109 protein-coding genes, 4 pseudogenes and 2 riboswitches (2 of these 115 cut by a window edge) are annotated in these 114884 nt (G+C 56.7%); of the genes and pseudogenes, 48 read left to right on the top strand and 65 right to left on the bottom strand.

The genetic code is table 11. The features are described from left to right. The 6 genes from N438_RS03095 to N438_RS03070 all read right to left on the bottom strand — a co-directional run. Positions 1 to 670, bottom strand: partial view of an ABC transporter ATP-binding protein gene (locus tag N438_RS03095; RefSeq protein ID WP_060619569.1) — the 5' portion only. Its footprint begins 1004 nt before the window's first position; 670 of the gene's 1674 nt are visible here — the first part of the coding sequence; its start codon is at positions 668 to 670; the stop codon falls past the left edge of the window. Then, the gene (locus N438_RS03090) at positions 667 to 1530 is read right to left on the bottom strand and encodes an ABC transporter permease (protein WP_012968221.1); all 864 of its coding nucleotides are present in this window, start codon (positions 1528 to 1530) and stop codon (positions 667 to 669) included. The genes N438_RS03095 and N438_RS03090 overlap by 4 nt, the downstream gene beginning before the upstream one ends. Then, complete coding sequence (locus N438_RS03085; RefSeq protein ID WP_008804871.1) at positions 1523 to 2485, bottom strand: ABC transporter permease; 963 nt, start codon at positions 2483 to 2485, stop codon at positions 1523 to 1525. Before N438_RS03085 ends, N438_RS03090 begins: the two co-directional genes overlap by 8 nt. Further along, positions 2463 to 4073 carry an ABC transporter substrate-binding protein gene (locus N438_RS03080; protein WP_116696070.1) on the bottom strand — a complete coding sequence of 537 codons (1611 nt, stop codon included), beginning with the start codon at positions 4071 to 4073 and terminating at the stop codon, positions 2463 to 2465. The genes N438_RS03085 and N438_RS03080 overlap by 23 nt, the downstream gene beginning before the upstream one ends. A gap of 378 nt (positions 4074 to 4451) precedes the next feature. After that, complete coding sequence (locus N438_RS03075; RefSeq protein ID WP_002904912.1) at positions 4452 to 5096, bottom strand: TenA family protein; 645 nt, start codon at positions 5094 to 5096, stop codon at positions 4452 to 4454. Next, a complete protein-coding gene (locus N438_RS03070) occupies positions 5096 to 5941 on the bottom strand; it encodes a BtpA/SgcQ family protein (protein ID WP_032740651.1) in 846 nt (281 codons plus the stop codon). Before N438_RS03070 ends, N438_RS03075 begins: the two co-directional genes overlap by 1 nt. A 26-nt stretch (positions 5942 to 5967) precedes the next feature. On the opposite strand from N438_RS03070, the gene N438_RS03065 reads away from it, so the two are divergent. After that, positions 5968 to 6840: a PfkB family carbohydrate kinase gene (locus tag N438_RS03065; RefSeq protein ID WP_072123131.1), complete on the top strand. Its 873-nt coding sequence runs from the start codon at positions 5968 to 5970 to the stop codon at positions 6838 to 6840. A 1-nt stretch (position 6841) separates the two neighbouring features. On the opposite strand, the gene N438_RS03060 is transcribed toward N438_RS03065, so the two are convergent. After that, on the bottom strand, positions 6842 to 7795 hold the full coding sequence (locus N438_RS03060; RefSeq protein ID WP_004190071.1) for a substrate-binding domain-containing protein: 954 nt from the start codon (positions 7793 to 7795) through the stop codon (positions 6842 to 6844). Positions 7796 to 8140: 345 nt separating this feature from the next. Between N438_RS03060 and N438_RS03055 the strand changes: the two genes are divergently transcribed. From N438_RS03055 to tolA, 7 genes are all read left to right on the top strand, one after another. Continuing rightward, complete coding sequence (locus tag N438_RS03055; protein ID WP_004190069.1) at positions 8141 to 9163, top strand: LacI family DNA-binding transcriptional regulator; 1023 nt, start codon at positions 8141 to 8143, stop codon at positions 9161 to 9163. Positions 9164 to 9543: 380 nt separating this feature from the next. Beyond that, on the top strand, positions 9544 to 10290 hold the full coding sequence (locus N438_RS03050; protein ID WP_074186512.1) for an ATP-binding cassette domain-containing protein: 747 nt from the start codon (positions 9544 to 9546) through the stop codon (positions 10288 to 10290). 18 nt (positions 10291 to 10308) lie between these two features. Beyond that, the gene (locus N438_RS03045; protein ID WP_165818783.1) at positions 10309 to 11310 is read left to right on the top strand and encodes an ABC transporter permease; all 1002 of its coding nucleotides are present in this window, start codon (positions 10309 to 10311) and stop codon (positions 11308 to 11310) included. Positions 11311 to 11313: 3 nt separating this feature from the next. After that, a complete protein-coding gene (locus N438_RS03040; RefSeq protein ID WP_032417129.1) occupies positions 11314 to 12393 on the top strand; it encodes a phosphotriesterase-related protein in 1080 nt (359 codons plus the stop codon). Positions 12394 to 12407: 14 nt separating this feature from the next. After that, positions 12408 to 13163, top strand: a complete 756-nt coding sequence (locus N438_RS03035; protein WP_116696068.1) for a glutamine amidotransferase — start codon at positions 12408 to 12410, stop codon at positions 13161 to 13163. Beyond that, positions 13163 to 14305, top strand: a complete 1143-nt coding sequence (locus tag N438_RS03030; RefSeq protein ID WP_004199916.1) for a M20 family metallopeptidase — start codon at positions 13163 to 13165, stop codon at positions 14303 to 14305. Before N438_RS03035 ends, N438_RS03030 begins: the two co-directional genes overlap by 1 nt. Before the next feature lie 111 nt (positions 14306 to 14416). Next, the gene (gene tolA, locus N438_RS03025) at positions 14417 to 14845 is read left to right on the top strand and encodes a cell envelope integrity protein TolA (RefSeq protein WP_008804864.1); all 429 of its coding nucleotides are present in this window, start codon (positions 14417 to 14419) and stop codon (positions 14843 to 14845) included. Positions 14846 to 14949: 104 nt separating this feature from the next. Here the strand turns inward: tolA and attM are convergent, their stop codons facing one another. Next, a complete protein-coding gene (gene attM / locus N438_RS03020) occupies positions 14950 to 15744 on the bottom strand; it encodes an N-acyl homoserine lactonase AttM (RefSeq protein WP_004218740.1) in 795 nt (264 codons plus the stop codon). A gap of 160 nt (positions 15745 to 15904) precedes the next feature. Here attM and N438_RS03015 point away from each other — a divergent pair, with 160 nt between their 5' ends. Continuing rightward, positions 15905 to 16792 (top strand): LysR family transcriptional regulator, encoded by an 888-nt coding sequence (locus N438_RS03015; RefSeq protein WP_023340151.1) that lies wholly within the window; start codon positions 15905 to 15907, stop codon positions 16790 to 16792. Positions 16793 to 16833: 41 nt separating this feature from the next. Here the strand turns inward: N438_RS03015 and N438_RS03010 are convergent, their stop codons facing one another. Further along, entirely contained in the window at positions 16834 to 17736 is a 903-nt protein-coding gene (locus N438_RS03010) for a LysR family transcriptional regulator (RefSeq protein WP_004190055.1), read from the bottom strand. 103 nt (positions 17737 to 17839) lie between these two features. Here N438_RS03010 and N438_RS03005 point away from each other — a divergent pair, with 103 nt between their 5' ends. After that, a complete protein-coding gene (locus N438_RS03005) occupies positions 17840 to 19048 on the top strand; it encodes an MFS transporter (RefSeq protein ID WP_046881449.1) in 1209 nt (402 codons plus the stop codon). Between the two features lie 57 nt (positions 19049 to 19105). Here the strand turns inward: N438_RS03005 and N438_RS03000 are convergent, their stop codons facing one another. The 8 genes from N438_RS03000 to N438_RS02965 all read right to left on the bottom strand — a co-directional run bounded on the left by N438_RS03000 (position 19106) and on the right by N438_RS02965 (position 24726). Then, positions 19106 to 19726: a LysE family translocator gene (locus tag N438_RS03000; RefSeq protein WP_023340154.1), complete on the bottom strand. Its 621-nt coding sequence runs from the start codon at positions 19724 to 19726 to the stop codon at positions 19106 to 19108. 185 nt (positions 19727 to 19911) lie between these two features. Continuing rightward, complete coding sequence (locus N438_RS02995; RefSeq protein WP_012968207.1) at positions 19912 to 21018, bottom strand: PTS fructose transporter subunit IIC; 1107 nt, start codon at positions 21016 to 21018, stop codon at positions 19912 to 19914. Between the two features lie 42 nt (positions 21019 to 21060). Continuing rightward, complete coding sequence (locus tag N438_RS02990; RefSeq protein ID WP_116696067.1) at positions 21061 to 21372, bottom strand: fructose PTS transporter subunit IIB; 312 nt, start codon at positions 21370 to 21372, stop codon at positions 21061 to 21063. A gap of 57 nt (positions 21373 to 21429) precedes the next feature. Further along, entirely contained in the window at positions 21430 to 21900 is a 471-nt protein-coding gene (locus N438_RS02985) for a PTS sugar transporter subunit IIA (protein WP_012968206.1), read from the bottom strand. A 113-nt stretch (positions 21901 to 22013) separates the two neighbouring features. Next, entirely contained in the window at positions 22014 to 22694 is a 681-nt protein-coding gene (gene alsE, locus N438_RS02980) for a D-allulose 6-phosphate 3-epimerase (RefSeq protein ID WP_012968205.1), read from the bottom strand. 23 nt (positions 22695 to 22717) lie between these two features. After that, positions 22718 to 23980: a PTS ascorbate transporter subunit IIC gene (locus N438_RS02975; protein ID WP_023322629.1), complete on the bottom strand. Its 1263-nt coding sequence runs from the start codon at positions 23978 to 23980 to the stop codon at positions 22718 to 22720. A gap of 30 nt (positions 23981 to 24010) precedes the next feature. Then, positions 24011 to 24277, bottom strand: coding sequence for a PTS sugar transporter subunit IIB (locus N438_RS02970; protein ID WP_012968203.1), 267 nt, complete (start codon positions 24275 to 24277; stop codon positions 24011 to 24013). An 11-nt stretch (positions 24278 to 24288) separates the two neighbouring features. After that, positions 24289 to 24726: a PTS sugar transporter subunit IIA gene (locus tag N438_RS02965; protein WP_116696066.1), complete on the bottom strand. Its 438-nt coding sequence runs from the start codon at positions 24724 to 24726 to the stop codon at positions 24289 to 24291. Between the two features lie 217 nt (positions 24727 to 24943). Here N438_RS02965 and N438_RS02960 point away from each other — a divergent pair, with 217 nt between their 5' ends. Beyond that, the gene (locus tag N438_RS02960) at positions 24944 to 25996 is read left to right on the top strand and encodes a LacI family DNA-binding transcriptional regulator (protein WP_032691394.1); all 1053 of its coding nucleotides are present in this window, start codon (positions 24944 to 24946) and stop codon (positions 25994 to 25996) included. Positions 25997 to 26032: 36 nt separating this feature from the next. On the opposite strand, the gene N438_RS02955 is transcribed toward N438_RS02960, so the two are convergent. After that, a complete protein-coding gene (locus N438_RS02955) occupies positions 26033 to 26953 on the bottom strand; it encodes a LysR family transcriptional regulator (protein WP_023322632.1) in 921 nt (306 codons plus the stop codon). A 104-nt stretch (positions 26954 to 27057) separates the two neighbouring features. Between N438_RS02955 and N438_RS02950 the strand changes: the two genes are divergently transcribed. Together N438_RS02950 and N438_RS02945 are read left to right on the top strand one after the other, a co-directional pair. Further along, complete coding sequence (locus N438_RS02950) at positions 27058 to 27723, top strand: SDR family oxidoreductase (RefSeq protein ID WP_012968199.1); 666 nt, start codon at positions 27058 to 27060, stop codon at positions 27721 to 27723. A gap of 124 nt (positions 27724 to 27847) precedes the next feature. Further along, complete coding sequence (locus tag N438_RS02945; protein ID WP_032730404.1) at positions 27848 to 28486, top strand: hypothetical protein; 639 nt, start codon at positions 27848 to 27850, stop codon at positions 28484 to 28486. A gap of 42 nt (positions 28487 to 28528) precedes the next feature. Here the strand turns inward: N438_RS02945 and atzF are convergent, their stop codons facing one another. The 7 genes from atzF to N438_RS02910 all read right to left on the bottom strand — a co-directional run bounded on the left by atzF (position 28529) and on the right by N438_RS02910 (position 38144). Beyond that, positions 28529 to 30325, bottom strand: a complete 1797-nt coding sequence (gene atzF / locus N438_RS02940) for an allophanate hydrolase (RefSeq protein ID WP_047666580.1) — start codon at positions 30323 to 30325, stop codon at positions 28529 to 28531. Further along, the gene (uca, locus tag N438_RS02935; protein WP_116696065.1) at positions 30322 to 33927 is read right to left on the bottom strand and encodes an urea carboxylase; all 3606 of its coding nucleotides are present in this window, start codon (positions 33925 to 33927) and stop codon (positions 30322 to 30324) included. Before uca ends, atzF begins: the two co-directional genes overlap by 4 nt. A 166-nt stretch (positions 33928 to 34093) precedes the next feature. Then, positions 34094 to 34729: an urea amidolyase associated protein UAAP2 gene (locus tag N438_RS02930; protein WP_008804848.1), complete on the bottom strand. Its 636-nt coding sequence runs from the start codon at positions 34727 to 34729 to the stop codon at positions 34094 to 34096. Between the two features lie 10 nt (positions 34730 to 34739). Next, on the bottom strand, positions 34740 to 35468 hold the full coding sequence (locus tag N438_RS02925) for an urea amidolyase associated protein UAAP1 (RefSeq protein WP_008804847.1): 729 nt from the start codon (positions 35466 to 35468) through the stop codon (positions 34740 to 34742). Between the two features lie 4 nt (positions 35469 to 35472). Beyond that, positions 35473 to 36249 (bottom strand): ABC transporter ATP-binding protein, encoded by a 777-nt coding sequence (locus N438_RS02920; protein WP_012541697.1) that lies wholly within the window; start codon positions 36247 to 36249, stop codon positions 35473 to 35475. Then, on the bottom strand, positions 36246 to 37061 hold the full coding sequence (locus N438_RS02915; RefSeq protein WP_023297641.1) for an ABC transporter permease: 816 nt from the start codon (positions 37059 to 37061) through the stop codon (positions 36246 to 36248). The genes N438_RS02920 and N438_RS02915 overlap by 4 nt, the downstream gene beginning before the upstream one ends. 24 nt (positions 37062 to 37085) lie before the next feature. Beyond that, positions 37086 to 38144 (bottom strand): putative urea ABC transporter substrate-binding protein, encoded by a 1059-nt coding sequence (locus tag N438_RS02910; protein WP_016161061.1) that lies wholly within the window; start codon positions 38142 to 38144, stop codon positions 37086 to 37088. A gap of 56 nt (positions 38145 to 38200) precedes the next feature. Continuing rightward, a riboswitch (guanidine-I (ykkC/yxkD leader) is annotated at positions 38201 to 38299 on the bottom strand. Between the two features lie 446 nt (positions 38300 to 38745). Here N438_RS02910 and oxlT point away from each other — a divergent pair. Continuing rightward, positions 38746 to 40044, top strand: a complete 1299-nt coding sequence (oxlT, locus tag N438_RS02905; protein WP_023297642.1) for an oxalate/formate MFS antiporter — start codon at positions 38746 to 38748, stop codon at positions 40042 to 40044. Positions 40045 to 40081: 37 nt separating this feature from the next. Here the strand turns inward: oxlT and N438_RS02900 are convergent, their stop codons facing one another. Together N438_RS02900 and N438_RS02895 are read right to left on the bottom strand one after the other, a co-directional pair. Continuing rightward, positions 40082 to 40660, bottom strand: coding sequence for a GNAT family protein (locus tag N438_RS02900; RefSeq protein WP_165790267.1), 579 nt, complete (start codon positions 40658 to 40660; stop codon positions 40082 to 40084). Between the two features lie 69 nt (positions 40661 to 40729). After that, positions 40730 to 40918: a hypothetical protein gene (locus N438_RS02895; RefSeq protein WP_004891873.1), complete on the bottom strand. Its 189-nt coding sequence runs from the start codon at positions 40916 to 40918 to the stop codon at positions 40730 to 40732. A 337-nt stretch (positions 40919 to 41255) separates the two neighbouring features. On the opposite strand from N438_RS02895, the gene N438_RS02890 reads away from it, so the two are divergent. Next, the gene (locus N438_RS02890) at positions 41256 to 41834 is read left to right on the top strand and encodes a TetR/AcrR family transcriptional regulator (protein ID WP_012968189.1); all 579 of its coding nucleotides are present in this window, start codon (positions 41256 to 41258) and stop codon (positions 41832 to 41834) included. Here N438_RS02890 and N438_RS02885 read toward each other — a convergent pair. Then, complete coding sequence (locus tag N438_RS02885) at positions 41810 to 42910, bottom strand: iron-containing redox enzyme family protein (protein WP_012968188.1); 1101 nt, start codon at positions 42908 to 42910, stop codon at positions 41810 to 41812. The genes N438_RS02890 and N438_RS02885 overlap by 25 nt on opposite strands. Before the next feature lie 203 nt (positions 42911 to 43113). Here N438_RS02885 and N438_RS02880 point away from each other — a divergent pair, with 203 nt between their 5' ends. Beyond that, complete coding sequence (locus N438_RS02880; protein WP_116696064.1) at positions 43114 to 44028, top strand: DMT family transporter; 915 nt, start codon at positions 43114 to 43116, stop codon at positions 44026 to 44028. 40 nt (positions 44029 to 44068) lie between these two features. Here the strand turns inward: N438_RS02880 and N438_RS02875 are convergent, their stop codons facing one another. Continuing rightward, positions 44069 to 45301, bottom strand: coding sequence for an MFS transporter (locus N438_RS02875; RefSeq protein WP_012541690.1), 1233 nt, complete (start codon positions 45299 to 45301; stop codon positions 44069 to 44071). A 276-nt stretch (positions 45302 to 45577) separates the two neighbouring features. Between N438_RS02875 and N438_RS02870 the strand changes: the two genes are divergently transcribed. Both N438_RS02870 and N438_RS02865 read left to right on the top strand, forming a co-directional pair. Next, positions 45578 to 47185, top strand: a complete 1608-nt coding sequence (locus N438_RS02870) for an FAD-NAD(P)-binding protein (RefSeq protein ID WP_116696063.1) — start codon at positions 45578 to 45580, stop codon at positions 47183 to 47185. Between the two features lie 107 nt (positions 47186 to 47292). Further along, positions 47293 to 48393, top strand: a complete 1101-nt coding sequence (locus N438_RS02865) for an NADH:flavin oxidoreductase/NADH oxidase (protein ID WP_012541688.1) — start codon at positions 47293 to 47295, stop codon at positions 48391 to 48393. Positions 48394 to 48544: 151 nt separating this feature from the next. Here the strand turns inward: N438_RS02865 and N438_RS02860 are convergent, their stop codons facing one another. Both N438_RS02860 and N438_RS02855 read right to left on the bottom strand, forming a co-directional pair. Then, positions 48545 to 49087: an E3 ubiquitin--protein ligase gene (locus N438_RS02860; protein ID WP_162893551.1), complete on the bottom strand. Its 543-nt coding sequence runs from the start codon at positions 49085 to 49087 to the stop codon at positions 48545 to 48547. 34 nt (positions 49088 to 49121) lie between these two features. Next, on the bottom strand, positions 49122 to 50027 hold the full coding sequence (locus N438_RS02855) for a LysR family transcriptional regulator (RefSeq protein ID WP_162493318.1): 906 nt from the start codon (positions 50025 to 50027) through the stop codon (positions 49122 to 49124). A gap of 174 nt (positions 50028 to 50201) precedes the next feature. Between N438_RS02855 and N438_RS02850 the strand changes: the two genes are divergently transcribed. After that, positions 50202 to 51179: a nitronate monooxygenase gene (locus N438_RS02850; RefSeq protein WP_002905232.1), complete on the top strand. Its 978-nt coding sequence runs from the start codon at positions 50202 to 50204 to the stop codon at positions 51177 to 51179. Between the two features lie 32 nt (positions 51180 to 51211). Here the strand turns inward: N438_RS02850 and hpxK are convergent, their stop codons facing one another. The 7 genes from hpxK to hpxU form a co-directional block, all read right to left on the bottom strand. Next, complete coding sequence (gene hpxK / locus N438_RS02845; RefSeq protein WP_023297648.1) at positions 51212 to 52471, bottom strand: allantoate amidohydrolase; 1260 nt, start codon at positions 52469 to 52471, stop codon at positions 51212 to 51214. Then, the gene (locus tag N438_RS02840; RefSeq protein ID WP_008804831.1) at positions 52468 to 53709 is read right to left on the bottom strand and encodes an alanine--glyoxylate aminotransferase family protein; all 1242 of its coding nucleotides are present in this window, start codon (positions 53707 to 53709) and stop codon (positions 52468 to 52470) included. Before N438_RS02840 ends, hpxK begins: the two co-directional genes overlap by 4 nt. Before the next feature lie 15 nt (positions 53710 to 53724). After that, positions 53725 to 54462: an amino acid ABC transporter ATP-binding protein gene (locus N438_RS02835; RefSeq protein ID WP_064166515.1), complete on the bottom strand. Its 738-nt coding sequence runs from the start codon at positions 54460 to 54462 to the stop codon at positions 53725 to 53727. Then, positions 54443 to 55099, bottom strand: coding sequence for an amino acid ABC transporter permease (locus N438_RS02830; protein WP_004179948.1), 657 nt, complete (start codon positions 55097 to 55099; stop codon positions 54443 to 54445). Before N438_RS02830 ends, N438_RS02835 begins: the two co-directional genes overlap by 20 nt. After that, positions 55099 to 55764 carry an amino acid ABC transporter permease gene (locus N438_RS02825; protein ID WP_004176117.1) on the bottom strand — a complete coding sequence of 222 codons (666 nt, stop codon included), beginning with the start codon at positions 55762 to 55764 and terminating at the stop codon, positions 55099 to 55101. Before N438_RS02825 ends, N438_RS02830 begins: the two co-directional genes overlap by 1 nt. Positions 55765 to 55773: 9 nt before the next feature. Further along, positions 55774 to 56559: a transporter substrate-binding domain-containing protein gene (locus N438_RS02820; RefSeq protein ID WP_032754423.1), complete on the bottom strand. Its 786-nt coding sequence runs from the start codon at positions 56557 to 56559 to the stop codon at positions 55774 to 55776. A 214-nt stretch (positions 56560 to 56773) separates the two neighbouring features. Then, positions 56774 to 57613 carry a MurR/RpiR family transcriptional regulator HpxU gene (hpxU, locus tag N438_RS02815; protein ID WP_008804829.1) on the bottom strand — a complete coding sequence of 280 codons (840 nt, stop codon included), beginning with the start codon at positions 57611 to 57613 and terminating at the stop codon, positions 56774 to 56776. A gap of 179 nt (positions 57614 to 57792) precedes the next feature. On the opposite strand from hpxU, the gene hpxW reads away from it, so the two are divergent. The 5 genes from hpxW to N438_RS02790 all read left to right on the top strand — a co-directional run bounded on the left by hpxW (position 57793) and on the right by N438_RS02790 (position 61860). Next, positions 57793 to 59379, top strand: coding sequence for an oxamate amidohydrolase (hpxW, locus tag N438_RS02810; protein WP_012541682.1), 1587 nt, complete (start codon positions 57793 to 57795; stop codon positions 59377 to 59379). A gap of 10 nt (positions 59380 to 59389) precedes the next feature. After that, positions 59390 to 59575: an oxalurate catabolism protein HpxX gene (hpxX, locus tag N438_RS02805; protein ID WP_012541681.1), complete on the top strand. Its 186-nt coding sequence runs from the start codon at positions 59390 to 59392 to the stop codon at positions 59573 to 59575. Next, positions 59572 to 60969 carry an AtzE family amidohydrolase gene (locus N438_RS02800; protein WP_111459911.1) on the top strand — a complete coding sequence of 466 codons (1398 nt, stop codon included), beginning with the start codon at positions 59572 to 59574 and terminating at the stop codon, positions 60967 to 60969. The genes hpxX and N438_RS02800 overlap by 4 nt, the downstream gene beginning before the upstream one ends. After that, entirely contained in the window at positions 60966 to 61352 is a 387-nt protein-coding gene (gene hpxZ, locus N438_RS02795) for an oxalurate catabolism protein HpxZ (RefSeq protein ID WP_116696062.1), read from the top strand. The genes N438_RS02800 and hpxZ overlap by 4 nt, the downstream gene beginning before the upstream one ends. 85 nt (positions 61353 to 61437) lie before the next feature. After that, positions 61438 to 61860 (top strand): GNAT family N-acetyltransferase, encoded by a 423-nt coding sequence (locus N438_RS02790; RefSeq protein WP_008804826.1) that lies wholly within the window; start codon positions 61438 to 61440, stop codon positions 61858 to 61860. Between the two features lie 37 nt (positions 61861 to 61897). Here N438_RS02790 and asd read toward each other — a convergent pair whose 3' ends face one another. Then, the gene (gene asd, locus N438_RS02785) at positions 61898 to 63016 is read right to left on the bottom strand and encodes an aspartate-semialdehyde dehydrogenase (RefSeq protein ID WP_023340171.1); all 1119 of its coding nucleotides are present in this window, start codon (positions 63014 to 63016) and stop codon (positions 61898 to 61900) included. Between the two features lie 205 nt (positions 63017 to 63221). Between asd and N438_RS27745 the strand changes: the two are divergent. From N438_RS27745 to N438_RS02760, 6 genes and pseudogenes are all read left to right on the top strand, one after another. After that, positions 63222 to 63341 (top strand): annotated as a pseudogene (locus N438_RS27745) (hypothetical protein); the annotation flags it as partial. Further along, the gene (locus N438_RS02780; protein ID WP_012541677.1) at positions 63338 to 63895 is read left to right on the top strand and encodes a helix-turn-helix domain-containing protein; all 558 of its coding nucleotides are present in this window, start codon (positions 63338 to 63340) and stop codon (positions 63893 to 63895) included. The pseudogene N438_RS27745 and the gene N438_RS02780, both read left to right, overlap by 4 nt. Beyond that, positions 63879 to 64922 (top strand): HlyD family secretion protein, encoded by a 1044-nt coding sequence (locus tag N438_RS02775; RefSeq protein ID WP_032733066.1) that lies wholly within the window; start codon positions 63879 to 63881, stop codon positions 64920 to 64922. Before N438_RS02780 ends, N438_RS02775 begins: the two co-directional genes overlap by 17 nt. Then, the gene (locus N438_RS02770) at positions 64919 to 66481 is read left to right on the top strand and encodes a DHA2 family efflux MFS transporter permease subunit (protein ID WP_016161075.1); all 1563 of its coding nucleotides are present in this window, start codon (positions 64919 to 64921) and stop codon (positions 66479 to 66481) included. Before N438_RS02775 ends, N438_RS02770 begins: the two co-directional genes overlap by 4 nt. A 19-nt stretch (positions 66482 to 66500) precedes the next feature. Then, positions 66501 to 67775: a beta-ketoacyl-ACP synthase II gene (fabF, locus tag N438_RS02765; protein WP_116696061.1), complete on the top strand. Its 1275-nt coding sequence runs from the start codon at positions 66501 to 66503 to the stop codon at positions 67773 to 67775. A gap of 265 nt (positions 67776 to 68040) precedes the next feature. After that, on the top strand, positions 68041 to 68355 hold the full coding sequence (locus N438_RS02760) for a PTS cellobiose transporter subunit IIB (protein ID WP_072045517.1): 315 nt from the start codon (positions 68041 to 68043) through the stop codon (positions 68353 to 68355). 48 nt (positions 68356 to 68403) lie between these two features. Here the strand turns inward: N438_RS02760 and gstA are convergent, their stop codons facing one another. After that, a complete protein-coding gene (gene gstA, locus N438_RS02755; protein WP_072045516.1) occupies positions 68404 to 69018 on the bottom strand; it encodes a glutathione transferase GstA in 615 nt (204 codons plus the stop codon). Between the two features lie 129 nt (positions 69019 to 69147). Between gstA and N438_RS02750 the strand changes: the two genes are divergently transcribed. Next, the gene (locus N438_RS02750; RefSeq protein WP_032700956.1) at positions 69148 to 70023 is read left to right on the top strand and encodes a LysR family transcriptional regulator; all 876 of its coding nucleotides are present in this window, start codon (positions 69148 to 69150) and stop codon (positions 70021 to 70023) included. A gap of 72 nt (positions 70024 to 70095) precedes the next feature. Here N438_RS02750 and N438_RS02745 read toward each other — a convergent pair whose 3' ends face one another. The 6 genes from N438_RS02745 to N438_RS02720 form a co-directional block, all read right to left on the bottom strand. Then, positions 70096 to 70929, bottom strand: coding sequence for a PRD domain-containing protein (locus N438_RS02745; protein WP_012541670.1), 834 nt, complete (start codon positions 70927 to 70929; stop codon positions 70096 to 70098). A 23-nt stretch (positions 70930 to 70952) separates the two neighbouring features. Then, the gene (locus tag N438_RS02740) at positions 70953 to 72413 is read right to left on the bottom strand and encodes a family 1 glycosylhydrolase (RefSeq protein ID WP_116696060.1); all 1461 of its coding nucleotides are present in this window, start codon (positions 72411 to 72413) and stop codon (positions 70953 to 70955) included. 4 nt (positions 72414 to 72417) lie between these two features. Next, positions 72418 to 74286: a beta-glucoside-specific PTS transporter subunit IIABC gene (locus N438_RS02735; RefSeq protein WP_116696160.1), complete on the bottom strand. Its 1869-nt coding sequence runs from the start codon at positions 74284 to 74286 to the stop codon at positions 72418 to 72420. Positions 74287 to 74555: 269 nt separating this feature from the next. Beyond that, positions 74556 to 76151, bottom strand: a complete 1596-nt coding sequence (locus tag N438_RS02730) for a carbohydrate porin (RefSeq protein WP_116696059.1) — start codon at positions 76149 to 76151, stop codon at positions 74556 to 74558. An 844-nt stretch (positions 76152 to 76995) separates the two neighbouring features. Further along, entirely contained in the window at positions 76996 to 77487 is a 492-nt protein-coding gene (locus tag N438_RS02725; RefSeq protein WP_064166519.1) for a DMT family transporter, read from the bottom strand. A 9-nt stretch (positions 77488 to 77496) separates the two neighbouring features. Next, positions 77497 to 77931: a DMT family transporter gene (locus N438_RS02720; RefSeq protein ID WP_004151877.1), complete on the bottom strand. Its 435-nt coding sequence runs from the start codon at positions 77929 to 77931 to the stop codon at positions 77497 to 77499. Between the two features lie 99 nt (positions 77932 to 78030). Between N438_RS02720 and N438_RS02715 the strand changes: the two genes are divergently transcribed. The 3 genes from N438_RS02715 (at position 78031) to N438_RS02705 (ending at position 80676) form a co-directional block, all read left to right on the top strand. Continuing rightward, positions 78031 to 78966, top strand: coding sequence for a LysR family transcriptional regulator (locus tag N438_RS02715; protein ID WP_038422584.1), 936 nt, complete (start codon positions 78031 to 78033; stop codon positions 78964 to 78966). Between the two features lie 252 nt (positions 78967 to 79218). Beyond that, entirely contained in the window at positions 79219 to 79575 is a 357-nt protein-coding gene (locus tag N438_RS02710) for an ASCH domain-containing protein (protein ID WP_163593177.1), read from the top strand. A gap of 201 nt (positions 79576 to 79776) precedes the next feature. After that, a complete protein-coding gene (locus tag N438_RS02705; protein ID WP_022065952.1) occupies positions 79777 to 80676 on the top strand; it encodes a hypothetical protein in 900 nt (299 codons plus the stop codon). 461 nt (positions 80677 to 81137) lie between these two features. Here the strand turns inward: N438_RS02705 and N438_RS02700 are convergent, their stop codons facing one another. Next, a complete protein-coding gene (locus tag N438_RS02700) occupies positions 81138 to 81938 on the bottom strand; it encodes a helix-turn-helix transcriptional regulator (RefSeq protein ID WP_171004542.1) in 801 nt (266 codons plus the stop codon). Between the two features lie 92 nt (positions 81939 to 82030). Here N438_RS02700 and N438_RS02695 point away from each other — a divergent pair, with 92 nt between their 5' ends. After that, on the top strand, positions 82031 to 82756 hold the full coding sequence (locus N438_RS02695) for a type 1 glutamine amidotransferase (RefSeq protein WP_064144349.1): 726 nt from the start codon (positions 82031 to 82033) through the stop codon (positions 82754 to 82756). Positions 82757 to 82879: 123 nt separating this feature from the next. Here N438_RS02695 and N438_RS02690 read toward each other — a convergent pair whose 3' ends face one another. The 6 genes and pseudogenes from N438_RS02690 to N438_RS02665 form a co-directional block, all read right to left on the bottom strand. Beyond that, positions 82880 to 83911, bottom strand: a complete 1032-nt coding sequence (locus N438_RS02690) for a GIY-YIG nuclease family protein (RefSeq protein ID WP_023297653.1) — start codon at positions 83909 to 83911, stop codon at positions 82880 to 82882. A 179-nt stretch (positions 83912 to 84090) separates the two neighbouring features. Next, positions 84091 to 84336: pseudogene (locus tag N438_RS02685) on the bottom strand (TonB family protein); the annotation flags it as partial. A gap of 413 nt (positions 84337 to 84749) precedes the next feature. After that, positions 84750 to 85139 (bottom strand): hypothetical protein, encoded by a 390-nt coding sequence (locus N438_RS02680; RefSeq protein WP_023297654.1) that lies wholly within the window; start codon positions 85137 to 85139, stop codon positions 84750 to 84752. A gap of 343 nt (positions 85140 to 85482) precedes the next feature. Continuing rightward, entirely contained in the window at positions 85483 to 85959 is a 477-nt protein-coding gene (locus N438_RS02675) for a GNAT family N-acetyltransferase (RefSeq protein ID WP_023297655.1), read from the bottom strand. Between the two features lie 194 nt (positions 85960 to 86153). Beyond that, a complete protein-coding gene (locus tag N438_RS02670; protein WP_100750955.1) occupies positions 86154 to 86378 on the bottom strand; it encodes a hypothetical protein in 225 nt (74 codons plus the stop codon). Positions 86379 to 86581: 203 nt separating this feature from the next. Beyond that, a complete protein-coding gene (locus N438_RS02665; RefSeq protein WP_016161089.1) occupies positions 86582 to 87349 on the bottom strand; it encodes a helix-turn-helix transcriptional regulator in 768 nt (255 codons plus the stop codon). Positions 87350 to 87458: 109 nt separating this feature from the next. Between N438_RS02665 and N438_RS02660 the strand changes: the two genes are divergently transcribed. Further along, on the top strand, positions 87459 to 88250 hold the full coding sequence (locus N438_RS02660) for a sulfite exporter TauE/SafE family protein (RefSeq protein ID WP_012541656.1): 792 nt from the start codon (positions 87459 to 87461) through the stop codon (positions 88248 to 88250). Positions 88251 to 88337: 87 nt separating this feature from the next. Here N438_RS02660 and puuE read toward each other — a convergent pair whose 3' ends face one another. The 3 genes and pseudogenes from puuE to N438_RS02645 form a co-directional block, all read right to left on the bottom strand. Further along, complete coding sequence (gene puuE / locus N438_RS02655) at positions 88338 to 89270, bottom strand: allantoinase PuuE (protein ID WP_032730424.1); 933 nt, start codon at positions 89268 to 89270, stop codon at positions 88338 to 88340. Continuing rightward, positions 89158 to 90026 (bottom strand): annotated as a pseudogene (locus N438_RS02650) (aspartate/glutamate racemase family protein); the annotation flags it as partial. The gene puuE and the pseudogene N438_RS02650, both read right to left, overlap by 113 nt. Continuing rightward, on the bottom strand, positions 90026 to 90742 hold the full coding sequence (locus tag N438_RS02645) for a GntR family transcriptional regulator (RefSeq protein WP_116696058.1): 717 nt from the start codon (positions 90740 to 90742) through the stop codon (positions 90026 to 90028). The pseudogene N438_RS02650 and the gene N438_RS02645, both read right to left, overlap by 1 nt. A gap of 144 nt (positions 90743 to 90886) precedes the next feature. On the opposite strand from N438_RS02645, the gene N438_RS02640 reads away from it, so the two are divergent. Together N438_RS02640 and guaD are read left to right on the top strand one after the other, a co-directional pair. Next, complete coding sequence (locus tag N438_RS02640; RefSeq protein WP_008804801.1) at positions 90887 to 92383, top strand: NCS1 family nucleobase:cation symporter-1; 1497 nt, start codon at positions 90887 to 90889, stop codon at positions 92381 to 92383. 100 nt (positions 92384 to 92483) lie between these two features. Beyond that, positions 92484 to 93794 carry a guanine deaminase gene (guaD, locus tag N438_RS02635; protein ID WP_012541653.1) on the top strand — a complete coding sequence of 437 codons (1311 nt, stop codon included), beginning with the start codon at positions 92484 to 92486 and terminating at the stop codon, positions 93792 to 93794. Positions 93795 to 93915: 121 nt separating this feature from the next. Here the strand turns inward: guaD and N438_RS02630 are convergent, their stop codons facing one another. Then, positions 93916 to 94857 (bottom strand): hypothetical protein, encoded by a 942-nt coding sequence (locus N438_RS02630; RefSeq protein WP_004189966.1) that lies wholly within the window; start codon positions 94855 to 94857, stop codon positions 93916 to 93918. A 124-nt stretch (positions 94858 to 94981) separates the two neighbouring features. After that, complete coding sequence (locus N438_RS02625) at positions 94982 to 96238, bottom strand: sensor domain-containing diguanylate cyclase (protein WP_012541652.1); 1257 nt, start codon at positions 96236 to 96238, stop codon at positions 94982 to 94984. A gap of 397 nt (positions 96239 to 96635) precedes the next feature. On the opposite strand from N438_RS02625, the gene N438_RS02620 reads away from it, so the two are divergent. The 3 genes from N438_RS02620 (at position 96636) to N438_RS02610 (ending at position 99977) form a co-directional block, all read left to right on the top strand. Continuing rightward, complete coding sequence (locus N438_RS02620) at positions 96636 to 97676, top strand: LacI family DNA-binding transcriptional regulator (RefSeq protein WP_039103584.1); 1041 nt, start codon at positions 96636 to 96638, stop codon at positions 97674 to 97676. A 191-nt stretch (positions 97677 to 97867) separates the two neighbouring features. Continuing rightward, positions 97868 to 98791 carry a TIM barrel protein gene (locus N438_RS02615; RefSeq protein WP_032735679.1) on the top strand — a complete coding sequence of 308 codons (924 nt, stop codon included), beginning with the start codon at positions 97868 to 97870 and terminating at the stop codon, positions 98789 to 98791. Between the two features lie 13 nt (positions 98792 to 98804). Next, positions 98805 to 99977, top strand: coding sequence for a Gfo/Idh/MocA family oxidoreductase (locus tag N438_RS02610; protein WP_012968153.1), 1173 nt, complete (start codon positions 98805 to 98807; stop codon positions 99975 to 99977). A 37-nt stretch (positions 99978 to 100014) separates the two neighbouring features. Here N438_RS02610 and N438_RS02605 read toward each other — a convergent pair whose 3' ends face one another. From N438_RS02605 to N438_RS02595, 3 genes and pseudogenes are all read right to left on the bottom strand, one after another. Further along, a complete protein-coding gene (locus tag N438_RS02605; protein WP_048268459.1) occupies positions 100015 to 101121 on the bottom strand; it encodes a DUF4056 domain-containing protein in 1107 nt (368 codons plus the stop codon). Positions 101122 to 101186: 65 nt separating this feature from the next. Continuing rightward, entirely contained in the window at positions 101187 to 102131 is a 945-nt protein-coding gene (locus N438_RS02600; RefSeq protein WP_012968151.1) for a hypothetical protein, read from the bottom strand. An 18-nt stretch (positions 102132 to 102149) separates the two neighbouring features. After that, positions 102150 to 102405: pseudogene (locus N438_RS02595) on the bottom strand (glyceraldehyde-3-phosphate dehydrogenase); the annotation flags it as partial. A gap of 300 nt (positions 102406 to 102705) precedes the next feature. Beyond that, positions 102706 to 102807: riboswitch (TPP riboswitch) on the top strand. A 68-nt stretch (positions 102808 to 102875) separates the two neighbouring features. On the opposite strand from N438_RS02595, the gene tenA reads away from it, so the two are divergent. The 7 genes from tenA to N438_RS02555 all read left to right on the top strand — a co-directional run bounded on the left by tenA (position 102876) and on the right by N438_RS02555 (position 110274). Next, positions 102876 to 103571: a thiaminase II gene (gene tenA / locus N438_RS02590; protein ID WP_012968150.1), complete on the top strand. Its 696-nt coding sequence runs from the start codon at positions 102876 to 102878 to the stop codon at positions 103569 to 103571. Then, positions 103568 to 104296 carry an ABC transporter ATP-binding protein gene (locus N438_RS02585; protein WP_012968149.1) on the top strand — a complete coding sequence of 243 codons (729 nt, stop codon included), beginning with the start codon at positions 103568 to 103570 and terminating at the stop codon, positions 104294 to 104296. Before tenA ends, N438_RS02585 begins: the two co-directional genes overlap by 4 nt. Beyond that, positions 104293 to 105033, top strand: a complete 741-nt coding sequence (locus tag N438_RS02580; protein WP_016161102.1) for an ABC transporter permease — start codon at positions 104293 to 104295, stop codon at positions 105031 to 105033. Before N438_RS02585 ends, N438_RS02580 begins: the two co-directional genes overlap by 4 nt. Before the next feature lie 24 nt (positions 105034 to 105057). Beyond that, a complete protein-coding gene (locus N438_RS02575; protein ID WP_008804789.1) occupies positions 105058 to 105993 on the top strand; it encodes an ABC transporter substrate-binding protein in 936 nt (311 codons plus the stop codon). 306 nt (positions 105994 to 106299) lie between these two features. Further along, on the top strand, positions 106300 to 107685 hold the full coding sequence (locus tag N438_RS02570) for a diaminobutyrate--2-oxoglutarate transaminase (RefSeq protein WP_077254912.1): 1386 nt from the start codon (positions 106300 to 106302) through the stop codon (positions 107683 to 107685). 9 nt (positions 107686 to 107694) lie between these two features. After that, on the top strand, positions 107695 to 109176 hold the full coding sequence (locus tag N438_RS02565; protein WP_162493254.1) for an aspartate aminotransferase family protein: 1482 nt from the start codon (positions 107695 to 107697) through the stop codon (positions 109174 to 109176). 204 nt (positions 109177 to 109380) lie between these two features. Continuing rightward, positions 109381 to 110274 (top strand): LysR substrate-binding domain-containing protein, encoded by an 894-nt coding sequence (locus N438_RS02555; protein WP_116696057.1) that lies wholly within the window; start codon positions 109381 to 109383, stop codon positions 110272 to 110274. Positions 110275 to 110685: 411 nt separating this feature from the next. Here the strand turns inward: N438_RS02555 and N438_RS02550 are convergent, their stop codons facing one another. The 4 genes from N438_RS02550 to N438_RS02535 all read right to left on the bottom strand — a co-directional run. Beyond that, complete coding sequence (locus tag N438_RS02550) at positions 110686 to 111876, bottom strand: cytochrome c biogenesis protein DipZ (protein WP_064170257.1); 1191 nt, start codon at positions 111874 to 111876, stop codon at positions 110686 to 110688. A 102-nt stretch (positions 111877 to 111978) separates the two neighbouring features. Continuing rightward, on the bottom strand, positions 111979 to 113322 hold the full coding sequence (locus tag N438_RS02545; protein ID WP_116696056.1) for an ATP-binding protein: 1344 nt from the start codon (positions 113320 to 113322) through the stop codon (positions 111979 to 111981). Continuing rightward, positions 113319 to 114059 (bottom strand): response regulator, encoded by a 741-nt coding sequence (locus N438_RS02540; protein ID WP_004180014.1) that lies wholly within the window; start codon positions 114057 to 114059, stop codon positions 113319 to 113321. Before N438_RS02540 ends, N438_RS02545 begins: the two co-directional genes overlap by 4 nt. Positions 114060 to 114145: 86 nt before the next feature. Continuing rightward, on the bottom strand, positions 114146 to 114884 hold the 3' portion of the coding sequence (locus tag N438_RS02535) for an alpha/beta hydrolase (RefSeq protein ID WP_023322671.1). The gene runs 254 nt beyond the window's last position; only the last 739 of its 993 coding nucleotides appear in the window; its start codon lies off the right edge, out of view; the stop codon is at positions 114146 to 114148.

The following is a 114884-nucleotide window of genomic DNA, read 5'->3' as shown; positions in this document are numbered from 1 at the left end:
CATGGGTGATCAGCAGCACGCCATGCCCGGCATCCGCCAGGGCCCTGAATACATTCAAAACTTGTTTTTGTACGGTGGCGTCCAGCGCGGTAGTAGGTTCATCGGCAATGAGTAATCGCGGCCCCGCCGCCAGCGCCGACGCGATGAGCGCTCGTTGGCGCAAGCCACCGGAGAGTTCATGTGCGTACTGCGCCATCCGGTTATGCGGATCGGGGATGCCGGTTTGCGTTAACAGCTCCGCCACGCGTTCGCGAACTGCCGCCCCCCGTTCCAGGCGGTGCGTCAACAACGGCTCCGCGACTTCCTGACCAATCCGGCGCAGCGGGTCAAGCGAGGTCAGTGCATCCTGCAAAACAAAACCAATTTCGCGCCCGCGTAGTTGCTGCCAACGGCGGGCATCGCACGCCAGTAAATTCTGCGACAGGCCATCGTGCCCATGCAATATCAGGGACTCGGCGCGAACAGCCGCCCCTGCCCCCGCCAGCCCGACTAGCGTCCGGGCCGTGACGGATTTACCCGAACCGGACTCGCCCACCAAAGCCAGGACTTCACCGGCATGCACGTCAAACGATAAGGCGTTAACCGCCTCAATCAGCCCCTGCGGCGAGGGGAAGCTGACGCTCAGTTGCGCCACCTGTAACAGCGGTTGCTGGAAGGTCTCTGAAGTCATGCGATCCCGCCTTTGGCAATAAGGGTTTGAACACGTCGGCCCAGCAGCGTAATGGCAATCACCGACAGCGCGACAACGCTGGCGGGCAGCAGGCTGACCCATGGGGCGCTATCGAGAAAATTACGTCCCTCAGAGAGCAATGCGCCCCACTCCGCCGTCGGCGGAGTCACCCCAAGTCCAAGGAAACTGAGGGCCGAGGCGGATAATATGGAATACCCTATCCCCACCGTTGCCAGTACCAGCAGCGGGCGCAGCGTATTGGGCACAATATGGCGCAAAATAATCACCATTGGCGGCTCTCCCAACGCCACCGCATGCTGCACATACCCCGATAACCTGACCTGCAACACTTGCGCGCGCACCAGCCTGGCATAGCCAGCAATGCCGGCCAGTCCGACCGCCAGCAGGGTATTCTCTGGCCCACGCCCCAACACCGTGATAGCCAGCAGCGCCAACAGCAAATCGGGGAACGCCAGCATAATGTCCAGTAGCCGTACGAGTAACTGCCGTACCGCCCTGGGCGCAAGACCTGCCAGTGTCCCCAGCACAATACCGCCCGCGCTGGCAATCAGGGTCGCGCCGACCCCAATGCTCAGCGACAGCGAGGTGCCATACACCACGCGGGTAAACACATCACGCCCCAACTGGTCAGTACCGAACCAGTGTCTGAGGTCCGGCGGCTGCAAAATCGCGCTGAAATCCATCTGTTCGGGGGTGTACGGCGTGAATAGCGATGGAAAAAACACCGCCACCACGAGCAGTAGCACCAGTAACAACGGAATGCTGGTACCCGGCGCCAGCCACGGGTTACGATAGCGCCCCCCGTCGCGGCGGGCCACCCGCAGTAAAAGATCACTCATCAGCATGCCCTCGCAGACGTAGACGGGGATCGATCAGTAAATAAAGGGTATCAATCAGCAGGTTAATCACCACAAACAACAGCGCGGAGAACATCACCACCCCCAGCACCAGGGGCATGTCTCGGTTCTCAATCGCACCGAGAGTGATTTGCCCCAGCCCCGCCCGACCAAATACCGTTTCGGTCAGAATTGAGCCGCCTAATACGCTGGCCAGCAGCGTCCCCGTCAACGTCGACACCGCCAGCGAGGCATGGCGCAACGCATGCCGTAAGCGCAGCGCAGTTTCACTCACCCCTCGCGTACGCACGGTCATGGCGAACGGCTGCGAAAGCGCCTCCTCCAGCCCATCACGCAGCACCTGGCTGAGTGTCGCAGCCAGCGGCAGGCTGAGCGTCACCACCGGCAGCACAAGGGCGATCCAGCCATCGTTACCGGTCACCGGAAACCATTGCAGTTTGAAACTGAAAATGCTCAACAACACGATGCCGATCCAGTACACCGGTGTGCTAAGCAGCATCAGCTCCAACCCGGCAAGCAGAGACCGCAGACGCGGATGACGTCCGGCTGTCAGTAATGCGTTAAATACCGCCAGTACCAGTGCCAGCGCCAGGGCGCTGACGGCCAGCGGCACCGTCTCTTTCAACGCTGCGCTAATCACCTGCACAACAGGCTGGCGATACTGATAACTCACGCCAAGGTTGCCCGTCAGCGCCTCGCCACAGTAGCGCAAATATTGCCACCACAGTGGCTTATCCAGGCCGAACTGGCGGGTCAGTGTCTCGCGAAAACTATCATCCACAACGCTGTTGGCGCTGCCTATCAGAATTGCCACAGGATCGCCGGGGATCAGTTTTACCGCAACAAACGTCAGCGTTGCCGCGCCCCACAGCACGGCGAAAATGGTCAGCAGGCGCTTGCCTGCTGCCAGCAGCTTAGCGTTGGATCCAGACATCATAGAAATTCGGCTTCGCGTTCGTGGCCCAGCTAATGCCCTGCACCTGTTTGGCTTTCCCTAACTGATATGCCGGGATGTATATTGGCACCGCCCAGGCCTGATCGATGATCTGCTGCTGGATGGCATAGTAGATGCGTTTACGCTCGGCTTCGCTGGCACCGACAGCGGTTTCCAGTTGGCTATCCAGCGCTTTAACGCGGCTGAAGTTGTTCCCCTTCGGCGGAATATAATTGGAATGGAAAACGGTACGCAGGATGTCCGGCTCCGGGCGAACAAAATAGTTCGAGATAATGTCGTACTGGTTAGCCGCCGTGCGACTGCTGAGAATGCCTGAATCCACCGGATCGAGTTTCAGTTCAAAACCGGCTTGTTTTACCTGGTATTGAATTGCCTGGAACAGCGTCACGTCAGCGGCTTCGACATCGTTTGAAGAGTAGGTAAATTGCACAGTAAGGCGTTTACCCTCCTTGACCCGGTAGCCTTCTCCATCGGTTTGCTGCCAGCCGGCTTCATCCAGAAGACGGCGGGCTTTTTGCAGATCAAACCCCCACTGGCTGGCAATGGCCGGATCGTAATCCAGCGTAGCGGGTCCAAGAATATTGTCGGCAGGTTTCAGGATGCCAAAGAACGCGGCTTTAACGGCAGTAGTGCGATCGATGGCGCTCTGGAAGGCCTGCCGCACTTTCAGGTCGCTGAAGATCCCTGTGTCGCTATTCAAATAAAGGACGCGCGGAACGCCGGGGTTTTCCCTGGTGATCACATCCAGCTTCGGATTATTTTTTACCTGCGCATAATTCACCGGCGGAATGGCATCGATCACCTGTACCTGCCCGCTATTCAGCGCGCCAAGACGTACCGCTGACTCCGGCAGGTACTTAAATTCGATCTTATCCAGCCATGCCGGGCCTTTATGGGTGGCATAGCCCGGACCCCAGTTGTAATCGGCGCGCTTGCTGAGTTTACTCCCGCTGCCTTTGACAAACGATTCGAGGATAAAGGGACCGGAACCGACCACGGTATTGCTGGTATTCGCCGTTTTCTGCAGATAAGCCGGTGACTGAATACCGAGATACGGCAAGCTCAGCCCCTGCAGCAGCGGTGCGAAAGGCGTTTTATAGCGGATCACCACGGTGTACTCATCTGGCGTAGTGATCGCGTCAATCGGCCCCAACAACGATTTGGAGTAACTGGAGGTGGTTTTCGGATCGAGTATGCGTTCAAAGTTATATTTTACCGCCGCAGCATCCAGTTTCGTGCCATCACTAAAAGTCACATCCTTGCGAAGATGGAAGGTGTATTCGCGGTTATTGTTTTTAATTTCCCAGCGTTCCGCCAGCCATGGTGTAAAGCTGTTATCTTCCGCCTGGCCGACCAAAGAATCCACCACGTTACGCGTAACCAGAGCGGTGACGGAATAAGCGGTAATAGAGGGGTCAATAATCGGGGTATCGCTGCCCAGAGCGACCGTCAGCACACCCCCCGCGACAGGTTTATCCTGTGCGTGAGTGGTGAAGCTGGCAGTAAGCGTTAGCGCGGAAAGCAGACTGATGCGCAATAAACTGTTCTGTAAATAAATGCTTCGTTTCATCCCTTTTCCTTGGCCTGGTTTTTGTTAAATATCTGGCAATTAAAGTCCATTGTAGGGGGAGAGCCGCCGTCGAGTAACGATGGATAATTTATATCTATTTCTGAAAATAGCTTTTACTTCAGGGGGAGGAAAAGAAAAAAAGAGCCCCCCGAGCTACAGGCTCCAAATAAAATAATATAAACTCTCTACCGCCATTATTTCTCTCAAAAGAGTCAGAAGGCAGCTAAATTAACCCTCCGACTTTATTAAGATAAAAATGTGAAATAAGAATCGGCATTAACGGTAATGCTAAGTTTCGCCAACAAGACGCAGAACGTCGAGATATAACCCGTATTCAGGAGACGCCGCGTCCGGCGCCCCCTGTGATCCACCTCGCGGCTACTCCTCGTACGCCGCGTGATGGAAATCAATTTCCCACTGCAGCACCTCGCCGTAAAGCGCCGATAACGCCTGCTTTTCGTCTTCACTCAGCGCCATGGCGCAGCGGTCGAGTTCGTTTTTTAGCCAGAGAGCCTGCTGATAAAATTCGTCCTCCGCGTGCATTTCCACCCAGCGTCGTAAATCAGCATCGCTCTGATAATGTTCGCTCGCCCGTCGGCACCAGAAATAGTACATCCATTCCGCACCGAACATCAGGGTCACAATCTGCTCATAGCTGCCCTCGTGGGCGGTCCGCAGCATACCGTCGCGAAAGCGCCGTACCCCGGGCAAATCATCCGGGTACTCAGCGGGATCGATCTGCCGCGCTGACAACACCTGTTCAAACCACGCGATCTGTATATCAACCAGGGCATTCAGCACGCCAATCAGCCAGCGCTGCTGTTGAATACCCGGCGCTTTGCTGACCCCGAGGGCAAAAATCGCGATCGCCGTCGCGACAAAGTTGCCCTCAAACACCAGATAGCGGTTGAAGACGACTGTCGGCAGACGATCCTGTTCGATATCAGTCACAAACGGGTGCTGCTGCATCGCCTGCCACGCCGGTTGATGTTCGCGCAGCAGGCGTTCGCTAAACGCTTCCATTAAGCTTCCTCCAGCGCGGCCTGCGCGACCGACATAAAATGTTTCACCCGGGCCAGCTCAACATCGTTCCACCAGACGCCATCGACCTTCATTGTACTGGCCACAATGACCCCCTGAGTCCGCCCGAGGATCTGCATCACGTTAGCCGGTGTCACCCCGGAGCCCACCAGGAGCGGTAGTTCCGTCGCCGCGCGGATCTCGTCAATTTCCGCCATCGTGGCGCTATCGCCCGTACGCTGGCCGGTGGCGATCACCGCATCAGCCTCGAAGAAATCGACATCGCGCGTCAGTTCCTGAATCGAACGATCGGCGACAATGGCATGGCTACCGTGCTTAACGTGGCTATCGGCAAAAACGCGAATATGTTCAGCGCGCAGCATACTGCGGTAGCGCAGCGCCTTAGCGGCCGCCCCTTCTATAAATCCTTCGTTGGCGATATAGGCGTTGGCCCACTGATTTACGCGGACGAAATCGGCGCCTCCCGCCAGGGCGATCGCCATTGCCGGGATCGCCGCGTTAGCCAGAACGTTAATGCCCAGCGGCACAGCAAAACGTTCACGAACTTTCTCGGTAATGACCGCCATCAGCGCTGAGGTTTCATGGCCGATATCCTCAGGTTTAGAGAAAGGAATATCGCCATGGTTTTCAATAATCAGACCATGAACACCGCCTGAAATATAATTTTCAGCATCGCGAAGTGCACGTTCAACAATATCAGAGACTGATTTTCCTCGATATTTTGGCGAGCCAGGAAATGGGTCACAATGAATAACACCAATAACAGCCTTGCTTCGTGAAAAAATAGCTTGTATTGCGTTCGTTTTTTCTGCTGAGATAGCAACCATCTTATCCATCCTGTTAAGGGAACACTATGCGTGTTTACGTTACTGGTAATATTACCGTAGATGAAACCTGGTCCATTCCGGATATACCGAAAAAAGGAGCCTCCATTCACGGCGTTAAAGTGTCGCAGGATATCGGCGGTAAAGGCGCGAACCAGGCGATTATATTATCCCGCTGCGGAATAGAGACGCGTTTAATTGCCGCCACGGGAAATGACAGCAACGGCGCGTGGATCCGCCAACAGATAAAAAATGAACCACTGACGCTACTACCCGACGGCCATTTCAATCAACATAGCGATACCTCGATTATTTTAAATAGCGCTGATGGCGACAACGCCATCATTACCACTACGGCGGCGGCCGATACATTCAGCCTGGATGAAATTATTCCGCATATGGCGGATGCCGTCGCTGGCGATATTCTGCTGCAGCAGGGCAATTTCTCCCTCGATAAAACGCGGGCGCTGTTCCAGTACGCCAGAAGCCGCGGCATGACGACGGTATTCAACCCCTCACCTGTCAATCCTGACTTTTGCCATCTGTGGCCGCTCATCGACATCGCGGTGGTCAATGAATCCGAGGCCGAGCTGCTCCAGCCATACGGGGTGAGAACCTTAGTGATTACCCAGGGCGCCGCAGGCGCCTGGCTGGTCCAGGAGGGCCAGCGTCAGTTTTGTCCCGCCGTGCCCGCCGAGGCGCTTGATACTACCGGCGCGGGCGACACGTTCCTCGCCGTCATGTTGGCCTCCGCCCTGCTGCGCGGCGTCGTGCCGGATGCACTGGCGCTGGCGCACGCCAGTCGCGCTGCCGCCATTACCGTTAGCCGCCGGGGGACGCTCAGCGCGTTTCCCGGCAGCAGTGAGCTCGCCGCCCTGTTAACCACGGACAGCGCGCGCTGACCTACTTAAACAGCGGACGGTATGAATCGACGTTCGCTTTGGTCACCACCGTCGCCGGAACCAGAATGGTTTTCGGCACGGTTTTACCCGACGTGATGCTGTTCAGCGCATTCAGGGCTTCGGCGCCCATCTTTTCCGGGTCCTGCTGCAGTACGGCGGTGACATAGCCGCCGTCCATACCGGAAATCGCCTTCGCCGTCAGATCCCAGCCAAAGACTTTAATATCTTTCTGCCGCCCCTGGTTTTCTACGGCGGCGATAGCGCCGAGCAGCGCGGGTTCGCCGGTGGCATAAATCGCTGTCAGATCCGGGTTACCGGTGATCAGGTTTTCCGCCGCGGTCATCGCTTTATCCTGCACGTTCTGCCCGTCGACCACGTTAGCGATAGTAATCTTCGGATTGCTTTTCAGCGTCTCTTCGAACCCTTTCTGCCGCTGGTTCTGAATGGCCGAATTCAGCGCACCGACAATACCCAGTCGCGCCTGGCCGCCCATCTCTTTCTGCACGTAGTCCACAAAGTATTGACCGATAATTCTGCCGCCTTCAATATTATCAACGCCGACCTGAGCTGCCTGTGGCCCGGCCGGTAATACGGCATCAATCGCAATCACCGGAATGTTTGCGGCGGCGGCTTCTTTAACCGCTGGCATGATCCCGTTAACGTCGATAGCAGCAACCAGAATGCCTTTAACGCCTTGCTGAATATAGTTTTCTATCGCGTCGTTTTGCGCCACGGGATTATCGTTAGAGTTAAAAATAACTAAATCCTTGCCACTGGCTTTGGCCGCATCCTGTGCGCCTTTATTCATCAGATTAAAGAACAGCGCCTGTTGGTTGATTTGTACCAGCGCATAAGTCGGACCGGCAGCGCTGGCGGCAGAAATAAAACTCATTGATGCCAGCATGGTCGTGGCGACAGCAAGGAAACGCAGTTTTCCGGTGTGAAATAACATCATCAGTATCCTCGTCGGGAATAGTTGATAGCCAGCAGAGTTCCGCGCCGCATGCGAACGCAGAAGGATTATTTTTTTGGCGGGCAAATATCGTCTATATCGCCAGAACAATCATTGAACGTTCGGCGGATACCTGCTTAATGTCATCCCGGCAACCGGTCCGTGTCGGTGCGCGACTGGAATAACTTAAACGGGGTTGGGAATGACTTCCCGGATGATGCGGTAAACTGCCTATACAATTCTCTGCTGATTAAAATTTGTCAAGCATTTATTTTTGGTGATTGTTCGCAGAGAAATTGCTGTATCCACCGCGCTTAACTATGTTACAGATAGCCGATTCTGGCAGAAATGGCGCAGGAAATGAGTATAAAACGCGTATTGTTATCCGATGTGGCAAAGCTGGCGGGGCTGTCGAAGGCGACCCTGTCGCGCTATATGAACAACAGTATTGTGCTGCCGCAGGACACCATCGACCGCATCGAAACCGCCATTCGCGAACTGGACTATCGCGGCAATAGCCTGGCACGTCGTCTTAGCAAAGGCGGCAGCGAAACGCTTGGCCTGGTGCTTCCCGATATTACCAACCCCTTCTTTGCCGAACTGGCCGACGCTGCCGAAGAGGCTGCTTCTGCCAGCGGCTACAGCCTGGTGCTGTGTATCACCCGCAACAACCCGGAAAAAGAGTGCCAGTTCATTCGCTGGCTGGATACCTGCCAGGTCGACGGTCTGCTGTTCACCACCAACCGCCCCGATAATGGCCTGCTGCGCAAGGAAGTCCAGCGTCACGAACGCATTGTCCTGCTGGATGAAGATATTCCCGGCAGTAAGGTACCGAAAGTGTTTGCCGATAACGTCCAGGGCGGGCGGATCGCCACCGAAAAACTGATCGCCGCCGGGCATCGCCATATCGCTTTCGTCGGTGGCCCGGACAAGCTGATGAGCGTCCGTGAGCGCTATCAGGGCTTTTGCACCGCGATGGAGCAAGCGGGCCTGAGCTGGCCGCCCGAATGGGTGATGTATGGCGACTACCAGCGCGAGTTTGGCCAGCAGGCGCTGCGGTACCTGTTCAGCCAACCGGTTCGCCCCACCGCCGTCTTCGCGGCCAGCGACTATCTGGTGCTCGGCCTGCTCGATGGCTTGCGCGCCAGCGGGCTCCAGGCGCCGGAGGCGCTTTCGTTAGTCGGCTTCGATGACGCCAACTACGCCGATTTTACCCAGCCGCGGATCTCCACTATCCGTCAGCCCGCCCGCGAACTGGGCCGTACCGCGGTGAACATCATGATGCGCCTGCTAAACGACGATCCGGACATCCCTGCGGAAACCCGCCTGCCGGTTGAATGGATTGGCCGCGACTCGATCAAGATCTGTTAAGCCCGTCCCAAAATGGCGCAAAAGTGCCCGCTTTTGGCGCAAAAAACGATCAATTAACAATTTATTCACTATAATCAGTAAACCGGTTTACCGGATTGTATTCAATTAAGTGTATTGAATACATATGGTTAAGTTACAGGGCTGCTGTGTGGTTCCTGCCCTGGCACGGATGCTGCAATGTGCTTACTGGCGAACAAATATCTTACATAGCGTTTGTCCTGACTGCCCTGGCGAGTGCTCTATTCCGCAGGTAAACCGGTTTACTAGATTGTAAACCGTGTCGGATAGAGTCCCTCCCGCAGGATGGCGAACATTTTCCCGGCCACAGCGATGGGAGTTATCAGATGCAGCAGCCACAAACTACCCCGCCAAGGGTAGAGATGATCAATATCACCAAGACCTACGGGTCGATACGCTCATTGCGCGGAGTCAACCTTGAGCTGGCCCCGGGCGAAGTGCTGGGCTTAGTGGGCGATAACGGTGCGGGAAAATCCACCCTGACCAAAGTGCTCTCTGGCGCGGTGATCCCCTCCAGCGGCACGATTCGTATCGACGGTGAACAGCAACAGTTTACGAATCCGGCCGATTCGCGCCGTTGCCATATCGAGATGGTCTACCAGGATCTGTCGCTCTGCGACACGGTCGACGTCGCGGGCAATCTGTTTATGGGCCGTGAGCCGATGAAATCGGTCCTCGGCATCCCCTTTCTCGACGAGGCCAAAATGCACGCCGATGCCAGAGAGATGCTTAAAGGGCTCGGGATCTCCATTCCGGATACTCACCTGCTGGTGCGAAATCTCTCCGGCGGCCAGCGCCAGGCTATAGCCATCGCCCGCGCCGCGGCCTTTGACCCGAAAGTGCTGATTATGGATGAACCCACCGCCGCGCTGGCCGTCGCGGAAGTTGAAGCGGTTCTGGAGCTCATTCGCCGCGTTTCCGCTCGCGGGGTGAGCGTGATTCTGATTACCCACCGCCTGCAGGACCTGTTCCTGGTCTGCGACCGGATCATGGTGATGTATGAGGGTACTAACGTCGCCGACAGACGGGTGTCCGACACCAGCCTGAGCGATATCGTTAACCTGATTGTGGGCGAAAAATTCACCGCCCGCTCTGCGGCAGCACATTGAGGTAACAGGATGAGTATCATGAACTTAAGCAGCTCCCGCATGATCCAGCATTCGCTGCCGCGCCGCCTGCTGCATAACCACTCAGGCGTGGTCAGCATCGCGCTCTTTTTCGTCTTCTGCTGCGTGGTGTTTTCGCTGATCACCAGCAACTTTCTCACCGGCACCAACTGGCTCAACATTATCCGTCAGAGCGCCCCGCTGCTGATCGTCGCGACGGCTATGACTCTGGTCATTACCACCGGCGGTATCGATCTGTCGGTAGGCTCCACCCTGGCGCTGGTCGGCGCGCTCTCCGCTATCGCCCTGAATAACTGGGAGCTGCCGTGGCCGGTGGTACTCCTCGGCGGCCTGCTGCTCGGCGGATTCGTTGGCGCCATCAACGGCTTCTTTATTGCCTATGAAGGCATTCCGGCGTTCATCGTCACGCTCGCCACCCTGGCCGTAGTTCGCGGCATCGCGCTGCTGGTCACCCAGGGCTACTCGATTCCGGTACCGGCTGACAGCCTGTTTACCTTTATCGGACGCGCGTGGGTAGTTGGTATCCCCATGCCCGCGCTGATCGGCATGATGATACTGGTGATCGGGCATATCGTTCTCAACCATATGCGCTTTGGCCGCTACGTGACCGCTATCGGCGCCAACGCCGAAGGCGCGCGGCGCAGCGGCATTAACACCAAAGCGGTCACCATGAAGGTCTATATCATCAGCGGAATGGCCGCCGCGCTGGCGGGGATGATCATTACCGCACGCCTCGGCAGCGGCTCTTCCAACCAGGGCGAAGGCTTTGAACTGCAGGTCATTGCTGCCGTTGTGCTAGGCAGCACCAGTCTGTTTGGCGGCTTCGGGACTATTATTGGCACGCTGCTGGGCGCGCTGTCGATTGCGGTCATTCAGAACGGGCTGATCCTGTCGCATATTTCGCCGTTTTACACCCAGATAGCCACCGGCACCATTATCCTGCTGGCTATCTGGCTGAACACCCGCATTCTCAACCCGACGCGCTCCGCGGCAAAAGGATAGCTGATGAAAGGATCAATTTTTCGCCATCCCTCCCCGCTGCCAGTTGGCGTCAGCAGCGGTTATGTAATGACTGTGCTTGGCCCACTACCGATTAACGAAATGGGCGTTACTCTGATGCATGAGCATATTCTGCTGGATGCCTCCGGCAAATGGGTGCCGCCCTGCTGCTGCAGCGATCGCCATCTTGCCGAAATGCCGGTGAAAATGGAAAACCTTGGCGAACTGTCGCTTAACCCGCTGATGAGCCGCGATAACTGTCAGCTGTTTGATGTCGACGTTGCGATTGACGAGCTGACTAAATATCGAGCCCTTGGCGGAGAAACGGTGGTCGACCCGACCAATATCGGCATTGGCCGCGATCCGAAAGCGCTGGCGCGCATCGCGCGTCTGACCGGTCTGAACATCATTATGGGTACCGGGCTCTATCTGGAAGCTTCGCACCCTGAGTGGGTAAAAATCAGCAGCGTCGAACAGCTGACCGAACGGCTGATTTACGATCTTGGCGGCGCGGAGGAGAAACCGGAGGTGCTCGCCGGGCTCATCGGCGAAATCGGTATCTCCAGCCGCTTTACGCCGGATGAGGAGAAATCCCTGCGCGCTGCGGGTCGGGCCAGCGCCGCGACCGGCGTGCCGATCGAGGTCCATCTGCCCGGCTGGGAGCGGCTGGGCCATCGGGTGCTGGATATTCTCGAGCAGGAAGGCGCCGATTTACGCCATACCGTGCTGTGCCATATGAATCCCAGCTTTGCCGATAAGCGCTACCAGCGCGAACTGGCACAGCGCGGGGCGTTTCTCGAATACGACATGATCGGCATGAGCTATTACTACGCCGACGAGTCGGCGCAGTCGCCCTCCGACGAGGAGAACGCCCGCGCGATCCGCGAGCTGATTGACGACGGCTACATCCAGCAAATTCTGCTGTCGCAGGACGTCTTCCTGAAAACCATGCTCACCCGCTACGGCGGCCACGGTTATGGCTACATACTCAAGCATTTTGTTCCCCGTCTGCGGCGCCACGGCGTCAGCGGCGAACAACTTGAAACCTTAATGATTGGAAACCCCCAGCGGGTCTTTGGCGGATAAAAGGAAACGTCATCATGCAGAAAAAAATCTTACTGGTCGGTGAGTCCTGGACCAGCACCTCAACGCACGTTAAAGGCTTCGACCAGTTTGCCACCGCCACCTGGCACACCGGCGCAACGGACTTTCTGGCCGCGCTCGCCGACAGTCCCTATGCCATTACCTATATGCCCGCCCACGCGGCGGCGACCGACTTTCCGCTGACGCTGGAAGCGCTGCAGGAGTGGGATGCGATTATTCTCTCGGACATTGGCGCCAATACGCTGCTGCTGCATCCGGACACCTGGCTGAAGAGCCGCCGAACCGCCAACCGTTTAACGCTCCTGCATGATTACGTGGCCGGCGGGGGGGCGCTGATGATGATCGGCGGCTATTACAGCTTCCAGGGAATCAACGGCGGCGCGCGCTACCGCCATACCGCGGTGGAGAAAGTGCTGCCAGTACGCTGCCTGGCCTGGGACGATCGCATTGAAACCCCGGAAGGCTGCTATGCCGAAGTGACGGAGTCTCACCCCCTGTTTAACGATATTCCGGGCGAATGGCCGTGGCTGCTGGGCTATAACGAAGTTGAAATGCACCCGGAAGGCAAACTGCTGGCGACCGTGGCCGGTACCGGTCATCCGCTGCTGGCTGTGCGCGAATATCAGCAGGGTCGCTCGCTGGTGTGGACCAGCGATATGTCGGCGCACTGGCTGCCGGAAGAGTTTGCCAAGTGGCCCAGCTATCGCCAGCTGTGGATTAACTGCCTCGACTGGCTGACGGAACGCCGCTGATGACCGCGACCCTTGAGCTCGCCCGGCAGCTGCTGGGCTTTAACACCATTAACCCGCCGGGCAGCGAAGCCGACTGCATGCGGTTCTTCGCCGACTGGCTTGACGATAGCGGTTTTGAGGTTTCGCTGTCGTCGTTCGGCGAGGGACGCTGCAATCTTATCGCCAGCCTGCCCGGGGCGAAGAGCGGTAAACCGCTGGCCTTTACCGGACATCTGGATACCGTCCCGCTGGGAAATGCCCGCTGGCAGTACGATCCTTTTGGCTCGCAGATGGAAGACGGGCGTCTTTATGGCCGCGGATCCAGCGATATGAAAGCGGCGATAGCGGCGTTTGCCGTCGCCTGCGTTCATCAGCGGGAAGCGATCCTCGCCGGACGCGGCGCGGTATTGCTGATAACCGGCGGAGAAGAGACCGGCTGCGACGGCGCGCGGGCGCTGATCGCCTCCGCAACGTTGCCGGAGGTGGGCGCGCTGATCGTCGGTGAACCCACCGCCAACTATCCGGTTATCGGCCATAAAGGCGCGCTCTGGCTACGCTGCGAAACGCGGGGGAAAACCGCCCACGGCGCGATGCCGGAGCTGGGGATCAATGCTATCTATCTTGCGGCGGATGCGTTGGGTAAGATTCAGCATTTTTCACCAGGCGCGCCGCATCCGCTAATGAAGCAACCCACCCTCAACGTCGGACGCATAGAAGGCGGACTCAATATTAATTCCGTACCGGACCGCACGCGTTTTGATGTCGATATCCGCAGCGCGCCCAATTTACAGCACGCCACTATCCGGGAGCGCTTGACGACGCTGCTTGGCGAAAGCGTCACCGTCTCCACGCTGGTCGACCTGCCTGCCGTCCTCAGCCGGGAGGATCACGCGTGGATTAAGCAGGTTTACCAACGCTGTCAGCCGCTGCACGCTGAGCCGATTGCGCCGCGCGTGGTGCCCTACTTTACCGACGCCTCGCTGCTGCTGCCTGCATTGGGCGATCCGCCCTGTATTATTCTCGGCCCCGGCGAGCCGTCGATGGCGCATCAAACCGACGAGTACTGCCTGCTCAGCCGACTGGCGGAGGCAGAACAGCTATACGGTGACATTATTCGCGACTGGATGGCATCACCGCCCGCGACGAAAGTAAAAAATGAGTGACACTGTCACTGAAAGCGCGTGCCATGCATTCAGCGTTTGAATAATTTCGCGGAATAACAGAGGATAACCGCCTCGTACACGACGGTATCCCCACCAGCAAGGAGGCTTAGCATGTCCGTGAAAACCAACGCTGTGCTCGTTTGCACCCTCTCTTTACTTCTTTCCGCCTGCTCGGGTGGTGCTTCTGCGCCGGACAGCGCCGAAGACGCTAAAATATCGGCTGAAGTGGATAAGATACTTCGCGATTATCAAACGGGTTCCGATACTTCACCCCAGGCCAATGCCTCACGCTATCTGGCGCGGATCCAGGCGGCTATCTTCGCTAACATAGACCAGCCGGCCTCCTGGCAAGGGCAAAAATGCTCGGTGCGCTTTACGCTGCAGCGTGACGGGACAGTGCAGGATCCGACGGTCGAGAGCGGCGATCGGCCATTCTGCGCGCAGGTGATGTCCGCGCTGAAAAAAGCCAACATCCCGCCCGCGCCGGACGAAAAAACCTATCAAACCTTCAGTCATGTCGTGCTGGACGTGAAGCCCTGAGCTTGCCGGCAGAAATGGCCCCGGCCATCACCAGGGCCATTTCGAACAAGATAAGCTGACAGCCCTGCTTAACAGACGCTTTTTGGCGATCAGCGAGGAATGATTCAATAGTAACAGGCTGGCGCAAGCCTGTTTTTTTTCCATTCTTCAGGATCGTGGCCGGGTATGAATACCGCATGATATCGCTCGGTAAGCTGACGCAGCTTTCGCACTGACTGAGCGACATCAGTAGCAGACGTCATTAGCCCCGGGAGCGCCTTCTCATGGTAATGATCTAAGGTATAAGCCGCATCAATCGCTAGCGTAAAATTTGTACCACCCGGTAAGCGGATAAGAAAAGATTGATGGCCCGGTGAATGCCCTGGGGTGAAAATACATTGTAACGTGCCATCACCGTAAAGGTCATAGTGATCATCGGACAACCCGTTCAGAAATAGCCAGTTAAGTTGGGGACGATCGAAATCGCGTCGGCAATAGGCTCCCGAAGTAAACCAGTCAGGGGCAAAGGCATATTCATACTCTTGCCTCTGGACAACATGCGTAGCATGGGGGAAGCGACCAATTGCTCCCGTATGATCAGAGTGCAAATGGGACAGGACCACATAGCGGATATCCTCAGGAGCAATGCCAATCCTCTTAAGTTGTTCCACGCAACCCTGTTCTTCTGACATCACCGGTTTAAACTGTTCTACAGCACTTCCCCAATAACCGCTGGGATCTTTCAATCCTTCGACAGCCAGACCGCCGTCAATCAGCGTAAACCCATCCGGATGGGTCAGCAGAAACCAGGGAACAGGGATCTCATAATGCTCTCCCACGCCCTGATTCATCCGGATATGCTGATATCGACAATGCTGTGTTCCTGACTGGAACATGAAAAGCTTTATCTCTGGCATCATTATTTTCCACCAATAAATCAATTAAATAGATTGAAATTTAGCCTGACTCAGGCCTTGAGTCTGGATTTTTCATCATTTCGTAGGAAAGCAGTAGATGCCTGTCCCCACTTACATTTATCGGTAAAGCCAATATAATTGGTGAATGGATCTCTTCTCAGCAATGCGCATATTTATCAGGGTGGTTGAACGGGGCAGCATGTCGGCTGCAGCCCGCGATCTCGGCATTGGCCAGCCCGCCGTGAGTGAAAGAATAGAAAAACTGGAAGCACATCTTGGGACACGTTTGCTTAGGCGCAACACGCGTAACATGTCTCTAACGCACAGCGGTAACGTGTTTTATGAGCGAAGCAAAACGGCCGTTCAGGCGGCAGAGCATGCTCTTTCTGTGAATGAGGAAAATCAGGGGCTGCAAGGCAAAATCCGTATTGCCGCGCCCTATTCCGCCGGAGAAAGCCTGCTGATGCCTGCATTGTTGCAGCTTCAGAACGAGCATCCGGAGCTGCAGGTCGATGTCATTTTTAACGACCGCGTCATCGATCCCGTCACCGAGGGGGTCGATTTATCACTGAGGTTAGGTGATGTCTCCGAAGGCTTTTTTGTCGCACGTCCGCTTGGCGCCGTGCGCAGAGTGCTAGTGGCCTCTCCGGCTCTGCTGGCGAAAATGGGTCATCCTGACACGCCGGATGCGCTGACAGATTATCCATTTGCTGCTGTTTCCGGTGTATTCGCCAGTAATCGCATTCAATTGATCGCTTCCGAAGATCAACTCATTAATGTTCCCGTCAATATTCAATTTCAGTCCACGCACTGGCGGAGTGTCCTCTCCTGGTTATTAGCGGGACATGCCATTGGTGTTTTGCAAAGTCCGGTTTGCAGAAAAGAAATGGAAGACGGCGCGCTCATCCCCCTCTTAAGCCACTATCCGATCCCGCCATTTAGTGCCTGGTTGCTCCATCCACCGGCTGGGATGATGTCGTATGAAACGCGAATTTGTGCCTCCCTGCTGGAGGGCTATCTCAGAGATTTGTTGCTTGAACCGGCCGGCTGAATAAAACAGCGCCGCTCTGGCGCGCTGAAGATGGCCTCTTGTTAATGACTCAATCTCTGATGCATGAAATCAATAAGCGCTCTTGTTTTTGCCGGCAAGTAACGCCGATCTGAATACAGAGCGAACAATTGCAAGGGGGCTGCCGATTGTTCAAATTCAATCTCGATTAACCGCCCATCATCAATATAGGGTTGGCAGGCTTGTTTCGACAGGATGGCAAAACCGACACCTGAGATGGCCGCCCGCCCTGCCATCTCTCCGCTGTTGACCCGATAACGACCGTTAACCTTGATCGTCTCGAATCCGCCCTTTTTATTCACAAACTGCCAGGGAGCGCCTTTAAGCGCATTCACCGTTGTAATACAGGGTAACTCTTCAAATTGCTGAATTCGAGAAGGCGTGCCATAACGCTGGATGACGGAGGGGGCCGCAACGATGGTGCAAGGGATCGTCACCAGATGACGGGCGATGTAGTCACTGTCATCCATCTGACCACGGCTAACAATGACAGCTAAATCCAGATCATCTCGCAGGGATTCATAACCCGACAAATTTGTGACGCAACTTATCTCCAGGTCCGGATGCTGACAGGCGAAATCAGCAACAACAGAGCCCAGCAATACAGGACCGATTTCATTGGGAATACAGATACGTAATGGCCCCTTGAATTGCATTTGTCGCAACGTTAATTCGGTTTCAGTTTGCTCAAGTGCTTCCAGTAATGGCTTCGCCCGGGTATAGAGTAGATGCCCCGCCTGTGTGAGTTTCATATGTCGGGTACTGCGCTCAATGAGCTGAAGATTCAGTTTGTCTTCTAACTGAGAAATGCAACGGCTCACATTTGATGTCGGCATTTCCAGGGCTTTCGATGCCCCGACAAAACTGTCTCGTTCCACCACAGCAATGAAGATTTTCAGCGCATTAAAGTCCAGGACCGGCCGCATCAACTATCCCACATATGATAATAATGAGTGCCATTTTTATCATCTAATCGACAGGTTTGATAGCAGTTAAGCTAGGATATCTTTCATCCACAGGTCGCTTGCTATGCCACTGGTCACCACAACATTTAATCAAAAGGCACTCATTCGGATTGCTTTGGTAATCGCTTTTGTCCAGTTTACTAATGCGCTGGAATATATGATGTTCAGCCCTGTTTTTACATTTATGGCTGCAGATTTCGCTGTTCCCGTCACCTTCTCTGGCTATGTATCCGGTATGTACACATCTGGAGCCGTCCTGTCAGGAATTATCGCCTTTTACTGGGTTGACCGTTGCAATAAGAAACGTTTTTTAATCGCTAATATGGTACTGCTAGCCATGGCGACACTGTTGACGACATTGACCACCAGTTTCCCTCTTCTTCTTACATTGCGCTTCTTCGCAGGACTGGTTGGCGGTACGACAATGGGGGTGGGGATCACTATTTTGATAAACCACACGCCGGCTGACTTGCGCGGAAAAATGTTGGCGACGGTGATTGCGTCATTTTCGATGGTCAGCATCGTGGGGATGCCCGCTGTACTATTTTTGTGTACTCATTACGGTTGGCATGTCGCGTTGTGGTTAATCTGTACACTGTGTTGGTTGGCATTGCCGCTGATCGTCTTCATCATCCCTCAGGATCCCGTCACTTTCGACACGTCCCACGCGCTGCCCCTCGATGTAGATACTTTACTGTTTGCTTCCGGTAATGCGCTGGTACAGTTTAGTCCAATGCTGATCATTCCTGTTCTGGCGCCATTAATGACGCAGCTGTTGGGGGCTTCTCAAGGTCTGCTGCCCTGGTTGTTCTTCGGCGGGGGTCTGGCGGGGTATCTGTCTACCAGAATGACAGGCGCATTAACCTCTCGTTTTTCTGCTTTGAGTTTGGCGACCGGGTCGACCCTCGTTTTTATCCTGAGCTTGCTGATACCCCTCCTGGGCTATCCGCATCCGGCGCTATTTATTACGTTGTTTCTCGGCTCAGCTTACAGTCGTCTGGTGTCATCGTCGGCGGTGACGATTCAGTTTCCTGATAACAACCAACGAGCGGGATTCTCTTCATTACAGACATCCATGATGTATCTGATGACGACTGCCGCATTTTTCCTGTCTGCTTTTTTGTTACCCGACCATCGCATGGCGCTACAAAATATGGACACGCTGTTGGCGGTATGTGCAATTACCGCATCAGGAACCCCAATTATTGTCATCGTTTTGCAAAAGAAACTGGCTAAGCGTACGTTCGAGCCCGATCGTTACAGCACTGAGTAGTACTCCACGGGTTGCTCATTTTTTAAGACAAAAACAGGGGCATACGCCCCTGCGTGACTACCGCCGACTCATGGCCAGCTTCGCGGCAAATATCAGAAACAGGCAGCCGGTTGTCCGATCCATCCATTTCACCACGGCTGGTTTTTTCAGGATGCCGGCGGCATAGCGAGTGGCGGTAATCAGCGTTAACGACCACAGCGTCCCTATCAATACATGGATGGTGACCAGGAGAAAGGTCCAGTTGATCGGTGAATGCCCGGCAGGGATAAACTGGGGCAAAAACGAAACGTAGAAGACGCCCATTTTGGGGTTAAGCACATTCCCCAGCATCCCACGCAGGAACCAGTTACTCGTGGAATCTGATTCGGTCGGGTTGGGGTTAAATTGCTGGCGTGGGCGCAGGAGCAACTGGATGCCCAGCCAGCAAAGGTATCCTGCTCCGCACCATTTCAATAAGGTATAAGCCAACTCAGAAACCGCCAGTAGCGCACCTAAACCAAAGGCCACCAGCGCGCCCCAGATAAAGCATCCGAGATCAATGCCTAACGCGGCATGCAAGGCTTTGCGTCCCCCTTCAGCGGTCGCCGTGCGGAGGATAAGAGCAGTATCAAGACCTGGCGTCAGGGTAAGCAGTGTGGCAGCGAGGGTGTAAGCAAGAAGTGAATCAGTGACGAGCATTTCCTGTCTCCGAAAGAGATAAGGCTACTGAAGCATTCACATTTTTGCAACAACAATGTTCACCCTGCTCCACTTTTACCCAGCCGTCTACCTGACGCAACTCAGCCCATAACTAAGGACCACTCGGTTATGGGCTGAGTTGCAGGACTAGCTCAACGCCATTGATAAAATAATACAGGGGTAAGTTAGCTCACTTTAATATCATTAAGGTCGATATCCTCTTCTTCGTGATCATGAGTAACCAGCACATCACGCGGAATATCTTTTTTGATGACAGCATAAACCGTGGCGGTAACAACAATATTCACCAGCAGGGCCATAATGCCAGCCATCGGGTGTGACATGGTGGGGATCATCAGTACCCCACCAAAAGGCACCGTGGCATCCGCACCATACACCATGGTGACTGCGCCACCGCACGCGCCACCGATGGCCGCGGCGGCGATACCGCGGACGATATCGTTCATGACGATCGGGATAGAGCCTTCAACGATATTAACAATCCCCATTGGAACCGCCGATTTTAAGGTTTCCACTTCTTCACTGTTATAGATGTTCTTACGCAGAAGCTTAGCAATGAAGAAAGCCAGGCCGAAACCAATAGGCGTTGCGGTGTTAACTAACTGAAGCGCGGTAATCGGCTCATTTATTCCCTGCGCCTGCAGCGTGAGAACGAAGGCAAAGCATGTCTTATTAAGCGGGCCGCCAAAGTCAACAATACACAGAGCGCCTATCACTGCGCCCAACACAAGATTCGATGACGTGCCCATACTTCTCAGGAAAGATGTCAGCGCTTCCGTAAAGATACCGATAGGCGTACCAATGATATAGACCATAATCAGGCAGCTGATAATGGAGGCAAAAAAAGGCACGATCAACGTTGGCATCAAACCGCGAGCCCAGTCAGGCACCTTGACGTTTTTAATGATCGCCAGCGCGATATAGCCGGCAATGTAGCCACCGATCATCCCGCCGATAAAGCCTGCGCTGATGGTGTTCGCCGCCAGCCCGACGACAAATCCTGGTGCGATGCCCGGCTTGCCAGCAATCGAGCCGGAAATACCCACCGCAATGACCACCGGCAACAGCCCAAGCGCCTTAGCGCCCAGAGTGGCCATCGCCTGCCATAAATCAAATTGCCCCGGCGTTAACGTGTCCTGCACCGTTCCACCAAGCCCCATGCCGATGGCAATAATAAACCCAGCACCACAGACAATGGGGATCAGAAATGAGATAGCGGTCAGCAGATGTCCTTTAGGATTTGCTGCTTGCCATATTTGTTTTAGAGACATAAATTACGCCCTTAAGTATAGAGTCAGCAGGCCGAAATAAAATTATGAATTGACTATTTCACTGAGTTTTTCAATCAGTTTATTGGGGGATTTCACTGCCGTTTCCGTGGCGACTTTGACCACTTTCTTACCCGCAAACCGTTCTTCTTCCGTCACTTTAACATCCGCGGCAAGCAGAACAATATCTGCCATGGCAATCTCATCAGCGGTTAACTGATTCTCAATGCCGATGGTCCCTTGGGTCTCGATTTTAACGTTATGACCGGCTTTTTTGGCGGCTGTTTCAATTTTCTTTTGAGCAATATAGGTGTGTGCAATCCCCACCGTACAGGCGGTAACTCCGACAATATTCATCACGATTCTCCGTTAATTCATTTAATAATGATATAAAAGAATGTTAACAACTACATATTACGCTTCGGTGCTTTCAGTTTCTGAATTGAAAAGCGCAATGATTTTATATGGATCAGATTCAACCAGTAATTTAGCGATAATGTCTTCGTCGGCCAGTGACCCGGACACTTGCGCTAACAGGCGAATATGAGTGGCATTTTGATCCACCAGGCAAACCGCAAATAAAATAATACAGCGAACATCGCTGCCATCCATGGTCTCCCAGGGAATGGTATGTTGCGTGCGTCCGATGGCTAATGCGGTACGGGAAACACCGGAAGATTTGCCATGCGGGATCGCAATATGATTTTCAAAACCGGTAGAGCCTTGCTCCTCACGTAACCAGACATCACGAATAAAGTCCTCCTTATTAGTCACCGCACCATCCTGTACTAGTAAATCGGTGAGTTCTTCTATCACCTCTTCTTTCGTTCTGGCGGTCATATTTAACTTGATGTTTTTAACATTAAGCACTGTCGAAATATCCATAATTCACCCGCATTCATATAGAGTGGTCGTTGAATAACAGAGCAGGCATCGCTGGCGTGATGCAGGTCTTTTAATTTTTTATAAATATATGCTGTGGTTCGTAAAAAAATTAATTAGGCAGCGACGGTTTCACGCTGGAAAATCTCGATCATTCTGTCCCATGCCTGGCTGACATCCTCATGTAGAGAAAACAGACCCGATGTCCCTACGATAAAGACATCCACACCGGATTCGGCAATCTGGCCAAACGTTTTTGCATTGCAGGAGCCATCAATTTCTGTCAGATAGTGATAGCCATTATTTTTGCGCATACTGATGAGCTTTCTTATCTTGTTCAGCGATTCAGGAATAAACTTTTGTCCGGCATAGCCCGGATCAACTGACATGACCGTCACTTTATCCAACAGGTGCGCATATTCAGCAATACTTTCAGCCGGTGTCGCCGGGTTCAACACCACCCCGCATTGCTTGCCTGCATCCTTGATCTGATTCAGCAGGCGGAAAATTTTGTTATTCGCCGTCTCGGGATGAAAGCTAATGATATCGGCGCCGGCCTCGAGACACATGGGAATAATATCTTCCGGATGGTTCACCATCAGATGGACATCGATGGGAACGGTAGTGATTTTTTTCAGGTTCTCAATAAAAAAGGGAGACAGTGTGATATTGCGGACGTAATTACCATCCATTATATCAACGTGATAAAAATCCGCTTTTTTATTCATTGCCGTGATCTGTTCTTTGAACTGCGTTAAATCCATGCACATCAGTGAGGGTGAAAATTTCGCGCTCATAAACCATCTCCGATAATAAACAGTTAGTTAAACATTGCGATAATGTGCCCCAGAACGATGCCGACAACGCCAAAGTCTGCATCGCCAAAGGTTGTAGAACTCAGGCCCATGTCTCCCATCATTGGCAAAAGGATGGCCGGCAGGAACGAAATGAGCAGGCCGTGGGCAAATGCCCCCACCACTGCCCCGCGACGTCCGCCAGTGATATTGCCGTAAACGCCAGCCGTTGCCCCGCAGAAGAAATGAGGAACCAGCCCCGGGACGATGACGCTCAAACCGAACAGCGGGCAGAGAAACATGCTGACCAGGCCCGCGACAAAGCTTGCGAGAAACCCGACGATGACGGCATTGGGAGCAAAGGGAAACACCGTCGGGCAGTCGAGCGCCGGCTTCGCATCTTTCACTAATTTGTCTGCAATACCTTTAAACGCTGGCACAATTTCGGCAATCACCATCCGCACACCGGCGAGGATGATATAAACCCCCGCAGCAAAAGTGAGGGACTGAATAATGGCGAAGATAATAAAATTCTGACCGGCACTCAGTGTCTCCTCGACAAAGGTTTTGCCCGCGACGACCACCAACACCAGGAACAGAATCATCATAGTGAGAGAGATGGCCACCGACGAGTCGCGAAGAAAATTGAGTGACTTAGGCACTTTAATTTCTTCAATCGAGGGGCTACCTTTCCCGACGACTTTGCCCACCAGCGCGGAAAGCAGATAACCAATAGAGCCAAAATGGCCGAGAGCCAGATCGTCGGTATTGGTAATTTTACGGGTAAACGGCTGCAAGATCGCCGGAGAGATCACCATCATCGCGCCGAGAATCACCGCCCCGATGGCCACCACCCACCCCCCCGACAATCCCCCGACTGACAAGATCACCGCCAGCATCGCTGCCATATAGAGCGTGTGGTGGCCCGTTAAAAAGATGTACTTTAATGGCGTCAGACGCGCCAGGGCGATATTGATCAACATGCCCAACACCATGATTGTGGCGGTTTCCGTGCCATAATTCTTCTGCGCCAGCGCGGCCATCGCGTCGGTGTTAGGGACCACCCCCTGAATATGAAATGAATGTTCAAACAGCTGGCTAAAAATGGTTAATGTATAGGCAATGATACCGGCGCCTGCCGTTAAAATAACAAAGCCCATGATGGTTTTCAGTGTTCCTGAAATAACATCTGAAATTCCTTTTTTTTGCAACAGCAGACCGATCAGAGAAAACAATCCAACCAGAATTGCCGGTGTCCCTAACACATCATAAATAAGGAAATGAAGCATATTAAACTCCACGGTTCAGAAAGCCGTTGCTTAAATGTGTTCTGCTAAAATCTCTTTGATTTTATTGTTGTCGAGTAAATTACTTAATCCAACAACCTTTGCGGAATGACCAACTAAATGTTCGGCAATATCGTTGGCGCTCAGAATAAGGTCCGCCGTTTCGCTTTTCGCTGACGTCAGGTCGGTATGCGCGACTTCAGCCTCTTTATTCATTTCGGCAAGAATTTTTTTGACATTCATTTCAACGATAAAGCTGCTGCCTAAACCATTGCCGCAGACGATGAGTACTTTTTTCATTCTCTTTTCCTTCAGTCAATAACAGCCTGAATTGCCTTAATATCATCGGCTTTTAACAATCGTTCTAGCTTTTGCTGATCGCTAAAGAGTTCTGCCAGTTCACCGATCATCGTGATATGTTCATTCCCGGAACGAGCGCATAGCATAATAATCACGTATACCGGGTCGTTCTCCGTTGAGCCAAATGATATGCCCTCTTTAATATGAAGGAGCGATAATCCATTCCTCAATGCACCTTGTTCAGGGCGGGCATGGGGCATTGCTAATCCCGGGGCTAATAGATAATAAGGCCCAAGTTCTTCATGGATTTTCAAAATCGCCTCAATATAGTGCTCTGCCATATACCCCTGCGCCAGCAAAGGTTCTGCTGAGAGTCGAACGGCATTTTTCCAGTTATCTATTGAGTTAATGACATTAATTTTATCCGGGGTTAACCAGTCTCTAATCATATGCACTCCCGAGGGGTCCCATGTGCTGAACTATAAACAGCTAAATAAAATGCAACTGTGATACACCTCCCAAAGTTAGCGCTAACAAGCAAAAATGTTAAAAAATGAGTTACCGCTAACACTGGTTATAATGTGCTTTCCCCCTCGCTGTGGTAAGTTATAATGTGTATCAACGATTTACTTTTGTTACTTTTTATTTTTCAAACGGTTGGTGATCCTGGTGAAGAGTCTAGACGCAGACAATAGCCCGAAAGAAAAACGTCGTAAGGGAACTGGGAAGATAACCCTGACCGAAGTGGCTGAGTTTGTCGGCGTGAGCGCCATGACCGTCTCGCGTGCGCTGAGAATGCCTGAAAAAGTCAACCCTGACCTTCGCGACCGTATTGATGCGGCAGTAAGCCAACTCGGCTATGTCCCCAATCTCCAGGCGCGTAATCTGGCGTCGGTCCATTCCGATCTCATTCTGGCCGTCGTCCCCACCTTCTCTTCGCCAGGTTTTTTGCCGGTGTCGGAGGCGTTACAAAAGATCCTGACTGAACGCGGCTATACCATGATGTTTATGGAATCCGGTCATGACGGCCAAAGCGAACAAAAAACGTTTGAAAAAATGCTCGCCTATAACCCGGCAGCGATTATTCAGTTTAATATCGACACCATTGAGAGCTGTACCCAGCTGCTGGCCAACGTAGATGTGCCTATCCTGGAAATTGGCGCGTTAAATACGCAGTCTGTTGGCATGTGCATCGGTGTGGATTACGGTAAGGCTGTGAAACAGATCGTGACCCACCTGGCGGACGCCTCATTAAAAAATATCGCGTTACTGTGTACCCCGGCCAACAATACAATGTTTCGCCAGCTCCTGAGCGGCTGGAATACGGCGATGCTGGCCCTTAACCGTTCTCCGCATCGGGTAGTGACCACTCATTTGCCTTCCACCATTGCCACAGGGGTGAATATTTTCAAGGATATGATGATCACCTGGGGCGATCTGGATGCGCTAATTTGCACATCGGATGAAATGGCGTGTGGATGCATGATGGCCTGCCACAGCGCCGGGATCAAAGTGCCCAATACCGTAGCCATTGCGAGTTTAGGCGGCGGGGTATTATCGACAGTCTGTTCCCCTGCCCTGACAACCGTTGAATTTCACTGGCATGACATTGGGGTGAAGGCCGGGAAAGCGCTTCTCGACCTGCTCAACGATAAACCTTGTGAAAAGTTTATTGAAATTCCGTCAGTACTCAAAGTCCGGGCCAGTACCGCGGTATAACCGCCATCCGTGGCCTGCTCTATCGGCACCCCCCGTTTATCGCTTCAACTCGTCCTGCCACAGCGGGGATGACGCCAGCTGCTGGCATACCGCGTCGATAAATACTCGGGTCTTGGCGGGAACCAGCGTGCCGGGCGGCATCAGGGCATAAACGCTAACCCGCGCCGCGCTGCGCCAGTCGGGCAGCACGCGGACCAGTTCCCCGCACTGCACCGCCTGATTAACCATCCATCCCGGCAGCAGTGCGATCCCGGTTGCGCGGATGACCGCCGTCAGCAGCGCTTCACTGATATTGGTGGTGAGGGGGCCAGCTGGCGTCACCTGAATATGCTCCCGACCATTCTCGAGGATCCAGTAGGGCCAGTCCGGATGGTGGGTAAAGCCGAGGCACCAATGGGCTGCCAGTTGCTCAGGATGAGTCGGTTCACCGTAGCGTTGCAGATAGGCCGGCGAAGCAATCAACTGGCTGCGAAATGCCCCCAGCTCGCGCCCGGTTAAGGTACTGTCCCGCAGGTTTCCCAGGCGGATCACCGCATCAAACCCCTCCGCGACAATATCGACTCGTCGATCGAGAAAATGGGCATCAAGGCGAATATCCGGATACGCCTGCAGGAAATCAGGAAACATCGGAGCAATCAGCTCCCGGCCAAAGGTCACCGGCAGCGAGACCCGTAACGTTCCCTGCGGGGTGGCAGCAAAGTCCCCGACTTCCCGGCTGGCGGCGCTGAGCTCATCCAGCGCCGTGCGGGCGCGCTGCAAAAACCAGGTTCCGGCTTCAGTCAGCGTTACGCTACGGGTGGTACGCACCAGCAACCGGACGCCCAGTTTTTTCTCAAGGTGGCTGACCCGGCGGGAAATCACCGATGCATCCCGGTCCAGCCTGAGGCTGGCCCCGATAAAACTCCCTGCCTCAGCCACACAGACAAACGCCATCAGCTCATCAAAATCATCGAACATGATTCCTGCACCCTGCACATTAATCATTTGCAAATAAGGCTAATTATCAGCGATCTGTTGGTCTATTAACATAGCGGCTCTTCAACCTACAGTGAGAGCAGCCTATGAAAACGTTTTTGAGTATTGGGTCCGGTCCTGGGATGGGAATGGCGACGGCCTCACGGTTTGCCGGTGAGGGATTCCGGGTGGTGCTGTCCTCTCGCAGTAAAAGCAATGTGGCGGCACAGGCCGACCAGCTGAGAGCGGCAGGATTTGCCGCGGAAGGCCGCGTGGCGGACGCCAGCGATATCACCAGTATCGCGGAACTCATTCGTGAGGTAGAGGTGGAAACCGGCGGTGTGGATGTGCTGCATTTCAACGCCGCGGCCATGCATGACGGTAATCTGGAGACCCAGTCGGTGGCAGGCTTCATTCAGGATCTCACCACCAATATTGGCGCGGTATATGCCGCCATCAAAGCGGTCTCTCCGCGGATGGCCGCGCGTGGAGAAGGCGCGATCCTGCTGACTGGCGGGATGTTTGCCACTCAGCCCCACCCGGAGTATCTGACGCTGAGCGTCGGCAAAGCCGGGCTGCTTAACCTGACGCATGGCCTTTTTCCGGTATTGAAAGCGCAAAATATTCATCTTTCCATCGTGACGGTGGGGGCCTACGTCACGCCGGGTTCCGCCGAAGCCCGGGAGATTGCCGATCTGTTCTGGCAGCAATACCGCCAGCCATCCGCGCAATGGACAGCGGAAGCGTTTTATCCCGTCCCACACCATCAGTAACCTTCCCCGGCCGTCGCCTGGCGTCCGGGAGCCATCGCCCGGACGTGTGGAAAAGACATCATCCATCGCTTGCTTTCCCTGTCACCTCGGATCAGGATACGACGATATTCATGGAGGCTATGTGATGAAATATTTTATCGGTATGGCGGTGACGTTATTGTTGAGCACGCCGGTGCTGGCGGCGGGCGAGCTTGAGATTAACCAGTCTCCCCTGACGCTGGTGTTGAGCGATCAGAATCAGGCACGGGTCTCTTCCTGTGCCGATTTCATTGCGCTGCGTAAAGCGGGAGAGACCGTCGATGCGCTGCCCGGGCTTTCCGACCCGGATGGCCGTGCGGCGGAAGCGGCGTTATTCTCCTGCTGGCTACAGGCCTACACCATCGATCATACGTTATTCCCCTCTGCTGCGCCGAAACCAACCCTGGCTGAGGTGGTTCAGCACTTTCCTGCCAGCGCGGCGTTTATCGTCAGCGATGACGAAAACCAGGACGTCGCCAAAAACTATGTGGGGAAAACCATCGCCGACTATACCCCGGACCTGAAAGCCAGGGACGATCGTCTGGAATCAGCGGCCAGCGCCAGCGGTTATGTGCTGGATGAGTATTATGCGTTTACCGATAAGCAAGGGCATCAGCTCAACATTGTCGCTCTGGTGGGCTACGCCATCGGCGGTACGGCAAGCGTGAAAAGCTACTATCGCATCGATGACACGCACGCCCGCGTCTGGAGCGTCACCCTGCTCGATGAGAACAGCCCGTTATAAGCGAGGGTTCCCTCTGCGGAGCTACCGCAGAGGATGTTCCGTTTACCTGGTAAGCCACTGACGCCAGCCGCCCCAGGCAGTGATTTCCGTGGCCTCCCCCAGCCCGGCGGCTTCGCAAATAAAGCCCGTCACCCATCGGCCGTCGGCCAGCTCAACCTGTCCCAGCCCCAGCGGCGCGGGAATAGCGGCCAGCAGCGACCCCACCTCGGCGCTGGGTATCTCCCAGACTTCCACCGCTATCGCCGCGCCGTCGCGCTCGTCACGCACCATCGCCGGGCGCTTGCCATCCGCGAGCGCGTACAAACGATAGCGTGGCGCGCTGTGGGTCGCCTGCAGCAACCGACCGCCCCGCGCCAGCAATTGACCGTTTAAGGGCAGACCGGCCAGATGCGCACCGCATACCGCCAGTGCCATCCGGTCATGGCCTGCGGAATGCGCAGGCGGCGGGCTCTCCAGCCGCGCGCCGCCTGCCAGCGGCAGCCGCTCCGCGCGCTGGAAGGCGTCGGCCAGGCTCAGCAAATACTGATCGGTAAACGCCCGGCCAAACAGCGTGACGCCGGAGGGCAATCCGTCAGGCATAAACCCGCACGGCACACTCACCGCCGCATAGTCCAGCAGGTTCATAAAGTTGGTGTAGTAGCCCAGATCGGCGTTGCGGGCGATCGGCTCCGCCGCCAGCTCGTCGAGCGTCACCGGGCGCGGAAAGGTTGGCGTCAGCACGCAGTCCAGCGTATCAAGGATGGCATCGCACTGCGCTTTATACCCCTGCAGCTGATACATCGCCTTAAAGGTCGCCGTCGCGTCGATAGCAGGCGCTTTCGCCAGCACGTCGCGAATCACCGGCAGCACGGCATCCGGCTGCTGCTCAATCAGCGGCCCGGCCACCGCATAGCGTTCAGCAACCCACGGTCCGTCATACAGCAGGCGGGCGGCGGCCAGAAATGGCGCGAAATCGATCGCTACCGGCACGCCGCCGAGCGCCGTCAGCCGCTGCACGGCCTGGGCGAACAGCGCTTCGCTGGCGCGGCAACCGAGGAAGTTCAGCGTCTGCGGAACGCCAAAGCGAAACCCGGCGGACGGCCTGCCAAAGGCCTGCCGGCTGTTCCACTGGGGATTGCGGCGGCTGTAGCTATCCTGCGGATCGGTCCGGGCAACCAGCGCCAGCAGTTGGCTGGCCTCGTCGGCGGTAGCGCTGAAAAAGGTCACACAGTCCAGCGTGCGACAGGCAGGGACGACCCCGGCGGTGGAGATCACCCCTTTCGTCGCTTTCAGCCCCACCAGGTTATTCAGCCCGGCCGGAACGCGACCGCTGCCGGCGGTGTCGGTCCCCAGCGCGAAGCTGGCGACACCCAGGGCTACCGCCAGCGCGGAGCCGGCGCTGGAGCCACCGGAGGGGTAAGCCGGGTGGTACGCGTTGCGGCAACGTCCGTACGGCGAACGGGTTCCGTTCAGGCCGGTGGCAAACTGGTCGAGATTGGTTTTGCCCACCGGCACGGCTCCCAGCGCAATCAGCTGCGCGACAATGGTCGCGCTTTGCGTCGGCCGATATGCAAACGCCGGGCAGGCAGCGGTCGTGACGATCTCCGCAAGGTCAATATTGTCTTTGATCGCGAACGGCACGCCGTACAGCGGAAGCGTCTCTGGCGAATGGCCTTCCAGCGCCGCGAGAAACGGCGCCTGCTCCGCTTCGCTCAGGAGATGGATAAACAGATTAAATTCGGGATTCAGCGTTTCCGCCCGCTGGCGGATCGCCGCCAACAGCGCCCGCGGCGTGGTGTTGCCGTTACGATAGTTCGCCGCCAGGGTCGCCAGGCGTAAATCAAACGTCTGCTGCATCATGCCTTCTCCTCAATAATCACTGCCACCCGTTGCCCGGCACGCACCGCGCTGCCTGGCTGCACATTGACCTGCTGAACCCTGCCATCGCACGGCGCCAGCAGCGGGATCTCCATTTTCATCGACTCAAGCACCACCAGCACATCACCGGCGCGCACCAGACGACCGGCCTCGGTCTGTACCTGCCACAAATTACCGGATACCGGGCTTTCCACCCCCTGCTCGCCCGGTTGCAGCGGCGCATCGCCCGCTTCTTCTGCGGCGCTCTCCTGACTGTCGAAATGGGCCTGGCCGCTGGCGATCCAGCGATCGCGTTCGGCGTTAAACGCCCGCTGCTGATGGTCGCGAAACGCGTCAATGCTCTGCGCCTCGCGAGCGAGAAATTGCTGGTATTCCGCCAGCCGCAGCGTGCTGTGTTCGATGCGCAGCGGATAGCGACCGAGCGGGAAATCGCGGCGAATCTCCAGCAGTTCATCGGCCGAAACCGGATAGAAACGCAGCTGATCGAAAAAGCGCAGCAGCCACGGCTTGCCGGCAAAATCGGCCACCTCGTGATAGCGATTCCACATCTGCAGAGTGCGGCCGACAAACTGATAGCCGCCCGGGCCTTCCATGCCGTAGACGCACAGATACGCCCCGCCGATGCCCACCGAGTTTTCCGCCGTCCAGGTTCGCGCCGGGTTGTACTTGGTGGTGACCAGCCGATGGCGCGGATCAAGGGGCGTGGCCACCGGCGCGCCGAGATAGACATCGCCGAGGCCCATCACCAGATAGCTGGCGTCAAACACTGTGTTCCATACGGCCTGCTCATCCGGCAGATCGTTTATCCGGCGAATAAACTCGAGGTTGCTTGGGCACCACGGGGCGTCCGGGCGGACGGTGGTCATATATTTGTCGATCGCCTTGCGGCAGGCCGGATCGTCCCAGGAGAGCGGGAGATGCACGACCCGCGTTGGAACCTGCAGATCATCGCTCATGCAGACCGTGGCCCACTCCCCGCTGACCCACGCCAGCAGGGTCTCCAGCGCCAGCGTTTCCGGCTGGAAATGCAGCTGCAGCGAGCGGATCCCAGGCGTGATATCGATGATCCCTTCCCGGGCTTGCCCTTCAAGGGCCTGCATCAGGGCATGGATGCGAAAGCGCAGCACCAGATCCAGCTCCGCCTCACCGGCCTCCAGCAGCAGATGGGTATCACCGGAGAGGCGCGCCACCAGGCGTTTGTCGGCGTCACCGCAGGTCATCACCACCGGCGAGGTGAGCGGCACAGGCTGCCAGGCAACGTCCTGCGCCTGCAGGGTCGCCAGCTCCGCGCGACGACCTGCCGCCAGCCGCCGGGCGGTGGGGACGTCCACCGCCACAAAGCGCACTTTATCCCCCGCCTTAAGCTGGCCCAGTTGCCAGAGATCGGCTTCGATAACCGTGACCGGACAGACGAAGCCTCCGAGGCTTGGGCCATCCGGCCCGAGGATCACCGGCATATCGCCGGTAAAATCCACGGCCCCCACGGCATAGGGGTTGTCATGAATATTCGAGGGATGCAGCCCGGCTTCGCCGCCGCTGTCACGGGTCCAGACCGGCTTAGGCCCGATCAGGCGCACGCCGGTGCGGCTGGAGTTAAAATGCACTTCCCAGTCGGTGGCAAAAAAGGTCGCCATATACGCCGGGGCAAAGAACTCCGGCGCGCCGTGGGGACCATAAATCACCCGCAGCGTACGGACGTCCGTCAGCGCGGTGCGCAGCCCTGCGGGAAGCGCCTCGCCTTCCCCTGTCTCAACCAAAGGCGCAAGATGCAGCACGTCGCCAGCGCGTAGCGCCCGTCCGCCGTGGCCGCCAAACTGGCCGAGGGTAAAGGTGCTTTTACTGCCCAAATAATCCGGTACCTGAATACCGCCGCGCAGGCAGAGATAGCTTCTGACGCCTGGTCCGTTTATTGCCCCCAGCCTGAGGGTCGCCCCCGCCGGAATAGTGAATACGCAGTTCATGTCCTGCCCGGCGCCATCGAGCGTGACGGCGAGCGGCGCGCCGCAGACCACCGCCTGTACGGCGGTATTAAATTTCAGGGTGGGTCCGCTAAGGGTGATCTCCAGCGCGGCGTCGCCCTCGGCATTGCCCAGCAGACGGTTGCCCAGGCGCAGCGCCCGGTCATCCATCGGGCCCGAGGGCGGGACGCCCACCGCCCAGTACCCCAGACGTCCCGGATAGTCCTGGACGCTGGTCTGGGTGCCGGCGCTCAGAACCTCCACGGTATCGGACCGGTAGCGCAACTGATCCAGGCAGCGGGTCCAGGGTTCTCCGGCGGTAAACGGCGCAAAGCCGAGGATCTGCTGCAGGTATAAGCGGTTGGTTTCGACGCCATACAGGCGGGTCTCCGCCAGAGCCTGCGCCAGGCCGGCGATAGCCTCATCGCGGCTGGGGCGCCAGACGATAGCTTTCGCCAGCAGCGGGTCGAAAAACGGCGGCACTACACAGCCGGCTTCCACCCAGCGGTCGATGCGCAGCGTGGCGCCGTCCGCCGGCGGAAACCAGACGTCGGTTAACAGTCCAGGCGAAGGCTGAAACTGGCGGCCAGGATCTTCGGCGTAAATTCGCGCCTGAATGGCATGGCCCCGGGGCTGTAGCCCGGCGGCCAGCTCGCTCAGCGGCGGTAAATCCCCTGCGGCCAGGGCGATCATCCAGCGCACCAGATCCACGCCCCACACCTGCTCTGTGACGCCGTGCTCCACCTGCAGACGGGTATTGACCTCAAGGAAATAGAAGCGCTGCGCCGCACTGTCGTAGACAAACTCCACCGTGCCGGCGCTACGGTAGTTCACCGCTTTCCCGAGAGCAATGGCCGCGCTACACAGCGCCTGCGCCATCCCATCCGGCAAATTCGGCGCCGGGGTCTCTTCAATCACTTTCTGGTTACGCCGCTGCAGCGAGCAGTCGCGCACGCCGAGGGCGATAACCTCCCCCTCACCGTCGCCGAAGATCTGCACCTCCAGGTGACGGGCGCGTTCGATATATTTTTCGAGAAACACCCCGGCATCGCTGAAGTTGTTTTGCCCCAGCCGCTGCACCGTGGCAAAGGCCTCGCTCAGTTCGCGGGCGTCGCGGCAGACGCGCATGCCAATCCCCCCGCCGCCCGCCGTGCTCTTGAGCATCACCGGGTAGCCCACCGCCTCAGCCGCCTGGCAGGCTTCCTCGCTGTCGGCCAGCAGTTCACTGCCCTCCAGCAGCGGCACGCCCTCCGCCTTCGCAAGCGCGCGAGCGGTATGTTTCAGGCCGAAGGTACGCAGCTGTTGCGGGGTCGGGCCAACAAACGCCAGTCCCGCCGCCTCACAGGCTTCGGCGAAGGCGGCGTTTTCCGACAGAAAGCCGTAGCCGGGATGGATGGCGCGGGCGCCGCTCTGCAGCGCGGCGGCAATGATCTTCTCTACCACCAGATAAGTTTGCGCTGCCGGGCCCTCGCCAAGGCTGAGCGCTTCATCCGCTTCGCGGACGTGCAGACTGCTCAGGTCGGCTTCGGCGTAAACGGCAACCCCCTTCACCTGCATGGCGCGCAGGGTACGTAAAATGCGGCAGGCTATCGCCCCGCGGTTGGCAATCAGTAAGGTATCAAACATAAGCGGAACTCACAGCGTAGCGGGTCGTCCCGCAACAATTCGTCTTTCCCTGAGGTCGTCCCCGGGGGAACCGGCGCTTAAACGTGGCGCGTCGGCGTGTGATTCAGGCGGTCGGCGCGAACGGCGAACAGCCGAAAGGCCAGCAAACGCCAGCGCTGCCAGCGGGTCAGTTCCATACCAGCACCTCGGCGGGGGTCGGGTTCCAGCCATTGCAGGGATTGTTGAGCTGCGGACAGTTGGAGATCAGCACCATGGCGTTACACTCCGCGCGCAGTTCAACGTATTTTCCTGCCGCCGAGATGCCGTCCGCAAAGGTCAGACCGCCCTCCGGCGTCACCGGCACGTTCATAAAGAAGTTAATGTTAGCGCCGATATCGCGCTTATGCAGGCGGCCATCGTGCAGACAGGCGCAGAGAAAATTGTCCCGGCAGCTGTGCATATAGCGCTTGTCGAGGGCGTAGCGCACGGTGTTGCTCTCCTGGGCGCAAGCGCCGCCGAGGGTATCGTGCCGCCCGCAGGTATCGGCCACGATGGTCATCAGCGGATGGCCGAGGTTGGAATAGAGCACGCTGCCGGCGGTCAGGTAGGCGTTCCCCTGGCGACGCAGCGTGCGCTGCGCATCGTAGCGCTCGCGCGGGTTGTCGGCGTTGTAAAACAGGGTATCAATCGCCTGATTGCCTTCGAGATCAAGCAGGCGCAAGGTTTGCCCTTTTTTAACCTCAAACAGCCAGGGTTCCCCGGCCGGGATCACATGGCGATAGACGGCCTCTTCCGGGCGTCGGTTACTGGTGATAACGGTCATGAACGCCTCCTTACAGGGCAAAAAGTTGGGTATTACGGAACGCGCGCTGATTCTCATCGCGAGTCAGGAGCGCCTGGATGGCCGCGTCCTCATCGTCGGCCTGATACCAGCTCAACTGCACCGGACGGGGCGCATATTCTGTGGCCGGATCCTGGGGATGCGGCAGCGCGGTGAGCACCAGCAGGACGTCCATCGGGGCAAACAGCTCAACGTAATCCCCGGCGCGACTGTTGCCGGCAACAAACTGGAAACGGCCCTCGTCATCGACGGTGACTTTGCTGAAGAAGTTGACCACCATCAGCAGATCTTCCAGGCCGAGATCCCATTTGCCCATCTCCACCAGCAGGTTATCGACGCCGTTGCGGTAGAAGCCATTACGTAATTCCTGGTAGCGTCCGGCGCCATATTTGTCGTGTGTCTCTTCGGCGTTAAGGACCCCGCCGAACGGATCGTGCCAGCCGCAGCTGTCGGCGACGATCCCGGCCAGCACCCGGCCCATATCGGAGTAGAAACAGTGTCCGGCGGTCAGGCGCGCGGTATGCTGGCCCTTGAGGGTATCCGGCAGGTTCAGGCGCTCACTTTTCTCATGGGGGTTGAGCATCATCATGCTGACGTTCGCCCCGCCGTCGATATCAGTCAGGCGCAGGATCTGCCCTTTGCGCAAAATCAGCGAGGTATGCGCCCCGCCGGGAAGCCGCTCTTCGCGCAGGCTGGGAGTGGCGTGAAAAAGTACGGTCATCAATTTATCTCCTTAATGCGTAAACGTTGGTGTCGCTACCGGTGGCCAGCTGCGCCATCCGCGCCTCATTGAGCGGGATATCGTAGGTAATGCGCGCTCCCCAGGCGTTAGGCGCCTGCGGATCGATGCGCACTTTGTCGAACACCAGCAGCCGGGTGCCCAGGTTGAAACCTTCGGCCAGATCGTGGGTGACCATAAACACCGTCATGCGCGTTTCGCTCCACAGCTGGAGCAGCAGCGCATGCATATCTTTGCGAATGCCGGGATCCAACGCGCCGAAGGGCTCATCGAGCAGCAGCACCCGCGGCTGCATCACGAACGCCTGGGCGATGGCCAGCCGCTGTTGCATCCCCCCGGACAACTGCGCCGGATATTTATCCAGAGCGTGCCCCAGCCCCACTTTCTCCAGCATGTGCTGGGCCTGTTGCCGGGCCTCGCGTTTTCTGCCGCCAAACAGGCGCCCCAGCAGCGGGGACGCCGGCAGCTCCAGGCCGATGGCGACGTTATCCAGCACGTTGAGATGCGGAAACACCGAATAGCGCTGGAAGACCACGCCGCGGCTGCGATCCGGCTCCGCCGCCAGCGGCTGGCCATCGAGCAGGATGTCACCACGGGTCGGTTTTTCCTGACCGAGCAGCAGGCGTAAAAAGGTCGATTTACCACAACCGGACGCGCCGACCATCGAGCAAAACTCGCCCTCTTTCACCTGCAGATTGATGCGCTCCAGCACCACGTGATCGCCGTACTCCTGCCAGATGTTTTTGATGTCGATAAAACTCATCCCCGGCCTCCTTCCGCCCACGGGAAACAGGCTTTGTGCAGCTGGCGCAGCGCCAGATCCATCAGCCATGCCAGCAAGGTGATCCAGATGACATAGGGAATAATCACGTCCATCGCCATATAGCGCCGCACCAGGAAAATGCGGTACCCCAGTCCGGCGGTAGCGGAGATGGCCTCGGCGGAGATCAAGAACAGCCATGCTGAGCCCAGCAGCAGGCGCAGAGAGGTGATCAGCCGCGACAGCAGCTGGGGAAGCACCACCCGCAGCACCAGGGTCCAGCTATTGGCGCCGAGGGTCTGCGCCTTAATAAACAGCTCCGCTGGGATCTCCTTCGCCCGCTGCTCCAGGTCGCGCGCCAGCATTGGCGTAATGCCGATGACGATCAGCATCACTTTCGACAGCTCATCGAGGCCGAAGACGATAAACAGCACCGGCAGGATCGCCAGCGGCGGGATCATTGACACCACCGTCAACAGCGGCGACAGCGCCGCGCGGTACATCGGGAAGACGCCGGCGGCGATGCCGATACCGAGGCCGATCAGCGACGAGACGGCCAGGCCCGTCAACAGACGGCTCAGGCTGATCAGCGTATCGGCCCACAGCAGATACTCACCGCTGCGTTTGTCCGGGGTGAACGCCATCCGGTCAATGGCTGCCACCATCTGCGACAGGCCTGGTAACAATTTGTCCTGCGGATTGGCTTCCAGCCGCACCGCTGAACCAATAAACCAGGCGGCGATCAGCACGACAAAAGGCAGCAGCATCAGCGTCAGGCGCATCCCCTTTTGGGGATAACGGTTAATGTGGCGCATGGCGTGGTCTCCCGGCGATAATCATTACAGCTGGCCCGCGGCGGCCAGCTTCAGGTAGCTGTCGTCAAAGCGCAGTTTGCGGTTGGCGGCATCGCCGAGGGTGACATTTCCCGGGAAGGTCATGCCGATAAAGTCCGCGCTCTGCGCCCCTTCACCCAGCAGGCCTTTATCGAACGAGAACTGCGCCACTCGCTGCATCGTTTTCGCCAGATCCGGCGAGGAGATAAACGCCAGGGTGTCGCCAGGTGTCCAGAACAGATGGGTTGTTTTCAGCTGTGCCTGGTAGCCGGCAAGATCGGTGCCGGAGTCGGCGGCCATGGCGCTCAACGCCTGGCTATCCCCGGCCTTCATTTTGGCCATCATTTCAAACCAGGCGCCGGTCAGGGCTTTGCCCAGCGCGGGGTTATCTTTCAGGGTCTGGGTATTCACCACCATCATGTCGATAAGCTCGCCCGGCACCTGTGAGGAGCTAAACACTTCGCTGGTTTGTGGGGTCTTTTTGATAACCGACAGCTGTGGATTCCAGGCCACCGCCGCCCGCACGCCGCTGGTGCCGAAGGCCGAGACGATATCGGCATCCGAGGTATTCACCACCTTGACGTCTTTTTCCTGCAGCCCGGCTTTTTCCAGGCCGCGCACCAGCAGATAGTGGGATACCGACAGCTCCGGGAGATACACCGACATCCCTTTCAGGTCGCTGAGCTTTTTATCCGCCCCTTTCAGGACCACCCCGTCGTTACCGTCGGAGTAGCTGCCGGTGATCAGCGCTGTGCTGTCGACACCGCCCGCCGCCGGGATCGTCAACGCGTCCATGTTGGTCATCGTGCAGCCGTCAAACTGCCCGGCGGTGTACTGGTTGATGGATTCGATGTAATCGTTGAGCTGGACGATATTGATCTTGATGCCGTATTTGCTGGCCCATTTATCAATGATCTTTTCGTTACTGATGGTTCCCCAGGGCATCCAGCCGGCGTAGATGGTCCAGCAGACGTTGAACTCTTTTTTGACGGCGGCAAACGACGGGACGCTGGTCAGCAGCGTCAGCGACAGGACAAGTGAGCGGAGGAGCGGCGATGTTTTCATGGTGGACCTCTGGTTAGCACGAGAAACGGAGCAGCGCGACACCCAACGGTGCTGCTGTCTCCCGGGCTTTTATCCCGCCGTGTAACCTCGCCGAGGTCGCCAGCTCTCGGACCAGACGTTCACCGCGGTGAACCGGAACCCTAGCCAGCTATTGTGTGATCTGAATTGTCTGTTGCGCTGCTTTCTGCCGATGTTCTTGCAAGCACCATGCCAGGAGCCAGAGGCCGCTCACAGCCGCGTTTCGCCGCCAGCGGACGCATCCATTCCCAAAAATGGGGAGTGATGTTGGGGCATTGCATGGCTTTGGTGCAGGAAAACGCAGAGCGCATGCGCCGACATTCTGTGGATTTGCCACGAACGTTTCCCACGCACCGCGATGACCCATTTGCACCGCCTCAGTGCCGCTCCTTCACCATGTCGCATCCCGTCAGTTACCACCTGATTACATTAACCTACTGAATATAAATGATTATTTTATATGGCACGTTTAATGCTGTGCGCTTGTATACCGCGATGTGGACAAGATCGTATGCCGTATGGCCACAACACGTCGTCACTCTGCGGTCGCCACCTTCCCCTTTCCGTGAGGCATCCAGGGTGGATGCGTTTCACGGAAGCCTGCTTACTGAAAACGGAGAACAACATGACGACACTCAGTGAACCGTTGGTTACCCCGAAATATGGCAAATGGCGCCAGCTGGTGCTGGGTTTGATCTGTATGGCCGCCATTTCCAGTCCGCAATATGTCTGGACGCTGTTGACAAAACCCCTGGCCGCCAAACTGGGCGTGGGTTTGCCAGAGTTGCAGGTCACCTTCTCCCTGCTGATCATCCTGCAGACCTTCTTTTCCCCTTTTCAGGGGCGATTAGTGGAAAAATTTGGCCCACGGCGGCTGATCGCTATTGGCACGGTGATGGCGGGAATGAGCTGGGTGCTTTCCGCGCAGGTGAATGGCCTGGCAACGCTCTGGCTGGTTTATGGCTGCATGGGCGGCCTCGGGACCGGGATCGTCTACATCGGCGTTGTCGGCCTGATGGTCAAATGGTTCCCACAGCAGCGGGGATTTGCCGCCGGCTCGGTGGCGGCGGGCTACGGGATGGGGGCCATCATAACTACCTTCCCCATCTCCCTGTCGCTGACCACTAACGGCCTTGAACACACGATGACGACTTTCGGGATCCTTTTCGCCCTCGTCGGCTTCCTCGCCAGTCAGGGGCTGAAGCTGCCGCCGCCCGCTGTCTCCCAGCCCGTCAGTCAGACGGTGGCGCAGAGCAGCAGATCGTTTACTTCCCGGGAAATGCTGCGCCAGCCGCTGTTCTGGCTGATGTTCGCCATGATGGCGATGATGTCGACTTCCGGGCTGATGGTCACTTCGCAGATGGCGGTGTTCGCCGAGGATTTCGGCATTAGCCAGGCGGTGGTGTTTGGCATGGCGGCGCTGCCGCTGGCGTTAACGATAGACCGCTTTACTAACGGCTTAACCCGGCCGCTGTTTGGCTTTATTTCCGACCGCTTCGGCCGCGAGCAAACCATGTTTATCGCCTTTGCGCTGGAAGGCGTGGCGATGATGCTCTGGCTGGCGTGCCGGGAAGATCCGCTGCTGTTTGTCCTGCTCTCCGGGGTGGTGTTCTTTGGCTGGGGGGAGATCTTCTCTCTCTTCCCGTCGACACTCACCGATACGTTCGGCAGCGAGCATGCCGCCACCAACTATGGCTGGCTGTATATTTCTCAGGGCATCGGGTCAATCTTCGGCGGCCCGCTGGCGGCACTGCTCTATCAGTACACCCACGGCTGGCATGTAGTCTTCAGCTGCGCGATTGGCCTTGATTTTGTCACCGCCGCCCTCGCGCTGTGGGTGCTAAAACCGTGGCGCGCGCGCTTTATCCGCCAGCACAGCTAACTGCAGCGCTGACAGAAGTGACGGCTCGCCCGTCACTTCACTGATATTCGCTGCGCAGCAGCGCGTACAGGTACTCATCGCCCCACTCGCCTTTAAAAAAGATATTCTGCCGGTAATGCGCCTCGCGACGAAAGCCCAGCCCTTCAAGGAGTTTGATCGCGCCGGAATTGCGGGTATCAACCACCGCCATCAGCCGGTGATGGGCTAACTGTTCAAAGAGTAAGGCCATCACCGCCCGCATGGCTTCCCGGGCATACCCCTGATGCTGATATGCCGGGGAAAAGGTCATTCCCAGCTCGGCCTGTCTGCCCTGATCGAAAAAGTGGATCCCCACATCTCCCGCCAGCGCACCGTTGGCCTGGATCTCTACGGCAAGCTGGAACCAGCTCTCATCCTCAGCAAAGGCCAGCGAATGCTGTTGTTCATAGAAGGCTGTCGCCTCTGTCATGCCGTAGTGGGTCCAGCTCTGAAAGCGGGCCACCTCCGGCAGATTGCGATAATGGCTGAAAGACGGCAGATCTTCCGTTCTGAACCGGCGCAGCAGCAGCCGGGGCGTGGTCAGGGGTAATATCATCTCTTCTCTTCTTCTTAATGAGACAGGCAATCGCGGGGCCATCTTAACCTGCTAGCCTCAACCCAGCTATCGCACTTCCTTGTCAATTTAATATAAAGTTAAATTTCGATATTAAAATTTCACAAACCGATAAAACATTACAATAACAAATACGAAAAACAGGGGAACAAGCCAGAGAGGCGTCTTTGGAAAAAAGAGCCCTTGCGCCACGGCGAAGAGGATGGTCAATACAGCTGGGCCATAATATGAAATTAACGACCTGAATATTCTTCGCAGCAATCTTTTAATAAAATTCATCATAGTTATCGGATCATCCTGGTAATGATGTCTGTAATACCCTCATTCGATGCCTGTCCTGCTGTAACCGTCTCAGACTTCAGAAATAATGGCTATCAGAAAGTACATCATTCACAGCTTATGTGTATAAAGGTCCGAATAATACGCCGGTTCGGAAACATTAGGACATGACTTGTGCAAGTCTACGCAATCTTGTTTTATTGAGGGAACCGACGCCGCATAAACCGCGGCTGATTTACTTTTTTGCCCGTCTGGCGGCAAGATCCGGCATAATGCACCGCTGTCGCAAGACGGCCGTGTCACCGGCAGTCGTGACAGCGAACATTCGACAGGAAAACGCATGAAGCCAAAACAAGCGGACATTCTCCGCCACGCCAGCGCACTGTTTAATCGCGAAGGATATCAGTCGCCCAGCATCGAGCGGATTGCTGAACATGCCGGCATCTCCAAAATGACCTTTTACCGCTATTACGCCGATAAAGAGGCGCTCATTCTGGCTATCCTCAAGCAGAAAGAGAGCGAATTTATGCAGGATTTGGCGCAGATCACGGCGGATAAAGCCACCGCGCGGGAAAAGCTGTTTGCCGTGTTCGACTACTACCATCGCTGGTTTACCTGCGACACGTTCCACGGCTGCATGTTTACCCGCGCGCTGTTTGAATATGGCGCGTCATCGCCGGCGATCCGGGAGCAGTGCTCCCGATTCAAGTCGCTTCTCTGGCAGTTCTTCCGCGATATCCTCCTGCAGGTGTTAAAACCGGAACCTGCCGAGCGGGTCGCCATGATGATGGTGATGCTCATCGATGGCGCTATCGCCGCTCAGCAGGCCGAGTCCGTCGAATGCCGGGAGATCCCACCGGGGATCACCGCCTGGAGCGCAGCCAAAGCGCTTATTTACTCAGAAGGCGGAACGCTGTGAGATAATGCGCTGCCGTCCAGCGACTGCAGGGCCGCCAGCAGGCAATCATAGTAATCGTTGCAGGTTTGCAGGCGCAGCGTGGCGCCAAAGTAGACCTCCTCCATCGCCGCCGGATGTTTTTTGCCAATCGGCACAATTACATTGTTCAGCCAGCCGTCCGCATGACCGATATCGACGGTGATATGTTCGGCATAGTAATGCACGTCGCGATCGGAAAGCCCAATCCGCCGGCAGCCCGCCACCAGTTTTTCATACTGCGGTGGGTCGAGCAGCTCGGTCATCGCCATGACCCCCAGCGATTTGTAATAATGCTGACGGTTTACGCCGCCCAGCATAAAGGCGTTATACCCGGCCAGACCCTGCCACTCGTACAAATGGGCAAAATGATTGTCCGGCAACGCGATATTCCGCCGCTTCAGTAAATCCTTATACAGATTGACGTGGGTGATCTCAGTGCTGCCCTGACCTATCTCATCCCACAGATTTTGCGCAATCTCGGCGCGGGTTTCCGGCAGCGAACCCACCAACCCCATCGCCACAAGATCGAAGAACAGCAGATTCAGCGCGCTGTCGCTTTTGAAGAAATAGTCGATCTGCGCCGCGGAGGCCTCGCTGGCAAGGAAATCGAACAGCGGATGATGAGACGCCGGGTGCTGCTGGCATAAGGCGCGCAGTTCGTCGACGATATTGCCGGCGTTAAGCACCGGTCTCTGGCGGTGGAAACGTTTGCTTTCCGCCCGCAGCCACTCAGACTCAATGTAGTTTCTGATCCCGGAGAGTAGCGGATGAAACTGATTAGCTGCCGCTGGCGAGAGCGGGTCGGCAAGCCAGGACTGATAGAGGATGAACAACGCATGGTGAGCGCGCTTTTTGGCCTGTGGATCGTCAGCGGAGAAGGCGCGGATGCAGGTATTCTCAGTCAGATGCCAGGCTCTGTCGGCCACCAGCGGGTTGGCCGTCAGCTTCAGCGACAGCGCGTTGCTGTGCAGAAGCTGGTCAATTAACTCATCCAGTGCCAGCCTGGCCATCACCGCGGTCTGGTCACTACCAATGACCCCATTTTCTGTGTTACGCATGGATTTGTCCCTGTTAAATGCATGGCAAATATACGGTATAGTACCGTTCGCAACGCGGCAACGAAAATTTAGGAATAACAAATATCATATTGTAAAATAACTACTTTTAATAAATAAAACAAAAGACCACTATAAAAATATTGATATTATAAAATTATTAAAGTTACCATCTAGTACAGTGATAAGCGACGCAAGGAATCAGCATGCCCTATCTGTTACTGACGCTGGCCGCCCTGTTCTGGGGGGGAAATTACGTGGTCGGTCACGCGCTGGTTCAGGGCGTGGATCCGATCCTGATGACCGAAGCGCGATGGGCGTTGACGGCGCTGCTGCTGGGCCTGCTCTACCGCCGGCAGATCGCCGCCAGCCGCCACCTGCTGCGGGAAAACGCGCCGGCGGTGCTGGTGCTAACGCTCTGTGGCCAGGTCAGCTTCCCGCTCACGCTCTATATTGGCCTGCAAACCACCTCCGCCCTCAACGCCGCCATCTATATGTCCGCCACGCCAAGCATGGTGCTGCTGATTAACCGGCTGATTTTTCGTGACCCGGTATCGGCCCGCAACTGGCTGGGGGTCATCTTCAGCACCCTTGGCGTGATGATCCTGTTATTCCAGGGGAACCCACTGCATGCCACCTCGCTGCATACCTTTTCCGTCGGCGATCTGTGGGCCATGGGGTCGGCGCTGAGCTGGGCGCTCTACTGCTCGCTATTACGTCTGAAGGACCGCCGGATCCCGGCGAATGGCTTTGTCGCCGTCAGCTCGCTACTCGGCGCCCTGATCCTGCTGCCCATCGTCATCTTCTGGCTGATGCGCCACCCGGCGCAGGACTGGGCCGCCTGGCGCGAGCCGTTTTTCCTCAGCGGCCTGGCGTATCTGGTGATTTTCCCGTCGTGGCTGGCCTATCTGTTCTGGAACAAAGGTATCGCCGCGATTGGCGCCACCCGGGGAGAAATTTACACCCATATCATCCCGCTCTCCGGCGGGGTGTTGAGCATCCTCTTCCTGCATACCCAGCCGCATGCCTGGCATCTGTTCAGCGCCCTGTTTATCATGGTGGGGATTGGGATCTGCTCGCTGGAGAAACGGCAGGCGGCGGCAATTCGTCTGCGCGGCTAACGTACGCTGCCGGGCGCCTGACGACGCCCGGCAGCAGAAGTTAACGGCTGGTGGAGAGCGGCTGGCGATGTCCCGCTCCTGCGGGCTGGATCACCCGTCCCTCGCGACCAAAGAAGGTCAGGACGGTAATGACAATCGCCACCGTACCGGCCACCAGGGCCATCGCCAGACCGTAGTTATGCCCATGATGCTGGGCGATTGACGCCTGGAGAGTGGCATTCACCGAAGCCAGCAGATTACCCAGCTGATAGACGAAGCCAGGCAGCACCGCCCGGGTGTTGGCCGGGACCAGTTCATTGAGCCAGGTGGGGATCACTCCCCAGGCCCCCTGCACCATAAACTGCATCAGAAACGCCCCCGCCCCCAGCGCCAGCGAGCCGCTGGCGAAAGCCCACAGCGGGATGACCGGCAGCGCCAGCAGGGCGGCGATCATAATCGCTTTGCGTCGGCCAATTTTTTCCGACAGCGAACCGAAGAACACGCCACCCATAATCGAGGCGATGTTGTAGCAGACGGCGATGATGCTGACCGTTTTAGGCTCGAAGCCGTGCTGGACTTTCAAAAAGACCGGGTAGAGATCCTGCGTCCCGTGGGAGAAAAAGTTAAAGGCCGCCATCAGCACCACCAGGTACAGACACAGCTTCCAGTGACTACGCAGTACCGGCAGCAGCGCCGTGCTCGCTTTACTTTGCCGGGCCGCCAGCCAAACCGGGGACTCCTCGACGCAGAAATAGATAAACGGCAGCAGCAGCACCGGCGCGGCGCCAATCACAAACATCCCGCGCCAGCCGAGTTGTTCAAACAGCAGGCCGTAGGCGACGGCCGCCAGCAAATAGCCGAAGGGATATCCCGCCTGGAACAGACCGGACATCAGACCGCGCGAGCGGTCGGGGATCGTCTCCATCGCCAGCGACGAGGCCACGCCCCAGATCCCGCCCATCGCCACGCCATACAGCACCCGCAGCAGAAAAAACAGCAGCAACGACGGCGCGGCGGCGGAGAGCAGCTCAAAAGCGGAGAAGAAGACGATATTCAGCATCAGAATGGGTTTGCGGCCATACTTTTCCGCTGCCCTGCCGAAAATCAGCGCGCCTATCGGCCGCACGGCCAGGGTAAGCAGAATCGCCAGAGTGACCTCTTCAAGGTCGACGTGAAACGAGTGGGCGATATCGCTCAGTAAAAAGACCAACAGAAAGAAATCGAAAGCATCGAGCGTCCAGCTTAAAAAACTGGCAATCGCCGCGTTGCGCTGTCGTGAAGTCCAGCCATGCATCTTGTCATCCCTATCCCGACGGGGTTGCCGGGAGCTTGCGCGGCGTCCGGCAGAGCAAGCTGGTGTCACCGCTTATGTAAATTGTTTGTATAGAAAGTTGCTCTTTTGTTAATTACACCCTTTTTCCGGCCGCCGGCAAGTTTATTAGCCTGCTAATTTGTTTCAAATTGCGTGTAACGGCCCACCGGATCGGCAATTTTCGACCAGAATTAAGGACAGGCTGGCGACAGTGAACCGCTGTCCATGCCGCATCCGCCCACAGGAAGGGAGAGAATCATGAAGAGAGTTGCCATCGTCGGCGTGGGGCCGACGGGGATTTACACGTTCTATGAACTGGTGAAGCGTGGCGAGCCGCTGGCGATCACCCTGTTTGAAAAAGAGGCGCAGGCCGGGGTGGGTATGCCCTACAGTGACGATAATACGGCGGCGCAAATGCTGGCTAACATCGCCAGCATTGAGATCCCCCCTATCGACCTGACCTATCTGCAATGGCTGCAGCAGCACAGCGACGCCTGGCTGGCGGCGCGCGGCCTCGAGCGGCACACGCTGCATGAGCGCCAGTTCCTGCCGCGAGTGATCCTCGGCGAGTACTATCGCGACCGTTTTCTGTATCTCACTGAGCGGGCCCGGGACGCCGGCTTCATCGTTAGCGTTTGTGAATCCTGTGAAGTGACGGATATTGCCGTCCAGCCCGCCGGGATCGCCATCCACACTGATAGCGCGGCAGCGCCGGTTATCGTCGACCTGGTGGCGATTGCCACCGGCCATCTGTGGCCTGAGGAAGAGCGCGCCAGTCGACAGTATTTCCCCAGTCCGTGGACCGGACTGATGGACGCCCGGATCGCGCCCTGCCGGGTCGGGATCCTCGGGACCTCTTTAAGCGCCATTGATGCCGCCATCGCCGTGGTGGCCCAGCATGGTGTTTTCCATACTGAGAACGACAAAACGACCCATTTTACCCTCCATCCTGGCAGCGAGGCGCTGGAGATCACCCTGCTGTCGCGCAATGGGGTGCTCCCGGAAGCCGATTTTTACTGTCCGATCCCATGGGAGCCGCTGGAGATCGCCACCCCTGCCGCCCTTGAGGCTGCCGTCGCGCAGGGCAGTGACGGGCTACTGGATCGGGTATTCGAGCTGGTCGTGCAGGAGCTGGAATATGCCGCCCCAGCCTGGTGCGAGGCGACGGGGCTGCGCCAGCTAACGCCTGACAGCATCGCCGACGCCTGGTTTGCCGACCGTCTCACCCATGACCCGTTCCAGTGGGCGCAACGCAATCTGCAGGAGGTGGAGCGCAATAAGCGCGAACACCACACGGTGCCCTGGCGCTATGCCATTCTCCGCCTGCACGAGGCGATTGAAAGCGTGGTGCCGGAACTCAACGACGAGGACAGCCGCCGCTTCCGGCGCGGGCTCGCCCGGGTGTTTATCGATAACTATGCCGCCATCCCGCCGGAATCCATTCGCCGGCTGCTGGCCCTGCACCAGGCCGGTATTCTGCGTATTGTGGCGCTCGGCGAGGATTATGACCTGCAGCGCGAGTCTCACCGAACGCTGATTGTCCATCATCAGCAGCGCTGTGAATTCGATGTGTTTATCGATGCCCGCGGGCAACAAGCGTTGAAAACCCGGGACCTGCCCTTCCCATCGCTGCGCCAGCAGCTGCTGGCCTGCGGCGACGACATTCCGGACGTCGGCGATGACTACACGCTGCAGGCGCCCGAGACGCTGCGCGGCCGGGTCGCTTTCGGCGCCCTTCCCTGGCTGATGCACGATCGTCCCTTTGTGCAGGGGCTGACGGCCAGCGCCGAAATTGGCAGCGCGATGGCCCGTGCCGTGTCGCAGCAGGCAACGGGCCGCCGGCGCCGCCTGTGGTTTATCGAATAGCGGGCTGCTTAAACGCAATATCCGAATAAAGGAGGGCAAACAGGCGTGCTATAAACAGTGACTGTTCGCCCCCATGCAAGACCCTGTCTAACTTTTACGAGGTACTCATGAGCCATCTTTTTAGCGCGACGCGTATTGGTCAGCTGGCGCTGGATAACCGCATCGTTATTGCCCCCATGTGTCAGTACTCTGCCGACGAGGGTAAAGCCACCTCCTGGCACCGGATCCATCTTGGTCAGCTGGCTTTCTCCGGCGCTGGCCTGTTAATTCTGGAAGCCACGGCGGTAGAGCCAGCGGGACGTATCTCGCCGGGGGATCTGGGTTTGTGGGATGATGAAACCGAAAACGCGCTGCGCGCGGTGGTAGAGGATATTCGGGCCTGGTCGCCGATCCGCCTGGGGATCCAGCTGGGGCACGCCGGACGCAAAGCCTCCTGCGCGGCCCCGTGGCAGGGTGGTCATCAGCTGGCCCTTAATGAGGGTGGCTGGCAAACCGTTGCCCCCTCCGCCGTGGCGTTTCACGATGGCGACCGCGCCCCCGCCGAGCTGAGCCTTGCCGATATGGCGCGCATCAAAGCGGCGTTTGTCGCCAGCGCGTTGCGCGCCCAGCGTCTGGGCTTTGAGCTGATTGAACTGCACGCCGCCCACGGCTATCTGCTGCACCAGTTTCTCTCGCCGCTCAGCAATCAGCGCCGTGATGAGTACGGCGGTTCTCTGGAAAACCGTCTGCGCTATCCGCTGGAAGTGTTTAACGCGATCCGCGAGGCGGTGGGCAACACCATGGCGGTGGGCGTCAGGCTGTCGGCTACCGACTGGGTCGAAGGCGGCTGGGACTGCGAGCAGTCCATTCAGTTTAGCCAGCAGCTGGAAGCGCTGGGCAGCGACTATATTCACGTCTCCAGCGGCGGATTGTCGCCGCAGCAGTCGATCACCGTCGGACCGGGTTATCAGTTGCCATTCGCCCACGACATTCGCCAGCAGGTTGCTATCCCGGTGATTGGCGTGGGGCTGATCACCGATCCGCAGCAGGCGGAAGCGGCGCTGGAGGATGGCGATGCCGACCTGATCGCCCTCGCCCGCGCGGTACTCTACGATCCGCACTGGCCGTGGCACGCTGCCGCCAGCCTCGGCGCCCAGGTTCGCGTCCCTTCGCAGTACCTGCGCTCCGAGCCACACGGCCTGAAAGGCACCCTGCTGCCAAACCGTTGAACCCGCAGCGCGCATAAAAAAGGGGTATCGTAAGATACCCCTGAGCAGGATGTTATTGCTGTCCACGTGCCGGGCGGCGGCGGCGGCGCCCGGCAATCTATCATGCTCCGCTCCCTATATTTCCTGGCGCGGGTCAGGCAAACAGCGCAGGTTACTGCTGGGCGGGCGGTGGCGTGGTGTTCTGTTTGTCCGCCGCGATACTGTCCTGGATGGCCTTGGTTTTGCTCGCCGCCTCCGCCGAGAGCTGATTGGCGTCGCCGATGGCATTGTCTTTGATTTGACCCGCCTCTTTGACTATGCGGTCACTTTCCTGCTTTGCGTTCTGCTTCACGGCATCGGCCTGGGCTTTCGCCTGCTGGGCGATGGCATCCGCTTTCTTGTCCGCCTCCGCCTTGATGGCGCTGGCCTGATCCTTCAGGCGGTCGGCCTCGGCGTCAGCCTGGCTTTTCAGCGTATCGATTTGCTTATCCGCATCCTGTTTAATCGCCTGCGCTTTGTCCGCCGCGGCATCCTTCATCTGCTCCGCATTATCTTTGGCCTTATCCAGTTTGTTATCCACTTTCGACGCATCGTCGCAGCCAAACAGGGTCAGACACAGGGCGGAAGCAAGTAGTGTTTTATTCCAGAGTTTCATCAGCATTCCCTTACAGGTTAAGTCGTTATCCAGCTTTGTGATTGATTGCCATAATGGCATTCACATTTTATATATAAACGCTCAGCCAGCAGAGTCAAGCCGACACCGATCGATCCAGGGTCGCCACCAGCCCCTGCAGCCAGTCGGCAAAGACCCGCACCTTATGCGACAGATGCCGGTGCGGATAGAGCAGCGACAACGGTCGACGCGGCGCCGGAAAGTCCGGCAAAATTTCCACCAGTTGCCCGCTGTCGATATAAGGTTGCAAAAAGAAACGCATCCCCTGCAGCATCCCCAGCCCCGCCAGCCCGGCGGCAGTAAAGACTTCAGAGTTGTCCAGCACCAGTTTACCGGGAATGGCGATCTGCCTGATGCCCTCCGGGGTCTGGAATCGCCAGGGCATAATCTGTCGGCTGCTGCTGTTCACCCAGTTCACCGCCAGATGCGACTGCAGGTCCTCCAGCGTCGCGGGCGCCCCATAGCGCGCCAGATAGCCCGGACTGGCGCAGGTGGTTAACGCCACCTCCCCCAGCGAACGCGCCACATAGTCGCCATCCTCAAGATCCCCCACCCGCAGCAGGCAATCCAGACCATCGCGCAGCATATCCCGGCGTACGTCGGAGCTGCTGAGGACAATCTCCACCTCCGGATGAGCCTGATAAAAATCCGGCAGATGCGGGATCACCAGCAGCCGGGCAAAGGCGATCGGCATATCAACGCGCAGCTGACCGCGGATCGGTCGGTCCGGCGCGAACGACTCCAGCAGATCGTCGGCCTGGGAGAGCAACGGTTTGCTGCGGCGATAAAACTCTTCCCCCTCCGGCGTAAGATACAGACGCCGGGTGGTGCGCTGCAGCAGCCGGACCCCGCTCTCCTGCTCCAGCTGCTGCAGCGCTTTGGTCACCGCCGGTCGGTGGATCTGCAAATTTTCAGCCGCCTGGGCAAAGCTGCCGGCATCGACGATTTCAATAAAAATTTTAATATTTTCAAACAGATTCATTTGCATGATGGCCCGCCTCCCACCTCTTCATCAGTTCACATTATTACTAATTTAATAATAGTGATGAAAGTTTTTGCTCATTTTTTAAAACAATAAAGACGCCTACACTGCCCTCATTGCCGCATCGCTGGGGCGAAGAAATTTATAACTTATTAACATAAAAGGAAAAATATCATGCAACCTAACCGCGTCGCCCGCATTCTGGGTATTGAAAAACCGGTGGTCCAGGGGCCCCTCTCCTGGCTAACCGATGCTCGTCTGGTGGCGGCCGTCGGCAACGCCGGTGGGCTTGGCGTGCTGGGCCCGAACGCCGGACTGACGGCGGCAACCGCCGTTTCCACCCCGGAGGCCACCGCCGAGAAAATGCGCGAAGAGATCCGCAAAACCAAACAGCTGACGGAGAAACCCTTTGGCGTCAACCTGATCCCGACGGCGGAAAATGACATCTGGACGCCGGCGATCCTGCCGGTGATCAAAGAGGAAGGGGTTAAGGTGGTGGTCTACACCGGCTACGGCGATGGTTCGTTAAAACCGGCGCTGTTCGACGAACTGAAAGCCGCCGGGATCACCATTATCTATCGTGACATCAACCCGACGCCGGAGAACAGCCGCCGCGCGGAGCAGGCCGGAGCGGATATTATTGTCGCCACCGGCTTTGACGAAGGCGGCACGCTGCCGGGTACCGCCCTCGGGACCTTCACCATCGTCCCGCTGATCGTTGACGCGGTACAGCGGGTTCCGGTGATGGCCGCCGGAGGGATCACCGACGCCCGGGGCGCGCGCGCCGTCCACGCCCTCGGTGCGGAAGGGGTTTTCGCCGGCTCGGTATTTATCAGCACCATCGAAAGCCGGGTTCCCGACTCGGTGAAAGCGAAAATTGTGGCCGCCAACGGTCTGGATCTGCGCCTGTTCCGTACCCTGCCGGACTACTACCGCGCGCTGCCCGGCAAACTGAGCGACACACTGGTGGCCATGGATCGTGCCGGCGCCTCAAAAGCCGAGCTGGCCCAGGCGATGGGCGGTCTGCGCGGGATGCGGCTGGGCATGCTGGAGGGGAATACTGATGAGGGGTATATCTCGGTGGGCGCGGGGATCGGCAACATCCATGCCATCACCTCTGTCGCCGAGGTGGTCAACCAGCTGGCGGTGTGAAGCCGCCAGCCGGGGCTCGGCAACCGGCGCGATCAGGCGTCGGCCACCTTCTCTACCGCCCGGGAGAAAGCGTCGATAGCCAGTCCGACGTCGGCGGCGGTGACCGACTCCGCCGGGTGATGGCTGACGCCCCCCAGGCAACGCACAAACAGCATGGCCGATGGCCAGCGCTCGGCGATGGCGATGGCGTCATGCCCTGCGCCGCTCGGCAGCGTCAGCGAACGCCCCTGCACCGCCGCTACCGCCTCGCCCAGCACCGCCTGCAGGTGACTGTCGCAGGCGGTGGCGGCGATGCGATAATACTCCTCGGCGGCGAAACGCAGCTGGCGACGCCCGGCAATGGCCTGCGCCTCGCCCAGCAGCTCATCCAGCAGCGCCGTCAGCGGCGCATCCTGCGGGCCGCGAATATCCAGCGTCAACTGCACCTCGCCCGGTATCACGTTCACCGCGCCCGGCGCACAGCGCAGGGTGCCGACCGTCGCCACCAGGTTACCGCCGCGCTGCCGGGTCAGGTTTTCCACCTGCACCATCCATTCCGCCGCCGCGGCGAGGGCGTCCTTGCGGTGGAGCATCGGCACCGTGCCGGCATGGCCAGCTTCGCCGGTAAAGCGGCAGTTCAGCCGTCGGGCGCCGTTAATCGCCTCCACCACGCCGAGCGCCAGCCCCGCCTGCTCCAGGCACGGCCCCTGCTCGATATGCAGCTCCAGATAGGCGGCGATATCCCGCGGGAGACGGGCCGCATCGCCGATCCGCGCCGGATCGAGTCCGGCATTCACCAGCGCCTGGGCGACGCTCACGCCGTCGGTATCGCACTGTGACAGCCAGCTTTCAGGCCAGGTGCCGGTGACGCCGCGGCTGCCGAGCAGGGTGATGCCAAAGCGGGTGCCCTCTTCATCGCCAAAGCCGACGATCTCGATTGCCTTTGCCAGCCGTCGCCCCTGCTGGTGCAGACGCTGGACCACCTCAATCGCCGCCAGCACGCCGAGCATGCCGTCGTAGCGTCCGGCGTTGCGCACGGTGTCAAGATGAGAACCCAGCAGCACCGCCGGCGCCCCCTCCTGTTGTCCTTCATAGCGTCCGCAGATGTTGCCGACGCTGTCCTGCCACACCATCATGCCGGCAGCCTGCATCCACTGGCCCACCAACTGGTTGGCCTGCAGATGCTCGGGCGACAGATAGACCCGGGTCAGGGCATCGGCGGTTTCGCTGAGGGTGGCCAGCCGATCGGCACGCGCCATCACCCGGCTGGCAGCCGCTTCTCTCTCCGCCTGCTGGCGGGCGGTATCACTCATAGGGTGGCCTCGGTGCGGTAGTGATCCCAGGCCGCCTGCATCGCCGCGCCCTGAGTGGTGGTGAACTTGAGGTAGTTCAGGACCGCTTCCAGCGCGCTGAGCGTCTGCATCACGCAGTCTTTACGCGCGTTATAGCCCATGGTGCCAATGCGCCAGACTTTACCGTGCAGCGGACCAAACGAGGTGCCAATTTCAATGCCGAAATCTTCCAGCATCAGTTTGCGTACCTGATCGCCGTTGACCCCGTTGGGGATCACCACCCCCAGCACGTTATTCATTTTGTGCCGCAGGTCGCCAAAGGTCTCGAGCCCCATCGCCTGGATGCCCTTCAGCAGCGCATCGCCGTGCAGTTTGTGGCGGGCGATGCCGTTGTCGAGTCCCTCCTGGAGGATCAGGCGCGCGCACTCCCGGGCGGCGAACAGCGCCGAGGTCGCTTCGGTATGGTGGTTAAGGCGCTCCGGCCCCCAGTAATCCATTACCATGCCGAGATCGAAATAGTTGGAGTAGATCATCTCGTCGACGCCATCGTGGTGGGCGTCGGTGCGGATCCCCTGCTCAATGCAACGACGGCGGCGGATGACCTCTTCCATCCGCGGGCTGAGGGTGATGGGCGAGGTGCCGGAAGGACCGCCCAGGCACTTCTGCATCCCGGCGGACACGGCGTCCAGCTGCCAGGCGTCGGTTTCCAGCGGGTTACCGCCGAGCGACGCGGTGGCGTCGGTATAGAACAGCACTTCGTGACGACGGCAAATCTCCCCCAGCTCCGCCAGCGGCTGCAGCATGGTGGTGGAAGTATCGCCCTGCACGGTGAGCAGCAGGCGCGGGCGCACGCGCTTGATCGCGTCCTCAACCTGATCCGGCGTAAAGACCTCGCCCCACGGCACCTCGATGGTGTGCACCTCTGCCCGGCAACGACGCGCGATCTCGCACAGCAGATGTCCAAACCGGCCGAACACCGGCACCAACACTTTGTCACCCGGACGGATCGCCGACACCAGAATCGCTTCGATCCCGGCGCGCGAGGTGCCGTCAACCAGCATCGTCCAGCGATTTTCGGTGCGAAACACACCGCGGTAGAGCGCCATGACTTCATTCATGTAGTGGGTCATCGCCGGATCGTACTGCCCAACCAGCTGGCTCGACATGGCGCGCAGCACGCGCGGGTCGGCATTGATCGGCCCCGGCCCCATCAGCAGGCGCTGCGGCGGGTTAATTTGCGAAAACTGAGTGATATCCATCTGCCATTCCTTACGTTAGTTAAGACCGCGCACCGAGGAGATAAACTGTTTCAGTTCGCTGGTCTGCGGGCTGGCGAACAGCGTTTTGCTGTCGCCCTGCTCCCAGACGCGTCCCTGATGCATAAACACCACGCGGTCGCCCACTTCGCGGGCAAAGTTCATTTCATGGGTGACGAGGATCAGCGTCATACCTTCCGCCGCCAGTTGCTCCAGCACCTTCAGCACTTCACCCACCAGTTCCGGGTCGAGTGCCGAGGTGATTTCGTCACAGAGTAAAACTTTCGGCGACATGGCCAGCGCCCGGGCAATGGCCACGCGCTGCTGCTGGCCGCCGGAGAGATTGGCCGGATAGTAATCCAGACGGTCGCCAAGACCGACCTTCTCCAGCATCCGCTGCGCCAGCTCCCGGCATTCGTCCTGGGACTTCTTCAGTACCCGCCGCGGAGCCAGCATGACGTTCTCCAGCGCCGTCATGTGCGGGAACAGGTTAAAGTTCTGGAACACCATGCCGATGGAGCGGCTGATCTCCCGGGCCTGTGAATCGCGATCGGTGATGGTCATGCCCCCGAGCTTGATACTGCCCTCCTGGTAGCCCTCCAGACCATTGATACAGCGCAGCAGGGTGCTTTTACCCGAGCCGCTGCGGCCGATGATCGAGATCACTTCCCCCATGTCGATATCCAGATCGACGCCCTTCAACACATGGTTGTCGCCGTAGTACTTCTGCATCTGATTAATGGTGATGAGAGGCATTGAATTTGTTCTCCAGATAGCGGCTGTAGCGGGACAGCGGATAGCACAGAATGAAATAGCCCAGCGCCACCAGGGCAAACACTTTAAACGGCTGATAAGTGACGTTGGTCAGCATCGTCCCGGCCTTGGTCAGCTCCACAAAGCCGATAATCGATGCCAGCGCCGTGCCTTTGATCACCTGTACGGCAAAGCCCACCGTCGGCGCGATGGCAATGCGCAGTGCCTGCGGCGCCACCACGCGGTACAAGGTCTGGCCGAAGCTCAGCCCGAGACACCGCGAGGCTTCCCACTGGCCTTTGGGCAGCGCGCGAATGCTGCCGAACCAGATATCCAGCAAAAAGGCGCTGGTGTAGAGCGTCAGAGCGACCGAGGCGGCGGTCCACGCCGAGACGTCGATGCCGAACAGCGCCACGCCAAAGAATGCCAGAAACAGCTGCATCAGCAGCGGCGTGCCCTGAAACAGCTCGATGTAGCCGCGGATCAACCGTTTCACCTGGCGTCCGCCGGTGAGGCGCAGCAGCAGTAACGGTAAGGTCACCAGCGCCCCGCCGGTGAACGCGACCAGCGACAGCAGCACCGTCCAGCGACCGGCCAGCAGCAGGTTGCGGATAATGTCCCAATCAGTAAAAGTGGTCATCAGGCCTGTACCCCCAGCCATTTACGCCCCGCCGCCATCAGCAGCTGGCGCATCGCTATCGATAACGCTAAGTAGATCCCGGTGGTCACCAGATAGACCTCAAAGCTCAAAAATGTCCGCGACTGGATCAGGTTGGCGGCGAAGGTCAGCTCCTCATAGGAGACCTGCGACACCACTGACGAGCCGAGCATCACGATGATGCACTGGCTGACCAGCGCCGGGTAAATCCGCTGCAGCGCCGGGGGCAACACGACGCGAACGAAGGTTTGCGTCCGGCTAAGCCCGAGCACGCGACCGGCTTCCCACTGGCCCTTCGGCGTCACCTGAATACCGGCGCGGACGATCTCGGTGCTATAGGCGCCGAGGTTAACCACCATCGCCAGCAGCGCCGCTTCACCGGCGGTCATCTTCAGTCCAAGGTTCGGTAAACCAAAGACGATAAAAAAGAGTTGCACCACAAACGGCGTGTTGCGGATGATTTCCACATATCCGCCCCATACCCGGCTGAGCATTCCCGGGCGCCCGCTGCGGATCGCCGCCCCGAGGATGCCGATCGCCAGTCCGCCGATCGTCGCCAGCACCGTCAACTGCACCGTCACCCACAGGCCGGCCAGCAGCTCCGGCCAGTGCGGCCAGAGCTCAGAGAAATGAAGTTGCTCCGTCATCCCCAGACCTTACGCGCCGAGGCTGGCAGGCAGTGGCGCTTTCAGCCACTTCTCAGACAGACCGTTGAGGGTGCCGTCCTTAATGCCCTGCTCGATGAGGGTATCCACTTTCGCCTTCAGCGCCGGTTCGTTCTTTTTCAGACCGATAAAGCACGGCGAGTCCTTCAGCATAAAGCTCGGGACCGGCGCTTTGTCGGCGTTCTGCCGGGAGATGGCCGCCACCACCAGATTGCCGGTCGCGACATACTCCACCTGTCCGGACAGATAAGCCGACAGCGTGGTGTTATTGTCCTCGTAGCGCTTAATCTGCGCCGCCTGCGGCGCCACGCTGGTCAGTACCATATCTTCCACTGCCCCGCGGGTCACCCCGATGCTTTTACCGCTCAGCGCGGCCGCGTCCTTCAGTTCCGCCCCTTTCGGGCCAAACACGCCGAGGAAGAACGGCGCGTAGGCGCGGCTGAAGTCGATCACCTTCTCGCGCTCGGCGTTCTTGCCGAGGCTGGAGATCACCAGGTCCACCTTATCGGTCTGCAGATACGGCACGCGGTTGGCGCTGGTCACCGGGACCAGCTGCAGCTTGAGCTTCATCGATTTCGCCAGATAGCGCGCCATATCGATGTCATACCCCTGCGGCTGCAGGTCGGTGCCCACCGAGCCGAACGGCGGAAAATCCTGAGGCACGGCAATACGAATGACGCCGCGTTTTTCAATATCCTGGAGCTGGTCAGCCTGCGCGGCAGAAACAGACGAAAGGAGACAAGCGGCCCCGGCCAGTGCAATCAACAGTTTCTTCATGATGTTTACCCGTTACGTTAGCATGAAACAAAAGATTCTTTGAATCTGTTTTTGCAACTAATGTGCCAGATACAGACGAGGCGAGAGTTGGCGAGGAATTAAAACAAAAAGTGAGAAAGGACAAGCGTTAACGGGAAAGTGTTCAGCGAGCGGCGGCGCCATCACGTGGTTTTTCTTGCACCATAATAATGCACAGCACCACGCTGGCGCCCCATTAGCGTTGTTCCAGCTCGTCCAGTTGCTGATAAAGCGTGGCGATATCGTGGATGCGCGGACGACCGCTGTCGAGCGTTTCATGGAGAAAGGCATTGGCCAGCAGATTGATCAGGCTGTTGACCGAGGCATAGCTGTCGTAGGCGGAGACGCTGTCCAGCGGCGCGCAGAGCTGCCAGCGGGAGAGCGGAAACAGGCTATGGGCCTGCGGCTCGCACATTAACAGGACCGGCACCCCGTCGCGCTGCAGCTGCTGCAGCAATGGGCGTACTATTCGCGGCCGGCGGCGAAACGCCATCATGACCACCAGATCATCGGCGGTCAGATCGACCAGTTCTTCGCTGAGACTCTGACCCGGCTGGGGCAGTACCAGCACCTGGCCGCGGGCCTGCAGCAGCTGCTGGCGCAAGTGCAGCGCCGCCGGATAGGCGTTACGCATCCCCACCACCACGATGCGGCGCGCGGCCACCATCGCCGTCAGCGCCTCGGCGAACTGGCGGGCGTCGAGGGCGTTGACCCATTGGGTGAGGTTCGCCATCTCCTGCTTATAATGGCGCGCCAGCAGCGTGTTACCCTGCACCGCGTCGCGCTGGTCGGTCAGCGGCATCCCGCTCTGGCGCAGGGTGCGCAGTTCATCGCGCATGTCCTTATATTTGTCATAACCGAGGCGCTTGAACAGCCGGCTGACGGTGGCTTTCGACACGCCGCTCAACTGCGCCAGCTCGGCGCTGTTGTAGCTTATCAGGTCGTCAAAGTGGTCAAAGATGAAATCCGCCACCCGCTGCTCCTGCGGCGACAGCGAGGCGTATTGCCCTTTCAGTCGTTCATCGAGTTGTTGCATAGCGCCCCTGTAACTTTCGTTTCATCATCCATCCCTCATCATACTGTATCTGCTATGCCTTACACATAGCGTGCCAGTGGGAAAATTCTGATCATTGTTTTTATCAATGAAACGAAACGTTCAGAGATGGAACAGCTTTTGCAGTGTTCTGCGGGTGATTCGTTCAGAAAGGATAATTTATGCACAGTAGCAACGTTTCGACCCACGGCATGGCGGTGGCCCCCCACCACCTCGCCAGTCAGAGCGCGCTGGCGATCCTGCGCGAGGGCGGCAGCGCCATTGAAGCAATGGTGGCTGCCGCGGCGGCCATCGCCGTCGTCTATCCCCACATGAATGGCCTCGGCGGCGATGGCTTCTGGCTGATCGTACCGCCTGAGGGAGACCCCATCGCCATTGACGCCAGCGGGGCGGCCGGATCGCTGGCGACCCTCGAGGCCTACGCCGGACAGCAGCATATTCCCCACCGGGGACCGCAGGCCGCACTGACCGTCGCCGGCACCGTCAGCGGCTGGGACGAGGCGCTGCGTATTTCACGGGACTTAACCGGCCGCGCGCTGCCGGTGGCCCGCCTGCTGGCCGATGCGATCGGCTATGCCGAAGACGGTATTCCGGTCACCGCCTCGCAAGCCCACGCCACCGCCAGCAAACTGGAAGAGTTGCGCCATCAGCCGGGCTTCAGCGAAACCTGGCTGGTATCGGGCGAGGCCCCGCGGCCCGGCAGCCGCTTTCGCCAGCCCGCCCTCGCCGGTACCCTGCGCATGCTGGCCAGCGACGGTCTCGACAGTTTCTATCGCGGGCCGCTGGCCGAGCGTCTCGCGCAGGGTATGGCCGCGCTGGGGATGCCGATCACCCTCGGCGACCTGCAGGCCCACCGCGCCCGGCGTCCGGCGCCGCTGACGCTCCAGCACCAGCAGGGCACGCTGTGGAATCTTGCGCCGCCGACGCAGGGACTGGTGTCGCTGGCGATCCTTGGCATCACCGACCGCCTGAACATGGCCGATGCCGACGACGCGCAAACGGTGCACCGTATTGTCGAAGCCACCAAGCGGGCATTTGCCCTGCGCGATGCGCATATCACCGATCCACGCCATCTGGATGTGGATGTACAGCAGTTGCTCACCCCGGAAGCTCTGCAGCCGCTGGCCGACAGCATCGACGACGCCAGCGCTTCCCCCTGGGGCCGCGGCAAAGGCCCGGGCGATACCGTCTGGATGGGCGTCGTGGATAACAGCGGACTGGCAGTGTCATTTATTCAGAGTATCTATCACGAGTTCGGCAGCGGCGTGGTGCTCCCGGACACCGGGATCGTCTGGCAAAACCGCGGGGCGGCCTTCAGCCTCGATCCGCAGCATCTCCTGGCGCTGGCCCCTGGCAAACAGCCATTCCATACCCTCAACCCTGCCGCCGCCCGCCTGAACGATGGCCGGGTGATGGTCTATGGCTCGATGGGCGGCGACGGTCAGCCGCAAACTCAGGCGGCGCTGTTTACTCGCTATATCCTGCAGGGGGTGCCGTTGCAGGAGAGCATCTCCCGTCCGCGCTGGCTGCTGGGCCGCACCTGGGGCCAGTCCTCCGATTCACTGAAGCTGGAGGGACGCTTTGCCCCCGCCTGTATCGCGCGACTGCGCGAGCTGGGGCACGAAGTGGAAGTGCTGGCCGATTTCAGCGAAGCGATGGGCCACGCCGGCGCCATTGTCCGCCATCCCAACGGCCTGCTTGAAGGGGCGACCGATCCACGCAGCAACGGCGCCGCCGCCGGATACTAAGGAGCAGACTATGACCACACAGCCAGACTGGAGCGAGTATCTGACGCAGATGACTCACCTGTTGCACCTGGAGCTGGATGCACCCCGTCGTGAAGAGCTGGAGCGCCAGTTTGCCCGCATCGCCGCCATGGCGCAGCCGCTGATGGACTATCCCCTCGGGCCGCGCGAGGAGATTGCGGGGGTGTATAAAGCATGACTCTTCATCACTTCACCATCGCCGAGATCCAGCGTGCGCTGCACGAGGGCGAACTGAGCGCCCGGGAGATCGCCCGCCAGACGCTGGACGACATCGCCCGCGTGAATCCGCAGATCAACGCCTGGACCGAGGTCACCGCCCAGCGCATGCTGGCAGAAGCCGACAGCATTGACGCCCTGCGCCGGGAAAAGCGCCCCCTGCCGCCGCTGGCAGGGATTCCTTACGCAGTGAAAAATCTGTTTGATGTCGCCGGGCATACCACCCTCGCCGGGGCGGAACTGCTGAGCGACCGGTCGCCGGCGACCAGCGACAGCTGGGCGGTGCGCCAGCTGCACAGCGCCGGCGCCCTGCTCAGCGGGATGCTCAATATGGACGCCTACGCCTACGGCTTCACCACCGAAAACAGCCACTTTGGCGCGACGCGCAACCCGCACGATCTGTCGCGGATCGCCGGCGGATCGTCCGGCGGTTCGGCCGCGGCGGTGGCGGCCGGGCTGGTCCATTTCAGCCTCGGCAGCGACACCAACGGCTCGATCCGCGTCCCCGCGTCGCTGTGCGGGATCTTTGGCCTGAAACCCACTTTCGGTCGCCTTTCGCGCTCTGGCAGCCATCCGTTTGTCGCCAGTCTGGATCATATTGGTCCCTTTGCCCGCCGGGTGGCCGACCTCGCCGCGGTGTATGACGCCCTGCAGGGGCGCGACCCGGCCGATGACTTTCAGGCTGATAAAGCCAGCGAGCGCACCGGTAATCTGCTGGAGCGCGGACTGGAGGGGCTGCGCTGCGCGCGGCTGGGCGGCTATTTCACCACCTGGTGCGATGACGACGCCCGGGCGGCCGTGGATCGGGTCGCCCACGCGCTGGGCGCCGACAGCGAGCTGCAGTTCGCGGATGCCGCGCTGGCCCGCTCGGCGGCCTTTATCATCAGCGCCAGCGAAGGCGGCAATCAGTACCTGACGGATCTTCGCCACTCGCCAGAGCGTTTTGAACCTCACTCCCGCGAGCGGCTGCTTGCCGGAGCGATGATCCCCTCCGCATGGTATCTGCAGGCTCAGCGTTTTCGCCGTCATGCTCGCCAGGCAATGAAATCCCTGTTCAGCCAGGCCGACGTGCTGATCGCCCCCGCCACCCCATGCAGCGCCACGCCGATAGGCGCGGAGGAGATGGTAATTAACGGCCAGCCGCTGCCGGTGCGCGCCAGCATGGGAATGCTAACGCAGCCGATCTCCTTCCTCGGTCTGCCGGTGGTGACCGTGCCCCTGCGTACCGCCAGCGGTAAGCCGATTGGCCTGCAGCTGATTGCCGCGCCGTTTAACGAACAAGCCTGTCTTCGCGCCGCGCGGGCGCTGGAAGCGATGGGCATTACCGATGCCCGAGTGGCGGAGAGTGCAGCATGATCAATCTGGATAATGTAGACCGCCCGGCGATCCTCGCCGAGGTGACGGCGGCGTTTTATCAGTATGAAGAGGCGCTGGTCAGCAATAACATCGAGGCGCTGGATGCGCTGTTCTGGTACGACCCGCGCACCGTACGGCTGGGAGCCGGCGAAAATCTGTATGGCATCGAGGCGATCCGCGCCTTTCGCGCCGCCCGCCCCGCCGCCGGTCTGGCCCGCGATCTGCGCCATACCACCATTACCACCTTTGGCGCGGATATGGCGGTGTGCAGCACCGAGTTCACCCGCGAAGGCAGCGCCCGCCTGGGCCGCCAGCAGCAGACCTGGGTACGCTTCCCCTACGGCTGGCGCATTGTCGCCGCCCAGGTCAGTCTGATGGACTGAGTGGCGTATACGGGAGCGGACCGGAGAATAAGGTATCCACCGGCCCGCTTCCGGTCCGGTAACACGCTATTTGGAGTCGAAGATCATGGTGTTCATCAGAGCGGCTGAATCAAAAGATATCCCCTCGCTGAAAACGCTATTTCTGCAGCTGGGCTATCAGACGGAGACGGCGATCTTAGAACAACGCATCACTGCCCCGCAGAGTATGATGAGTGCGCTGGTGGCGGAAACAGAAAACGCCGTGTGTGGCGTAATCGTTATCAATTTTATTTTACCGGTACATGAGAACCGTTTATGGGCATTAATTTCCGCGCTGGTCATCGAGGAATCGTCACGTGGATCAGGGATAGGCCAGCAACTTCTCCATGCCGCAGAGCGCCTCGCTCGCGATAAACAATGCGCTCAGATCGAACTTTCAAGCAGTGAAAAAAGAATCAGAGCGCATCAATTTTATGAAAATAACGGCTACAAGGAGGTCCGCAAACGCTTCGTTAAACATTTGTCTTAACCGCCTGCGCGCGAGGGCTTTCCCCGGATGACCGTAACTATATTTTGCCCAGCAGGATATTTAACATGCGGCGCAGGGGTTCCGCCGCACCCCACAGTAGCTGATCGCCAACCGTTAACACCGAGTAGACGGGTTCATTATTTAACGACATTTTCTTGTAGCGGCCAATTCCTACCTGCAGCGAACCACTAATAGCAGCCGGGGTCAATTTACTGACACTCTCTTGCTTATTATTGCGGATATAGTTTACCCATGGATGGGAATGGGTGACTAACTCAGCGAATTCCGCTTCGCTGACCTCACGTTTAAGTTTAAGGGTAATGGCAGCGCTGTGGCAGCGGATCACGCCGACCCGAATGCATAAGCCATTGACCGGAATGGTGCCGGGCGCAAGGCCAAGAATTTTATTGGTTTCCGCCTCGCCCTTCCATTCTTCACGGCTGTTTCCATCGCCTAAATCGCTGTCGATCCAGGGAATGATGCTTCCCATCAGAGGAACGCCAAAATTCTCCACCGGCATACCCGCGCTGTTAATCAGCTCACTCACTTTATTTACCAATGGCAGTACTGAACCTGATGCCGTCAGTTCATCCGCAGATAAATGCTGACTGATATAAGCGCTTTGCGCGATTAATTCCCGCACCTGTTTGGCGCCCGCTCCGGAGGCAGACTGATAGGTCATCACGCTCATCCATTCGATCAGGTCAGCCTTGATCAGCCCGGCCAGCCCCATCAGGCTCAGCGTAATGGAGCAGTTGCCGCCAACAAACAGTTTCACTCCCGCTTTCACGGCACGATCGATATTATCGCGGTTTACCGGGTCGAGAATAATGCAGGCTTTTTCATCCATCCGCAGCGCCGAAGCGGCGTCAATCCAGTAACCTTGCCAGCCATGGTTAATTAACGCTGGATAGATGGCTTTGGTATAATCCCCGCCCTGACAGGTGATGATGATATCCATTTCGGCGAGGGCGCTAAGGGAATTCGCATCTTTAAGGATGTCGCTTTTACCATTAATAACCGGGCCCACACCGCCCGCACTTGAGGTACTAAAAAAATGCGCTGAAATATCGTCGAAATCATTTTCTTCGATCATTCTTTGCAGTAATACAGAGCCTACCATTCCCCGCCAGCCAACAATACCCACCTGCTTCATTTATTTAACCTTTATAAGTTATGAGAATGTTAATTTGCATTTCGCCGTACTTTATATCGCATCCCTTAATAAAGGTCATTACCCACCACATCGATTTCTATCATTATTAAAATGTTTCATCCGCCATCAGCGATTTTTATCTCTTATTACGGCAAAGCAGGAATAAGGTGGCGGCGACTGTCCCTCTTTTCGGCATTCAAAGGAGAAACGACGTAGCGAAACGGGAGCGGCTTCTCCCCTGGGTACCGTGAAGAGTAACTTGCATTTTGATAGTGACTATGTCAATTTGCTGGCAAAAGCCACCTGGTTACTGGACAGCCCATGAAAAATGAACCGCTTTGCCACGCTCCCTGCCCCATTGCCCGCAGCCTTGGCCGCATCGGCGACAGCTGGAGCATCATGATCCTGCGTGACGCCTTCGCGGGCTTTACCCGCTTTGACGAGTTCCAGAAAAGCAGCAACGTCGCGCCCAATATTCTGTCGCGCCGCCTGAAGGCGCTGGTCGACGACGGGCTGCTGGAGAAGGTGTGCTACAGCAGCACCCCGCCGCGCTACGAATACCACCTTACGCAACGCGGCCGCGATTTTCGCATGGTGCTGCTGGCGCTGGCGGAATGGGGTAACCGCCACTTCGCCCCCGAAGGCCGTCAGATGCAGCTGGTGGAAACCGCCACCCAGCGACGGGTGGAGCCAGTCATGGTGGATAAAGCGACCGGGGAAGAGATTATTCCGGGTAAATACGCCATGGTGCCGGGCCCCGCCGCCTCGCCGCTGATGAAATATCGTCATGAATATCTGCTGCGCAAACGCGAAGGCGATAGCGGGCAAAAATTCCAGCCTGAACCTTACAGAGATGCCAGCAATGAATCCGACCAGTAAGAAAAATATTCTTGTCCTGGCGGCCCTGGGCGCTGCCGCCCTGGCGGCAGCGAGCTACGGCGCTTACTGGTGGCATACCGGGCGCTTTATGCAGACCACCGATGATGCTTATGTCGGCGGCGACATTAGCGCCATCTCCAGCAAAGTCTCCGGCTATATCCAGCAGCTGGCGGTGCAGGACAATATGGCGGTGAAAAAAGGTGACCTGTTGATCCGCATTGACGACCGCGATTATCGCGCCGCCCTCGCGAAAGCCGCCGGAGAAGTGGCGGCGCAGCAGGCCGCGCTGGCCGATATTCAGGCTACCCGCCAGCTTCAGCAGGCGACCATTGCCGGCTCTGCGGCCTCGTTACTGGCCGCCACGGCGGCAACCGAAAAACTGGCTAACGACAACCGACGCTATAACGCCCTGGCCGCGTCGAGCGCGATTTCCGCACAGATCCGCGATAACGCCTCCGCCGATTATCGCCGGGCGCACGCCGAGCAGGAGAAGGCCAAAGCGGATAAAACCGTGGCCGAACGTCAGCTGGCGGTGCTGGATGCTCGCCAGCAGCAAACCCTGGCTGCCCTGGCGCAGGCCCAGGCTAACCTCGAGATGGCGAGGCTGAACCTCAGCTATACCGACATTCGCGCGCCGTTCGATGGGGTGATTGGCAACCGCCGCGCGTGGTCCGGCTCGTTCGTCAGCAGCGGCACGCAACTGCTCTCCCTGGTGCCCGCGCACGGCCTGTGGATTGACGCCAACTTCAAGGAAAACCAGCTGGCGCATATGCGTGCCGGCCAGCCGGTGACCATCGTCGCCGATGTGCTGCCGAACCATACCTTTAAGGGCCATGTCGCCAGCCTGGCGCCGGCGACCGGCTCACGCTTCAGCATTCTGCCGGCGGAGAACGCGACCGGGAATTTCACTAAAATCGTGCAGCGGGTGCCGGTCCGCATTGCGCTGGAAGGTGACGGGGCAAAGCTTGACGTCCTGCGCCCGGGACTGTCGGTGATCGTCACCGTGAACGAAAAGAGCCCTCGATGAGCACCGTTCAGGCGCTGTCCGCCCCGCAGGGTCTGTCGATGCCGACGGCGAAGAAGATCTTCGCCTTCGCCAGCATGTGCGTGGGGATGTTTATTGCCCTTATCGACATCCAGATCGTCTCAGCCTCGCTGCGGGATATTGGCGGCGGCCTGTCGGCGGGCGACGATGAAACCGTCTGGGTACAAACCAGCTACCTGATCGCCGAGATCATTATTATCCCGCTTTCCGGCTGGCTGGCCCGGGTCATGTCGACCCGCTGGCTGTTTGCCGCTTCCGCGGCGGGCTTCACGCTGATGAGCCTGCTGTGCGGCTGGGCGTGGAACATCCAGAGTATGATCGCCTTCCGCGCCCTGCAGGGACTGGCGGGCGGGTCGATGATCCCCCTGGTGTTCACCACCGCTTTCGCCTTTTTCCAGGGCAAACAGCGGGTTATTGCCGCGGCGACGATCGGCGGCCTGGCCTCCCTCGCCCCTACGCTGGGTCCAACGGTGGGCGGCTGGATCACCGAAAACTACAACTGGCACTGGCTGTTCTTTATCAACGTGGTTCCGGGGATTTACATCGCGGTGGCAGTGCCGCTGCTGGTAAAAGTAGACAGCGCCGACCCCTCGCTGCTGCGCGGCGCCGACTATCTCAGTATTCTGCTGCTGGCCTTGTCCCTCGGCTGCCTGGAATATACCCTCGAAGAAGGTCCGCGCTGGGGCTGGTTTGATGACGCGACCCTGACGACCACCGCCTGGGTCGCCCTGCTCTGCGGCGTGGCCTTTGTTATCCGCACCCTGCGCCATCCGCAGCCGGTGATGGATCTCCGCGCCCTGCAGGATCGAACCTTCAGCCTCGGCTGCTATTTCTCGTTTATGGCCGGCGTCGGCATCTTCGCCACCATCTATTTAACCCCGCTGTATCTGGGGAGCGTGCGCGGTTTCAGTGCACTGGAGATCGGCCTGGCGGTATTTTCCACCGGTCTGTTCCAGGTCATGTCTATTCCGTTTTATTCGTGGCTCGCCAACCGCGTCGATCTGCGCTGGCTGCTGATGGCCGGGCTGATCGGCTTTGCGGTGTCGATGTACAGCTTTGTTCCGATCACCCACGACTGGGGGGCGGACCAGCTGCTGCTCCCGCAGGCCTTTCGTGGACTGGCGCAGCAGTTTGCCGTCGCGCCAACGGTGACCCTGACGCTGGGCAGCCTGCCGCCCGCGCGCCTGAAGCTGGCCTCCGGGCTGTTTAATCTGATGCGCAACCTCGGGGGCGCCATCGGCATCGCCCTGTGCGGCACGGTGCTTAACGACAGAACCAATCTGCACTACAGCCGCCTGGCGGACCATCTGAATAACGCCAACCTGGCAATGAGCGATTTTGTTCAGCGCAGCGCGGCAAACTTCACCGTCCAGGGGATCTCGCCGGATGCCGCGCAGACGGCGGCGCTGAAAAATCTTTCCGCGCTGGCGCTACGGGAGGCGCGAACCCAGGCATTTTCCGATGCTTTCTACCTCATCATGATGGGTTTTTTACTTGCCGCGCTACTGGTTCCCTTGATGAAAAAGCCGCCGGCACACTGATACTACAGGAGAGTTAACTATGGGCGTTTCCGTTAAACGCATTGTCGTCACCGGGATGGGGATTGTCAGCCCGCTGGGCTGCGGCGTACAGCACGTCTGGCAGTCGCTGCTGGCAGGAAAGTCAGGGATCACCCGACTCAGCGAGCAGTTGGGCGCGGATATTCCCTGCAAAGTGGCCGGCCAGGTGCCGTCCATTGACAGCGATCCGCTGCACGGCTTCGACCCGCTGGCGACCATCCCGGCGAAAGAGCGCAAAAAGATGGATCGCTTTATTGAGTTTGCGCTGGTCGCCGCGCGCGAAGCGCTGGCCCAGGCCGGTTGGTCGCCAGCATCCGAGGCCGAACAGGAACGCACCGCCACAGTGATCGCCACCGGGATTGGCGGGTTCAGCGAGATCGCCAATGCGGTACATACCACCGATGAACGTGGGCCGCGTCGTCTCTCGCCGTTCACCATCCCCTCTTTTCTGGCCAACCTGGCCGCCGGGCATGTGTCTATCGCCCACGGCTTCCGGGGGCCCATCGGCGCGCCGGTCACCGCCTGCGCGGCTGGCGCTCAGGCCATCGGCGATGCGGCGCGGATGATCCGCAGCGGCGAGGCGGATATTGCCCTCTGCGGCGGCGCGGAAGCGGCAATTCATCGCGTTAGCCTGGCCGGATTTGCCGCGGCAAGGGCGCTGTCCAGCGCCTACAGCGACCAGCCGGAAAGCGCATCCCGCCCCTTTGACCGAGACCGCGATGGTTTTGTGATGGGAGAAGGCGCGGGGCTTATCGTGATCGAATCTCTGGAGCACGCGCTGGCGCGCGGCGCCACGCCGCTGGCCGAGCTGGTGGGCTACGGCACCAGCGCAGATGCTTATCACCTGACCGCTGGCCCGGAAGACGGGAACGGCGCACGTCGGGCCATGGAGACCGCTATTCGCCAGGCCGGGGTGACCGTCGACGAGATTGACCATATCAACGCCCACGCCACCTCAACGCAGGTAGGTGATAAAGGTGAGCTGGCGGCGATTAAAACGCTGTTTGGCGCCCATCCGGTCGCCATTACCTCGACGAAATCCGCCACCGGCCATCTGTTAGGCGCGGCCGGCGGGATCGAGGCCATCTTCACCATTCAGGCGCTGCGTGACCAGGTGGTGCCGCCGACGCTGAACCTGCATCACCCCGATGAAGAGGCGGCAGGTCTCAATCTGGTGGCGCTGCAGGCCCGCCCGCAGAAAATGCGTTATGCGCTGTCAAACGGTTTTGGCTTTGGCGGCGTTAACGCCAGCCTGCTGCTGAAACGCTGGGAATAATCGTCAACTCCCCCCGCCGGCACTGGCCGGCGGGGAATTTCCACCCGGACACCCTACTCAGTCACTGATCTCCCTCTTCTGGCACAGCAGACGACGAAGCGCCGCCACGGCGCGGCAGTGACCTTTATCAAGATCTTCGCTATCGGTCATCTTTGCCAGAAAGGTCAGCAACATCATGATGAATTCTTCACGCAATTATGAGGTGGCGCTCATTTTATGCGCATGGCGAGTCATATCCTGTGACTAATTCTCAGGAGGTAAAACCATGAAAAAGCTTCTGATATGTTGTTTGTTTGGCAACACCGCCAATTCTCTCGCCAAAAAGATACAGTTACTGGCGGAAAAAAAGGGCCATCCTCTCATTGTCAGCGCAGTGGGCCTGGAAAATTTTGCCAGCGTGGCGCCCGCTTTCGACGGATTTCTCGTTGCGCCGCATATTCAGTATAAGGTCGCGGAGATAAGAGGGATCGTTGGCGACGCTCGTTCTATTGCGGTGATTGAAAGTCTGCCCTATGCCTCACTCGACGCGGAAAAAGTTTTCACGTTTGTGATGGCGCAGATGCCTGAACTGGCAATCTGACGCCAAAGGCCGCCTCTCTTGTGCGGCCTTCTCTACGCATGTCGCCTTCTACCTGCCCTGTTGAGACGCTTCAGCCCGTAATGCCGCCTGTACAGCAGGACGGGCATTTATTATTTCCATGTACGACGATAGCGCTGGCCAGCGATCCAGTGGGATAGCGAAGAATTTGCACCATCCCAGCACCGTGAAGAGGTAGGCATCCGCCACGCTAAAGGATGACCCCGTCAGATAGGTTTTTTCGCTGAGCGTCGTCTGCAGAAAATCGAAGCGTCGGAATAGCTTGTCTCGAAAAATCGTTTTGACATCTTCCGCCAGCGCGGAGTTAAACAGCGGCGCCGAACCCGCGTGTATTTCACTGGTGATAAAGTTAAGCCATTCCTGCAGGCGCACCCTTTCCCAACTGCCCGCGCGTGGCGCCAGGCCGTATTCGGGTTTACGATCGGCGAGGTACTGCACCATCGCCGGCCCCTCTGTGAGGATCTGCCCATCATCCAGCTCAAGCGCAGCAACATACCCTTTCGGGTTAATGGTGAGGAAGTCGCGACCATCAGCGGTGACCTTGCTTCTGTTGTTGACTCTCACCAGTTCAAATTCAAGGTTCAGCTCGCGCAGCACGATGTGCGGTGATAATGAACAGGTATCTGGCGCGTAATAAAGTTTCATCTCGTCTCCGTTAATGTGTAAAGCCGTCGGACAACGTCCTGCACGATCCTCAGCACACTGTATTTAACGCCGATCGCACTGTAAAATTAATGATATAGAAAAGAACTATTAGCTGAGCTACTGATAATCATGATGAATCTTTTACACTGGCGCCTGCTGGTAGCCGTAGCGGATGCCGGCAATATCTCACGCGCTGCCGAGGAGATAGGCATGACCCAGTCCGGCGCCAGCCAGGCCATTGCCCAGCTGGAGGCTTCTCTGGGCTTTCCGGTATTTACCCGTGAGCGACGATACATCGGGATTACCGCCCTGGGTGAGCAGGTGGTGGAACATGCCAGAAACATGCTTTCGCAGCTGAACGCCATCCGCGAACTGGCTGATCGGGGCCGGAACGTCACCCGCGGGCGCATTCGGCTGGCCAGTTTTCCCTCCGTGACGTCTACCTTGTTGCCCGGCCTGCTGCGCGACGTTAAGCGCCTGCATCCGGGTATTGACGTTGTTGTGCTGGAAGGCTCTGACGAAGAAGTCGAAGCGTGGCTTGCCGCAGACACCGTTGAACTTGGGGTGGTCATGAATCCCGTTCCCGGACGTGCAGAGGTGGTACTAGGACAGGATGCATGGGTCGCGGTCCTGCCCGCCAGCCATCGGTTGGCACAGCATGCGAAAGCTGATGGCATAACGCTAAAGGCGCTGGCGGACCAGCCCTTTGTTCTGGCGACGGGCGGCTGTGTCGTGAATGGCAAAAGCCTGATGGAAAAGGCCGGGTTGCAACTCTCTGATATCCGCGTGACGGTTCGCGACTGGATAAGCGCCTGTAAACTGGTCGGCGAAGAGATGGGCGTCGCGCTGGTACCGGAATCCGCCCTGCCGGAGACCTTACGCAACCTGTGCGTGGTGCCAGTGACGCCGGCTATTCATCGTGAGTTTGGACTGGTTTGTTCGCCATCCGGAACGTCTTCTGATGCCACACAGGCGCTGCTTAATGCGCTACGTAAACGAAGATGAGCGCTCCAGAGTGAATCATCTTATCGCCATGGCATCAATCTCTGACCTATCTCCTGTTCCCAAACTAAAATTTCACTTTGAATATTTACTGAGTTTACTGATATGTATACCTAACCAGGTAAGTTCATCATTAGGAATAGCAATGGCGTAATTGCTTTTTATAAAGTCACGAATCACCTCAGCAACCACCATCGCTTTTGGATGGAAACGAATTAACTCATTATAGAAGTCGTCAGTTTCTTCTGTTGCAAGGCTATTATTTAATACCCTTTCAGCGAAATATCTTAAATGCGTAATAAATCTGGCATAGTGAATTGAATTCACATCAATATTTTGATTGAGTTTATAACGAACAATTTCAGCAATTCTGTTAACTAACTCTACTTGCTTATGTGCGTTAGTCTCATCAAATTGAAAAGTTGCATTGATAATATGAAAAGCAATGTGTACAGCCTCGTCATCAGGAAGACTCACCGCAAACTTAGCTGATACCAAATCTCTTGCCAGCTCGCCAATGCTATACTCTTTCTGATAGTAACGCTTTATTTCCCAGGTCAGTTTATTCGCAATGTTCGTATTTGTCTTACAGCGTTCAACAGCAAAATGCAAGTGTTCCGCGAGGGTGAATAGTAAAACTGAATTAAGCTTTTCGCTGTAATGAGCTTGAGCCATCTTAACAATTTCATGAGTGATCTCAAAGAAATCCGCGGGAATTGTGTCCGTTAGTGACAGATAATGTCGCGACTTGAGGGTATCCAAAGGCATAAAGACCTGTTCGACACTTTGCAAGTCGATAATTGTCCCTGGCTTGGTGTTAAAACCGATACCTTTGCCAAAGAGTATCATCTCTTTTCCGTCATTCTCAGCAAGCAGCATGCTGTTATTTAAGGACTTTTTAACTTTCATCTCAGTTCCCGCGGTAGCAATGATTAACTTAAATCAGTCCCGTTCGTCGCTATAACCTTGCGATACCAATAGAAGGAGTCTTTGCGTAACCGATTCAAAGAACCGTTCCCCTCGTCATCTTGATCTACATAAATAAAACCATAGCGTTTGGTCATTTGCGACGTGCCAGCACTAATAATATCAATTGTTCCCCAACTCGTATACCCTATTAAATCGACACCTTCTTTGACAGCTTCAATCATCTGCTCAAAATGCGCACGGAAATAATTAATACGGTAATCGTCATGAATCTTCCCATCAACCACTGTATCTTTTGCCCCAAACCCGTTTTCAACAATAAATAAAGGGATTTGATATCGATCGTAAAGCTCCAGTAGCGAAATTTTAAGCCCTACAGGATCTATTTGCCATCCCCATTCAGAAGCCGGTAGATGAGGGTTTTTTACACCCATGATAGTATTTCCTGCCGTGCGCTCTGCATCGGACTGAACAGATTCCGTGATGGACATATAATAACTGAATGAAAGGAAATCTACAGTATAGCGACGTAACGTTTCCAAATCATCCGGCTGCATTTTTATCTTGATATTCCGCAGCTCCAGGTCCCGCTTAATTAATGGTGGATATTCGCCTTTAATCTGAACATCTGAATAAAAATAGTTTTCGAGATTTTTTTTCAGAGTGGCTTCCACGTCAGCAGGATGACAGGTCAGTGGGTACGTTGTTAACTTAGTAAGCATGCATCCGACCTGGCTGCCAGGAATCTTTTCATGGCAGTCTCTTGTCGCTAACGCCGAAGCAACAAACTGATGATGCAACGCCTGATAAATATCCTGCGTGCTTTCTCCTGGTAGACTTTTCTCTTCGCGGACACCGGCAGTCGTAAAAGGATGCCGATGAATGCTATCAATTTCGTTGAATGTTAACCAGTAACGTACCAAATTCTTGTAACGGTCAAAGCACACATTTGAATAGCGTACAAACGCATCAACAACATTTCGGTGGACCCAGCCATTATATTTCTCACTCAATGCTAATGGCATTTCATAATGTGAGAGCGTAACCAATGGCTCAATGCCAAGTCTGCGCATTTCAGTGAACATATTTTCATAGAACTGTAATCCCTTTTCATTCGGTTGCTCATCTTCACCTGTTGGGAAGATTCGTGACCACGCGATTGATACGCGCAGGACTTTTATACCCATTTCGGCAAAAAGCGCTAAGTCTTCTTTGTAACGATGATAAAAATCGATGCCTCTGCGTTTAGGGTAATTTTGATCATTCTTCCCCTCAAGCGCATCACTCACGTTTTGATCAGATACGGCCATATGGCCGGCATAATCGTTCGTGCTCAGATGCGCCTTATAGGCAACTGCATCTGCAACGGAAGGCCCTTTGCCGTCAACGTTCCATGCACCCTCTGCCTGATTGGCTGCAATGGCTGCACCCCATAAAAAATTCTTGGGAAGAATAGATTTCGACATAATATTAAGCCTCTTTTAATGAAAAAATATTAAACTGCTGGAGTGTATTGGTATGATCGTTCGACGGCTTCATCATAAAACGATCGCTATTGGTAATAACCATTATTACAACTGGGTCATAACCCGCTTTAGTTATTTCATCAATATCAAATTCGATTAATAGTTCACCCGCTTTAACGTGTTGGCCATCTGTAATTTTCGGGTGAAAGCCTTGACCGTTCATTTGTATCGTATCAATTCCTATATGAAAGATAACCTCTACTCCATGGGTAGTCATCATGCTGGCTGCATGGCCACTTTCGAACACATGCTCAATAACGCCATCGGCAGGTGCATAGAGTGCTCCCACAGTTGGAACGATAGCGATACCATCCCCCATGATTTTTGAAGAAAATACATCGTCGTTGACCTCTGTCAGGGGGATGACTTTCCCTTCAACCGGACTGGTAAAGGTAAAGTCATTCATTAAGACTGGATTAGCAGTGACTTCAGTCTTCTCAAATTTGGGCATGTCCTCCTCTGGATGGGGCGTTGCTGTTTTTTCTTTCCAGAAGAATAATGTTGATAAAAATGCCAGGCAGAATGAAACAAGTGCGCCGATGATTGCATATATCAAACTGGTTGGATTATCCGGTGACGCAAAAATTGAGATACTGGCAAGGCTCGGCGCTACAATTGCATAAGCTGAGACCATCATAAATCCCATGAAGGAGCCACCGACCATTGCCCCCAGCATCACGGAGATCAGTACTGGCCTATGCAGTAAAGTAATCCCGTAAAGTGCAGGTTCAGTAATGCCAAACAGCGCTGATATTCCAGAGGAAAGAGCAGTCCCTTTAAACATTTTATCTTTGCTTTTTAGCGAAACGGCAAGGCAGGCTCCTGCTTCAGCGATATTGTGAGCTAAGGAAGCTGGGTTATACAATGATTCTTTACCTGTTTGCCCCATTGACATTATGGCATAAGGGAGGAAAGGTTTATGCATACCGGCCGCTACAATAAATGGCAGTCCGCCAGCAAGTAAGCCTGTTGCGATGAATCCAAATTTGCCATGCATCCAAAGGATCAGATGCGTTAACAGAGACCCCATTTCAAAACCTAATGGTCCAAGGATAAGCAATGTGACGGGGACCGTCGTAACCAGCGATAACATGGGCGATAAGAAACCACGTAACGCATTAGGCGTATAACGATTAAAAAGAGATTCCGTTTGTGCATAAAAAATAACACAGAGAATTGCGGGAAACACCTGCGCTGCATAGGAGACGTTCGTAATATCGAAAGTCATTAACGTTGCACCTTGTTTTGCCAGGGTAGTAAATGTGGGCAACAACAAGACTGAGACAGCAGTCAATGCAACTAATGGATTAACTTTAAGCTTATTCGCAGTAGTGATGGCGATAAGTAAGGGTAAAAAATAAATAGGCGCGGTTCCGATGCAGTCCAAAATTTGATATGTCGAACTGTCTTTAGTCAGCCATCCAGCCATATTCAAAATAATTAAAATGGATTTCAGCACGCCGCCACCTGCAATTGCAGGTATGAGTGGTTGAAAGATACTGATAACAAAATCAATCAACCATGCATTCCATTTTTTCTTGGTTACTGGTTTCTGTTTCGCGTCAGCATCATTAGCCATTAACGATCTAATCGCATCAAACACTTTAACAACGTCTTTGCCAATGACTATCTGACACTGCACATTTGTCACGACACCCATTACATCAGGTAATTTTTTGAGGTCAGACACTTCAACTTTAGCATTGTCATACAAGCTTAAGCGTAATCTGGTTGAGCAATGTTCAATGTGTTCGATGTTGCCTGCTCCGCCGACTAATTTGAGAATTGTACGCCCAGTATTTAGATGATCCATAAGTTGCCTCATGAGCAAAAAAAAAGACCTGAAATTCTCACCCCAAATCAGGGGGAGAATTTCAGGTCTTGCCTGCATTACCAGTTACACGCCTGTACTACATATTTGCCAACAATATACTATATACATAGTTACAGGCAATAAAATTAACCCATCTTTTGTCAAAATGTGACAGTTATCACATAATAATCCTCGTAAATGACTACGATATAAAACCCTCCCAGGAGTATTTTCTTCCTGTATTATATTTCCTTTATATTAACCGATAGTTACCACCACACCTCAGCCTGAGCGCCAATAGACAATTGATCTTTTTTATTATCGTTGAATGTATAATTCGATATCTCGTTTTGGTTTGCCCGGATATACGTTGTATAGAACCGAATTTCTGGCCTTGAGGTTAGGATTGATGTATTAACTTTGAGCGCATGATACAATGTTGTTTTGTAACCGGATTCACTATATGTCTGCTCTTGAGTTTTGTTATCCTGTCTAAACCATCCGAGTTCTACCCCGGTCTGGTTGAATTTATCCCAGATATAAGCAGGACGGATGACACTTCGATAACTTTCAAAATCTGTATGAGCACCAGTATCATAGCTAAATATATCATTACCATTTGAATATACTAGTGCGTGTGCAACAATAGTGTTTTCCGTGGGGTAAAATTCCCCTTGTGAAATTATTCTGAATGCCTTGCCATTTGTGTGATTTCCATAATAGTTATCACCACTCCCAAATGTTGGGTTTGCTCCAGAAATTTTTGCAAAAGAACTGGCAATAGAATTATTGGCAGCTTGGAGGGTTAATTCGTCATAACCTCCTGCGTCAAACTTCTGCCTTAAAATCGCACCTACCAGCCAGGCATCTTTTACATGATAATACTGACCATCAGCCTCCCCTGACTTCACGACGTCTGATTTGTTTGCCATGTTATAGCGCCCATCAAGTTCAAATGTTGCCTTGTCCCATAATGGAATTTCACGATAACGTATATCAAGCGCATTCGTATTGATCTGTAATGAATTTCCTGATGTATCATAATCAAGAGCGCGCGCGTTCAGGTCCTGCCGCACTACAGCAACGTTAAATTTGCCTGGACCCATTTTCCAGTTTTCTATACCGAGCCCTGCTCCGCTTTCTGTTCTGACGCTTTTCCAGTCAAGCATCTGTATCTCATACTTAGGCAGATAGTGCTTACCTACCCAAAAATCAGCTTCAGGGGCAAAATTAAGAAATCCCTTCGTCGTGAGATAGATATCAGAAAATTGTAAGTTACTCTCTGTATCTTTATCAAAGACTGCATTGTTGTATTGCTCACCCACATTGCCATCCAGCATAACGACAGCATGTGCAGTTTTACCATCCTGGTCGTACACTTTCTGCTTGAGTTGAAGATCGAACCATGAGGTATATTCATTGCCGAAACGGCCAAGAGATCCAATAGCATACTCTTTTGGCGATCCATGATTAGCCGTTCCCCAACCAGAACGGAAATAGCCATTGTACGAAAACCCAATATCGTTTTTAACAAAGTCACTAATTTCTTTCAATGTAAGATCATTATTAACTTTAGTTGTGGCACTATTGCCTGTTTTGTTGCTAGTACTCGATGTTGCTGCAATAGTTGAAGTGGCAGAATTTGTTGTTGGTTGATTTTTTTCATCTGCTGAACTGACCGGGTTTCTGTTTGTTTTATCAGCTTGCTTATACCTGGTTAATTCTGCTTTTGTGCTTTTTAATTCTGCAGTGTTTTCCTGGAGTTGTTTTTCAAGCAAAGCCAGTCTCTCTTCCACTGTTAAACTCTGTCCATAAGCATTGCTGAACATGGCAGAGATAAGGCAAAATAGAATAGTCTTGTTCATATTTTAAATATTCTCATGTAGATTACAGGGGTAAAGCGTATATTAAAATAAAATCATACCTCACCTTCCCAGGGTAGAAATATATATAGTAAGCAAGCCTATTTAGCCTGATCATTTCATAGCTATTTGACTCCAGCGAAATGGATCGATGCTTAACATTAATATTGAGTTCTGAAATGAAAAATTGTTTTCAAAAAAATTATTTGCTTGTTGTCACTCCTTTAACTGTGCCGATTCGCAACGTGAACGGAGACTTCTCTTGTCTTATCTCGTCACAACAGTTCTGTTTTTACAAATGAACCCAAATGACCGCCCTGCCCGATAAAAGTAAGCTTGACGCTATTTGGATTATCAGGAGCAGCATTTTTCTTCATTTAAGCTAAGCTGTCGTCGGGTAGAACCATGTTCAATATGTTCAAAATTGCTTGCCCCGCTGTTCAATTTACGTATTTTCTGCGCTGTTTTTTTGGAATCCATTTGCCACCCCAGAAGCAAAAAAAAAGACCTGAGATGAGCAATGAATAGGTCTAAATTCATCGCTCATCTCAGGTCTTGCCTGTTTTACCAGTTACACGCCTGTCGTTCTGCCCGTGTATTTAAATATTTTGTAGGAGGGTTTTACAATAGCTTACTTTGAATTTTTTTTAAAATGTGACATGTCTTACAAATTTCAACCGTTGCCGGATGCGAATTAAACGACGTTTCTCAACAGCAAAAGCGGGATAAACCCTACCCGCACCGGGTTTCTGTCCCTGTAATATGCCCATGGCATCGCTGTGTAACACCTGAAGAGTGTCAGGATATTTCTGGCACTCTTCAGAGAGAACACCTGAACTGGCCGGGCTTATGTGTTAGCGTTTTCCTGCTGCCGGGGAGTTTTCGCCATTGCGGCTTTTGACTTACTGCTGGAGTAAATGAAGAACAGCGCGATACCCAGGCAGATAATGGCGCCGATTCGGCTCATCGAGAATGGAATCGACGCATTGCCCAGCCAGCCGAAGTTATCGATCAGCATGCTCATGGTTAACTGGCCAAAAATGACAGCGACCGTAGCCACTGCCGCGCCAATACGCTGGACGGCCAGTACCATAATGACGATATACGGTACGCCAAACATTGCGCCCAGCAGCTGCCATTTAGGCACGTCCATCAACGTCAGGGAGTGTTTGGGTTCGAAGAAGAAGATCAGCAGCCCCGTCACCAGGGCGCCGACAGAAAATGTCAGGAACGCGCTTTTAAATACGCCGACCTTGCTGCCCAGCTGGCCATTGATAGCCGCCTGGATACTCAGCATGGCGCCACCGGCAACGGCGAGCAGAATCATGATAATAGTCATAATGTTACTTTACCCCTGTGCAACCATAACCAGCGCTGCAATGATGAAAATCAGCGCAATGATACGCTTACTGTCAATTTTCCGGCGCGACGTACCGAGCAGACCGAAGTGATCAATAATCAGGCTCTTGAACACCTGGCCTGCCAGGATGCCGATCATAGTCATGGCGATGCCAATTGCCGGCGTTACCACGGTCAGGATGATGACGTAAATCGGCCCAAGCACGCCACCAAGCAGCTGCCACGCTGGTTGCGCAAAGAATGACGGGCTGTTACGCGGGCTGAAAAAAAGCATCAGCAGGAAGGTCAGCGCCGCGCCCACGCCAAATATGCTGAAGGTAGCCCAGAGGTCACCGACCTCCCCACCCAGTGGCCCGAGCAATCCTGCCTCTATGGACAGTCCCATGCCTCCGGCAATGACGATAAAAATCAATATTAGTTGCATAGCAATCAGTCTCCCAAAGTCCAGGCGGAGAAGATTACGACTTAACATGGATGAGAAAAATGCCATAATGAGATAAACACCTGTGCAGGATATGCATTAATGAATGGCCTTGGGAACATCAGTATTCGCGCCCTGCTGATTTTTATAGACGTTTATGAAACGCAGAATTTCTCTGTGGTGGCCCGGCGGGAAGGGATATCGGCCTCTCAGGTATCACGCGTCATCCATCAGATGGAGGATGTGCTCGGGCAGCAGCTTTTTTACCGCAATACCCGGGCTATAATCCCGACGGAAAGCGGCCATCTTTTTATCCGCTATGCGCGTGCGATGACGGGCAGCATGGAAGAGGCGCGGCGGGAACTCAATGAGAGAACGCTTGAGCCTTCCGGAATGGTCCGCATAAACGCACCGGTGTTCTTTGGACAGCGCCATGTCGCACCCGCGTTACCCGGCCTGACGGAGCGATACCCGAAGCTTAGTATTGAGCTTACGCTGACGGATGATTACATCGATCCGCACCGGGAGCCGGCTGACGTGATTTTCCGGATTGGCGTGCTGACGGATTCCGCCTTTCATGCGCGCGTGTTTGGCCAGCAGTTCTATCATCTTGCCGCGTCACCGGATTATATCCGCCGGCACGGCATGCTGGGATCACCCGAAGAGCTCGCGCGACATCAATGCCTGGTCTATCGCGGTTCGTCAGGACCAAACCAATGGCTGCTGCGCAGGCGCGGAGAGGAATGGGTGCACTACCCCGTCTCGCCCCTGATGTCATCGAATAATGCGGAAACCCTGCTGATTGCCGCACTTGGGGGGATGGGGATTGTGCTGTTTCCTGACTGGCTGATTGGAGACCGGCTGAAGAGCGGCGAGCTGGTCGGACTGCTGCCGGAGCTGGATACATCCATAAAAACGGAGCCACAGCACATCGCGGCAATCTATCCGAATGCCCGCCACCCTCCGCTGAACGTGCGGGCGATTATCGATTACTACCTGGACGCGTTCGGTTCACCGCTTTACTGGCAGTCTGAATAAGACAGGCGACTTTATGGCTCGTCTCGAAGTTAACTTCCGTTTCTGGCGCAGAGCACACGCGTTAAATGCGCTTAAGGTCTGTTTTGAGTGAAGAACGGACCACACTATCTAAAGAAAGATATCGCTGATAATGTTGGGACCGCTCATGTTAAAAAAGGTATGCCATTTCTTTTCATTGACGAGAACAAAGGGATTTTCATGGTTGAGGTTGAGGAAATAAAAAAGAAGTATCCCGGCGCAGACGCCTGGCAAATGGGTGACAGCCCGGAGCTGGCCAACCAGCTTGCGGAACTGATCAAAATAGGCAGAAAAACAGCCTCTTGCGGATCTTTTGCCTCTTACCAGCAGGAAAAATCTGCTCCGAGGATAGGGAGTTATCACATTATTCTTGATGGCCAGAATGTTCCAGTTTGCGTGATCAGACTGATTTCGATGCAGCTGGTTCGTTTTTGTGATGTGACTGAAGCGTTCGCCCGCAAAGAAGGTGAAGGCGATTTAAGCCTTGAATACTGGAAGAGAGAGCATCAGAGATTTTTCAGCTCTGAAGGTCATTTTTCTGAGGATATGGAGTTGATCGCAGAAGAATTTGAAGTGGTTGAGGTGCTGTAAGGCAAGGTCAACGGGTTGACGTTTTATCACTGGCCACTGATAACACTGTTCGCTTCTGGCGCGGAGCGGACAAGCTGTCGAGCTAAAGGTCCGCATTGAGCAAGGAGCGGACGTGCCAGCTATAATTGGTAATAAAATGAGAGTAGAACTATTCTGATTTGTTTAAAAAAACATTTTTATATCCAAGGGAAAAATATTTTTATGCTATCTTACATGCTATCTCAATATGCCAGGCTACCTGTGCCTGAAGTTACTCTACGTTCATGGTTAAAACAATGGTTGTCAGAGCAGGAATCGAGGTGTACGGACAGAAGTTTCTCGGCGCGATTTCCCTGGAGAGAAACTGGATTATGTCAGGAATATTTTTTACAACGAAAACTCAAAATTGATGGAAAGCAATTTCTTACTGGCCCCCGTTATCAGGGCGGAAATATTAACAAACCTTTTATTGATATTGTAGGTATGGATTCTGACCTAAATCATACTGCATTAGAACTCATTAGTAAGGAATGGTCACAACTCAGAGCTCAGTATGTCCGCATTCTTGTGCCAGGCCAGTCCTTCCCGCAGGGAATTCCCGACCAGTATATATATGCCACCTCTTTTTCTGAACCCCCTGAATTCAATGATAAATCTCTTACTTTGCAAGTGGCGACATACGAAGATTTTGACTGGTGTTGTCAGGCTCTGGGCGATGCCTATAAGCATACATGGCAGACAGTTCGCGAACTGTCTGCAAGCAATTTGGTAGCAGTTGATGACGAAGAGTTGTGTGACCATATTTCTGAGAGAGAAGTATATATTATCTATGAAAACGATGTTCGCGCCGGGTTGCTAATATGCCAGAAAGGAAACCTCGCTTTTCTGAGAGGATATCGTATTACTGACAAAGTAATACTTCCTGCTTTTCGCGGTCGATCATTGTCGGCCCGAGCGCAACGCCTGCTGTACCGATTATTAACTCATTCCGATTCGGAACTATCTTTGTATATGGGCACAATTATTCCGGAGAATATACCCTCAATGAAAACTGCTGAAAGAGCGGGACGAACTTGCATCCTAAGTTATCAATTTCTACCCATCTGCAGCACCCACGACTAACAGCAATGCTAATTTATCTTCAGCCTACTTCCGCTTTTGGCACACAGGGGACGTCCAGGGCCCGGGAGTACTCCCCTGGACGCATTAATGGACGGTATGTGATTGTTGTGCAGGCTATCATATGGCTTGAGGTACAGCAGAATCAGGCTTCGTAGCAATGAGTCGGCTCACAGCGTCCGGAATCCACCCGGTGCCGTAAATCACCGCAAGGTCTGTCATAAGGTAATTTCATCACGCATCGCGACACCTTTTTTCTTTACGCAGGCCTTCTCTTTCACGGTTTGTCAGAACTGTGGACCGCAGTAATCTCCACTCCGTGCTTTAATCAATGAGAGTGTGTCGGGTGCAAATTAAACTACCTTTCTCAACAGCAAAGGCGGGATACCCCTACCCTCGCAGGGTTTCTGCGTCTGGTAATATGCCCATGACAGTCTCAAAGACCGCTTTGAGGGTTTCCCGGTTTAAGGCACAAAATCGCGTGGCGTTGACCCCAGAATGCAGCGAAAAGCAGCGGTAAATGCCGCCGGGCATGAGAAACCAAGCTGGTAAGCGACCTGTTTGATTGGAACGTCGTTCGCGAGAAGATCCAACGAAGCGCAAATTCTGGCTCTCTGCTTCCATGTTCTAAAACTAAAGCCTGTATCCTTCATAAACAAGCGGGAAAAGGTCCGTTCCGACATGGCCGACATAAAAGCCAGCTCGCTCAGCGATGCTTCCCAGCGCTGATTGACCAGTAGCGATCTGGCCGCGCTAAATAATCGCTCATCATTCGGCATGGGAAGCGCCATCGTTAAAGGTGGAGCCTCGCTGAGAATTTCCAGAAGCAACAAAGCTATCTTCCGTTGACTCGGTCTGGCGTAGTCCTCACTGAACAGCCCAGCGATAAGTTCTTTGACTAACGGCGTAGCCGTGATCACATGTACCTGCTGACTCTTCGTAAAGCTCGTACATTCTGCGATAAGGCTACTGCTGAAATAGATCGCCCTGAGATCGGTTTGTGAAAGCAGATGATAACTATGGATATGCAAAGGCGGTAGCCATAATGCCCGCTGAGGAGGGATCACCCAACGGTCGCTCTCTGTTTGCACCAGCATAACCCCTCTGGTGGCGAAGAGTAGCTGCCCCTCAACATGATGATGGGGAGGATCTACCTCGCCGCGTTGATAGCTTATCGCAGTACTGGACCAGCCTGTGGCCTCATCATGTCTTGGCGCTTTATCTATACTACCTGGCATTTCAGATTTAGCCCCTGCCATTATCATATCGAAACTGGAACCACCCGGAGTAGAGCCTTAGGCAATGGGTGCGTGACTTATCATTTTGATCATCAAAGATATTACAGGAGCTTAACCTCATGCGTGTACACTTTATCGTACATGAAAGTTTTGAAGCCCCGGGCGCATATGAAACCTGGGCAATAAACCAGGGTCATGATGTAACTTACTCACGCGTCTATGCAGGCGATCGGCTACCTGCTGACGCCGTAGGCATCGATTTTCTTATCGTTATGGGCGGTCCGCAAGATCCGGACACCACGCTTGAAGCGTGCCTGCACTTTAATGCTAAAGCGGAACAGGCGCTGATTGCTTCCGCGGTTAAAACCGGTAAGGCGGTGATCGGTATCTGCCTGGGTTCACAGCTAATCGGTGAAGCGCTGGGCGCGCCGTTCTCTCATAGCCCGGAAAAAGAGATTGGTAAATTCCCGATCACATTGACCGAAGACGGCAGGAAGGATGAGATGTTCTCTCACTTTGGGGAAACACTGGCAGTGGGTCACTGGCATAACGACATGCCAGGTTTGACGCCAGAGGCCAAAATTATTGCTTACAGCGAAGGCTGTCCGCGGCAGATCGTTGCCTATTCAGACCGCGTCTTTGGTTTCCAGTGCCACATGGAGCTCACATTGGACGTTGTAGAACGGTTGATCGCTCATTCTGAGAAAGACCTGAGCCGTGCAGCAGAATATCGTTTCGTTGACACGCCTGAAGCGCTCCGGGCGCACGATTACAGTGAAATGAATCAAGTTCTTTTTGGCTTTTTGGATAAGCTGGAAGCACGTTACAAAGCAGCGCAAGCATAATGTCATGCTCGGTGAGCTTGCCATCGGTTTTGATTTTAATGTCCGCTCCTGGCACAAAGCAGACAAGCTACCTGAGTTGAAGGTCTGCTATGAGCGAGGAGCGGACATAACAAACGCAATTTTTCAACTTAACTGCATCATCCAACGATGAATTTGAATCAATTGATTAAATTTATTTCGGATTGAACTATCAATATTATCTTTAATTATTAATGGAGACCATATTGTTAAATGAGGGGAAACTGGCATGGTACGGACTAGAACACTATCATTTTTGTTTACCATCGTAACATCCTGGATATTCCTTCCTTTATAACCACGTTCTTTATCCAAGCAATTTAAAGCTTCATTTAAAATACACCTCCATTCTCCATGAGTCAACTCATGAAGGTTAAACTCCTTGCCACCTATATATTTCTCTCTAATTTCAGGTCTAGAAACCACCTGCCAGGCATCTCGATAAAAAGCCATGTTAATTTCATTCTCAGGATCTAAGTCTTGTATTACACTTAACAACCTAGGGGCTGCCAACTCTGATTTAATAAGCTTAGCTATAGGCCAATCTTTATACTTCTTCCCTTCAAGATTAACACCCATACGGATATTATTATTTTGCGGACACACAGAAATATTCCATTGAGCGCCTTCATTCCCATCGCTCATGCCAAAAAATGGTTTATTGAGCTGGCCAAAAGCCCTTCCTTTCACACCCAGAATTTCGCAAAAAGACTGCAAAATCTCTGCATACTCAGCAGATCTGTGTCTGGACAGATAACTGTTATTTTTTCTAACTTTATGGTTTGGGTTAATTATTAATAAGGGTTTCGATTCCAACTCAGTCATTATTTTTATCTCATCTTGATATTCAAAAATTGACATTACTGCTTTGTATGCATCATCTGCGCGCAAATTAAAAAACTCTCTTCTTTTTTGCCGCAATGGACTTAACTTATCGTGAATTAATCTCTCTAGCTTTTTGCAGTCACTAACAAAAATAGAGTGAGAAACTGCCCAAATAAAATCACCTGTTGAGCTTTTATTTATCTCATTGCATCGAGAGGTTGGATCTCTTGTCGTCATTCCAATCTTGCATACAGGTAAGTCAATATCAGAAACTTCCAATATATATACGTATCCGTTCGTTTCGTCAGTCATATTTACCACCTTTTAAATTTTTCACAATACATCCTCATTATGGCGGAAAAAAAATAACAATCAATTACCATTTATTTTAAATACACCCATCGAGAGTTTGATAGGGAGGGTTCGCTCTTGGTACCCAGGGAGCTTTACTGGCGTAGATGATGCGTCAGGCGACTAATCCTCAAAAGTGCTTACTGCTTTTTCGCGGGGCCGCCGTCTGATTTGGGTTGGCTCATGACGACTACTCTTTTAGCTTTTCCCGGTTTCCCCTTTTCAAAGCGCCATTTACTCATCATTTATATGATTTTATGTTCAAACTCCGGAGTCGTTGTCGATTCCAGTATCTTTACATTCTGTACTCTACCATCTGAATCAACATCATACTGAATCCGCAGAACATTCGGCAGGAGGTTTCCGTTCTTATCATGAGTGCTTAATCTCCGGTGCCTAAGCGACAGCTTGCTGCTGATGCTAAGGGGGAGATTCTTCAGTCATTCCTGCGACACAGGGGAGCTTAACACGGAAGCGGCTGAACATAGCGCCAGCAGGGAGGATCCCGGATAGCGATGCGTGACGCCTTATACTGGCTACGCTGTTGGGCTGCTCTTGTTCCGTATTTTTTGCCGGGTGGCGGCTGCGCCTTACCCGGCCTACAAAAACTCGCTAGCTGACTGACTGGCTTGCGCCGCGTTGAGTGTTACATAGTGATGCCAGCTCCTCCCGCTCCTGGCATTGAGCGGACAAACCAGCTGAGCCAAAGGTCCGCCATGAGCGAGGAGCGGAAGTTTGCAACGCCCACAACTACGTTATTAACATTGAGGTATCGTAATCAACGGAGAGAAGGTCAAAGTCATTTTAGCTGCTTCAAGGGATAAGAGTTCGTGGTACTGGAACCGTCAGTATAGAGCTCGGTAATAATTATTTTTTTACCATCAATAGAATATTTGACTGTACTGTCCGCAGGATCATCCCGCCAGCGACCGGTGCTGTCAGGGTTATCAGATGCCCACATAACCTGATCACCTATAAGTTTACACTTTATTGCCCAACGGGTGCCATCGTTCTGTCGGATATAATGTACGTAGGCAATACCTGATTCAACTTTATCCAGTTGCATGATCTTATGGTCACGGCCAAACATCGCAGCAGAAGCCGCCTTGCAAATCTGACCTACCATGACTTTAGAAGCCTGTACCGACGCAGTAAACACCAGTGGAACAAGAAGTAAAAGTTTTTTCATACGGCTCAATCCATTTTGTTTATTTTCAAAAATAACGCTAAATGTATATGTCGGCAATCTAAAGCGTTTCTTGACGCTAATCTAGTGTTGCGATGGCAGGATTGATTAACTTACTCCCTAGCGTAATCTCATGCTCTGCCTGATTGCCAGCTTGTCTCCTTTGGCACACTCCCCGTTGCGATTCACACAGAATGTTGTTAACCACTTCCGCACTTAAGCACAGAAGAAATTCATTCTCAGCAAGGTCCGGGCGGTGCAAAAGCGGACGTTAATTTTGAAGCTTTTAAGATCTACCTGCAGTGGTAACTGGGCATATTGATCATTGCGATTAGACAGCGAACCACTATCCCAGGAGATTTATAGACATTTCCATGCAGCGCAGTTCAGCCTGCGCCAAGGCAGAGGGATACATGCTTTCCTGCATAAGTTTGAAACCATGTTTCTCATAAAAAGTCTGGGCATTAGGTGTTGAGGACAAAGTCAATTGCTCAAAACCACGTTCACGAGCTTCACTTTTGATGGCTTCAATAATCTGACTACCTAACCCTTTACCTGTATATTGAGGTAGCGTAAATATAGCCTCAATACTTCCTGTAGATAGCTCAAGATAGCCTGTAGCTAACAGTCTGCCATCAGGGGCAGCAACAACGAAAAAAGGATTCGCTATAATGACGTTCCTGTAGCTCTCAGGCATTTTTTCCGGGGTCCATGCCGCAATAACCGCATCATCGTAACTGTTCTTACATCCGTAACGTATGGCCTGATTTCGAATGCTCCAGCATTCTTCTGCCTCCACAGGCGCAGCAAGTCTGATCTTCATACCTTTTCCTTGTACGTTTTATTCTGCGAACCATTTACATCTACCATAAAAACTCTAAAGCATACTTTGAGTGAGGCGGCAACGTCCACTCCTTGCACAGAGCGGACATTCCCCTTTGCCGACGTGAAAACCGCTATTGTCTGACCTCATTCTGGTCAGCCGGATGTTTTCTCCCTTCGCCCTACCGGCGGCCTCTATCTCAGTAAAACCTGAATCAGCTGCACGACGATATACACTCCCGCTACCACCTGTATGATCCGAACCCCCCATCTCAGATAGCGCCATTGATAACGTTCGCTGGCATCAGCGGCTTCAATGGCGGGATCATAACGTTTTCTTTTCCTGGTTCTGAATGTATCGAATCCCCACAGGATGAGAAGAAAGATGATGATGATTTTTTCAACGATAAGATGGTTCACAAAGAGAGACTCCGGTCTTCTCACGGTTACAGGCAGAATAGATAAACCGCCTGGATGTAGCCACCACTAAATGTAGGGGTACCTGAAGACGCAAGCCAGGCATTCCCGGATTGTCTGTCTTATGACTACGTTAGCGCATAGCAACGCCATAAAAGCGACATTCATTTCCGACACATGCTGCCGGAGTCCCCTTCCCCGACGCATCAGGCTGGGTGATAAAACGATGGCGGCTGCCCGGTCACGCGGCGGAACATGGTGGCGAAAGAGGACGCATTATCGTATCCAAGAGATAATGCCACTTCGTTCACCGGTTTTCCTGCTATCAACCATGCCAGGGCGCTCACCACGCAGGCTCGCTGACGCCAGGCGGAAAATGACAGGCCCAGTTGCTTCAGGAAATGCCGGCGAAAGGTGCTCTGGCTCATAAACAGCGCCCTGGCCCAGCGTGCCGCAGGATCATGGATAGAGGGGTTAAGCAAAAAAGCCTGACAAAGCGCCAGCAGCGCCGGATGCTGCGGCAACGGAATGTCAAATTCGCGGACCGGCATGGCGGCCAGTTCCAGCAACATCAACTGTATCAGCGTGCGATCGCGTGGGCTGTCGTACAACGGTGGTAAATCCACAGCCTCAAGCAGTAGCTGGCGCAACAGCGGCGAGACGCTGATCACTTCGCAACGACGGTGTTTAATGAAAGCGGCCACATAATCTGGCTCAATATATAAGCTACGCGTGGTCACCCCCACAAATCTGACGGCGTGCACGGTTTCAGGAGGGATCCAGACAGCATGTTGCGGAGGAACCACCCATTCTCCGTCCTGAGTGGTGACATACATCAGTCCGGTCGCGCCATACAGCAGCTGTGCGCGACGATGCTGGTGCGGTGGCAGAATATACCCTTGCGCATAGTCATTGCCTAACGCGACTACTTCGCGATCGAGCCGATCGACCTCGTCAATTTTTACGTTGCGCACACCTGCCCCCCTCTGACCGATTTACAAAGGTAATTGAGCGCTACGCAAATGGGAAGCCGTACGCGACCGGTATAAGCTGCTCGCTCATTTTCAGGGCGGGGATATTCTCTTGAATGATATCGTTATTATTGCGCTGGCAGGCTTTACGACCGGCATTACCACCGTGCTGTTCGGCTTCGGAGGGGGCTTTGTGGTGGTGCCCTTTGTCTATCAACTGATGCTTCGGCAGCCGGAACTCGCGGGAAACGCCATGCATGTCGCGGTGGCTACCTCAACGGCGGTGATGATATTTAACGCCGGCTGGGTCAGCTATCGAAACTGGCGGGCGGGTAAGCTTGCCGCGCAGACGCTGTTTCCGTTGTTATGGTTTATTGCCATTGGGGCGGTGGTCGGCTCCTGTCTGGCGGGGATATTGAGCGAGAAGATCGTTCGCGCGCTGTTTATTCTCTATATGCTGGCAACCATCAGCGATTGTTTGTTGCGCAAAGGTTTTTTCAGGGGCAGCGCTCGGCGTCGGCTGTCCCTGCCAGTAGTCACTGGCGGCGGTATGGTTATCGGTATGATTGCCGCATTGCTGGGCGTGGGTGGCAGCGTCATGACGGTGCCCCTGCTACGGCGACACGGGTATGAGATGCAGGAGTGCGTTAGCGCATCCAACCCGCTTTCTTTGCCCGTGGCGCTATGCGGGGCTGTGACCTATGCCGTCATTGGCTGGCACAGCATTCCGCTGAGCGGATTTCTGGGGTTTATCAGCCTGAAAATTTTAGGCCTGCTCGTCCTGACCGGCTGGGCCGGGATCGTGTTTAGCCGCCGGGCAATCCCTGCGGTACCTGATGTATGGTATGCACGCATCTATGTGCTGCTGCTGTGCCTGGTACTCCTCGCCATGCTCATTCAATAATCAAAATACATCCTGGTGAACCGGTTCAACAGACGCGACCGGGCGGTACCCTCTCCCTGTGGAGAGGGCCAGATGAGTGGCAGCAAGCTACCCGCGATACGGATGGGTTTCGCGCCAGTGGTCGGCGATCTGCTGCCGGGTGCAGACCCACACCTTGTCGTGCTGCTGGATATAGTCAAGGAAACGCTGCAGCGCGCGGAAACGGCCCGGACGCCCAAGCAGTCGGCAGTGCATCCCCACGGACATCATCTTCGGCGCGGTTTCACCCTCGGCGTACAGCACGTCAAAGCTGTCTTTCAGATAGGTATAAAACTGCTCCGCGGTGTTGAACCCCTGGGCGGTGGCGAAGCGCATGTCGTTGGCGTCGAGGGTATAAGGCACGATCAGGTGCGGCCGCTGGCTGCCGTCGCTGCAGGCCACTTCGCTCCAGAAAGGTAAATCATCGCCGTAATAATCGCTGTCGTAGTCAAAGCCGCCGTGCTCCACCACCAGCTGGCGGGTGTTGGGGCTGTCGCGGCCGGTATACCAGCCGGTGGGCGGTTTGCCGAACAGGTCGGTCAACACCTGCACCGCTTTTTGCAGATGCGCGCGCTCCTCGGCAATATCCATGTGCTGATAGTGGATCCAGCGCCAGCCGTGGCTGACCACATCGTAATCCGCGGCCTTGATCGCCGCCACAATCTCCGGGTGCCGCGCCAGCGCCATCGCCACGCCGAAGACCGTCAGCGGCAGCCCGCGCTGGCTGAACTCACGATGGATGCGCCAGAACCCAGCCCGGCTGCCGTACTCATAGAGTGAGTCCATCGACATATGGCGTGCCGGGTAGCTGGCGGCGCCAATAATATCGGACAGGAACTGTTCCGACCCCGCATCGCCATGCAGGACGTGATTCTCAGCGCCTTCCTCGTAGTTGAGGACGAACTGCACCGCGATCCGCGCCCCGCCCGGCCAGCGCGCGTGCGGCGGCTGCCCTGCATAGCCTCGCAGATCGCGAGGATAGTGTTCCTGGTTCTCTCCCATCTCCTGCCCCTTTTAAAATGGATTTAACGACTGAAACTGTCCGCTTAACGCTTTTTTCTCCGGGAACGCTAAGTCCCCGTGCTTGCTGGTCGCCAGGCCCAGCGCGACCAGTGACTCCACCATCTTCACCGCCGCGCTGACGCCATCGATCACTGGCACCTGCAGCTCGCGGGTCAGCTCCTGCGCCAGCGTCGCCATCCCACCGCAGCCAAGGACAATCGCCCCGCTACCATCCTCTTTCAGCGCGCGAATGCAGCGCTCACGCACTTTCTCCTGCGCCAGGCCGCTGCCGTCTTCCAGCGCCAGCACCGGCAAATCAATGGCGTGCAGCGCCGCGCAATGTTGATGAAATCCGTACTGGTGCAGCAAATGACGGGCGATGATCAGCGTGCGCGGCAGCGTGGTCACAATGGAGAAACGAGTAGCGACCATCGTCGCCATATGCATCGCGGCTTCCGCAATGCCGATCACCGGCCCCTGGGCCAGCTCCCGCGCCGCCAGCAGCCCCGGGTCGCCGAAGCAGGCGATCACATGCCCATCCACCCCCTGCTCGCGTCCGGCCTTGATCTGCTCCAGCACGCCGACCGCGGCGATAGCTTCGTCAAAGTGGCCCTCAATTGACGGCACCCCGGCGCGGGGACAGACCGCAAGGATCTCGGTACCCGGCGCAGCGACCGCACGCGCGGCGGCGCCTATCGTTTCAGTCATCGCCAGGCTGGTATTGGGGTTGATCACTTGTATACATATGGCAGACATCACGGCTCCTTGTGGCCGGCGAACAGCCGGGAAAAATCAGGCAGGCTGACGCCATCGCGCTCGAAGCACAGGCTGGCGACAATACGATCAAAATGGTGCATCAGCGCCTCGCTGAGCGGCTGCAGGGCTTTATCCCGTAGCAAACCCACCAGCTGCTGATGATCGTCGCAACGGCAGCCCTGTCGCCAGGGAGCGCCCCAGGCGGCAATCACTAAAGAGGAGCGCTGGCTGAGGCGGGTCACCATCTCGGTGAGCACCGGGTTGCCGGAGATAGCCTGCAGCTGAATATGAAAGTCAGCGGAGTGGCGGATCGCCGCCGGGCCGTCGTGCGCCTCATGGGCCTGCTGTTCACGCTGAATAATGTTCTCCAGCGCCGCCAGATGCGGCGGCTGGCAGCGCGCGATCACATCCGGCAGATTAGCGACCTCAAGCAGCGCCCGGGTACGAAAGATCGCCTGGGACTCTTCCACGCTCGGGCTGGTGACGTGTGCACCACGTTTGGGCGTTAACGTGACCAGTTGCACAGCGGCGAGTCGTTGCAGCACCTTTCTGATGCCGGTGCGACTCACGGCGAACACCTCCGCCAGCGCCTCTTCCGGTAGTTTGCTGCCCGGCGGCAACTGATGTTCGACGATGGCCGTCATCAGCGCCTGGTAAATGCTTTCGTCCTTGTCCTGCAGCGCTGGCGCGGCCTGGAGACGATGTTCATTATTCATTAACCCACTCCGGTTTCACTTATCGATAGCAGATCGTATACATAAAATTTATTTTTTGTATACAAGATTCATCATTCTGGCCTGGATCCTGCAATAGCCTCAGCAATCCATTTCAAAGGGTTTTCATTCAGAGGAGCAGGTTTCATGCCACATTCATCCCACACGCAGCAGAAGAAGACTCACGAGGCGGCCGCCAGCTACAGTCCGCGGCTATGTAATGAGGATCTGGCGCCCACCCGCGACCAGAACTGGAGCTGGTACAATATTTTTTCATTCTGGATGTCGGACGTGCACAGCATGGGCGGCTACGTAGTAGCGGCGAGCTTCTTTACGCTTGGACTGGCCAGCTGGCAGGTTCTGCTCTGCCTGCTGGTCGGCATCTGTATTGTGCAGCTGTGCGCTAACCTGGTGGCGAAGCCGAGCCAGATGGCCGGGGTGCCATACGCCGTTATCTGCCGTCAGGCGTTTGGCGTCTTCGGCGCCAATATCCCGGCGGTGATCCGCGGGCTGATCGCGTTCGCCTGGTACGGTATTCAGACCTATCTGGCGGCGAATGCCCTGATGCTGGTTCTGCTCAAGTTCTGGCCCTCCCTTGCCTCGCTGACCAGCAGCAGCTTTCTCGGGCTGTCAACGCTCGGCTGGCTGTGCTTCGCCACCATGTGGCTGCTGCAGGCGATGGTGTTCTGGCATGGCATGAACGCCATCAAACGCTTTATCGATATCGCCGGTCCGGCAGTTTATGTGGTGATGCTGGCGCTGGCCGGCTGGATTGTATACAAGACCGGTCTGGATGGGATCTCCTTTACCCTCGCCAGCAAATCCCTGAGCGCCGGCGAGCAGACCTGGCAGATGATCACCGCCACGGCGCTGGTGGTCTCCTACTTCTCCGGGCCGCTGCTTAACTTCGGTGACTTTTCCCGCTACGGCAAAAGCATGGGCGAGATCCGCCGCGGTAACCGCTGGGGTCTGCCGTTTAACTTCCTGCTGTTCTCGGTGGTGACCGTGGTGATTGTCTCCGGCACCCAGTCGCTGTTCGGCAAAATGATCACTGACCCGATCGAAACCGTCAGCCGCGTGGGTAACGATCTGGCGGTAGCCATTGGCCTGCTGACCATGATTACCGCCACCATCGGCATTAATATCGTGGCTAACTTCGTCTCTCCGGCCTTCGATTTTTCCAACTGCGCGCCACAGAAAATCAGCTTCCGTACCGGCGGGATGATTGCCGCGGTGGGATCGATACTTCTGACGCCGTGGAATCTGTTTAACTCGCCGGAGCTGATCCACTATACCCTCGACGTACTGGGCGCCTTTATTGGCCCGCTGTTTGGCATTCTGATCGCCGACTTCTACCTGATCAAACGCGGCCGGGTGTCGGTGGACGATCTGTTTGACGATACGCCGAAGGGCAAATACTGGTACCGCAACGGCTTTAACCCGAAAGCGATTGCCGCCCTGCTGCCGTCGGTGGGCCTGGGGCTGATCATCAGCTTTATTCCGGCCCTGCATGAAGTGGCGAACTTTAGCTGGTTTATCGGGGTCTTCCTCGGCGCCACCCTCTACCGCTGGCTGGCCCGCGACGAGCGTGAAGCACAGGCGACCGCAGCCTTTCATTCCGGCGCGGTAGCGCAAAAAGAGTAACCCTCCCCACCTGCCGCGGCGTCTGGCCGCGGCAGGCTGAAAACTGGCACCAATCTTGCTGTTTATCACTATTCCCAGGCGTTAAGAGAAGGCAGGTTCGATGATGGATTACCAGACCGCGGTACGCGGTGCATTTTTTGATATTGCCGGCGTGGCAGAGACCCCGGATGAGGTGGCTGCTCAGGCCCGTTATCTCGATGATGGCCTGTTGTTCTTGCGGGACGGGAAAATTATCGCGCTGCTGCCATGGCAGGAGGGCGAAGCCTTTCTGCATCCACTGAAGGGTTATGTCGATCAGCGAGGCAAGCTGCTGCTGCCCGGGTTTGTCGATACCCACATTCACTATCCGCAGACGGAGATGATCGGCGCCTTTGGTGAACAGCTGCTGGAGTGGCTCACCACCTACACCTTCCCGGTGGAGAGCCAGTTTGCCGATGCGGATTACGCGCAGGAGATAGCGCAGTTTTTTGTTAACCAGTTGATTAGCCATGGCACCACCACCGCGCTGGTGTTTTGTACCCTGCACCCGGCTTCGGCCGAGGCGCTGTTCAGCGAGGCGCTGCGTCTGAATATGCGGCTGATCGCCGGCAAAGTGATGATGGATCGCCATGTGCCGGATTATCTGTGCGAAACCGCCGGGGAGAGCTACGAGCAGACCCGTGAGTTGATCCTCCGCTGGCATCAGCGCGGGAGGCTGGGCTATGCCATCACCCCGCGCTTTGCCCCTACCTCGACACCGGCGTTGCTGGAGGCCGTGCAGCGCCTGCGGACTGAGTTTCCCGACACCTGGCTGCAGACACATCTCAGTGAAAACCGCGAGGAGATCGCCTGGGTTAAACAGCTGTGGCCTGAGCATGAGCACTATCTGGATGTCTATCATCACTATCAGCTCACCGGCGAACGCAGCGTATTTGCTCACGGGATCCATCTCGATGATGCCGAGTGGCAGTGCCTGCATGACACCGGGTCCGCCGTTGCCTTCTGTCCGACCTCGAATCTGTTTCTCGGCAGCGGGCTGTTCCGCCTGCCCGCCTGCTGGCAGCACCAGGTGCGGATGGGCATCGGCAGCGACGTCGGGGCTGGCACCACCTTCAGCATGCTGCGGACGCTGGGCGAGGCCTATAAGGTAGGACAACTGCAGAGCTATCGCCTGCGCGCCAGCGAGGCCTTCTATCACGCCACCCTCGGCGGGGCGCGCGCCCTGCGGCTGGAGGATAAAATTGGCAATTTTCAGCCGGGCAAAGAGGCAGATTTTGTGGTGATTGACCCGGCGGTCACCCCGCTGCAGCGTCTGCGCACAGGCCGCTGCCATGACATTTATGAGCAGTTGTTCGTGCTGATGACCCTGGGAGATGAACGCAATATCAGCGAGACGTGGGTGAATGGCGAGCGGGTGTGGTGTCAGGATTGACCCTCACCCTGGCCCTCTCCCAAAGGGAGAGGGAACCGTTCGGTCATCGTTGCGACGCTGGCACGCCTCCAGGCCCTCTCCCGGAGGGCCTGTGAATTGCCTGGCACCAGAATTTAGGTCATCAAAAACTCATTGCCAGGCCTACGCCATAGCCCGTGGTGTTATTGCCGAACATATAGCGCGCCACCAGTCGGGTGCGGGTGATAAAGACCGGGTATTTACTGCTGTCCAGCTCGAGGCCAACCCCCAGGGAGGTCAAACCGGTAAAGCCCAGCGCCCCTCGCTGCTCGCCGAGAAATTCAGTATGCGCCCCCTCCAGCACATAACGCAGCGGGTTGCCCAGCAGCGTCCAGTCGGCTATCGGCGCGCGGCGGCGCAGATACAGGCCGAGATTCTCCGCGCTGGCCTCGCCCTGCACCACCTCGGCGCTACTGCCGAAACTTTGCAGATGCATATAGGAGTAACGCAGTTCGGCATCAATATCCTGGGTGGCAGAGAAGCGTTCGTAATCCAGCATCAGTGCCCCGCCCAGCCCCCAGGCGTTGAACCGACCGCCGTCGAGAAATTGCAGATCGGCGTTGGTTTTTCGCTCAATTGCCCAGCTACCAATACGCGCATCGCTGGCCAGGGTACCGAGCATCACATTGACGATCGGCCGCAGCACCAGGTTGCCTCCGAGGCTGTCCCGGTGCAGCGAAAAATCCCAACCGACGCCGCCGGTGGTGGTCAGACTGTTCCATTTGGTCGGCACATTCCGCGTCTGTTCGCCATTGCTGACCACAAAGCGCGGGTCGTAACGGCTGTAACCCATCGTACCTTCAAGGTACAGAGGAAACGACTCGCTGAGGGTTGCCCCGCCGCCAAACTGGGTGATGGCCAGATTATGTTTGTCGTTGCTGCCGGAACCAATGTTGAGATCGCTGGCGGTCACGTCAGGGACGACGGTATAGCTCATCAGAGTCAATACGGCATCGGCACGCTGTTTGATGGCGTGGCCGTTCGCCGCCAGCGTCGCTGGCGCGGAAAGCGAAAGTACCGACAGGAGAACGAAAAGACGCACCATATGTCGTTTGCCACCTCAGCGACAGGCTAACAATATTGCCACCTAAATCAGCAGGCTGGCGTTCACTCAGTATAGTCGGTGAGTCAGCCTGCGCGTCCGGCGGGGAGAAAAAGCATCGGGCTGGTCAGGCCGCGCCTCCGCGGCTATGCAGCAGTTCCACATTTTCAAACGGCAGGCGCGAGACCCGGTTGCGCCCACCATTTTTGGCCACATACAGCGCTTTATCGACGCGGGAAAAAAGCTGATCAATCGCTTCCCCGTCATGGTGTTCGGCCACGCCGATGCTCACCGTCACCGACAGCGTCTGATACTCGCTGACCGCCTGGCGGATCCCTTCCGCCAGTATCAGGGCGCGCGCTATCGGCGAATGAGGTAAAAAGAGCAGAAACTCTTCTCCCCCCCAGCGATAAATTTTATCTTCGCGATCCACCGACGTTTCCAGAATGCGGGAGATCACCAGCAGGACTTCATCCCCTTTTTGATGACCGTGAATATCATTAATGCTCTTGAAATGATCGATATCGATTAACAGCAGACAAAAGCCTTGCGCGATAAATGACGGCGCCTCGACGAGGCGATAAAATTCACGGCGATTAAGCAATCCGGTGAGCGGATCGTGGGCGGCAGAGAATTCCAGCTCTTTTTTCAGATGCACTTCCTCGGTGATATCGTGAATAATGCACAACATCAGTCGAATATTATAAAGCACTACGGGCCCGGCATAGGTTTGGACATGGCGCAGCGTACCGTCGGCTAAAATATGCGTAAAATTAAGCGGTTTATGCCCGCCTGGCATATTGGCAATATTATTCATGATGGGGATCACATCCCGACCAAGGGTATTAATTTGCCAGGTATGTTTATTGCGCATTTCCTCATCGGAATAATGATAAAAACGCAGCGCCGCAATATTGGCATCGACAATTCGACCATCCTTACTGGGATCGATCAATAGCATCGGCGCGGTATTGGTCATAAAAAAACGGGCAAAAAAACCATTGTTGCGTCGCTGATAACGGCGGGAGCCGGTATGAATGGATTGATTTTGCGCCAGCAGCTTCACGGCTTCAAACAGCAATAAGGTACCGCTGTCGTCGGTGTCGACCAGGGTGGTTTTACAATATACCGACTGCAGGCCCTTGCCCGTCTGTAACGTCCAGACTTCAAATATCTCGGTCATCGTATCGAGATAGCGAAGATAATGTTGTAACTGCGTTTCAGGACAGGTCGAATAGATACCGTTACGCATCTCCTTCAGCGACATATCGCCGCTCAATGTCCGGGAAGCCGGATTGGCATAGACCACACTTTCAGTAAAAGGATGGACTACCCATATCGGGGTACTTAATACATCAAAAACAGCCAGTTCTTTTAATAACATACAGGCCCCAAACCGACCAATTCCCGGCGCAGAAGCGACACATAACGATATGCGTCCCTGACGCTGGTATAAAGTGATAACAAAACAACCGAATAGCCTTAATGACGCGCGTGCGCGGCAAGTATAGTCGGTTCTGCACGCAGCGACGCCCACCCGAGGCGACTTTGCGCGTGGTTTAACCGTCTGGATGCGATAATGTCTTTTTTATTAATTCTATTTCAACAGCATAGCAGCAATACCAGAACTGGTAGTCGCTTTTGATCACAGAGTGTGTCTATCGGTCTTCTCGCCCGTTGGCTGCGTATTGGCTTTGTCCAGGATGCCCGCATTGCGGCTTTTATGCCCAGACTAATCGTGATAGTTTCTATCATAACTCTCATCACAAACGGCCATCATAGTGAAAAAATCCGCTACTAAAATCACGCTTGCCGATATCGCACGTGAAGCCAACGTCGGTATTGCCACCGTCGACCGGGTGCTCAACAAGCGTGCGGCGGTGAAGGAGTCCACGGCATTGAGCGTACTGGAGGCGGCACGACGACTGGGGTTTACCCTCGAGCAGCCCCACTATCGCCTGGCGGCGGGGAAAGCGCCGGTCACGGTCAGAATGGGGTTTATTCTGCTGCAGGAGACCCACTCCTTCTACCTGCCGCTGGCCCAGGCGCTGACGCGAGAGGCCGCCCCATGGCTACCGGCGGGCCAGGTGCCGGTGATACTGCATTTTGCCATCGATGCGGTGGAAGCGATGGCTCAGGCCATTCACCGGCTAAGTGACGAAGTGGACGTGTTAGGCCTGGTGGCGCTGGACCACCCGCTGATTCGCCACGCGGTGGCCCGGGCTGCCGCCCGTGGCGTTCGCGTGTTCACCCTGCTTTCGGATCTGTCGGTCCCTCAGCGCAGCGGATATATCGGCCTCGATAATCAAAAAGCCGGGCGCACTGCGGCCTGGTTTATTGAGCGCTTATGTCGGGGTAATGGCGAAATTGGCATTATCATTGGCGACAATCGTTTTACCTGTCAGGAAAGCTGTGAGATCAGCTTCCGCTCCTGCCTGCGTGAACAAGGCATGGGGCAGCAGATCCTGGAGCCGGTTCGCAGCCATGAACGGGCGGATATCGCCAGGAGCGTGACGGAGCAGATGCTGAGTCAGTACCCGGCCCTGCAGGCGATCTATGCCCCCTGCGGCGGCGTCGAAGGCATTGTCGAGGCGCTGCGCGACAGCGGCCGTCAGCAGGCGATCACTCTGGTCTGCCACGGTCCGCTAAACGACAGTGAACTGGCGCTGATCGATGGCACCATCGACATCATGCTTAACCACCGGCTGGAGGCGTTTGCCGCTGCCACGCTACGCACCATAACGGACGCGGTTTCGCGCTCGCACAGCGAGGTGATTTCTCTCCCTCAGCCTTTCGATATCATCACCAAAGAAAATATGTAAATTCCCTGCCCCGCCGCCGCCGGGGCCAGTTAACGGGCAGACCGCGCCCGCCCTCAATTTGATAAAAAACTATCAAAAACCACATCAATTCAAAGCATGATGGCCATCAAAAAATCATCATTCCATCATTGTTGAGAATGAAATATTTATTCAATACTCAGCGGCATCCCCTGTGTAAAAAGGAAGCCAACATGACACTCTCTATCGCCAATGCCCCCTGCAGCTGGGGCGTGGATGACCCGAAAAACCCTGACCTTCCCGCCTGGGCTACCGTGCTGAAGGAGGCGGCGCAGGCCGGCTATCGCAGCATTGAGCTTGGGCCCTGGGGCTACCTGCCCACCGACCCGGCCAGCCTGCGCGCGGCGCTGGAACAGCATCAGTTGTCGCTGGTGGCCGGTACGATCTTTGACGATCTGGTCAGCGAGGCCCATTTCCCCACCCTGGTGGCGCTGACCCATCAGATCTGCCGCAATCTGTCGCAGGTTCCGGCCGCCGAACCCACGCCAGGGCATCCTGTTCAGCCGCCTTACCTGGTGATTATTGATTTCGGCAACCCTGAGCGAGCGCGCTTTGCCGGGCGTAGCGCGCTGGCTCCGCGACTCGATGACAAAGACTGGCAGCGCATGATGGCGCACATTACCGCCCTCAGCACCCTCGCCTGGCAGGAGTACGGTGTGCGGGCGGTTATCCATCCCCACGCCGGGGGCTGCATCGAATTTGCGGATGAAATCGAGCGGCTGGCGAACGATATTCCACACGACGTCGCGGGATTGTGTCTGGATACCGGGCATCTCTACTACGCCGGTATGGATCCGCTCGACTGGCTGGATCGCTATTACGCACGACTCGACTACCTGCACTTCAAGGATGTGGATCCGCAGGTTTACCAGCGCGCCATCGCCGAGGGCATCGACTTTTTCACCGCCTGCGCCGAAGGGGTAATGTGCCCGCTCGGCAGCGGCGCCATTGACTATCCGGCCATCAAAGACTTTCTTGCCCGTCGGGGGTATCAGGGCTGGATAACCATTGAACAAGAGCGTGATCCGCGCCATGCCGCAGGCAGCCTGCAGGCGGTCACGGAAAGTCTGCGCTATCTGCGCGACGTGGGATTCTGACAGGAGACGCAACATGATTAACGGTTTAAAACCTCTCGACCGCACCCTGCGCTGGGGCATGGTCGGCGGCGGCGGTAGCAGCCAGATCGGCTATATTCACCGCTCAGCGGCGCTGCGTGATAATACCTTTACGCTGCTGGCCGGCGCCTTTGATATTGATGCCGAGCGCGGACGCCAGTTCGGCCAACAGCTGGGGGTGGATCCCGAGCGCTGTTACGCCGACTACCAGAGCCTGTTCCGCGGTGAAGCGGAGCGTCCGGACGGCATTCAGGCGGTGTCGATTGCCACGCCAAATAACACCCATTATGCCATCTGCCGGGCAGCGCTGGAGGCTGGGCTGCACGTGGTGTGCGAAAAGCCGCTGTGCTTCAGCAGCGAGGAAGCAGACGAACTGGTGGCGCTCAGCCAGCGGCAGCACAAGATCCTCGGGGTGACCTACGGCTATGCCGGCCACCAGCTGATCCTGCAGGCCCGGCAGATGATCGCCGACGGGCTGCTGGGCGACATCCGTATCGTCAATATGCAGTTTGCCCACGGTTTTCACGCCCAGCCCGTGGAGCTGGAAAACGCCAGTACGCGTTGGCGGGTCGATCCTCGCTTTGTCGGCCCCAGCTATGTTCTGGGCGACCTGGCCACTCATCCACTGTTTCTGGTTGAAACCATGGCTCCGCAGCTGAACATCACCCGGCTGATGTGCGCCAGACAAAGCTTCGTCAAAAGCCGCGCGCCGCTGGAAGATAACGCCCATGTGCTGATGGAGTATGACAACGGCGCCGTTGGCTCGCTGTGGAGCTCCGCCGTTAACTGCGGCTCCATGCACGGACAAAAGGTGCGTATCGTCGGTGAAAAAGCCAGTCTCGAATGGTGGGATGAACAGCCCAACCAGCTGCGCTATGAAATCCAGGGCGAGCCGGTGCGTATCCTCGAGCGCGGCATGGACTATCTCGATCCGCTGGCGCGTCAGGATGACCGCATCGGCGGCGGCCATCCGGAGGGACTGTTTGAGGCATGGTCGAATCTCTATCGCCGTTTCGCCATCGCCATGGATGCCGCCGACCGTCGCGACGAAGCGCTGCTGGCCGACTTCTGGTATCCGGACGCTCGCGCCGGCGCGTTCGGCGTGCGCTGGGTGGAAAACTGCGTACGGTCTGCCGACAACGGCGCCTGCTGGGTCGACTTCCGCTAACTCACTGGCTCAGGGCGCTCGCCCTGAGCCTTTATGGCTATTTTTCAATTCGTGCCAGCTGGGTCTTATCCGCCTCACGTGCGCTATCCGCCAGCGCCTGGAACGCGCCGGCGCCATAGTATTGCGCGGGAACCGGCAGCGCCTGCATATCATGCCCTGGGTAGATCTGCAGTTCGCCGAGGTCGCGTAAGCGGAACCCCCCAACCTGCTCCGGAATGGTCAGGCGATACGGCGGCAGGGTTTCGAAAGGGACCGGCGTCGGCAGCCGATTTTCCTGCAGATCGTAGTTACGTTTCAGCACCAGAAACTTATCCGGCACCCGCCGGTGACTGTTCCACCAGTCGCCGTCGATCCGCTGAAACATCGCTTCCGTCTCCCCTCTCGTCGCCACCATCAGTCGGGTCAGCGCCTGTTTCAGCGCCGTATCCATGGCCTGGTTATAGTCTTCCAGCGAACCACCGTGGCCGCTGAGGATCACGTTAATCGCCAGCCTGGCGCCGAGTAAATTGGAGTAGAGATCCTCCGGCGAAAAAGCGGAGATCTCCTCAGAAAACCCGGGGACCGACTGGAAGCCATACCACTGGGCAATCTCATGCCATTGGGCAATTTCGAAGGCCAGATGACCCGCCAGCCAGGCGGCCAGCTGATAGCGCTGCCTGACGCCCGCCGGCGGCGTAAAGGCATTCAGCTGAACGCGGCGTACGCCCAGCTCTTCACTGTAGAAGATCCGCCCCGCCTGGCCCAGCGTCGGCGCAATACGATTGAACAGATAGAAGGTGTAGTCCGCCGTATCGCGCACATGGGCGATATCAATAAACCCGCCGCGACGGGTATAGATGAGCCCGTTCTGCTCCTCGCTGAGCCCCAGCAGGTTTTTCACCGCCCCGAACGCGCTATCGTTGTAATGGTGCTTGCCCAGCGTATCCAGGGTCAGCACATTGCCAATCTGGTATACCGGGATCGGGATGCCCACCGCGCGCACGTGCAGGTCGTAACCAAAAGCGCAGCACGGTCGCAGCGACTCCGGCGGCGGCAGCTCACCCAGGGTGGGCACCGGATGGATCGCCGTCACAGCGGGCAGCACCGGATCCTGCGCCAGCGCCGGCAGCGACAGTGCAAACAGCAGCCATAAGGCTTTACGCATCAACAGCCTCTCCACAACAACAAAAGAGCGCGCATCTTACCGGCAGATGGCGCCAGCAGTTTTAGTTAAAAACGGTATTCACCGGAGACAAAGAAGCTATTGCGCTCGTTAAAACCAAATTCAGTCAGCACGTTAAAGTTTTTGGTGACTTCATACTGGGCGCCAATCAGCATATTCCAGGGTGAGGTTAGCTTCTGCTTGACGTCGAATTTCCCCTCGCCGTCTTTATTGACTGCGGCAATCAGGGGCTGAAGCTCTGGCGGCATATGCAGGTCGGCCAGATCGCCTTTAAACTCCTGCTGCACGTCCTGATACATGCTCCCGACCCACAGGCTGAGGTGGGACGGCCCGTCGATCCCCTGAAAACTGAAGCGGTAGCCGACGCGCGGCGAGACGGTGACCGCCGAGATGCTGCCGTCGAGAATATCGAAATCGGTACGGGTGTAGTTAGTGTCTACTAACCCGAACCAGTTGCCGTATCCCCCGGCGAGCGTAAAGCCGGTTCCCCAGGTGGTTCCTTTGAAATCAAGCGTAAAATCAATATTCTGCAGTTTTCCGCTCTGATAAAGCTGGTGAACCGCGCCGGCGATCACCCGATCCAGACCGCGAAACTGCGAAGGATCCGAATCCACGGAGACCTGGGAGACAGACGACCCACGGGTATGCCCCACCAGCCCGTAAACGTTGAGAAACGGAAAGACCCACATATCGAGGCGCAGGTTTTCGGTTTTGCTCTTCTCGCGGGTGTGCCCGGCATCGATGGCGAACATATCGCTGGGAATGGGATGGTTGCCCAGCTTAAGCCCGGAAAAGGTAATACTGTCGACCATGATATCCTGACGGATATTCATATAGCTCAGGTTGACGCCGTAGGGTAACGGGATCGAATACCCCCGGGCGCGTGCCTCATCTCCCCATATCGGAAAATAGCTGTCGCTCTCGCTCTGCTCCGCGGCCGACGCGCCACAGGCCGCCAACAGCAGCGTTAACACCGTTCCGGATGCTCTCATTGTTATTCTCATGTGTAGTTATAAACCCGAACCGACATTGCAATAGACCGCCTGCTCATGCTCACTGAACGCCACGTCAATCCCGGTACGCAAACCGTACTGCCGTGCAATCAGGTAACGAAAACCGGCCCCCCATGCCACCTCTGACTGTTCCGCTGGCGTGCGCGCCGCGCACCCCGCGCCAACGAATCCCTGCAGGATCCAGCGCGGGGTGAAGGCCCAGGGAGGTTTGCGCCGTGACCACGTCGTCGCCCTGATAGCGGTAGCGCGAAATAGGGACATCAAAGGGTTATCATGGTGGATGAATGACTGATTAATGGCCCGCGACCGCCAGTGCGGACAACAGGAATTTCATGCTTACTCCGGGGCTTTGGGGACGCACGACACGCCTCACGAACAGTATTAACGCGACGGGGTAATGAAAATATAACGTATGAGAATAATGCTCACCAACGCGCAGTCGCCTGTTTTTCGGGTATTTTTAAACGAAAAAGTGCTGGCTATCACAGAAAAATGCCATCGCGATACAGGGCAGCGCGGTGATTGTATTCAAAAGGTGAATATCGTATAACATAGCGCTACCGAGGGGTGTCCCGTGAGGGCTGAGATGGCGCAAGCCGAACCCTTTGAACCTGATCTGGGTCATGCCAGCGAAGGGACGGGTCGGCAATTTTGCCTGCATTACCGCCATTGCCTGTTCACACCCCTGCACGCCCGGATCTCCCCTGAATATCTGGAGGTCCTGTGATAATTCCCGCGTTTAGCCATGGTCTTTATGGCCGTTTACGCCAGCTGGCCGCCGCTGACTGGCAGCACTATGTGGCGCATCCTTTCGTCCAGCAGCTTGCCGAGGGCACCCTGGCGGAAAGCGCATTTCGTCGCTACCTGACCCAGGATTATCTGTTTCTGATCCACTTTGCCCGCAGCTATGCGCTGCTGGTGAGTAAACTGCGCACGCTGCCGGAGATGCGGGCCGCGGCTGCCTCAATGAACGCCATCCTCAACGAACTGCCGCTGCACGTCGGTTACTGCGCTCAGTGGGGCATTAGCGAGCAGGAGATGGCTACCCAGCCTGAAGCGCCGGAAACCATTAACTATACCCGCTACGTGCTGGATATTGGCCACTCGGGTGACGCGCTGGATCTGCTGGTCGCGCTGATGCCCTGCGTGGCCGGTTATGCGGAAATCGGTCTCGGCCTGCTGCAGCATCCCGCCACCCGACTGGACGATAACCCCTACGCCTCGTGGATCCGCAACTATGGCGATGAAGGCTATCTGCACGGCGTCAACGCCGCGCTGGCGCTGCTGGAAACGGTGTGGCAGCAGCGCGGGAGCGAGGCCCGGATCACTGAGCTGAGCGAGATTTTCACCACTGCCACCCGCCTTGAGGCGCAGTTCTGGCAGATGGGCCTCAACGCGACGGCGGAGACCCGGGCGTGACGGCGCCGGGTATCGAGGTCCGTGGCCTGAGCCTGCATTTCGGCGACCGCCGGCTGTTCGACAACCTGTCGTTTACGGTCCCCGGCGGGCAGTGGGTGTCGCTCCTCGGCGCCAGCGGGGCAGGCAAAACCAGCCTGCTGCGGGTGATGGCCGGTCTGGCGCCCGCCACCCGGGGAGAAGTGGTCGCCAGCGATGGGCAACCGATTCAGGGCCGTCTGGCGTGGATGGGGCAGAAAGATCTGCTCTACCCCTGGCTGAGCGTCCGGGACAACGTCGCCCTCGGCGCGCGGCTGCGCGGTGAAAAAGTCGATCGTGCCCGGGTCGCCGCCCTGCTTGAGCAGGTGGAGCTCTCGTCCTGGGCCGACGCCCGGCCGGCAACCCTCTCCGGCGGCATGCGTCAGCGCGCCGCGCTGGCCCGCACCCTGTATGAGGACCGCCCCATCGTGCTGATGGATGAGCCTTTCTCGGCGCTGGATACCCTCACCCGCACGCGCATTCAAACTCTGGCCGCCACCCTGCTGGCTGGTCGCACGGTGGTGCTGATCACCCACGATCCGCAGGAGGCCTGCCGGCTGAGCCACCGCCTGCTGGTCCTCTCGGCGGCAGACGGCGACATCGATGACAGCCATCACCTTGCCGGCACACCTCCGCGCGCGCCGGACGCGCCCGATCTCTTGATTAGCCAGGCCGCCCTGCTGCAGCAACTGATGAGGGCCCATCCATGACCGGACGTCTCTGGCGGGGAGGTATGGTGTTCTGCGGCCTAATGATCCTCTGGGGTCTGGCCAGCCGCAGCGGCATTCCTCACTTTCTTTTACCCTCCCCGATGGCGGTCGCCGAGGCGCTGTGGGTTAATCGCGCCTATCTCGGCTGGAACACGCTTATCACGCTCAGTGAGATCCTGAGCGGCCTGGCGCTGGGCGTGACGCTCGGTGTCACCCTGGCGCTGGGTATGATCCTCTCTCCGCGTCTGCAGCGCTGGCTGATGCCGCTGGTCCTCACCAGTCAGGCGATCCCGGTCTTTGCCCTCGCCCCGCTGCTGGTGCTGTGGCTGGGCTTTGGCATGAGCGCCAAAGTGGCAATGGCCGTGCTGGTGATTTTCTTTCCAGTGACTTCCGCCTTCTTTGATGGCTTGCGACGGGTCAACCAGGAGTATCTCGATCTGGCGCGCAGCATGAACGCCTCCTTCGGCGCTCAGCTGCGGCATGTCCGCCTGATGGCTGCCCTGCCTGCGCTGGGCTCGGGCCTGCGGATGGCGGCGGCGGTGGCGCCCATCGGCGCGATTATCGGCGAATGGGTCGGCTCCGCTGAGGGGCTGGGCTACGTCATGCTCAATGCCAATGCGCGGCTGCAAACCGATATCTGCTTCGCCGCGCTGTTTATTTTAGTGCTACTGACCCTCCTGCTGTGGCTGGCGGTAGATACCCTGCTACACCGGCTGATCGACTGGTCACCGGAATAAAGATGAAGTAATAAAGGAAAACAGATGAAAAAGTCGCTTTTCGCCGGGGCAACCCTGACGGCACTGGTCAGCGGCCACGCGCTGGCCAATGAACCGCTGACGCTGGTGCTGGACTGGTACATTAACCCCGACCATGCGCCGATTATGGTGGCCGAGCAGATCGGCGCCTTTAAGGCTCAGGGGCTGGACGTCAAGATTGTCCCTCCCTCCGATCCCGCGCTGCCTCCCCGCATGGTGGCCGCCCGTCAGGCGGATCTGGCCATCACCTACCAGCCGCAGGTGCACTTCTTCGCTGACGAAGGGTTACCGCTGGTGCGCGTTGGGACCCTGATTAACTCGCCGCTGAACACGGTGATCGCTCTCAATAAGCAGATCAAAACTCCGGCAGATCTGCAAGGTAAGAAGGTGGGCTATTCGGTCAGCGGCATTGAGCAGGCCACCCTGTCGACCATGGCGCAACACGCGGGTATCGATCCGGCCAGTATCAAACTGGTTAACGTCAATTTCCAACTGACCAGCGCCCTGCTGGCGGGCCAGGTGGACGCGGTCATCGGCGGCTACCGTAATATAGAAGCACAGGAGCTGAAGCTGCAGGGCAAAACGCCGGTAGTGATGAACGTCGAAGATTACGGCGTGCCGGCCTATGACGAGCTGGTGATTGTCGCCCATCGCGACGCGATTCATGAGGCCAAGATCCGTAAATTCCTCACCGCCCTGCAGGCCGGAGTGAGCTATCTGCGCGCCCATCCGCAGGAGAGCTGGGAGGCGTTTGCCGCCGCCCACCCGGAGCTGAAAACCGAACTCAACCACCAGGCGTGGCTGCAAACCGTGCCGCTGTTCGCCACCGATCCGGCGGCGCTGGATAAACCGCGCTACGAAGCTTATGAACAGTTTTTATATAACAATAAGTTGGTGAAAAAAGTCACACCTTTAACAAATTATGCGGTGGAACTGCATTGAGACTTGCTATCGCTGACGGAAGGCATTCCGTCAGCGTTTTAACGCAGCGGCAATAAAAATATAGAGACTTTCTCACTAATAATTACACTTTAAAGGGTTATCGTGACACGCAGTTGTTCTATTATAATTCAGCAGGTTACGTTAATTATTGCCCCGGTAAGAATAACGTCAAAATAACGCAATCAATAAAACGTTGAATGCGGATTTAAAAAGCCATATATTGTGCGCGCTTTATGAATGCCAATTCAATTCCTTAGACCAATTATTCAACCAGCGTTCAACCGCAATGCTGGTTGTGGGAGTGATATGATGACGGATAAAGTCCGTATTGATACTTTACGTGCCGATTTATTAGACGCAAACAACGAAACCTTTTTGGCCCGTCAGGCCGAATTCGAATCGAATGTCAGGAGTTACCCGCGTAAGTTACCGCTGGCTATCACTAAAGCTGAAGGCGTGTGGCTGACGGATGCGGATAACAAACAGTACCTGGACTGCCTCGCGGGCGCCGGTACTCTCGCTCTGGGCCACAACCACCCTGATGTATTGCAGAGCATCCAAAGTGTCATTACCAGCGGCTTGCCGTTACATACCCTCGATCTGACTACCCCGTTAAAAGATCGTTTCTCCGAATACCTGCTCTCTTGCCTGCCGGGCGAAGGGAAAGAGTATTGCCTGCAGTTCACCGGTCCTTCCGGCGCTGACGCCGTGGAAGCCGCGCTGAAACTGGCGAAAAAATACACTGGCCGTACGGCGGTGATCAGCTTCTCCGGCGGCTATCACGGGATGACCCATGGCGCGCTGTCCGTCACTGGCAACCTGTCGCCGAAAGCGGCGGTTAACGGCATGATGCCGGAAGTCCAGTTCATGCCTTACCCGCACCTGTATCGTTGCCCGCTGGGCATCGGCGGCGAAGCCGGCGTGAAAGCCCTGACCTACTACTTCGAAAACCTGATCAACGACGTGGAGAGCGGCGTCCGTAAACCGGCGGCGGTGATCCTCGAAGCCGTGCAGGGTGAAGGCGGCGTGAACCCGGCGCCGGTTGAGTGGCTGCAGCGCATCCGCAAAGTGACCGAAGAGCATGGCATTCTGCTGATCGTCGATGAAGTGCAGGCTGGCTTTGCCCGTACCGGTAAATTCTTCGCCTTCGAGCACGCCGGTATCCAGCCGGACATCATCGTGATGTCGAAAGCGGTCGGTGGCGGTCTGCCGCTGGCGGTGCTGGGCATTAAAAAACAGTTCGACGCCTGGGAACCGGGTCACCACACCGGCACCTTCCGCGGCAACCAGCTGGCGATGGCTACCGGTCTGACCACCCTGCGTCACCTGCGCGACAACAAGATTGCCGACAAAGTCGCTGCCCAGGGCGAGTGGCTGAAAGGCAAACTGACCGAGCTGCAGAAGCGCTACCCGGTCATTGGCCACGTACGCGGTCTTGGTCTGATGATCGGTATCGAAATCGTCAAGCCGAACGAAGCTCAGGATCACATGGGCTGCTACCCGGCTGACGGCGAACTCTCTGCCCTGCTGCAGAAGAAATGCTTCGAAGCGGGCCTGATTCTGGAGCGCGGTGGTCGTCACGGCTGCGTGCTGCGTCTGCTGCCGTCCCTGCTGATCAGCAACGCGGAACTGGATGTGTTCCTCGACAAATTCGAACAGGCCCTGCTGGCCGCCGGCGTAAAGCCGGTCTGAGTGGAGTCAGTGACCACCATGTCCACATTGAATCCGATTCTTGCTGGTTCAGCGCAGAGCGTTGAAGCCTATCAGCAGGTTATCGAGCAGACCAGCCAGGCCGTTGTGCAGTGGCTGAAGCAACCTGAGATGTATCAGGGGAAAAGCGTTGACGAGCTGCGTGAGCGTATCTCCCTTGAATTTAACGAACAGGGTTTGGGTAACCAGGCGGCGATTGATCGTGCGATCGAGTACTTCCTGAAAGACAGCCTGTCGGTGCATCACCCGCAGTGCGTGGCGCACCTGCACTGCCCGAGCCTGGTAATTAGCCAGGCGGCGGAAGTGTTGATCAACGCCACCAACCAGAGCATGGACTCCTGGGACCAGAGCCCGTCAGCAACCATCATTGAGATGAAGCTGATCGAATGGCTGCGCGCCCGGGTCGGTTATCCGGCTGGCGACGCCGGCGTCTTCACCAGCGGCGGCACCCAGAGCAACCTGATGGGCCTGATGCTGGCGCGCGACGCCTTCTTCGCCCGTCAGGGGCACTCCATCCAGCAGGATGGGCTGCCGGGGGATATCCGCAAGTACAAAGTATTGTGCTCGGAAAACGCCCACTTCTCGGTGCAGAAGAACATGGCGCTGATGGGCCTCGGCTACCGCTCGGTCACGCTGGTGAAAACCGACGAATTCGCGCGGATGGACGTGTCCGATCTGAAAGCGAAGATTGCGCAAGCGCAGGCTAACGGCGAGCAGATCATGGCGATCGTCGCCACCGCCGGCACCACCGACGCGGGGGCTATCGACCCGCTGCGCGACATCGCCGGTATCGCCGCGGAACATCAGATCTGGCTGCACGTTGACGCAGCCTGGGGCGGCGCGCTGCTGCTGTCTGAGCAGTATCGTGACTACCTTGACGGTCTGGAGCTGGTGGATTCCGTTACCCTGGACTTCCACAAGCAGTTCTTCCAGACCATCAGCTGCGGCGCCTTCCTGCTGAAGGACGCGCGCCATTACGAGCTGATGCGTTATCAGGCGGCCTATCTGAACTCCGAGTTCGATGAAGAACACGGCGTACCGAACCTGGTGTCTAAGTCGCTGCAGACCACCCGTCGCTTCGATGCGCTGAAGCTGTGGATGGGTCTGGAAGCGCTGGGCCAGAAACAGTATGCGGCGATCATCGATCACGGCGTCACGATGGCGAAAAACGTGGCGGAGTACGTGAAGTCGCAGCCGACGCTGGAGCTGGTGATGCAGCCGCAGCTGGCGAGCGTGCTGTTCCGTTCCCGTCCGGCGCAGATGGCGCAGAGCGACGCGGCGGCTATCGCGCTGCTCAACCAGCGCGTCGGCGATGCCCTGCTGGCTTCCGGCCGCGCTAACGTTGGCGTGACCGAGCATAACGGTGTCACCTGCCTGAAGCTGACCCTGCTGAACCCGGTGGTGACGCTGGATGACGTGAAGGTGCTGCTTAACCTGGTGGAACGCACCGCTCAGGAGCTGCTGGCGCAATAACCTGCCCTAGCGGGCGGCGCCTGCCGCCCCGCTGTCAGCCTTACCTGCAATAAGCCGATAATCTCCTTATCGGCTTTTTTATTTCTTTCCGCGCCACTGACGTTCTCTGCTCCCTGGCTGGTCGCTGGGCCCGTTGACGCCTGCCTTTCGCGATGCCACAGTATTATCCCGAGAATAACGACGTTCAGGATAAACATCCTGAAAATGAGGATGATGATGGAGAAACGCTTACCGGGACTGGATCTCGACGCCCTGCGTAGCTTTGTGACCGGCATGGAGTGCGGCAGTTTCGCCCAGGCAGCGCTGCGCCTGTCGCGTTCCACTTCGGCCGTCAGCGCCCAGCTTAAAAAGCTGGAGAGCCAGTGCGGTACGGCGCTGGTGGCCAAACAGGGGCGGCATCTGGTGCTCACCGCGGAAGGCGAAAAGCTGATGAGCTACGCCAGACGACTGCTGGCGCTCAATGATGAAACCCTGCGCGCGCTGCAGGGCGAGCAGCTCACCGGCGAGATCCACCTTGGTATGCAGGAAGATTTTGGCGAATCGCTGATGCCGGGGATCCTGGGGCAATTTAAACGGCATCATCCGCAGGTGCGGATAGTCGCCAGGGTGGATCGCAATGGTCCGCTGCGCCAGGCGCTGGCGGAAGAGGCGCTGGATCTGGCGCTGCTGTGGCAAACCGAAGATCAGGGTCCCGGGATGGGCCGCTGCCCGCTGGCGTGGATTGCGCATCCTGACCTGGATATTGGTGCACTGCTGGCCTCCGGCGAGCCGCTGCCGCTGGTGATGTTCGATAGCCCGTGCCTGATGCGCTCCCGCGCTATCGCCTGTCTCGATGCCGCGGGGATCCCCTGGCAGGTGGTATTCGTCAGCCACAGTCTGAACGGCATCTGGGCGGCGGTACAGGCTGGCCTGGGGCTGACGATACGCACCCGCATCGGCATGCCCGGCAACCTGCGCACCGTCGCCGGGCTGCTGCCATCGCCAGGTAGCCTGGCCGTTAACCTGCAACAAACCCCGCGCGAGGGACAGCATTCCGCCGCCGTGGCGCTGCTCGGCGAACTGATGACCGAGGCCCTGCAGGGGTGGGTCGAGATGTGACGGGGTCACGCCACTTCCATTCACCCTCACCCTAACCCTCTCCCTGAAGGGAGAGGGAACCGCCCGGCAGTCACCGGCAATGGGCATCCAGCGCCGTTCCCGCTTCAATGCCCGGTGGCGGCTGCGCATTACCGGGCCTACATTCTCCCTGCGCGCTCCTGTAGGCCGGGCAAGCGCAGCACCGCCCGGCAACAGGCACAAGGGATGAAGGGATGAAGGGATGAAGGGAACCGTCCGGCAGTCACCGACAATGGGCATCCAGCGCCTCTCCCGCTTCGATGCCCGGTGGCGGCTGCGCCTTACCGGGCCTACATCTCCCTGCGCGCTCCTGTAGGCCGGGCAAGCGCAGCGCCGCCCGGCATCAGGTATAAGGGCTGGAGGGAACCGTCCGCCAGACGCCTACGCCGCGGGTCAGGCTTTGCTCTCCTGCAGTAGCTGCTGGATCACCTGCTCCTGGCGGGCATAATCCCCTTCGCCGAAGGCGGTATAACGCAACTGTCCGCGAGCGTCGAAAATGTAATGCGCCGGCCAGTACTGATTGCCGAAGGCGTTCCAGATGGCGTACTCATTATCCGCCACCACCGGGTAGGTTATCCGCCAGTCCTTCACCGCCTGGCGCAGCAGCGGCAGCGAACGCTCCCAGGGATATTCCGGGGTATGGACGCCAATCACCACCAGCCCGGCCGCGCGGTATTTGTTCGCCCAGTCGCGCACGTAAGGCAGGGTATGCTGACAGTTGATGCACTCCCGGGTCCAGAAATCCACCAGCACCACTTTGCCCTTCAGACGCTCCGGAGTTAACGCCGGGCTGTTGAGCCACGCGCTGCCTCCCGCCAGGGAGGGCATCGCGCTGCTGGGCTGCGGCGCGGCGATCGGCTGGAGGATGGTCTTTTGCTCCGGCTGCGGCAGACGGGCGGCCAGCCGCTGCTCCAGCGCCTGACTCCAGCCTCCCGCACTTTGCAGATAGCGATCGCCGCCGCTGGCGATCAGCGCCACCGAGGCCAGCATCGCCACCCCCGCCAGCCGGCGCAGCCGTTCGCCGAACGCTAGCCCACGACGCAGACGGGCAATCAACGCCGCACCGCACCACCCCAGCAGGAATAACATCAGCGCCCCGCCGCTGCCGTAGGCCAGCAGCAAGCCGCCAGTGGTCGCTTGGCCCGGATGCACAAAGCCCAGGCTCAGTATCGCCCCCAATACCGGCCCGGCGCACGGGGCCCACAGCAGGCCCACCGCCAGCCCGGCCAGCAGCGAACCGATCCAGCCGCGCTGGCGTGAGCTGGCGTTGTTAAGCTGATTTCCCAGCGCCACCAGGGGTGAGGTCAGCCGCTGCGCGACGCGCTGCGAAAGCAGGCTCAGCCCGACCAGGGCGAAGAACGCCAGCGCCAGGCCGCGGCCTGCGAGGGTCAGATTCACCACCCAGCCGCTGGCGACCGTCACCAGCCACGAAACCGCGCCGAACATCAGCGCCATTCCAGCCAGCATAATTGCCAGCTGCCCCCGGCGGCCCCGGACGCTGGCGAACAGCAGCGGGATCACCGGCAGCGTACAGGGGCTCAGCAGGGTTAACATTCCGCCCAAAAATGCAATGAATATCGACATCGCCTTCTCCTCATTATGTCGTCGCTGCCGGGAGTGGCAGCCACGACATTACAGCAAGGGCATGTAAGGCGAATGTGTCGGGAAAGGGGGAGAATTGTCGGCTTAGTTATCCGTCTGCGCCGGAGATACAGCAGGATACAATCCCGCCGCGGCAAGGCGAACGCTGGCGTCCAGGCCGCCCTGCGGGCGGTTGGTCAGACGCAGCGTGCCGTTCATCTGGCTGACCAGCTGCGCAGCAATCGCCAGCCCCAGACCGGTGCCGCCGGTATCGCGATTGCGCGAGTCCTCCAGTCGATAAAACGGCTGCAACACCGCCTGTAGCGAGGCCTCAGGGATCCCCGGCCCCTCATCCAGTACATGGAGGGTGACATCCCCGGCGGCGTCGCGGGTCAGAGTTACCGTGACCGTGGTGCCGAATTTCAGCCCGTTATCGATAAGGTTGGTCATCACCCGGCGCAGGGCCTGCGGTGGGATCGACACCACCCCGGCGGTCTCCTCCGGGCAAAAAAGCACCGGCCGGCCGACATCAGCATAATCGCAGACGATGGTGTCGAGAAAGGCGTCAAGGTTCAGCCGCTGGCGCGCCTCCGCCAGCGGCTGAGAGGTGCGGGCGAAGGCGATGCCCTCCCGCACCAGGCGGGTCATATTGTCGAGATCCTGCAGCAGTTTATCGCGCAGTTCCGGCTGGTCGGCCATCTCCACCCGCAGCTTCATTCGGGTGATCGGGGTTTGCAGATCGTGGGAGATAGCGGCGAGGATCCGCGCCCGCTCCTGCAGATGGTCGTGGATACGCGCCTGCATCGCGTTAAACGCGCGAGCGGCACGGCGGACCTCTTCCGGCCCCTGCTCGGCCATGGTTCCCGCCGTGTCGCTGGCCGGTTCAAGGGCGTCCACTGCGCGGGTAAAACGGGTGATGGGCAGCAACACCTGGCGAACGGCATACCAGGCGCAGGCCAGCAGGAGAACAAACTGAGCGATCAGCACCACCGGCAGCCAGCGCGCGATGGCCGGTAGCTTCGGCCACAGATCGAGAGTCAACGGGGCGCCGTCGTGGAGGGTAATATGGGCCTGAATATGCTGCCGCGGGCCGGGGATCGTCACAATACTGACCGGATACTGCGCGCTCAGCGCCTCCTGCAGGGAGCGGGCCGCGTCCCGGGCACGCCAGCTGTCCGGGTAGTCGCCGCGCTCCCCGGAGTCCAGCAGATAGCGATAATTGCCGCGCGCCAGCTTCGGCAGCCACTGTGGGCGCTCAGCGGCCGGCAGGCGGTCAAGGATAGCCACGCTGGTGGCGACATCGGAAGCCAGATTGCCCAGCATCACGCTGCGAGCGCTGCTCATGCGCTCATAAAACAGCAGCGACAGGGTTAAAGTATTCGCCAGCAGCAGCGCCAGAAACAGCAGCGCCATCAGCCTCGACTGCAGCGAGGCGGGCCAAAACCTCATTCATGCCTCTCGCGGATGGAGACCGGCACCGACAGCACATAGCCTTCGCTGCGCACCGTTTTAATGTAGGCCGGCTCGCGGGCATCCTCCCGTAGCCGCTGGCGCAGTCGGCTCACCAGCAGGTCAATTGACCGCTCAAACAGTTCCGCGTCGCGTCCCTGGGTCAGATTCAGCAGTTGGTCGCGGTTCAATACCCGCTGGGGGTGATCGAGAAACACCCGCAGCAGCCGATACTCCGCCCCGCTGAGGGCGACGATGGCGCCGCTGTCGTCCAGCAGGTGGCGGGCGGCAGTGTCGAGCAGCCAGTCGCCAAAGGCGATCAGCCTGCCCGCCTCGGTGATCTGCAGATTGGGCGGCAGCGCCCGGGTGCGGCGTAAAATGGCTTTGATGCGCGCCAGCAGTTCGCGGGCCACAAAGGGTTTAATCAGATAATCGTCAGCCCCCATTTCCAGTCCGAGGATCCGGTCGCTGTCGTCGGTGCGGGCGGTGAGCATCAGCACCGGAATATCCTGCTGCGGGTTGGCGCGCAGCTGGCGGCAGAGCGTTAAGCCGTCCTCGCCCGGCATCATGATATCCAGCACAATCAGGTCAATTTGATGATTTTTGAGCACCGACCACATGGCTTTGCCGTTCGCCGCGCCGCTGGCGCGATATCCCGATTTTTCCAGATAGTCGACAATCAGTTCCCGAATATCGCGGTCGTCATCGACGACCAGGATGTGGTCAATACGCTCCAAAGGGTGCTCCTGCGGCAAAATAAACTCTTCACAAGCATAAGCCGTGTTGCCGGAAGCGCAACGTCGCGCCGCCGGCAAGGCGCGGATTACAAACGGTCGGCGTCCACCACCGCCTGGACAAAGTCTGCCGGGTCCTCCTGCGGCGGATTATGGCCCACCGCCCCCTGCAGATCCCGGTGTTCATATTTTCCGGTAAATTTAGCCCGGTAGCTGGCGGGAGCCGGATGCGGCGCGCCGTTATTCGCCCCTTCAAGGGTGATGGTGGGCACGGTTATCGGCGGTAGCGCCGCCAGCCGTTGTTCATAGCCGGCATACTTCGCTTCCCCCTTCTCCAGCCCCAGGCGCCAGCGGTAGTTGCTGATGGTGATCGCCACGTGGTCCGGGTTATCCAGCGCCCGGGCGGTTCTGGCAAAAGTCGCGTCGCTGAATTTCCACTGCGGCGACGCCTGATGCCAGATAAATTTCGCAAAGTCGTGGGTGTTCTGCCGGTAACCGGCTTCGCCGCGCGGGGTGGCAAAATAGAACTGATACCACCACGACAGCTCCGCCTGCGGCGGCAGCGGTTTTTCGCCAATCTGCTGACTGCTGATCAGATACCCGCTCACCGAGACCAGGGATTTCACCCGCTGCGGCCACAGCGCGGCGACGATATCCGCCGTGCGCGCGCCCCAGTCAAAGCCGGCCAGATCCGCCTGCCTGATGTTCAGGGCGTCCATCAGATGGACAATATCGGCCGCCATCGCCGACGGCTGACCGTTACGCGGCGTGCTGGCGGAGAGGAAACGGGTCGTGCCGTAGCCGCGCAGATACGGCACAATGACCCGG

It is taken from the genome of Klebsiella sp. GL120222-02, from assembly GCF_003097195.1.
Classification (GTDB): Bacteria; Pseudomonadota; Gammaproteobacteria; order Enterobacterales; family Enterobacteriaceae; genus Klebsiella; species Klebsiella variicola.
This window is presented reverse-complemented; position numbering and strand designations above follow the sequence as displayed.

Coding starts and splice junctions, on each gene's coding strand:
- N438_RS02570 (WP_077254912.1), top strand. CDS start 106,300: ATGATGACGGATAAAGTCCGTATTGATACTTTACGTGCCGATTTATTA.
- N438_RS02975 (WP_023322629.1), bottom strand. CDS start 23,980: ATGCTTCATTTCCTTATTTATGATGTGTTAGGGACACCGGCAATTCTG.
- N438_RS02640 (WP_008804801.1), top strand. CDS start 90,887: ATGCCACATTCATCCCACACGCAGCAGAAGAAGACTCACGAGGCGGCC.
- N438_RS03060 (WP_004190071.1), bottom strand. CDS start 7,795: ATGATGTTATTTCACACCGGAAAACTGCGTTTCCTTGCTGTCGCCACG.
- N438_RS03090 (WP_012968221.1), bottom strand. CDS start 1,530: ATGAGTGATCTTTTACTGCGGGTGGCCCGCCGCGACGGGGGGCGCTAT.
- fabF (WP_116696061.1), top strand. CDS start 66,501: ATGGGCGTTTCCGTTAAACGCATTGTCGTCACCGGGATGGGGATTGTC.
- N438_RS02610 (WP_012968153.1), top strand. CDS start 98,805: ATGATTAACGGTTTAAAACCTCTCGACCGCACCCTGCGCTGGGGCATG.
- N438_RS02800 (WP_111459911.1), top strand. CDS start 59,572: ATGACTCTTCATCACTTCACCATCGCCGAGATCCAGCGTGCGCTGCAC.
- N438_RS02555 (WP_116696057.1), top strand. CDS start 109,381: ATGAGGATGATGATGGAGAAACGCTTACCGGGACTGGATCTCGACGCC.
- N438_RS02780 (WP_012541677.1), top strand. CDS start 63,338: ATGAAAAATGAACCGCTTTGCCACGCTCCCTGCCCCATTGCCCGCAGC.
- N438_RS02835 (WP_064166515.1), bottom strand. CDS start 54,462: ATGCCTCTCATCACCATTAATCAGATGCAGAAGTACTACGGCGACAAC.
- N438_RS02925 (WP_008804847.1), bottom strand. CDS start 35,468: ATGACCGTACTTTTTCACGCCACTCCCAGCCTGCGCGAAGAGCGGCTT.
- N438_RS02600 (WP_012968151.1), bottom strand. CDS start 102,131: ATGAGAGCATCCGGAACGGTGTTAACGCTGCTGTTGGCGGCCTGTGGC.
- hpxZ (WP_116696062.1), top strand. CDS start 60,966: ATGATCAATCTGGATAATGTAGACCGCCCGGCGATCCTCGCCGAGGTG.
- N438_RS03075 (WP_002904912.1), bottom strand. CDS start 5,096: ATGGAAGCGTTTAGCGAACGCCTGCTGCGCGAACATCAACCGGCGTGG.
- N438_RS02910 (WP_016161061.1), bottom strand. CDS start 38,144: ATGAAAACATCGCCGCTCCTCCGCTCACTTGTCCTGTCGCTGACGCTG.
- N438_RS02850 (WP_002905232.1), top strand. CDS start 50,202: ATGCAACCTAACCGCGTCGCCCGCATTCTGGGTATTGAAAAACCGGTG.
- N438_RS03000 (WP_023340154.1), bottom strand. CDS start 19,726: ATGCTCGTCACTGATTCACTTCTTGCTTACACCCTCGCTGCCACACTG.
- N438_RS02695 (WP_064144349.1), top strand. CDS start 82,031: ATGCGTGTACACTTTATCGTACATGAAAGTTTTGAAGCCCCGGGCGCA.
- N438_RS02990 (WP_116696067.1), bottom strand. CDS start 21,372: ATGAATATTGTCGGAGTTACCGCCTGTACGGTGGGGATTGCACACACC.
- N438_RS02890 (WP_012968189.1), top strand. CDS start 41,256: ATGAAGCCAAAACAAGCGGACATTCTCCGCCACGCCAGCGCACTGTTT.
- N438_RS02605 (WP_048268459.1), bottom strand. CDS start 101,121: ATGCGTAAAGCCTTATGGCTGCTGTTTGCACTGTCGCTGCCGGCGCTG.
- N438_RS02720 (WP_004151877.1), bottom strand. CDS start 77,931: ATGCAACTAATATTGATTTTTATCGTCATTGCCGGAGGCATGGGACTG.
- N438_RS02880 (WP_116696064.1), top strand. CDS start 43,114: ATGCCCTATCTGTTACTGACGCTGGCCGCCCTGTTCTGGGGGGGAAAT.
- N438_RS02575 (WP_008804789.1), top strand. CDS start 105,058: ATGAAAAAGTCGCTTTTCGCCGGGGCAACCCTGACGGCACTGGTCAGC.
- N438_RS02885 (WP_012968188.1), bottom strand. CDS start 42,910: ATGCGTAACACAGAAAATGGGGTCATTGGTAGTGACCAGACCGCGGTG.
- N438_RS02830 (WP_004179948.1), bottom strand. CDS start 55,099: ATGACCACTTTTACTGATTGGGACATTATCCGCAACCTGCTGCTGGCC.
- N438_RS02865 (WP_012541688.1), top strand. CDS start 47,293: ATGAGCCATCTTTTTAGCGCGACGCGTATTGGTCAGCTGGCGCTGGAT.
- N438_RS02675 (WP_023297655.1), bottom strand. CDS start 85,959: ATGAAGATCAGACTTGCTGCGCCTGTGGAGGCAGAAGAATGCTGGAGC.
- N438_RS02725 (WP_064166519.1), bottom strand. CDS start 77,487: ATGACTATTATCATGATTCTGCTCGCCGTTGCCGGTGGCGCCATGCTG.
- N438_RS02955 (WP_023322632.1), bottom strand. CDS start 26,953: ATGTTCGATGATTTTGATGAGCTGATGGCGTTTGTCTGTGTGGCTGAG.
- N438_RS02740 (WP_116696060.1), bottom strand. CDS start 72,413: ATGTCGAAATCTATTCTTCCCAAGAATTTTTTATGGGGTGCAGCCATT.
- N438_RS02950 (WP_012968199.1), top strand. CDS start 27,058: ATGAAAACGTTTTTGAGTATTGGGTCCGGTCCTGGGATGGGAATGGCG.
- gstA (WP_072045516.1), bottom strand. CDS start 69,018: ATGAAACTTTATTACGCGCCAGATACCTGTTCATTATCACCGCACATC.
- asd (WP_023340171.1), bottom strand. CDS start 63,016: ATGAAGCAGGTGGGTATTGTTGGCTGGCGGGGAATGGTAGGCTCTGTA.
- N438_RS02915 (WP_023297641.1), bottom strand. CDS start 37,061: ATGCGCCACATTAACCGTTATCCCCAAAAGGGGATGCGCCTGACGCTG.
- N438_RS03050 (WP_074186512.1), top strand. CDS start 9,544: ATGATCAATATCACCAAGACCTACGGGTCGATACGCTCATTGCGCGGA.
- N438_RS02730 (WP_116696059.1), bottom strand. CDS start 76,151: ATGAACAAGACTATTCTATTTTGCCTTATCTCTGCCATGTTCAGCAAT.
- N438_RS02825 (WP_004176117.1), bottom strand. CDS start 55,764: ATGACGGAGCAACTTCATTTCTCTGAGCTCTGGCCGCACTGGCCGGAG.
- N438_RS02750 (WP_032700956.1), top strand. CDS start 69,148: ATGATGAATCTTTTACACTGGCGCCTGCTGGTAGCCGTAGCGGATGCC.
- N438_RS02700 (WP_171004542.1), bottom strand. CDS start 81,938: ATGATAATGGCAGGGGCTAAATCTGAAATGCCAGGTAGTATAGATAAA.
- N438_RS02690 (WP_023297653.1), bottom strand. CDS start 83,911: ATGACTGACGAAACGAACGGATACGTATATATATTGGAAGTTTCTGAT.
- N438_RS02545 (WP_116696056.1), bottom strand. CDS start 113,322: ATGAGGTTTTGGCCCGCCTCGCTGCAGTCGAGGCTGATGGCGCTGCTG.
- N438_RS02895 (WP_004891873.1), bottom strand. CDS start 40,918: ATGATGAATTTTATTAAAAGATTGCTGCGAAGAATATTCAGGTCGTTA.
- N438_RS02965 (WP_116696066.1), bottom strand. CDS start 24,726: ATGATTAGAGACTGGTTAACCCCGGATAAAATTAATGTCATTAACTCA.
- N438_RS02645 (WP_116696058.1), bottom strand. CDS start 90,742: ATGAATAATGAACATCGTCTCCAGGCCGCGCCAGCGCTGCAGGACAAG.
- N438_RS02710 (WP_163593177.1), top strand. CDS start 79,219: ATGGGTGACAGCCCGGAGCTGGCCAACCAGCTTGCGGAACTGATCAAA.
- puuE (WP_032730424.1), bottom strand. CDS start 89,270: ATGGGAGAGAACCAGGAACACTATCCTCGCGATCTGCGAGGCTATGCA.
- N438_RS02745 (WP_012541670.1), bottom strand. CDS start 70,929: ATGAAAGTTAAAAAGTCCTTAAATAACAGCATGCTGCTTGCTGAGAAT.
- N438_RS02715 (WP_038422584.1), top strand. CDS start 78,031: ATGAATGGCCTTGGGAACATCAGTATTCGCGCCCTGCTGATTTTTATA.
- N438_RS02900 (WP_165790267.1), bottom strand. CDS start 40,660: ATGGCCCCGCGATTGCCTGTCTCATTAAGAAGAAGAGAAGAGATGATA.
- N438_RS03085 (WP_008804871.1), bottom strand. CDS start 2,485: ATGATGTCTGGATCCAACGCTAAGCTGCTGGCAGCAGGCAAGCGCCTG.
- N438_RS02995 (WP_012968207.1), bottom strand. CDS start 21,018: ATGTCTCTAAAACAAATATGGCAAGCAGCAAATCCTAAAGGACATCTG.
- guaD (WP_012541653.1), top strand. CDS start 92,484: ATGATGGATTACCAGACCGCGGTACGCGGTGCATTTTTTGATATTGCC.
- N438_RS03010 (WP_004190055.1), bottom strand. CDS start 17,736: ATGCGGCCGGTCCTGGACTTTAATGCGCTGAAAATCTTCATTGCTGTG.
- hpxK (WP_023297648.1), bottom strand. CDS start 52,471: ATGAGTGATACCGCCCGCCAGCAGGCGGAGAGAGAAGCGGCTGCCAGC.
- N438_RS03055 (WP_004190069.1), top strand. CDS start 8,141: ATGGCGCAGGAAATGAGTATAAAACGCGTATTGTTATCCGATGTGGCA.
- N438_RS02775 (WP_032733066.1), top strand. CDS start 63,879: ATGAATCCGACCAGTAAGAAAAATATTCTTGTCCTGGCGGCCCTGGGC.
- N438_RS02580 (WP_016161102.1), top strand. CDS start 104,293: ATGACCGGACGTCTCTGGCGGGGAGGTATGGTGTTCTGCGGCCTAATG.
- N438_RS02855 (WP_162493318.1), bottom strand. CDS start 50,027: ATGAATCTGTTTGAAAATATTAAAATTTTTATTGAAATCGTCGATGCC.
- hpxW (WP_012541682.1), top strand. CDS start 57,793: ATGCACAGTAGCAACGTTTCGACCCACGGCATGGCGGTGGCCCCCCAC.
- attM (WP_004218740.1), bottom strand. CDS start 15,744: ATGATGCCAGAGATAAAGCTTTTCATGTTCCAGTCAGGAACACAGCAT.
- oxlT (WP_023297642.1), top strand. CDS start 38,746: ATGCGTTTCACGGAAGCCTGCTTACTGAAAACGGAGAACAACATGACG.
- hpxU (WP_008804829.1), bottom strand. CDS start 57,613: ATGCAACAACTCGATGAACGACTGAAAGGGCAATACGCCTCGCTGTCG.
- N438_RS02840 (WP_008804831.1), bottom strand. CDS start 53,709: ATGGATATCACTCAGTTTTCGCAAATTAACCCGCCGCAGCGCCTGCTG.
- N438_RS02820 (WP_032754423.1), bottom strand. CDS start 56,559: ATGAAGAAACTGTTGATTGCACTGGCCGGGGCCGCTTGTCTCCTTTCG.
- N438_RS02920 (WP_012541697.1), bottom strand. CDS start 36,249: ATGAGTTTTATCGACATCAAAAACATCTGGCAGGAGTACGGCGATCAC.
- N438_RS02945 (WP_032730404.1), top strand. CDS start 27,848: ATGAAATATTTTATCGGTATGGCGGTGACGTTATTGTTGAGCACGCCG.
- N438_RS02680 (WP_023297654.1), bottom strand. CDS start 85,139: ATGAAAAAACTTTTACTTCTTGTTCCACTGGTGTTTACTGCGTCGGTA.
- N438_RS02860 (WP_162893551.1), bottom strand. CDS start 49,087: ATGCCATTATGGCAATCAATCACAAAGCTGGATAACGACTTAACCTGT.
- atzF (WP_047666580.1), bottom strand. CDS start 30,325: ATGATGCAGCAGACGTTTGATTTACGCCTGGCGACCCTGGCGGCGAAC.
- N438_RS02770 (WP_016161075.1), top strand. CDS start 64,919: ATGAGCACCGTTCAGGCGCTGTCCGCCCCGCAGGGTCTGTCGATGCCG.
- N438_RS03070 (WP_032740651.1), bottom strand. CDS start 5,941: ATGGTTGCTATCTCAGCAGAAAAAACGAACGCAATACAAGCTATTTTT.
- N438_RS03040 (WP_032417129.1), top strand. CDS start 11,314: ATGAAAGGATCAATTTTTCGCCATCCCTCCCCGCTGCCAGTTGGCGTC.
- N438_RS02970 (WP_012968203.1), bottom strand. CDS start 24,277: ATGAAAAAAGTACTCATCGTCTGCGGCAATGGTTTAGGCAGCAGCTTT.
- N438_RS03015 (WP_023340151.1), top strand. CDS start 15,905: ATGCGCATATTTATCAGGGTGGTTGAACGGGGCAGCATGTCGGCTGCA.
- N438_RS02550 (WP_064170257.1), bottom strand. CDS start 111,876: ATGTCGATATTCATTGCATTTTTGGGCGGAATGTTAACCCTGCTGAGC.
- uca (WP_116696065.1), bottom strand. CDS start 33,927: ATGTTTGATACCTTACTGATTGCCAACCGCGGGGCGATAGCCTGCCGC.
- N438_RS03080 (WP_116696070.1), bottom strand. CDS start 4,073: ATGAAACGAAGCATTTATTTACAGAACAGTTTATTGCGCATCAGTCTG.
- N438_RS02930 (WP_008804848.1), bottom strand. CDS start 34,729: ATGACCGTTATCACCAGTAACCGACGCCCGGAAGAGGCCGTCTATCGC.
- N438_RS02705 (WP_022065952.1), top strand. CDS start 79,777: ATGCTATCTTACATGCTATCTCAATATGCCAGGCTACCTGTGCCTGAA.
- N438_RS03030 (WP_004199916.1), top strand. CDS start 13,163: ATGACCGCGACCCTTGAGCTCGCCCGGCAGCTGCTGGGCTTTAACACC.
- hpxX (WP_012541681.1), top strand. CDS start 59,390: ATGACCACACAGCCAGACTGGAGCGAGTATCTGACGCAGATGACTCAC.
- N438_RS02615 (WP_032735679.1), top strand. CDS start 97,868: ATGACACTCTCTATCGCCAATGCCCCCTGCAGCTGGGGCGTGGATGAC.
- N438_RS02760 (WP_072045517.1), top strand. CDS start 68,041: ATGAAAAAGCTTCTGATATGTTGTTTGTTTGGCAACACCGCCAATTCT.
- N438_RS02790 (WP_008804826.1), top strand. CDS start 61,438: ATGGTGTTCATCAGAGCGGCTGAATCAAAAGATATCCCCTCGCTGAAA.
- N438_RS03065 (WP_072123131.1), top strand. CDS start 5,968: ATGCGTGTTTACGTTACTGGTAATATTACCGTAGATGAAACCTGGTCC.
- N438_RS03035 (WP_116696068.1), top strand. CDS start 12,408: ATGCAGAAAAAAATCTTACTGGTCGGTGAGTCCTGGACCAGCACCTCA.
- N438_RS02735 (WP_116696160.1), bottom strand. CDS start 74,286: ATGGATCATCTAAATACTGGGCGTACAATTCTCAAATTAGTCGGCGGA.
- N438_RS03005 (WP_046881449.1), top strand. CDS start 17,840: ATGCCACTGGTCACCACAACATTTAATCAAAAGGCACTCATTCGGATT.
- N438_RS02625 (WP_012541652.1), bottom strand. CDS start 96,238: ATGTTATTAAAAGAACTGGCTGTTTTTGATGTATTAAGTACCCCGATA.
- tolA (WP_008804864.1), top strand. CDS start 14,417: ATGTCCGTGAAAACCAACGCTGTGCTCGTTTGCACCCTCTCTTTACTT.
- N438_RS02630 (WP_004189966.1), bottom strand. CDS start 94,857: ATGGTGCGTCTTTTCGTTCTCCTGTCGGTACTTTCGCTTTCCGCGCCA.
- N438_RS03045 (WP_165818783.1), top strand. CDS start 10,309: ATGAACTTAAGCAGCTCCCGCATGATCCAGCATTCGCTGCCGCGCCGC.
- N438_RS02870 (WP_116696063.1), top strand. CDS start 45,578: ATGAAGAGAGTTGCCATCGTCGGCGTGGGGCCGACGGGGATTTACACG.
- N438_RS02875 (WP_012541690.1), bottom strand. CDS start 45,301: ATGCATGGCTGGACTTCACGACAGCGCAACGCGGCGATTGCCAGTTTT.
- alsE (WP_012968205.1), bottom strand. CDS start 22,694: ATGAGCGCGAAATTTTCACCCTCACTGATGTGCATGGATTTAACGCAG.
- N438_RS02985 (WP_012968206.1), bottom strand. CDS start 21,900: ATGGATATTTCGACAGTGCTTAATGTTAAAAACATCAAGTTAAATATG.